General features: G+C 61.3%; 105 protein-coding genes (2 of these 105 only partly in view). 50 read left to right on the forward strand and 55 right to left on the reverse strand.

Annotated features, from left to right (window positions below; genetic code table 11):
- The 9 genes from G9X67_RS33345 to G9X67_RS33385 form a co-directional block, all read left to right on the forward strand.
- A protein-coding gene (locus G9X67_RS33345; protein ID WP_171600660.1) for a transglutaminase family protein crosses the window boundary here: on the forward strand, window positions 1-469 show its 3' portion. It extends 410 nt beyond the left edge of the window; the window shows 469 of its 879 coding nt (coding positions 411-879); the start codon falls outside the window, past its left edge; it ends in the stop codon at window positions 467-469.
- Between the two features lie 115 nt (window positions 470-584).
- Complete coding sequence (locus G9X67_RS33350; protein WP_171600661.1) at window positions 585-1,805, forward strand: pilus assembly protein; 1,221 nt, start codon at window positions 585-587, stop codon at window positions 1,803-1,805.
- Between the two features lie 276 nt (window positions 1,806-2,081).
- Window positions 2,082-4,544 carry a glycogen/starch/alpha-glucan phosphorylase gene (locus G9X67_RS33355; protein WP_003542904.1) on the forward strand — a complete coding sequence of 821 codons (2,463 nt, stop codon included), beginning with the start codon at window positions 2,082-2,084 and terminating at the stop codon, window positions 4,542-4,544.
- On the forward strand, window positions 4,541-6,748 hold the full coding sequence (gene glgB / locus G9X67_RS33360) for a 1,4-alpha-glucan branching protein GlgB (protein ID WP_171600662.1): 2,208 nt from the start codon (window positions 4,541-4,543) through the stop codon (window positions 6,746-6,748). The genes G9X67_RS33355 and glgB overlap by 4 nt, the downstream gene beginning before the upstream one ends.
- Window positions 6,749-6,767: 19 nt before the next feature.
- Window positions 6,768-8,030, forward strand: coding sequence for a glucose-1-phosphate adenylyltransferase (gene glgC / locus G9X67_RS33365; protein ID WP_012758982.1), 1,263 nt, complete (start codon window positions 6,768-6,770; stop codon window positions 8,028-8,030).
- Window positions 8,031-8,033: 3 nt separating this feature from the next.
- Window positions 8,034-9,476 (forward strand): glycogen synthase GlgA, encoded by a 1,443-nt coding sequence (glgA, locus tag G9X67_RS33370; protein WP_171600663.1) that lies wholly within the window; start codon window positions 8,034-8,036, stop codon window positions 9,474-9,476.
- Between the two features lie 6 nt (window positions 9,477-9,482).
- The gene (locus G9X67_RS33375) at window positions 9,483-11,114 is read left to right on the forward strand and encodes an alpha-D-glucose phosphate-specific phosphoglucomutase (RefSeq protein ID WP_171600664.1); all 1,632 of its coding nucleotides are present in this window, start codon (window positions 9,483-9,485) and stop codon (window positions 11,112-11,114) included.
- Between the two features lie 12 nt (window positions 11,115-11,126).
- Window positions 11,127-13,103 carry a glycogen debranching protein GlgX gene (gene glgX / locus G9X67_RS33380; RefSeq protein WP_171600665.1) on the forward strand — a complete coding sequence of 659 codons (1,977 nt, stop codon included), beginning with the start codon at window positions 11,127-11,129 and terminating at the stop codon, window positions 13,101-13,103.
- Window positions 13,104-13,193: 90 nt separating this feature from the next.
- On the forward strand, window positions 13,194-13,682 hold the full coding sequence (locus tag G9X67_RS33385; protein ID WP_171600666.1) for a MaoC family dehydratase: 489 nt from the start codon (window positions 13,194-13,196) through the stop codon (window positions 13,680-13,682).
- A 15-nt stretch (window positions 13,683-13,697) separates the two neighbouring features.
- On the opposite strand, the gene G9X67_RS33390 is transcribed toward G9X67_RS33385, so the two are convergent.
- From G9X67_RS33390 to G9X67_RS33415, 6 genes are read right to left on the reverse strand one after another with little or no spacing between them, the layout of a single operon-like run.
- Window positions 13,698-14,096, reverse strand: coding sequence for a VOC family protein (locus G9X67_RS33390; RefSeq protein ID WP_171600667.1), 399 nt, complete (start codon window positions 14,094-14,096; stop codon window positions 13,698-13,700).
- 38 nt (window positions 14,097-14,134) lie between these two features.
- A complete protein-coding gene (locus tag G9X67_RS33395) occupies window positions 14,135-14,683 on the reverse strand; it encodes a sarcosine oxidase subunit gamma (RefSeq protein ID WP_171600668.1) in 549 nt (182 codons plus the stop codon).
- A complete protein-coding gene (locus tag G9X67_RS33400; RefSeq protein ID WP_138333321.1) occupies window positions 14,676-17,669 on the reverse strand; it encodes a sarcosine oxidase subunit alpha in 2,994 nt (997 codons plus the stop codon). Before G9X67_RS33400 ends, G9X67_RS33395 begins: the two co-directional genes overlap by 8 nt.
- A complete protein-coding gene (locus G9X67_RS33405) occupies window positions 17,666-18,007 on the reverse strand; it encodes a sarcosine oxidase subunit delta (protein ID WP_138333319.1) in 342 nt (113 codons plus the stop codon). The genes G9X67_RS33400 and G9X67_RS33405 overlap by 4 nt, the downstream gene beginning before the upstream one ends.
- A 12-nt stretch (window positions 18,008-18,019) precedes the next feature.
- Entirely contained in the window at window positions 18,020-18,421 is a 402-nt protein-coding gene (locus tag G9X67_RS33410) for a hypothetical protein (protein WP_138333318.1), read from the reverse strand.
- The gene (locus G9X67_RS33415; protein ID WP_003542921.1) at window positions 18,421-19,674 is read right to left on the reverse strand and encodes a sarcosine oxidase subunit beta family protein; all 1,254 of its coding nucleotides are present in this window, start codon (window positions 19,672-19,674) and stop codon (window positions 18,421-18,423) included. The genes G9X67_RS33410 and G9X67_RS33415 overlap by 1 nt, the downstream gene beginning before the upstream one ends.
- A gap of 254 nt (window positions 19,675-19,928) precedes the next feature.
- Between G9X67_RS33415 and G9X67_RS33420 the strand changes: the two genes are divergently transcribed.
- Window positions 19,929-20,951: a FecR domain-containing protein gene (locus G9X67_RS33420; RefSeq protein ID WP_138333317.1), complete on the forward strand. Its 1,023-nt coding sequence runs from the start codon at window positions 19,929-19,931 to the stop codon at window positions 20,949-20,951.
- A 6-nt stretch (window positions 20,952-20,957) separates the two neighbouring features.
- Here the strand turns inward: G9X67_RS33420 and G9X67_RS33425 are convergent, their stop codons facing one another.
- A complete protein-coding gene (locus G9X67_RS33425) occupies window positions 20,958-23,129 on the reverse strand; it encodes an adenylate/guanylate cyclase domain-containing protein (protein ID WP_138333316.1) in 2,172 nt (723 codons plus the stop codon).
- A 284-nt stretch (window positions 23,130-23,413) separates the two neighbouring features.
- Between G9X67_RS33425 and G9X67_RS33430 the strand changes: the two genes are divergently transcribed.
- The 5 genes from G9X67_RS33430 to G9X67_RS33450 all read left to right on the forward strand — a co-directional run bounded on the left by G9X67_RS33430 (window position 23,414) and on the right by G9X67_RS33450 (window position 29,129).
- The gene (locus G9X67_RS33430) at window positions 23,414-25,015 is read left to right on the forward strand and encodes an adenylate/guanylate cyclase domain-containing protein (RefSeq protein ID WP_138333315.1); all 1,602 of its coding nucleotides are present in this window, start codon (window positions 23,414-23,416) and stop codon (window positions 25,013-25,015) included.
- A gap of 178 nt (window positions 25,016-25,193) precedes the next feature.
- Window positions 25,194-25,409 carry a 30S ribosomal protein S21 gene (gene rpsU / locus G9X67_RS33435; RefSeq protein WP_003542939.1) on the forward strand — a complete coding sequence of 72 codons (216 nt, stop codon included), beginning with the start codon at window positions 25,194-25,196 and terminating at the stop codon, window positions 25,407-25,409.
- 135 nt (window positions 25,410-25,544) lie between these two features.
- On the forward strand, window positions 25,545-26,414 hold the full coding sequence (locus G9X67_RS33440) for a tetratricopeptide repeat protein (RefSeq protein WP_029871866.1): 870 nt from the start codon (window positions 25,545-25,547) through the stop codon (window positions 26,412-26,414).
- Window positions 26,415-26,931: 517 nt separating this feature from the next.
- A complete protein-coding gene (locus tag G9X67_RS33445; RefSeq protein ID WP_171600669.1) occupies window positions 26,932-28,584 on the forward strand; it encodes a sensor histidine kinase in 1,653 nt (550 codons plus the stop codon).
- Between the two features lie 62 nt (window positions 28,585-28,646).
- Entirely contained in the window at window positions 28,647-29,129 is a 483-nt protein-coding gene (locus G9X67_RS33450; protein ID WP_138390581.1) for a DUF992 domain-containing protein, read from the forward strand.
- Between the two features lie 86 nt (window positions 29,130-29,215).
- On the opposite strand, the gene G9X67_RS33455 is transcribed toward G9X67_RS33450, so the two are convergent.
- From G9X67_RS33455 to G9X67_RS33480, 6 genes are all read right to left on the reverse strand, one after another.
- Window positions 29,216-30,610 carry an NAD(P)(+) transhydrogenase (Re/Si-specific) subunit beta gene (locus G9X67_RS33455; RefSeq protein ID WP_171600670.1) on the reverse strand — a complete coding sequence of 465 codons (1,395 nt, stop codon included), beginning with the start codon at window positions 30,608-30,610 and terminating at the stop codon, window positions 29,216-29,218.
- Between the two features lie 7 nt (window positions 30,611-30,617).
- Window positions 30,618-31,016, reverse strand: coding sequence for a proton-translocating transhydrogenase family protein (locus G9X67_RS33460; RefSeq protein WP_003542949.1), 399 nt, complete (start codon window positions 31,014-31,016; stop codon window positions 30,618-30,620).
- Window positions 31,016-32,164 carry a Re/Si-specific NAD(P)(+) transhydrogenase subunit alpha gene (locus tag G9X67_RS33465; RefSeq protein WP_171600671.1) on the reverse strand — a complete coding sequence of 383 codons (1,149 nt, stop codon included), beginning with the start codon at window positions 32,162-32,164 and terminating at the stop codon, window positions 31,016-31,018. The genes G9X67_RS33460 and G9X67_RS33465 overlap by 1 nt, the downstream gene beginning before the upstream one ends.
- Before the next feature lie 155 nt (window positions 32,165-32,319).
- Window positions 32,320-32,544 carry an aa3-type cytochrome c oxidase subunit IV gene (locus G9X67_RS33470; protein ID WP_003542954.1) on the reverse strand — a complete coding sequence of 75 codons (225 nt, stop codon included), beginning with the start codon at window positions 32,542-32,544 and terminating at the stop codon, window positions 32,320-32,322.
- A 264-nt stretch (window positions 32,545-32,808) separates the two neighbouring features.
- Window positions 32,809-33,561 (reverse strand): hypothetical protein, encoded by a 753-nt coding sequence (locus G9X67_RS33475; protein WP_138390584.1) that lies wholly within the window; start codon window positions 33,559-33,561, stop codon window positions 32,809-32,811.
- Window positions 33,562-33,706: 145 nt separating this feature from the next.
- Window positions 33,707-36,010, reverse strand: a complete 2,304-nt coding sequence (locus G9X67_RS33480; RefSeq protein WP_171600672.1) for an EAL domain-containing protein — start codon at window positions 36,008-36,010, stop codon at window positions 33,707-33,709.
- Between the two features lie 328 nt (window positions 36,011-36,338).
- Here G9X67_RS33480 and G9X67_RS33485 point away from each other — a divergent pair, with 328 nt between their 5' ends.
- Window positions 36,339-36,878, forward strand: a complete 540-nt coding sequence (locus tag G9X67_RS33485) for a TRAP transporter small permease subunit (protein WP_171600673.1) — start codon at window positions 36,339-36,341, stop codon at window positions 36,876-36,878.
- A 21-nt stretch (window positions 36,879-36,899) separates the two neighbouring features.
- On the forward strand, window positions 36,900-38,393 hold the full coding sequence (locus G9X67_RS33490; protein WP_011653546.1) for a TRAP transporter large permease subunit: 1,494 nt from the start codon (window positions 36,900-36,902) through the stop codon (window positions 38,391-38,393).
- 286 nt (window positions 38,394-38,679) lie between these two features.
- On the opposite strand, the gene G9X67_RS33495 is transcribed toward G9X67_RS33490, so the two are convergent.
- Window positions 38,680-39,786, reverse strand: a complete 1,107-nt coding sequence (locus tag G9X67_RS33495; RefSeq protein ID WP_018243590.1) for a TRAP transporter substrate-binding protein — start codon at window positions 39,784-39,786, stop codon at window positions 38,680-38,682.
- Window positions 39,787-40,079: 293 nt separating this feature from the next.
- Between G9X67_RS33495 and G9X67_RS33500 the strand changes: the two genes are divergently transcribed.
- The gene (locus G9X67_RS33500) at window positions 40,080-40,859 is read left to right on the forward strand and encodes a gamma-glutamyl-gamma-aminobutyrate hydrolase family protein (RefSeq protein ID WP_138333306.1); all 780 of its coding nucleotides are present in this window, start codon (window positions 40,080-40,082) and stop codon (window positions 40,857-40,859) included.
- Window positions 40,860-40,923: 64 nt separating this feature from the next.
- On the opposite strand, the gene G9X67_RS33505 is transcribed toward G9X67_RS33500, so the two are convergent.
- The 3 genes from G9X67_RS33505 to G9X67_RS33515 form a co-directional block, all read right to left on the reverse strand.
- A complete protein-coding gene (locus tag G9X67_RS33505; protein ID WP_171600674.1) occupies window positions 40,924-41,880 on the reverse strand; it encodes a 2-hydroxyacid dehydrogenase in 957 nt (318 codons plus the stop codon).
- Between the two features lie 29 nt (window positions 41,881-41,909).
- Complete coding sequence (locus tag G9X67_RS33510) at window positions 41,910-42,932, reverse strand: LacI family DNA-binding transcriptional regulator (RefSeq protein WP_003542973.1); 1,023 nt, start codon at window positions 42,930-42,932, stop codon at window positions 41,910-41,912.
- A gap of 117 nt (window positions 42,933-43,049) precedes the next feature.
- Window positions 43,050-43,562 carry a MarR family transcriptional regulator gene (locus G9X67_RS33515; RefSeq protein WP_025396056.1) on the reverse strand — a complete coding sequence of 171 codons (513 nt, stop codon included), beginning with the start codon at window positions 43,560-43,562 and terminating at the stop codon, window positions 43,050-43,052.
- An 85-nt stretch (window positions 43,563-43,647) separates the two neighbouring features.
- On the opposite strand from G9X67_RS33515, the gene G9X67_RS33520 reads away from it, so the two are divergent.
- The 5 genes from G9X67_RS33520 (at window position 43,648) to cysE (ending at window position 48,116) form a co-directional block, all read left to right on the forward strand.
- Window positions 43,648-44,436 (forward strand): creatininase family protein, encoded by a 789-nt coding sequence (locus tag G9X67_RS33520; RefSeq protein WP_138390587.1) that lies wholly within the window; start codon window positions 43,648-43,650, stop codon window positions 44,434-44,436.
- A 145-nt stretch (window positions 44,437-44,581) separates the two neighbouring features.
- Window positions 44,582-45,700 (forward strand): GTP-binding protein, encoded by a 1,119-nt coding sequence (locus G9X67_RS33525; RefSeq protein WP_171600675.1) that lies wholly within the window; start codon window positions 44,582-44,584, stop codon window positions 45,698-45,700.
- Window positions 45,700-46,689, forward strand: a complete 990-nt coding sequence (locus tag G9X67_RS33530) for a WD40 repeat domain-containing protein (RefSeq protein WP_171600676.1) — start codon at window positions 45,700-45,702, stop codon at window positions 46,687-46,689. Before G9X67_RS33525 ends, G9X67_RS33530 begins: the two co-directional genes overlap by 1 nt.
- 27 nt (window positions 46,690-46,716) lie before the next feature.
- Entirely contained in the window at window positions 46,717-47,202 is a 486-nt protein-coding gene (locus G9X67_RS33535; RefSeq protein WP_171600677.1) for a GNAT family N-acetyltransferase, read from the forward strand.
- 95 nt (window positions 47,203-47,297) lie between these two features.
- Complete coding sequence (cysE, locus tag G9X67_RS33540) at window positions 47,298-48,116, forward strand: serine O-acetyltransferase (protein ID WP_171600678.1); 819 nt, start codon at window positions 47,298-47,300, stop codon at window positions 48,114-48,116.
- A 33-nt stretch (window positions 48,117-48,149) separates the two neighbouring features.
- On the opposite strand, the gene G9X67_RS33545 is transcribed toward cysE, so the two are convergent.
- From G9X67_RS33545 to odc2, 4 genes are all read right to left on the reverse strand, one after another.
- The gene (locus G9X67_RS33545; protein ID WP_171600679.1) at window positions 48,150-49,307 is read right to left on the reverse strand and encodes a GGDEF domain-containing protein; all 1,158 of its coding nucleotides are present in this window, start codon (window positions 49,305-49,307) and stop codon (window positions 48,150-48,152) included.
- Window positions 49,308-49,463: 156 nt separating this feature from the next.
- Window positions 49,464-50,492 carry a serine hydrolase gene (locus G9X67_RS33550; RefSeq protein ID WP_171600722.1) on the reverse strand — a complete coding sequence of 343 codons (1,029 nt, stop codon included), beginning with the start codon at window positions 50,490-50,492 and terminating at the stop codon, window positions 49,464-49,466.
- A 372-nt stretch (window positions 50,493-50,864) separates the two neighbouring features.
- On the reverse strand, window positions 50,865-51,455 hold the full coding sequence (locus tag G9X67_RS33555) for an N-acetyltransferase (protein WP_171600680.1): 591 nt from the start codon (window positions 51,453-51,455) through the stop codon (window positions 50,865-50,867).
- Between the two features lie 94 nt (window positions 51,456-51,549).
- On the reverse strand, window positions 51,550-52,683 hold the full coding sequence (gene odc2 / locus G9X67_RS33560) for an ornithine/lysine decarboxylase (RefSeq protein WP_003542992.1): 1,134 nt from the start codon (window positions 52,681-52,683) through the stop codon (window positions 51,550-51,552).
- Between the two features lie 528 nt (window positions 52,684-53,211).
- Here odc2 and G9X67_RS33565 point away from each other — a divergent pair.
- The 3 genes from G9X67_RS33565 (at window position 53,212) to G9X67_RS33575 (ending at window position 56,057) form a co-directional block, all read left to right on the forward strand.
- Window positions 53,212-54,105, forward strand: coding sequence for a LysR family transcriptional regulator (locus tag G9X67_RS33565; RefSeq protein WP_138333292.1), 894 nt, complete (start codon window positions 53,212-53,214; stop codon window positions 54,103-54,105).
- A 240-nt stretch (window positions 54,106-54,345) separates the two neighbouring features.
- The gene (locus G9X67_RS33570; protein WP_138390594.1) at window positions 54,346-54,987 is read left to right on the forward strand and encodes a DUF1007 family protein; all 642 of its coding nucleotides are present in this window, start codon (window positions 54,346-54,348) and stop codon (window positions 54,985-54,987) included.
- On the forward strand, window positions 54,981-56,057 hold the full coding sequence (locus G9X67_RS33575) for a nickel/cobalt transporter (protein ID WP_171600681.1): 1,077 nt from the start codon (window positions 54,981-54,983) through the stop codon (window positions 56,055-56,057). The genes G9X67_RS33570 and G9X67_RS33575 overlap by 7 nt, the downstream gene beginning before the upstream one ends.
- Window positions 56,058-56,059: 2 nt before the next feature.
- Here G9X67_RS33575 and G9X67_RS33580 read toward each other — a convergent pair whose 3' ends face one another.
- The 4 genes from G9X67_RS33580 to G9X67_RS33595 all read right to left on the reverse strand — a co-directional run bounded on the left by G9X67_RS33580 (window position 56,060) and on the right by G9X67_RS33595 (window position 58,573).
- Window positions 56,060-56,266: a hypothetical protein gene (locus G9X67_RS33580; RefSeq protein WP_138333286.1), complete on the reverse strand. Its 207-nt coding sequence runs from the start codon at window positions 56,264-56,266 to the stop codon at window positions 56,060-56,062.
- Window positions 56,263-56,958: a GNAT family protein gene (locus G9X67_RS33585; protein WP_171600682.1), complete on the reverse strand. Its 696-nt coding sequence runs from the start codon at window positions 56,956-56,958 to the stop codon at window positions 56,263-56,265. The genes G9X67_RS33580 and G9X67_RS33585 overlap by 4 nt, the downstream gene beginning before the upstream one ends.
- 145 nt (window positions 56,959-57,103) lie before the next feature.
- The gene (locus G9X67_RS33590) at window positions 57,104-57,823 is read right to left on the reverse strand and encodes a tellurite resistance TerB family protein (RefSeq protein ID WP_171600683.1); all 720 of its coding nucleotides are present in this window, start codon (window positions 57,821-57,823) and stop codon (window positions 57,104-57,106) included.
- 111 nt (window positions 57,824-57,934) lie between these two features.
- Window positions 57,935-58,573, reverse strand: a complete 639-nt coding sequence (locus tag G9X67_RS33595) for a 2-dehydro-3-deoxy-phosphogluconate aldolase (protein ID WP_003543005.1) — start codon at window positions 58,571-58,573, stop codon at window positions 57,935-57,937.
- 154 nt (window positions 58,574-58,727) lie between these two features.
- Here G9X67_RS33595 and G9X67_RS33600 point away from each other — a divergent pair, with 154 nt between their 5' ends.
- The 4 genes from G9X67_RS33600 (at window position 58,728) to G9X67_RS33615 (ending at window position 61,727) form a co-directional block, all read left to right on the forward strand.
- Window positions 58,728-59,216: a CYTH domain-containing protein gene (locus G9X67_RS33600; protein ID WP_138333279.1), complete on the forward strand. Its 489-nt coding sequence runs from the start codon at window positions 58,728-58,730 to the stop codon at window positions 59,214-59,216.
- The gene (locus G9X67_RS33605; protein ID WP_138333276.1) at window positions 59,194-60,102 is read left to right on the forward strand and encodes a CHAD domain-containing protein; all 909 of its coding nucleotides are present in this window, start codon (window positions 59,194-59,196) and stop codon (window positions 60,100-60,102) included. The genes G9X67_RS33600 and G9X67_RS33605 overlap by 23 nt, the downstream gene beginning before the upstream one ends.
- Before the next feature lie 147 nt (window positions 60,103-60,249).
- A complete protein-coding gene (locus tag G9X67_RS33610; protein WP_171600684.1) occupies window positions 60,250-60,726 on the forward strand; it encodes a VOC family protein in 477 nt (158 codons plus the stop codon).
- A gap of 71 nt (window positions 60,727-60,797) precedes the next feature.
- A complete protein-coding gene (locus tag G9X67_RS33615) occupies window positions 60,798-61,727 on the forward strand; it encodes a rhodanese-related sulfurtransferase (protein ID WP_138333274.1) in 930 nt (309 codons plus the stop codon).
- 18 nt (window positions 61,728-61,745) lie between these two features.
- Here the strand turns inward: G9X67_RS33615 and G9X67_RS33620 are convergent, their stop codons facing one another.
- Window positions 61,746-63,959: an EAL domain-containing protein gene (locus G9X67_RS33620; RefSeq protein WP_138333272.1), complete on the reverse strand. Its 2,214-nt coding sequence runs from the start codon at window positions 63,957-63,959 to the stop codon at window positions 61,746-61,748.
- A 113-nt stretch (window positions 63,960-64,072) separates the two neighbouring features.
- Window positions 64,073-65,446, reverse strand: a complete 1,374-nt coding sequence (locus G9X67_RS33625; protein WP_171600685.1) for a GH1 family beta-glucosidase — start codon at window positions 65,444-65,446, stop codon at window positions 64,073-64,075.
- A gap of 215 nt (window positions 65,447-65,661) precedes the next feature.
- On the opposite strand from G9X67_RS33625, the gene G9X67_RS33630 reads away from it, so the two are divergent.
- On the forward strand, window positions 65,662-66,066 hold the full coding sequence (locus G9X67_RS33630; RefSeq protein ID WP_138333267.1) for a DoxX family protein: 405 nt from the start codon (window positions 65,662-65,664) through the stop codon (window positions 66,064-66,066).
- A gap of 91 nt (window positions 66,067-66,157) precedes the next feature.
- Here the strand turns inward: G9X67_RS33630 and G9X67_RS33635 are convergent, their stop codons facing one another.
- The 5 genes from G9X67_RS33635 to G9X67_RS33655 form a co-directional block, all read right to left on the reverse strand.
- Window positions 66,158-67,345 (reverse strand): Gfo/Idh/MocA family oxidoreductase, encoded by a 1,188-nt coding sequence (locus G9X67_RS33635; protein ID WP_138333264.1) that lies wholly within the window; start codon window positions 67,343-67,345, stop codon window positions 66,158-66,160.
- Between the two features lie 199 nt (window positions 67,346-67,544).
- Window positions 67,545-68,600: a sugar phosphate isomerase/epimerase gene (locus G9X67_RS33640; protein ID WP_064249390.1), complete on the reverse strand. Its 1,056-nt coding sequence runs from the start codon at window positions 68,598-68,600 to the stop codon at window positions 67,545-67,547.
- Between the two features lie 250 nt (window positions 68,601-68,850).
- Window positions 68,851-69,798 carry a substrate-binding domain-containing protein gene (locus tag G9X67_RS33645; protein WP_138333259.1) on the reverse strand — a complete coding sequence of 316 codons (948 nt, stop codon included), beginning with the start codon at window positions 69,796-69,798 and terminating at the stop codon, window positions 68,851-68,853.
- 83 nt (window positions 69,799-69,881) lie between these two features.
- The gene (locus tag G9X67_RS33650) at window positions 69,882-70,886 is read right to left on the reverse strand and encodes an ABC transporter permease (RefSeq protein WP_138333257.1); all 1,005 of its coding nucleotides are present in this window, start codon (window positions 70,884-70,886) and stop codon (window positions 69,882-69,884) included.
- Window positions 70,887-70,963: 77 nt separating this feature from the next.
- On the reverse strand, window positions 70,964-72,490 hold the full coding sequence (locus G9X67_RS33655) for a sugar ABC transporter ATP-binding protein (RefSeq protein ID WP_138333256.1): 1,527 nt from the start codon (window positions 72,488-72,490) through the stop codon (window positions 70,964-70,966).
- A gap of 170 nt (window positions 72,491-72,660) precedes the next feature.
- On the opposite strand from G9X67_RS33655, the gene G9X67_RS33660 reads away from it, so the two are divergent.
- Window positions 72,661-73,692, forward strand: a complete 1,032-nt coding sequence (locus tag G9X67_RS33660; RefSeq protein WP_138333254.1) for a LacI family DNA-binding transcriptional regulator — start codon at window positions 72,661-72,663, stop codon at window positions 73,690-73,692.
- A 77-nt stretch (window positions 73,693-73,769) separates the two neighbouring features.
- On the opposite strand, the gene xylA is transcribed toward G9X67_RS33660, so the two are convergent.
- From xylA to G9X67_RS33685, 5 genes are all read right to left on the reverse strand, one after another.
- Complete coding sequence (gene xylA / locus G9X67_RS33665; protein WP_138333252.1) at window positions 73,770-75,080, reverse strand: xylose isomerase; 1,311 nt, start codon at window positions 75,078-75,080, stop codon at window positions 73,770-73,772.
- 143 nt (window positions 75,081-75,223) lie between these two features.
- Complete coding sequence (xylB, locus tag G9X67_RS33670; RefSeq protein WP_171600686.1) at window positions 75,224-76,678, reverse strand: xylulokinase; 1,455 nt, start codon at window positions 76,676-76,678, stop codon at window positions 75,224-75,226.
- Between the two features lie 21 nt (window positions 76,679-76,699).
- Window positions 76,700-77,722, reverse strand: a complete 1,023-nt coding sequence (locus G9X67_RS33675; protein ID WP_171600687.1) for a LacI family DNA-binding transcriptional regulator — start codon at window positions 77,720-77,722, stop codon at window positions 76,700-76,702.
- Between the two features lie 204 nt (window positions 77,723-77,926).
- Window positions 77,927-79,525 (reverse strand): DHA2 family efflux MFS transporter permease subunit, encoded by a 1,599-nt coding sequence (locus G9X67_RS33680; RefSeq protein ID WP_171600688.1) that lies wholly within the window; start codon window positions 79,523-79,525, stop codon window positions 77,927-77,929.
- Window positions 79,526-79,552: 27 nt separating this feature from the next.
- Window positions 79,553-80,764, reverse strand: coding sequence for an HlyD family secretion protein (locus G9X67_RS33685; RefSeq protein WP_171600689.1), 1,212 nt, complete (start codon window positions 80,762-80,764; stop codon window positions 79,553-79,555).
- A 161-nt stretch (window positions 80,765-80,925) separates the two neighbouring features.
- Between G9X67_RS33685 and G9X67_RS33690 the strand changes: the two genes are divergently transcribed.
- The 5 genes from G9X67_RS33690 to lysS all read left to right on the forward strand — a co-directional run bounded on the left by G9X67_RS33690 (window position 80,926) and on the right by lysS (window position 86,747).
- A complete protein-coding gene (locus G9X67_RS33690) occupies window positions 80,926-81,618 on the forward strand; it encodes a TetR/AcrR family transcriptional regulator (RefSeq protein WP_171600690.1) in 693 nt (230 codons plus the stop codon).
- Window positions 81,619-81,711: 93 nt separating this feature from the next.
- Entirely contained in the window at window positions 81,712-82,551 is an 840-nt protein-coding gene (locus tag G9X67_RS33695) for an AraC family transcriptional regulator (protein WP_138333241.1), read from the forward strand.
- 215 nt (window positions 82,552-82,766) lie between these two features.
- Window positions 82,767-83,516, forward strand: coding sequence for a TerC family protein (locus G9X67_RS33700; RefSeq protein WP_018072717.1), 750 nt, complete (start codon window positions 82,767-82,769; stop codon window positions 83,514-83,516).
- Window positions 83,517-83,761: 245 nt separating this feature from the next.
- On the forward strand, window positions 83,762-85,228 hold the full coding sequence (gene gltX, locus G9X67_RS33705) for a glutamate--tRNA ligase (RefSeq protein WP_138390610.1): 1,467 nt from the start codon (window positions 83,762-83,764) through the stop codon (window positions 85,226-85,228).
- Between the two features lie 22 nt (window positions 85,229-85,250).
- On the forward strand, window positions 85,251-86,747 hold the full coding sequence (gene lysS / locus G9X67_RS33710) for a lysine--tRNA ligase (protein WP_138390611.1): 1,497 nt from the start codon (window positions 85,251-85,253) through the stop codon (window positions 86,745-86,747).
- A gap of 168 nt (window positions 86,748-86,915) precedes the next feature.
- Here lysS and G9X67_RS33715 read toward each other — a convergent pair whose 3' ends face one another.
- Complete coding sequence (locus G9X67_RS33715) at window positions 86,916-87,668, reverse strand: SDR family oxidoreductase (RefSeq protein ID WP_138390612.1); 753 nt, start codon at window positions 87,666-87,668, stop codon at window positions 86,916-86,918.
- A gap of 132 nt (window positions 87,669-87,800) precedes the next feature.
- Between G9X67_RS33715 and G9X67_RS33720 the strand changes: the two genes are divergently transcribed.
- Window positions 87,801-88,691 carry an AraC family transcriptional regulator gene (locus G9X67_RS33720; protein ID WP_171600691.1) on the forward strand — a complete coding sequence of 297 codons (891 nt, stop codon included), beginning with the start codon at window positions 87,801-87,803 and terminating at the stop codon, window positions 88,689-88,691.
- 12 nt (window positions 88,692-88,703) lie between these two features.
- Here the strand turns inward: G9X67_RS33720 and G9X67_RS33725 are convergent, their stop codons facing one another.
- Window positions 88,704-89,417, reverse strand: coding sequence for a hypothetical protein (locus tag G9X67_RS33725; protein WP_171600692.1), 714 nt, complete (start codon window positions 89,415-89,417; stop codon window positions 88,704-88,706).
- 179 nt (window positions 89,418-89,596) lie between these two features.
- Between G9X67_RS33725 and G9X67_RS33730 the strand changes: the two genes are divergently transcribed.
- From G9X67_RS33730 to G9X67_RS33760, 7 genes are all read left to right on the forward strand, one after another.
- A complete protein-coding gene (locus G9X67_RS33730) occupies window positions 89,597-90,505 on the forward strand; it encodes a LysR family transcriptional regulator (RefSeq protein ID WP_017995223.1) in 909 nt (302 codons plus the stop codon).
- A 116-nt stretch (window positions 90,506-90,621) separates the two neighbouring features.
- Window positions 90,622-91,782 (forward strand): ABC transporter substrate-binding protein, encoded by a 1,161-nt coding sequence (locus tag G9X67_RS33735; RefSeq protein ID WP_171600693.1) that lies wholly within the window; start codon window positions 90,622-90,624, stop codon window positions 91,780-91,782.
- Window positions 91,783-91,995: 213 nt separating this feature from the next.
- A complete protein-coding gene (locus tag G9X67_RS33740) occupies window positions 91,996-92,982 on the forward strand; it encodes an ABC transporter ATP-binding protein (protein WP_171600694.1) in 987 nt (328 codons plus the stop codon).
- On the forward strand, window positions 92,979-93,941 hold the full coding sequence (locus G9X67_RS33745) for an ABC transporter permease (protein WP_062943981.1): 963 nt from the start codon (window positions 92,979-92,981) through the stop codon (window positions 93,939-93,941). Before G9X67_RS33740 ends, G9X67_RS33745 begins: the two co-directional genes overlap by 4 nt.
- Window positions 93,931-94,743, forward strand: coding sequence for an ABC transporter permease (locus G9X67_RS33750; protein ID WP_138333225.1), 813 nt, complete (start codon window positions 93,931-93,933; stop codon window positions 94,741-94,743). Before G9X67_RS33745 ends, G9X67_RS33750 begins: the two co-directional genes overlap by 11 nt.
- Before the next feature lie 13 nt (window positions 94,744-94,756).
- Window positions 94,757-96,184 carry a gamma-aminobutyraldehyde dehydrogenase gene (locus G9X67_RS33755; protein ID WP_171600695.1) on the forward strand — a complete coding sequence of 476 codons (1,428 nt, stop codon included), beginning with the start codon at window positions 94,757-94,759 and terminating at the stop codon, window positions 96,182-96,184.
- A 150-nt stretch (window positions 96,185-96,334) separates the two neighbouring features.
- Window positions 96,335-96,508, forward strand: coding sequence for a DUF1328 domain-containing protein (locus G9X67_RS33760; RefSeq protein WP_003552965.1), 174 nt, complete (start codon window positions 96,335-96,337; stop codon window positions 96,506-96,508).
- A gap of 78 nt (window positions 96,509-96,586) precedes the next feature.
- Here the strand turns inward: G9X67_RS33760 and G9X67_RS33765 are convergent, their stop codons facing one another.
- The 8 genes from G9X67_RS33765 to tal all read right to left on the reverse strand — a co-directional run bounded on the left by G9X67_RS33765 (window position 96,587) and on the right by tal (window position 103,326).
- Complete coding sequence (locus G9X67_RS33765) at window positions 96,587-97,246, reverse strand: DUF3313 domain-containing protein (RefSeq protein WP_210259077.1); 660 nt, start codon at window positions 97,244-97,246, stop codon at window positions 96,587-96,589.
- Between the two features lie 166 nt (window positions 97,247-97,412).
- Window positions 97,413-98,789, reverse strand: coding sequence for a HAMP domain-containing sensor histidine kinase (locus G9X67_RS33770; protein WP_138333221.1), 1,377 nt, complete (start codon window positions 98,787-98,789; stop codon window positions 97,413-97,415).
- On the reverse strand, window positions 98,786-99,526 hold the full coding sequence (locus tag G9X67_RS33775; RefSeq protein WP_138390618.1) for a response regulator transcription factor: 741 nt from the start codon (window positions 99,524-99,526) through the stop codon (window positions 98,786-98,788). Before G9X67_RS33775 ends, G9X67_RS33770 begins: the two co-directional genes overlap by 4 nt.
- A 202-nt stretch (window positions 99,527-99,728) precedes the next feature.
- Window positions 99,729-100,007 carry a hypothetical protein gene (locus G9X67_RS35480; RefSeq protein ID WP_138333540.1) on the reverse strand — a complete coding sequence of 93 codons (279 nt, stop codon included), beginning with the start codon at window positions 100,005-100,007 and terminating at the stop codon, window positions 99,729-99,731.
- A 194-nt stretch (window positions 100,008-100,201) separates the two neighbouring features.
- The gene (locus tag G9X67_RS33785; protein WP_138390619.1) at window positions 100,202-100,693 is read right to left on the reverse strand and encodes a hypothetical protein; all 492 of its coding nucleotides are present in this window, start codon (window positions 100,691-100,693) and stop codon (window positions 100,202-100,204) included.
- 136 nt (window positions 100,694-100,829) lie between these two features.
- Window positions 100,830-101,279, reverse strand: coding sequence for a DoxX family protein (locus G9X67_RS33790; RefSeq protein ID WP_138390644.1), 450 nt, complete (start codon window positions 101,277-101,279; stop codon window positions 100,830-100,832).
- Between the two features lie 48 nt (window positions 101,280-101,327).
- On the reverse strand, window positions 101,328-101,996 hold the full coding sequence (locus tag G9X67_RS33795) for a DUF1345 domain-containing protein (protein ID WP_171600696.1): 669 nt from the start codon (window positions 101,994-101,996) through the stop codon (window positions 101,328-101,330).
- Window positions 101,997-102,360: 364 nt separating this feature from the next.
- Entirely contained in the window at window positions 102,361-103,326 is a 966-nt protein-coding gene (tal, locus tag G9X67_RS33800; protein WP_138333212.1) for a transaldolase, read from the reverse strand.
- A gap of 426 nt (window positions 103,327-103,752) precedes the next feature.
- On the opposite strand from tal, the gene G9X67_RS33805 reads away from it, so the two are divergent.
- Window positions 103,753-104,730, forward strand: coding sequence for a sugar-binding transcriptional regulator (locus tag G9X67_RS33805; protein WP_138333211.1), 978 nt, complete (start codon window positions 103,753-103,755; stop codon window positions 104,728-104,730).
- A gap of 6 nt (window positions 104,731-104,736) precedes the next feature.
- Window positions 104,737-105,252 (forward strand): hypothetical protein, encoded by a 516-nt coding sequence (locus G9X67_RS33810; RefSeq protein ID WP_138333209.1) that lies wholly within the window; start codon window positions 104,737-104,739, stop codon window positions 105,250-105,252.
- Window positions 105,253-105,266: 14 nt separating this feature from the next.
- Here the strand turns inward: G9X67_RS33810 and G9X67_RS33815 are convergent, their stop codons facing one another.
- Together G9X67_RS33815 and G9X67_RS33820 are read right to left on the reverse strand one after the other, a co-directional pair.
- Complete coding sequence (locus G9X67_RS33815) at window positions 105,267-106,139, reverse strand: bifunctional helix-turn-helix domain-containing protein/methylated-DNA--[protein]-cysteine S-methyltransferase (RefSeq protein WP_026265460.1); 873 nt, start codon at window positions 106,137-106,139, stop codon at window positions 105,267-105,269.
- A 79-nt stretch (window positions 106,140-106,218) separates the two neighbouring features.
- Window positions 106,219-106,716, reverse strand: a complete 498-nt coding sequence (locus tag G9X67_RS33820) for a DUF2244 domain-containing protein (RefSeq protein WP_138333207.1) — start codon at window positions 106,714-106,716, stop codon at window positions 106,219-106,221.
- Between G9X67_RS33820 and nth the strand changes: the two genes are divergently transcribed.
- Window positions 106,715-107,521, forward strand: coding sequence for an endonuclease III (gene nth, locus G9X67_RS33825; RefSeq protein ID WP_171600697.1), 807 nt, complete (start codon window positions 106,715-106,717; stop codon window positions 107,519-107,521). The genes G9X67_RS33820 and nth overlap by 2 nt on opposite strands.
- Here the strand turns inward: nth and G9X67_RS33830 are convergent.
- The gene (locus G9X67_RS33830; protein ID WP_138333203.1) at window positions 107,486-108,064 is read right to left on the reverse strand and encodes a TetR family transcriptional regulator; all 579 of its coding nucleotides are present in this window, start codon (window positions 108,062-108,064) and stop codon (window positions 107,486-107,488) included. The two genes, nth and G9X67_RS33830, sit on opposite strands and share 36 nt — an antisense overlap.
- 86 nt (window positions 108,065-108,150) lie before the next feature.
- Here G9X67_RS33830 and G9X67_RS33835 point away from each other — a divergent pair, with 86 nt between their 5' ends.
- Window positions 108,151-108,576 (forward strand): VOC family protein, encoded by a 426-nt coding sequence (locus G9X67_RS33835; RefSeq protein ID WP_138333201.1) that lies wholly within the window; start codon window positions 108,151-108,153, stop codon window positions 108,574-108,576.
- A 3-nt stretch (window positions 108,577-108,579) separates the two neighbouring features.
- Here the strand turns inward: G9X67_RS33835 and G9X67_RS33840 are convergent, their stop codons facing one another.
- Window positions 108,580-109,293, reverse strand: coding sequence for a sulfate transporter family protein (locus G9X67_RS33840; RefSeq protein ID WP_138390622.1), 714 nt, complete (start codon window positions 109,291-109,293; stop codon window positions 108,580-108,582).
- Window positions 109,294-109,527: 234 nt separating this feature from the next.
- Between G9X67_RS33840 and G9X67_RS33845 the strand changes: the two genes are divergently transcribed.
- Window positions 109,528-110,382 (forward strand): MurR/RpiR family transcriptional regulator, encoded by an 855-nt coding sequence (locus G9X67_RS33845; RefSeq protein WP_003543085.1) that lies wholly within the window; start codon window positions 109,528-109,530, stop codon window positions 110,380-110,382.
- A gap of 69 nt (window positions 110,383-110,451) precedes the next feature.
- Here G9X67_RS33845 and G9X67_RS33850 read toward each other — a convergent pair whose 3' ends face one another.
- From G9X67_RS33850 to G9X67_RS33865, 4 genes are all read right to left on the reverse strand, one after another.
- On the reverse strand, window positions 110,452-112,035 hold the full coding sequence (locus G9X67_RS33850; protein ID WP_138390623.1) for an FGGY-family carbohydrate kinase: 1,584 nt from the start codon (window positions 112,033-112,035) through the stop codon (window positions 110,452-110,454).
- Window positions 112,035-112,724 carry an HAD family hydrolase gene (locus G9X67_RS33855; protein ID WP_138333196.1) on the reverse strand — a complete coding sequence of 230 codons (690 nt, stop codon included), beginning with the start codon at window positions 112,722-112,724 and terminating at the stop codon, window positions 112,035-112,037. Before G9X67_RS33855 ends, G9X67_RS33850 begins: the two co-directional genes overlap by 1 nt.
- A gap of 96 nt (window positions 112,725-112,820) precedes the next feature.
- Window positions 112,821-114,302, reverse strand: coding sequence for a mannitol dehydrogenase family protein (locus G9X67_RS33860; RefSeq protein WP_138333194.1), 1,482 nt, complete (start codon window positions 114,300-114,302; stop codon window positions 112,821-112,823).
- Window positions 114,303-114,389: 87 nt separating this feature from the next.
- Window positions 114,390-115,343, reverse strand: the 3' portion of a protein-coding gene (locus G9X67_RS33865) for an ABC transporter ATP-binding protein (protein WP_064650896.1). 45 nt of this gene lie beyond the right edge of the window; only the last 954 of its 999 coding nucleotides appear in the window; its start codon lies off the right edge, out of view; the stop codon is at window positions 114,390-114,392.

Raw genomic sequence — 115,343 nt, forward strand, 5'->3', positions numbered from 1 at the left:
CTGCGCGATACCTGATCTGACGGCGATGCAGATCGCCCATGCGCTCTGTACCCGCATCAACAAGGATTTCACCTACGACCCCGACGCGACGACGGTGGACACGGCGCCGCTCGAGGCGTTCACATTGAAGCGCGGCGTCTGCCAGGATTTCACCCACATCATGATCCTCGCGCTTAGAAGCCTCGGCATTCCGGCCGGCTACGTCTCCGGTTTCCTGCGCACCATCCCGCCGCCCGGCAAGGAACGGCTGGAAGGCGCAGACGCCATGCATGCCTGGGTCAGGATCTGGTGCGGTGAGACGAACGGCTGGATCGAGCTCGACCCGACCAACGACATCCCCGCCGGCACGGACCACATCGTCGTCGCCTATGGCCGGGACTATTCCGACGTCGTTCCCGTCATTGGCGTCTTGAAAAGCTATGGCGGCCAACGCGCCGTCCAGGCGGTCGACGTGATCCCGCTGAAATAATCCCAAAACTGGAAAAATCCGACGATTCGTTAAAATTCTATTGACGCCGTAAGGACGGCGGAAAGGAGGAGCGTGCGTAAATCACCTCACAGGGCCTCCTATACAGGTGAACATGATGAGCACCTCCTTTTTGCATCCCTGCCTGCGTCGCATGCTTGGCGACCGTGGCGGCAATTTCGGTATAATGACGGCGATCGTACTGCCCGTCCTTTTTGGTGCCGCCGGCATGGCGATCCAGGTGGGCGATATATTGCTTTCGAAGCAGCAGTTGCAGGAAGCCGCCGATTCGGCCGCGCTGGCAACCGCGACCGCCCTAGCAAACGGCACGATCCAAACCTCGCAGGCCGAGGCCTTCGCGCGGGATTTCGTCGCCGGGCAAATGGCGAATTACATGCAGAGCAGCGTCGATATCAAGAGCACGACAGGCGTCGATGTCCGGACAACGACATCGGGAAAGTCGACATCCTACCAGGTAACTGTTTCACCGAGTTACGATCTCACCGTCAATCCGCTCATGCAAGCGGTCGGCTTCAGCACGCAGCATCTTTCGACGTCGGGCACGACGGTTAGCGGCCATTCGCAAACCCAGGGCTCCATCTCGATGTATCTCGCGCTCGATAAATCAGGGTCGATGGGAGACCCTACCGCCACCGTCACGACGGAATCATACACGTATAACTGCAACCCTCACCTCAACAAAAAGGGCAAGACAATCTACGACACCTGCACCGGCACGCGTACGCGTTATTACACTAAGATAGAAGCGCTGAAGATCGCCGCCGGCAATCTTTTTGGTCAGCTCAATAGCGCGGATCCCAATGCCGAATACGTACGCACAGGCGCGGTATCCTACGATATCAAGGAGTACACGCCTAGCAGTCTTGCTTGGGGAACCGCAGGTGTCTCCAGCTATGTCAACGCGCTTCAAGCGGATGGCGGCACGAACTCCAGTGGCGCAATGAACACGTCCTATTCGTCCCTGACGGCTAAGAACGCTGCAGGGAATGACGCCGAAGACGCCGCCCACCAGCAGAAAACCGGGCAGGTACCGAAGAAGTACATCGTCTTCATGACGGACGGCGACAATAACAATGATAGCAGCGGCGGCCGTTCCTACGATACCGCGACGAAGAAGACATGCGACGACGCGAAATCGAAAGGCATCGAAATCTATACGATCGCCTTTATGGCGCCCGCGGGGGGACAGGCACTGCTGCATTATTGCGCTTCCGATGACGCGCATTATTTCCAGGCGGAAAAGATGGAAGATCTGCTTGCCGCCTTCAAGGCGATCGGAGCGAAGGCTTCCGCACAGCTGACGCGTCTGACGAACTGACGATAGGTCCCGGCGAAAAGCCGAACAAAAAGCCGCTCCGGAACAAACCGGAGCGGCTTTTTGTTATCGCTAGCCCACCCATCAGATCGGGAAAAGCGATTGAAATCAACCCCCTCGGCCCGCTTGAATATGAAGCTTTCGCAAATTTTTTGTTTGTCCAAATCCTTTGTTGCAAGTGCTTAGTAACGATGCATAAACTGTCGGCGGCGCAAGCGACAAATTGATTAAATCAGGCATAACATCCTGAAACCAAATTAAAATTGGCGAGACCTGACGATGAACACTGTTTCCAAGCCGATCATCCCCTCCCCCGCCCCTCGCAGTTCAAGGCCGGAAATTCTCGCTGAAGAAATTATCGAACGTCTGACCTACCGCATCGGCAAGGATGCCAAGGTGGCAAAGCCGCATGACTGGCTGACCGCGACCATCCTGGTGGTGCGCGACCGCATCATCGACAAGTGGATGGCTTCCACCCGCGAGGTTTATGCGACCGGTGCCAAGCGCGTCTATTATCTTTCTCTCGAATTCCTGATCGGCCGCCTGATGCGCGACGCCATCTCGAACCTCGGCCTGATGGAGGAGGTGCGCGATGCGCTCGCCTCGCTCGGCGTCGACGTCAACGTCATCGCCGGCCTGGAGCCGGATGCCGCACTCGGCAACGGCGGCCTCGGCCGACTGGCTGCCTGTTTCATGGAGAGCATGGCGACGGTCGAGGTTCCGGCCTATGGCTACGGCATCCGCTATGTCCACGGCCTCTTCCGCCAGCAGCTGGCCGACGGCTGGCAGGTGGAACTGCCGGAAAACTGGCTCGCCCACGGCAATCCCTGGGAATTCGAGCGCCGCGAAAGCGCCTATGAAATCGGCTTCGGCGGCGCCGTCGAATTCATCACCACCCATGACGACCAGCCGCGCTACGTCTGGAAACCGGCAGAGCGCGTCATCGCCGCCGCCTTCGACACGCCGGCCGTCGGCTGGCGCGGCAAACGTGTCAACACGCTGCGCCTCTGGTCGGCGCAGCCGATCGATCCGATCCTGCTCGATGCCTTCAACGCCGGCGATCACATCGGGGCGCTGCGCGAAAGCAACAAGGCCGAAAGCCTGACCCGGGTTCTCTATCCTGCCGACGCCACCCCGGCCGGCCAGGAGCTGCGCCTGCGCCAGGAATTCTTCTTCTCGTCGGCCTCGCTGCAGGACATCCTGCGCCGCCATCTGCAGCAATATGACGATTTCACCTCGCTGCCGGACAAGGTGGCGATCCAGCTGAACGACACTCACCCCGCCGTCTCGGTCGCCGAACTCGTGCGTCTGCTCTGTGACGTACACGGGATGGATTTCGACCAGGCCTGGGACATCACCCGCCGCACCTTCTCTTACACCAACCACACGCTGCTGCCCGAAGCGCTGGAAAGCTGGGCGGTGCCGCTGTTCGAACGTCTGCTGCCCCGCCACATGCAGATCATCTATGCGATCAATGCCAAGATCCTGATCGACGCCCGCAAGGGCAAGAACTTCTCCGATGGGGAAATCCGCTCGATCTCGCTGATCGATGAAAGCGGCGACCGCCGCGTGCGCATGGGCAACCTCGCTTTCGTCGGCTCGCATTCGATCAACGGCGTCTCGGCCCTGCACACCGACCTGATGAAGGTCACGGTCTTCGCCGATCTGCACAAGCTCTATCCCGACCGCATCAACAACAAGACCAACGGCATCACGCCGCGCCGCTGGCTGCAGCAGTGCAATCCCGGCCTCACCGGCCTGATCCGCGAGGCGATCGGCGACGAATTCCTCGATGATGCCGAGAAGCTGCGTGCGCTCGACGTGCATTCCTCCGATCCGGCTTTCCAGCAGAAATTCGCAGCGATAAAGCGCGCCAACAAGGTGGCACTCTCCAACCTCGTCGCCAGCCGCATGGGCGTGAAGCTCGACCCGTCGGCGATGTTCGACATCCAGATCAAGCGCATCCACGAATACAAGCGCCAGCTGCTGAATATCATCGAGGCCGTCGCGCTCTACGACCAGATCCGCTCGCATCCCGAGCTCGACTGGGTGCCGCGCGTGAAACTCTTCGCCGGCAAGGCGGCGCCGAGTTACTATAATGCCAAGCTCATCATCAAGCTGATCAACGACGTCTCCCGCACGATCAACAACGACCCGTCGGTACGCGGTCTGCTGAAGATCGTCTTCGTCCCGAACTACAATGTCTCTCTCGCCGAAGTCATGGTTCCGGCCGCCGACCTCTCGGAGCAGATCTCGACCGCCGGCATGGAAGCATCCGGCACCGGCAACATGAAGTTCGGCCTCAATGGCGCGCTGACGATTGGCACGCTCGATGGCGCCAATGTCGAGATGCGCGACAATGTCGGCGAGGACAACATCGTCATCTTCGGTCTCAAGGCCGACGAGGTCTCGAAAGTCCGCAGTGATGGCCACAATCCCCGCGCCATCATCGAGGGATCGCGCGAACTCGCCCAGGCGCTTGCCGCCATCGGCTCCGGCGTCTTCTCGCCCGATGACCGCAACCGCTATACGTCGCTGATCGACGGCATCTATTCGCACGACTGGTTCATGGTCGCGGCCGATTTCGACGCCTACGCCCAGGCCCAGCGCGAAGTCGACCAGATCTGGACCAACCAGTCCGCCTGGTACACCAAGACGATCAACAATACGGCGCGGATGGGCTGGTTCTCTTCCGACCGTACGATCAGACAATATGCAGACGAAATCTGGAGAGCCGGATGAAAACGCCGAAAACCGTCCCTGAAGTAAAGCTTTCCTGGGAAATTTCGGCAGATGAAATCACGGCAATCCTTGCCGGCTCGCATTCCAATCCCTTTGCCGTCCTCGGTGTGCACCAGGCCGGCGACGCTTTCGTCGCCCGGTGCTTCATCCCGGGCGCGGAGGAGGTGACCGCCATGACGCTCGACGGCGGCGTCATCGGCGAACTGAAGCAGCTCCATGCCGATGGCTTCTTCGGCGGTCCGGTTTCCCTCACCAAACTCCTGCCGGTGCGTTACCGCGCCCGGCGCGGCGATGCCGAATGGGCGGTCACCGATCCCTACAGCTTCGGTCCGGTGCTCGGACCGATGGACGATTATTTCGCCCGCGAGGGTTCGCACCTGCGCCTGTTCGACAAGATGGGCGCCCACCTCATCAAGCATGACGGCGCCCAGGGCATCCATTTCGCCGTCTGGGCGCCGAACGCACAGCGCGTCTCCGTCGTCGGTGATTTCAACAATTGGGACGGCCGGCGCCACGTGATGCGCTTCCGCTCCGATAGCGGCATCTGGGAAATCTTTGCCCCTGACGTACCGGTCGGCGTTGCCTACAAGTTCGAGATCCGCGGCCAGGACGGCGTATTGCTGCCCCTGAAGGCCGATCCCTTCGCGCGCCGCAGCGAGCTGCGGCCGAAGACCGCCTCCGTCACCGCCGCCGAGCTGGAGCAGGAGTGGGAAGACGAAGCCCATCTGAAGCACTGGCGCGAGACCGACAAGCGCCGCCAGCCGATCTCGATCTACGAGGTGCATGCCGCCTCCTGGCAACGCCGGCAGGACGGCACGATGCTGTCCTGGGACGAACTCGCCTCCAGCCTCATCCCCTATTGCGCCGACATGGGCTTCACCCATATCGAATTCCTGCCGATCACCGAGTACCCCTACGACCCCTCCTGGGGTTACCAGACGACCGGCCTCTATGCGCCGACCGCTCGTTTCGGCGAGCCGGAGGGTTTTGCCCGTTTCGTCAACGGCTGCCACAAGGTCGGCATCGGCGTCATTCTCGACTGGGTGCCGGCGCATTTTCCGACCGACGAACACGGTCTCGGCTGGTTCGACGGCACGGCACTCTACGAGCACGAAGATCCGCGCAAGGGCTTCCACCCGGACTGGAGCACGGCGATCTACAATTTCGGCCGCACCGAGGTCGTTTCCTATCTCGTTAACAACGCGCTCTACTGGGCCGAAAAATTCCACCTCGACGGTCTGCGTGTCGATGCCGTCGCCTCGATGCTCTACCTCGATTATTCGCGCAAGCACGGCGAATGGATCCCGAACGAATATGGCGGCAACGAAAACCTCGAAGCGGTCCGTTTTCTGCAGGATCTCAACATCCGCATCTACGGCAAAAATTCCAACGTCATGACCATCGCCGAGGAATCGACCTCCTGGCCGAAGGTCTCGCAACCCGTCCATGAAGGCGGCCTCGGCTTCGGCTTCAAGTGGAACATGGGCTTCATGCACGACACGCTGAGCTACATGAGCCGCGATCCCATCTATCGCGGGCACCATCACAACGAACTGACCTTCGGCCTGCTCTACGCCTATTCGGAAAATTTCGTCCTGCCTCTCTCGCATGACGAGGTTGTGCACGGGAAAGGCTCGCTGATCGCCAAGATGCCGGGCGACGACTGGCAGAAGTTCGCCAATCTGCGCGCCTACTACGCCTATATGTGGGGCTATCCCGGCAAGAAGCTGCTGTTCATGGGCCAGGAATTCGCCCAGTGGAGCGAGTGGAGCGAAGAGAAGGCACTGGACTGGAACCTGCTTCAATATCGTATGCACGAGGGCATGCGGCGCCTGGTGCGCGACCTCAATTTCACCTATCGCAGCAAGCCGGCGCTGCATGAGCGTGACTGCGAGGGCGAAGGTTTCGAATGGCTGGTCGCCGACGACCACCAGAATTCCGTCTTTGCCTGGCTGCGCAAGGCGCCGGGCCAGAAGCCGGTCGCCGTCATCACCAATTTCACCCCTGTCTATCGCGAGAATTATTCGATCCACCTGCCGTCCGCAGGTCGCTGGCGGGAAATCCTGAACACCGATGCCGACATCTACGGCGGCAGCGGCAAGGGCAATGGCGGGCGCGTGCAGGCCGTCGATGCCGGCGGCGAAATCACCTGCTCGATCACCTTGCCGCCCTTGGCGACAATCATGCTTGAACCTGAAAATTAGTGACTGGTGGGAGGAGAAAATGGTAGAAAAGCGCGTTCAGCCACTTGCCCGCGATGCAATGGCTTATGTTCTGGCGGGCGGTAGGGGAAGCCGTCTCAAGGAACTCACCGACCGGCGTGCCAAGCCGGCCGTCTATTTCGGCGGCAAGGCCCGCATCATCGATTTCGCTTTGTCGAACGCCCTGAATTCCGGCATCCGCCGCATCGGCGTCGCCACGCAATACAAGGCGCATTCGCTGATCCGCCACATGCAGCGCGGCTGGAACTTCTTCCGCCCCGAGCGCAACGAGAGCTTCGATATTCTGCCCGCCAGCCAGCGCGTCTCCGAGACGCAATGGTATGAAGGCACGGCCGACGCCGTCTATCAGAACATCGACATCATCCAGGATTACGGCGTCGAATACATGGTCATTCTTGCGGGCGACCACGTCTACAAGATGGACTATGAGTGGATGCTGCAGCAGCACGTCGATTCCGGCGCTGACGTCACCATCGGCTGCCTGGAAGTGCCGCGCATGGAAGCGGTCGGCTTCGGCGTCATGCATGTCAACGAGAAGGACGAGATCATCGCCTTCGTCGAGAAACCGGCCGATCCGCCGCCCATTCCCGACAAGCCGGATTTCGCCCTCGCCTCGATGGGCATCTACGTCTTCCACACCAAGTTCCTGCTCGATGCGCTGCGCCGCGACGCAGCCGACCCGACCTCGAGCCGCGACTTCGGCAAGGACATTATCCCCTATATCGTCAAGAACGGTAAGGCGGTCGCTCACCGCTTCGCCAAGTCCTGCGTCCGTTCCGATTTCGAGCACGAGCCCTATTGGCGCGACGTCGGCACGATCGACGCCTATTGGCAGGCCAATATTGACCTGACGGCGATCGTTCCGGAGCTCGACATCTACGACAAGTCCTGGCCGATCTGGACCTATGCCGAGATCACCCCGCCGGCGAAATTCGTCCATGACGACGAGGATCGCCGCGGCTCGGCCACCTCCTCCGTTGTATCAGGTGATTGCATCATCTCGGGCGCGATGCTCAACAACAGCCTGCTCTTCACGGGCGTCAGGGCCAACTCCTTCTCCAAGTTGGAAGGAGCGGTCGTCCTGCCGAACGTGAAGGTCGGACGGCGCGCGCAGCTCAAGAATGTGGTGATCGACCATGGTGTCGTCATTCCGGAAGGCCTGGTCGTCGGCGAGGATCCCGAGCTCGATGCCAAGCGCTTCCGGCGAACGGAAAGCGGCATCTGCCTGATCACGCAACCGATGATCGACAAGCTGGATATCTGACTTATGAAAGTTCTTTCGGTTTCGTCCGAAGTCTTCCCTTTGATCAAGACAGGGGGTCTGGCCGATGTGTCCGGCGCCCTGCCGATTACTCTGAAAGCCTTCGGAGTCGAGACCAAGACCCTTCTGCCCGGCTATCCCGCCGTGATGAAGGTCATTCGCGACGCCGTCGTCAGGCTCGAATTCCCCGACCTGCTCGGTGAGCGGGCGACCGTGCTGGAGGTCCAGCACGAGGGCCTCGATCTGCTCATCCTCGATGCGCCGGCCTATTACGACAGGCCGGGCGGACCCTATCTCGATCCGCTCGGCAAGGACTATCCCGACAACTGGCGTCGTTTCGCCGCCCTGTCGCTTGCCGCCTCCGAGATCGCCGCCGGCCTGCTGCCCGGCTGGCGGCCGGATCTCGTCCACACCCACGACTGGCAGGCGGCGCTGACGTCGGTCTATATGCGTTATTACCCGACGCCGGAACTGCCGAGCGTGCTGACCATCCACAACATCGCCTTCCAGGGTCAGTTCGGTTCCGAGATCTTTGCCGGCCTGCGCCTGCCTGCCCATGCCTTCGCCACCGACAGCATCGAATATTACGGCACTGTCGGCTTCCTCAAGGGCGGTCTCAAGACTGCCCATGCGATCACGACGGTCAGTCCGACCTATGCCGATGAGATCCTGACGTCGGAATTCGGCATGGGGCTCGAGGGCGTCATCGCCAGCCGCATCGACGATCTGCACGGCATCGTCAACGGCATCGACACCGATATCTGGAACCCGGCGACCGATCCTGTCGTCCACACCCATTATGGCCAGACGACGCTGAAGAATCGCGAGGAGAACCGGCGCTCGATCGCCGAATTCTTCGGTCTCGACAATGACGACGCCCCGATCTTCTGCGTCATCAGCCGTCTCACCTGGCAGAAGGGCATGGATATCGTCGCCAACATCGCCGATGAGATCGTCGCCATGGGCGGCAAGCTCGTCGTGCTCGGCTCCGGCGAAGCCGCCCTTGAAGGCGCGCTGCTCGCCTCCGCCAGCCGCCACCCCGGCCGCATCGGCGTTTCGATCGGTTATAACGAGCCAATGTCGCACCTGATGCAGGCCGGCTGCGATGCGATCATCATCCCCTCGCGCTTCGAACCCTGCGGCCTGACCCAGCTTTACGGCCTGCGTTACGGCTGCGTGCCGATCGTCGCCCGCACCGGCGGTTTGAACGACACCGTGATCGACGCCAATCACGCCGCACTTGCAGCGAAAGTCGCAACCGGCATACAATTTGCCCCCGTGACCGAAACAGGCATGCTACAGGCAATCCGCCGTGCGATGCATTTTTATCAGGACCGAAAACTCTGGACCCAATTGCAAAAGCAGGGCATGAAATCGGATGTCTCCTGGGAGAAGAGCGCCGAACGCTACGCTGCCCTCTATTCAAGCCTCGTCTCGAAAGGCATGTGACCTAAAATGATCAAGTCCGTCCCCACCACGCCCTATCTGGATCAGAAACCCGGCACGTCGGGCCTGCGCAAGAAGGTTCCGGTCTTCCAGCAGCCGAACTATGCGGAGAACTTCATCCAGTCGATCTTCGATTCGCTGGAAGGCTATCAGGGCAAGTGCCTGGTCATCGGCGGCGACGGACGCTACTACAATCGCGAAGTGATCCAGAAGGCTGTCAAGATGGCCGCGGCCAATGGCTTCGGCAAGGTCATGGTCGGCAAGGGCGGTATCCTGTCGACGCCGGCCGCTTCCCACATCATCCGCAAATACAAGGCTTTCGGCGGCATCATCCTCTCCGCCAGCCACAATCCCGGCGGCCCGACCGAAGACTTCGGCATCAAATACAACATCAACAATGGCGGCCCGGCGCCGGAAAAGATCACCGACGCGATCTATGCGCGCTCCAAGACGATCGACAGCTACAAGATCGCCGATTTCGCCGACGTCAATCTCGACCGCATCGGCAAGGACGAGCTTCCCGGCGGCACGATCCTCTCGGTCATCGACCCGGTCGAGGACTATGCCGCGCTGATGGAAGAGCTGTTCGATTTCGGCGCCATCCGCAATCTGATCAGCCTCGGCTTCCGCATTGCCTTCGATGGGATGAGCGCCGTCACCGGCCCCTATGCCAAGGAAATCTTCGAAAATCGTCTCGGCGCTCCCTCGGGTTCGGTGCGCAATTTCATGCCGCTGCCGGATTTCGGCGGCCATCACCCGGACCCGAACCCGGTGCACTGCAAGGAACTCTTCGATGAGATGATGGGCGATGACGCGCCCGATTTCGGCGCCGCTTCCGACGGCGACGGCGACCGCAACCTGATCATCGGCCGCGGCATCTTCGTCACGCCTTCCGACAGCCTGGCGATCCTCGCCGCCAACGCCAATCTCGCCCCCGGCTATTCCGGCGGCCTTGCCGGCATCGCCCGCTCGATGCCGACATCGGGTGCTGCTGACCGCGTTGCCGAAAAGCGCGGCATCGGCATGTACGAAACGCCGACCGGCTGGAAATTCTTCGGCAACCTTCTCGACGCCGGCATGGCGACGATCTGCGGTGAGGAAAGCTCCGGCACAGGCTCCAGTCACGTCCGCGAAAAGGATGGCCTCTGGGCCGTGCTTCTTTGGCTGAACATTCTTGCCGTGCGCGGCGAGAGCGTCGCCGACATCGTCACGCAGCACTGGCAGACCTACGGCCGCAATTATTATTCACGCCATGATTACGAAGGCCTCGACACCGATGCGGCGAACGGCCTGGTGGACAATCTCCGCAGCCAGCTTCCCACTCTGCCCGGCAAGAGCTTCGGCAGCCTGAAGGTGGAGAAGGCCGACGACTTCGCCTACCACGATCCGATCGACAAATCGGTGAGCGAGCATCAAGGTGTCCGTGTGCTCTTCGCGGGCGGCTCCCGCGTCGTCTTCCGCCTGTCCGGCACCGGCACGTCTGGCGCAACCTTGCGTGTCTATATCGAGCGTTACGAGCCGGATTCGACTCGCCACAACATCGAAACGCAGGAAGCGCTCGCCGATTTGATCGCCGCCGCCGAAAGCATAGCCAGCATTCGTGAACGCACGGGACGCGATGCGCCAACCGTGATCACCTGATCCGGGGGGAACATGCGGGGGAACAGTTCGGCGCAAGCCGGCGCGATCGTCTTCGAGACCGGCGTCGAATTTGCCGTGTGGTCGCATCATGCCGCACAGATCGAACTCTGCCTCTTCGAGGATGACGGCAACAGGGAATTCGCGCGCCTGCCGATGGCGCGCGACAGCAACTACTTTCATCGTCTCTTTGTCGACGGACTGAAGCAGGGCGCGCGCTACGGCTATCGCGCCGACGGTATCTATGCGCCCGATAACGGCCTCTGGTACGATCCTTCCAAACTGCTGATCGATCCCTACGCCAAGGAGATCGATAGGCCGTTCCGCTACGATCCCCGCCTCGGCATCTATGGCGAGGACAGCCAGGATCTGATGCCGAAGGCGATCGTCACCACCGATACCCGAGCCGCGATCCGCAAGCCGCTGTTCAAGCCAGGCGGCTTTATCTATGAGGTGGCGGTGCGGCCCTTCACCATTCTTCATCCCGACGTGCCGGAGGCTGAGCGCGGCACGGTCGCAGCCCTTGCCCATCCCTCCGTCGTCGCGCATCTGAAGCGGATCGGCGTCGATGCCGTCGAACTGATGCCGATCACTGCCTGGATCGACGAACGCCATTTGCCGCCGCTCGGCCTCACCAACGGCTGGGGCTACAATCCCGTCGCCTTCATGGCGCTCGATCCGCGGCTCGTCCCCGGCGGCATGACGGAGCTGCGCGAGACGGTCGCGGCCCTCCATGCCGAAGGCATCGCCGTCATCCTCGACCTCGTCTTCAACCATACCGGCGAGAGCGACCGTTACGGCGCGACGCTGTCGCTGCGTGGCCTCGACAACCTGCATTATTATCGCCACGCCCAGAATTGCCCGGGCGAACTCGTCAACGACACAGGCACCGGCAACACCCTCGCCTGCGATCATCCCGAGGTTCGCCGCCTCGTCATCGACAGCCTGCGCCATTTCGTGCTCAACGCCGGCGTCGACGGTTTTCGCTTCGATCTCGCCCCGGTGCTTGGCCGCACCGCGACGGGCTTCGAACGCGACGGAACACTGGCCGCGATCCTCTCCGACGATGTGCTTGCTGACCGGATCATGATTGCCGAACCCTGGGATATCGGCCCGGGTGGTTACCAGCTCGGCAATTTCCCGCCGCCCTTCCTTGAATGGAACGACCGGGTTCGCGACGACCTGCGCTGCTACTGGCGCGGCGACGATTGGAAGACCGGCGCGCTGGCAACCGCACTCGCAGGCTCCTCCGACATCTTCTCCCGCAACGACGGCAAGGAGACGCGCAGCGTCAATTTCCTCGCCGCCCATGACGGCTTCACGCTGATCGATCTCGTCTCCTATGCTGAAAAGCACAACGACGCCAACGGCGAACACAATCGTGACGGCCATAACGAGAACCACTCCTGGAACAACGGCGTCGAGGGGGAAACCGTCTATCCGACGATCCGCAAGCGTCGCCGGGACGATGTGATGGCGCTGATCTCAACGCTCTTTGCCACCCGCGGCAGCATCATGCTGACGGCGGGCGACGAGGGCGGCCGCAGCCAGCACGGCAACAACAACGCCTATTGCCAGGACAACGAGATCACCTGGCTGGACTGGAAAGCGTTGGACGGGGATCTCATCGCCCACACCGCCTTCGTTGCGGGGTTGCGTCGCCGCTTCACCGTCTTCTCTGAAACGGACTTCCTGTCAGGAAACGGCGATGTCGAATGGATTTCGCTCTCCGGCGAGCCGATGACCGTTGCCGAATGGGAGACGCCGTCGCTTTCCACCCTCGGCATGCTGTTATCGACCGGTGACCGCTCCTCTCGCGGCAGGCAGACCCGGCTCGGCGTGCTTTTCAATCGCTCGGGGAGCCGCCAATTTTTCACGCTGCCTTCTGAGGGCGAACCGGGCTGGCGCCAGTTGACCCCTGATGGAGCAAATAAAACCGGTGGCCGCGCAACCGTCGAGCCGCGCTCGATTGCCTTTTTCGTAGAAAATTGACCGCCTCCCCTCCCTCGCGCAAATCCTTGTCGCAATCGTCACAAATGCACGATAAGGCTTTGCCGCGGCGGCTTGTTTCACGAGGAATTCATGGTCACGGAAATTTCACTCTCCGACGTGCGGGGATTGATCGGCATGGAAACGGGCCTTTCGGATTGGGTCACCGTCGACCAAACGATGATCGACGCCTTCGCGTCGGCGACCGACGACCATCAGTTCATCCACGTCGATCCTGAGCGCGCGGCGGCCGAGAGTCCGTTCGGCGGCACCATCGCCCACGGCTTCCTGACCCTGTCTCTGCTGTCGACGATGAACTACAATTGCCTGCCGAAAGTGCGCGAGCAGACCCTCGGCATCAACTACGGCTTCGATCGCGTCCGCTTCATGACGCCGGTGAAAAGCGGCGCCCGCGTCCGCGGCCGCTTCCTGCTCTCCGAAGCCCGCTTCCGCGGCGCCGGCATGCTGATGACCACCTATGACGTCGCGATCGAGATCGAAAACGAGAAGAAGCCGGCACTGACGGCAAAATGGATCACCATCATCCAATTCGACCCAAAGGACCGTCCCGAGGACGTCTAAGCAAAACTGCTTTTGTTACTCAGCCGAATTGAACACGGCTTCGAGAGCGTGCCCGTCGGGATCCATGACGAACGCCGCATAATAATGCTCACCGTAATGGGACCGCAGGCCGGGACGGCCATTGTCACTGCCGCCTTGCGCGATTGCCGCCACATAAAACTGATCGACTGCCTTGCGGCTCGGCGCGGCAAACGCCAGATGAAAACCCGGGCCGGGCGCACGCTGGCCGTCCGGGGTATGCTTGATCGCCAGTTTGTCCCCGCCGCCGGGAAGGCCGTAGCCGATTGCCTGCCCTGTTTGCCCCGGCCTGATATCGTCCCAGACCCTGATATAACCGAGCGCGGCAAGGGCAGCATCGTAAAATGCCGCCGACCGCTCGATGTCGGAAACGCCGAGGGAGGCATGATGCAGCATTCGCTTACCTCTTGAATGAGCGCACGCCCCGCTGGGGCTCAGTGCCCCGCGTCTTCAGCCGCCTCGTTCAGCAGCCCGAAGACATACTCCGAAAACGACCGCCAGCATTCCACACGGAACGTGTCTTCTTCCGTACGGAAAAGCACGATTTCCGCCTTGCCGAAAATCGTGCGCGATGCGGCGCCGACCGGAAAGGAAGAAAGCGACAGATCCTGCGGGCAGCCGGCCGAAAGCGTCGCCTCGGCACCCGGTCCCGAGACGATGATCGCGACATTGCGGTGGGAAACGTCGGTCGCCGAATGCAGCGTGCCGGCACCGCAAAGTGCTGCCATCAGATCGGCGCCGGCCTCGTCGATCACCAGCCACTCGTCCGGCCCGATCCAGAGCGCCGATCGGGCGCCGGCTCGGCCGGATGTCTTCGGGGCATCCGGCAGCGCCAGGCCGAGAGCAGAGGAAATTGCTGCCAGCGATCCCGCCGGCGCGCGCAGCGCCACCCGGCTGGCAGTGGGAGCGGTCGTCAGCCGTACCGCTGCGGAGCCGCCGAGACGTCCGGCAAGCGCCGGTTTGCGAATTGCGACATCAGCCATGGATGCGGCCCCCTTCCTTGTCAAAGAATACCAGATCCGTCACTTCGACGGCGATCATCCGGTCCGGCATCGGCACATAGAGCGTCTCGCCCATCCGCGCCCGGCCGCCGGCGACGAGCGCGAAGGCGATCGACCTGCCGCAATTTTCTGACCAATAGGCTGATGTGACATGGCCGAGCATGGTCATCGGCTTCGGCTCGTTCGGGCTCGCGACGATCTGCGCGCCTTCTTCGAGCACCAGCTTCGGGTCCTTGGTGACGAGGCCGACGAGCTGTTTGCGCCCATCCTTGACGAGATCCGGCCGCTTCAGCCCGCGAATGCCGACGAAATCCGTCTTTTTCTTCGAAACCGCCCAGGAAAGTCCGGCGTCATCGGGGGTCACCGTCCCATCGGTATCCTGCCCGACGATGATGTAGCCCTTCTCGGCGCGAAGAACGTGCATCGTCTCCGTACCGTAGACGCAGGCGCCGAGCGGCTGGGCATTGGCCCAGACCGCTTCGAGCACCGACTGGCCGTAATCGGCCGGCACATTGATTTCGAAGCCGGTCTCACCGGTGAAGGAGACGCGGAAGAGCCGCGCCGGCACGCCGCAGACCGTGCACTCGGCAACGCTCATATGCGGGAAGGCCTCGTTCGAAAGATCGAGCCCTTCGACCAGCGGCGCGACGATCTCGCGCGCCTTCGGCCCCTGTACGGCGATGACAGCCCATTGTTCGGTCACCGAGGTCAGCCATACCTTCAGATGCGGGAATTCCGTCTGCAGGTAATCTTCCATATGATGGAGAACACGCGGCGCGCCACCGGTCGTCGTCGTGACGTGGAAGCGGTCGTCCGCCAGGCGTCCGACAACGCCATCGTCATAAACGAAGCCATCCTCGCGGGTCATGATGCCGTAGCGGGCCTTGCCGGGCTTCAGCGTATCCCAGGCATTGGTGTAGATGAGGTTGAGGAATTCCGCAGCATCCGGCCCCACCACCTCGATCTTGCCGAGCGTCGAGGCGTCGAAGATACCGGCCGCCTCGCGTGCCGTCCGGCATTCGCGAGCGACCGCCTGGTGCATGGTCTCGCCGGCCTGCGGATAGAACCAGGCACGCTTCCAGTTGCCGACATCCTCGAAGACCGCGCCATGGGCTTCTTCCCAACCGTGCAGCGGCGTCTTGCGTGTCGGATCGAACAGCTCTCCGCGTGAATGACCGATCAGCGTACCGTAGGTGACCGGCGTATAGGGCGCACGGAAAGTGGTGAGCCCGACCTGTGGGATTTCCTTGCCGAGCATTTCGGCGGCAATCGCCAGGCCATGCATGTTGGAGAGCTTGCCCTGGTCCGAGGCCATGCCGTTGGTCGTGAAGCGCTTGATATGCTCGATCGAATGCATGCCCTCGCGCACGGCGAGGCGGATATCCTTGGCGCAGACGTCATGCTGGAAATCGATGAAGGCCTTGGCGTTGGTCTTCGGCCCGGCGCCTTCGGCAGCGCCGATCATCCCGCCCGTCCAGTCATAAGCCTGCTCAGCCGAAATTGCGATCTTCTCGCCGCTGCTTCTGCCGGTGGCCTGCGCCATCAGCTCGCCGGCGGCAAGCGATTCCTCGATCGTCCGCTGCAGGTCGTCGGTGCCGTTGCAGGCGCCGACCGAGAGGCAGTCCTGCGCATAGGAGCCGGGCAGGAAACGCTGGCTTTCTGCATCGAAGGCCACTTTACCGCGCGACTGCGAGAACAGATGGACGGACGGTGTCCAGCCGGCCGAAACCAGCAGCGCATCGACCGCGATCTTGCGCGGCGAACCGCCGCCGTTACGCGCCACGGTCATTGACGAGATGCGCAGCCGCCCCGACGTGTTGACGACCGATTGGCCGGCCAGAACATCGATGCCGAGCGCCCGCGCCTCTGCCAGCACTGCCGCTCCCGGCGCCTGCCTGCTATCGACGATGGCGGCGATCGAAACACCTGATCGTTTCAGATCGAAGGCCGCCTCATAGGCCGAGTCGTGCGCCGTGTAGATGCCGACCTTGGTCCCGACCGCAACGCCGTAATGATTGAGATACATCCGCCCCGCCGAGGCGAGCATGATGCCCGGCCGGTCGTTGTTCGGAAATACCATGTGCCGCTCGATCGCGCCGGTGGCAAGGATGACCCGCTTGGCCCGGACCTGCCAAAGCCGCTCGCGCGGCAGATCGCGCGAAGGCTTGGCGATATGATCGGTGACGCGCTCGGCAAGACCGACGAAATTGTGGTTGTAGTAGCCGAAGGCGGTCGTGCGGACCAGCACTTCGACATTGTCCATCGCCTTCAGACGCGCCACAGCCTTCTGTGCCCAGCTATTGCCGTCCTGTCCGTCGATCCTTACCCCGAGATCGTAGCGTAACGCGCCGCCGGCTTCCGCCTGCTCGTCGCAAAGGATCACCTGCGCGCCGGTCTCGGCCGCAGCCAGCGCCGCCGAGAGCCCGGCAACACCGGCGCCGACCACCAGCACGTCGCAATGGGCATAGCGGCTGGCATAATGGTCAGGATCCTCCTCCGTCGGTGCGACGCCGAGGCCGGCAGCGCGACGGATGAGCGGTTCGTAGACGTGTTTCCAGGCGGCGCGCGGCCACATGAAGGTCTTGTAGTAGAAACCGGCGGCGAAGAACGGCGACATCAGATTGTTGACCGCGCCGATGTCGAAGGCAAGCGAGGGCCAGCGGTTCTGCGAGCTGACGATCATGCCGTCGAAGACTTCCTGCACGGTGGCGCGCACGTTCGGCTGCTTGCGCGCCACATCGCGGGAAACGTCGATCAGCGCGTTCGGCTCCTCGGCCCCTGCCGACAGAATACCGCGGGCCCGGTGATATTTGAACGAACGTCCCAGAAGATGCACGCCGTTGGCGATCAGCGCCGAGGCCACGGTATCACCTTCGAGCGCTGTATAGCTCTTGCCGTCGAAGCTGAAGCGCGCGGTCCTGGCCGGTGTCAGGCGCCCCTTGCCGGCGATACGGTTCGCGCCGCTCATTGCGCCTCTCCTTCCACGGCTTCATATGTCTCGACAGGCCCATGCTGCTGGACCGCCGCACCGATCTCAGGCTTCGGTTCACCCGCCTTGTAGGTCACGATGAACTTGTCGGTCACCGTATCGCGCGCCGCATTGAAGAAGCGCCCGCAGCCGTGAATATGCCGCCAGCGTTCGAAGATCAGCCCCTTCGGATTGTCGCGGATAAAGAAATAGGACTCGAAGTCCTCGTCCGAAATCGAGGCGATATCGGCGGGCCGCGCGATATGCGCGTCACCCGCGCCACGAAATTCGAGCTCGGAGCGCTCTTCCTGACAGTAGGGGCAATAGATCAGCAGCATGTGTTACCCGTCTTAGAGTTCCGATCCGGAAACATTGGTTCCGGGAGGTTGATTGCAAAGGCGCTTTCCCATCGTCACATAGGGAACGAGGCGCTTGAGAAGCTGTTCGAAATTGTCGTAGGGCTCCAGCACACCGGTCATGCCGATATTCGCAAAAGCCATCATGGTGATATCGTTGTCGATCACGAAGGCACGTCCCGGCGTTCCGGCGACCTCGGGCACGAAATAGACGGCTGGTTGGCGCAGGACCATCGCGCAAAGCAGCGTGCCGCTCTCGGCAACGAAGGGCCATTCGCTTTCGCCGGCGGCCCTGTGGATCTTCTGCAGGCGGAAATCTCCGACGCCGGGAAAGACGTCACCGGCCGGCATTGCCGCGCCGCTGATCCCGATCGTCAGGAGAGCCGCCGTCCACATCAGTGCGCCACCGCCGCCGCCGCCGCCTCGTCGATCAGCCGGCCGCTGCGGAAGCGCTCCAGCGTCAGCCCGGCATTGAATTTGTGCGGCTCGTCGCGAGCAATCAGATGGGCGAAGAGATTGGCCGAGCCCGGCGTCGCCTTAAAGCCGCCGGTGCCCCAGCCGCAATTGACGTAAAGCCCGGGAACCGGCGTCTTCGACTGGATCGCCGAACGATCCGGCGTATTGTCGACGATGCCGCCCCATTGCCGCATCATCTTGACGCGGCGGAACATCGGGAAGAGCTCGCAGATGGCATCCAGCGTATGGGTGATGATCTGCAGCCCGCCCGTCTGGGAATAGGAATTGTATTGGTCGGTGCCGGCGCCGATGACGAGCTCTCCCTTGTCGGACTGGGAGATATAGGCATGCACCGTGTTCGACATGACGACGCAGGGAAAGATCGGCTTCAGCGGCTCGGAAACCAGCGCCTGCAGCGGGCTCGATTGCAGCGGCACGCGCACGCCGGCCATCTGCATGACTGTCGTCGTATGGCCGGCCGCCGACACGCCGACCTTCCTGGCGCCGATGAAGCCGCGCGAGGTCTCAACCCCGGTCACCCGTCCGTCCGGACCGCGCCGGATGCCGGTCACTTCGCAATTCTGGATGATGTGCACCCCGCGGTCTGAGGCCGCCCGTGCATAACCCCAGGCAACCGCGTCGTGCCTGGCCGTGCCGCCGCGCCGCTGCAGGGCTGCGCCGTTGATCGGGTAGCGCGCGCTGGCCGAGATATCGAGCGGCGGACAATAGGCCTTCGCCTGCTCCGGCGTCAGCCATTCATTGTCGATGCCGTAGAGCCGGTTGGCATGGATATGTCGTTTGAAGGACTGCTGGTCGTGAATATTGTGCGAGAGCATCATTACGCCGCGCGGCGAATACATCACATTGTAGTTGAGCTCCTGGGATAGCCCCTCCCAGAGCTTCATCGAATGCTCGTAGATGTGCATGCTCTCTTCGTAGAGATAGTTCGAGCGGATGATGGTGGTGTTGCGCCCGGTATTGCCGCCGCCGAGCCAGCCCTTCTCGATCACCGCCACATTGGTGATGCCGTGCTCCTTGGCGAGATAATAGGCGGCACCCAGCCCGTGGCCACCGGCGCCGATGATGACGACGTCATATTCGGCGCGCGGCTCAGGCGAAGTCCACTGCTTCTCCCAGCCCTTGTGGCCGCGAAGGGCCTCCCGTGCCACGGCAAAAACCGAATATTTCCGCATCCGCCTTCTTCTCCTTCGGGAAAGGGCCTGTTCTCCGCGCTCATACAAATCGCAAATCCAAATGCGGCACAACGGTTCTTTTGCGACGCACGAGAGCTTTGCTTTCGACACACTGATGAGAATGCCCTTCCAGGCCGATGACCCAAGCGTCTGCATTTCCGCTTAGCCGCCGGCCCGGCCCTAACCCAAGAGGGTTAGAAGACAAGCAATTGCTAAAATGTTAACAATCGCCTGTTCCCGGGGGTACGTGTATCATGTGGGGTTGGCGCGCAGTATCGGTCGCGATGCTTTGCATCGCGTTAAACGGCGCATGGCCGGCGCTCGCCGCCGAGCCGGTCGGCCAGGCCGTCGTCATCAAGACACAGGTGACGGGACAGAGCGGGCCGATCGAGGTCGACACCCGCGTCCATCGCAACGAACGCATCAAGACATCGCAATCGGGGCTTGGCCAATTCGTGTTTCGTGACGGCACGAAGCTCGCGGTCGGCTGGGGTTCGTCGGTCGTGATCGACAAATATGTCTTCGATGATTCCCAATCAGTCAAGAAACTGACGATCAGGGCGGCAAAGGGCACATTCCGCTGGGTCAGCGGCAATTCCAATTCCTCGGCCTACCAGATCCTGACTCCCGCCGGCACGATCGGCGTGCGTGGCACCGCTTTCGATTTCTACGTCGGCCCGGATGGTACGACCGCCGTCGTGCTGCTGAATGGTGCTGCCCGTTTCTGCGGCCCGGGCGGCTGCCGGCAACTACAGCAACGCTGCGATTGCGTGGTGGCCAAGCCGAATGGCGATATGTCCGCGGCACGCCGGGTCGACCCCAGCATCCTCGCGACGCTCGGAAATCAGCGCGCCCTACCCTTCCTCTCCGGCAATCAGCGACTTGCGGGCGGCATCGGCATGCTCGGCGGCTGCAATATGGCCTCAGCCGCGCCGGAAAGAAAAGACAGGACGCGGCCTCCGCCGGCAGTTGCGCCTGCTCCGCAAAGGCAGGATCCGCCACAGAGACAGGCCGAGCCGCAAAAGGAGCGGCCGAACAAGCCCGACAAGCCGCATCACGACAAGCCTCATCATGACAGGCCGCACCACGATAAGCCCCATCATGACAAGCCGGATAGGCCCGACAAGCATGATGGCCACGGCCGGCATGACAATGATGGCAAGCCCGGAAATCACGGTTTGGATCATCGGGGGCACGAGCGCCACCATGATCGAGATCGAGATCACGACAACGATCGGAACCGCGACAGGGGTCATAATTTCAATCGCGGTCGCTGAGCCCTGTCAATCTGCGGCGCTTTTTTCGACCTCCTCCGGCACCTCGCGGAAATGATCGGCTCTGCGGGATACGCGCTCGTAGAACTCAGCCAGACCGCCGATCACCTGCACAGCCCTGAGCTTTGCCGTACCGATAAGCTTTCGGCTATTCCTTGAGTGTGATTGCAGGGCCTGCATCAACTGATTGTGGACGACCTTGAGCGCGGCAAATTCCAGAGATGCTGCGACCCGCTCATCGCCGACAACGGCGAGGATCTGTGTCCGGCTGCTCTTCCCCTTTAGCGGGAGCGCGCCGGCCTCGATCAGCGCCATTCCCGGCACTGACCGTGCCGTGCTGTCGGAAATGAGGATATCGAAGCCGACCTCCTTGCAGGAGGACTCGATTCGAGCCGCAACGTTGACGGCATCTCCGACAGCCGAATAGTTGAAGCGGGTCTTGGCGCCCATATTGCCAACGCAGGCAAGGCCAGTATGAATGCCGATGCCGATGCTGACTTGCTGATCGGGCCCGAAGCCAAAGGCGTCGCCGGCGTTCAATTCGGCGAGTGTCTCGCGCATGGCAAGCGCTGCGCGAACAGCCTTGGCTTCGTGATCCGCCACATCGACGGGCGCATTCCAGAATGCCATGATCGAGTCGCCGATGAACTTGTCGAGCGTGCCCTCATTCGCCACGACATGGCGGCTCAACGCATCGAGCAGCGTGTTCAGGAAAGCGACGACATCCGTCGGCGCCAGCCGCTCGCTCATTTCGGTGAAATTCCTGACATCGACGAACATCATCGTCAACTCGCGGTCGTCTCCGCCGAGACGCAATGCGTCGCGATTATGCTCGATACGGTGGAGCAGCGCTGGGGAAAGATAATGTCCGAAGGCGCGCCGCACCTCGCGTCGCTCTCGATCGATCACCAGGATCTTGAACGAGGTCGCGGCAAAATGGATGATCGATCCGCTGACGATCGGAGCCAGTGGATCGAAGAGAAGCCCTGCATAAAGAAACGAGAGCCAGGACGCCACCAGCGCCATCGCCGTGATCAGCAGCCCGCAGATCAGAGCGACGGCGGGGCTGACGAAGGTCGTCACCACGACGAGCAGGCAGCCGAGCACCGCGATCAGCAGGATTTCCAGCCCGTCGGCCCAGTCGGGCCGCGACAGGAAATGGCCGGAGAGGATCTGCTCGACGGCCTGCGCATGCAGCGAAACGCCGGGAACATTCTCGCCGAGCGCGGTGACGCGGATGTCCTGCAGGCCGGCCGCCGATGTGCCGATGAAGACGATGCTGCCGTCGATGGCGGCCGCGACCTCGGGAGAGGCCCCGTCGACCGCGAGCACCTGACGGGCGGATATGTACCGCTCGGCCCGGTCGGGGCTGACATAAAGCCAGAGTTCGCCCGCCGCCGTCAGCGGCACGACGAAATCCCCGATCTTTGCCGATGTCATGATGCCGGCGCGATCGGGCGCGCCCGATAGCACATAGGTCGACGCCCCCTGCGCCACGCGCAGAGCCTCGATCGCGAGATTCGGATAGAGCTGTTCACCGTCTGTCAGGAACAGCGGCACCGCCCGCACCACCGGCGAGGGATTGCCGGGGTTGAGGCTGATATGGCCGAGCCCCGCCGCATTGGCCTCCAATTGCGGTCTGAGCGGCGTCGAGGCGCCGAGATAGGGCGGAGCCGAGACAGGACTTTCGCCGGTGAAGGCGAAGCCCGCCTTGACGGGCGGCCGGTAGTTGCCCTCGTTGGAAAGACCGAAGCCGAGCACGACGGGTTTTCCGGCAATCGAACGGGCGAATATCTCGTCATTGTCTGGCAGCTTCTCGGCCAAGGAAGGATCCACACCGGCAACGTCGCGCACAACATTGCGCGGCGACAGCCGGTCCGGCTCGGCGAAGAGAACATCGAAGGCAATGGCTGAGGCACCCATCTCGGAAAGCCGGTCCACCAGCAGAGCCATGCGGTCCCGCGGCCACGGCCACTGGCCGAATTCGCGCAGCGACGTCTCATCGATGTCGATCACGCGGACGGGCATCGGCTCGAAGGTCCTGGGAACCAGCCGCTGATACTCATCGAAAGTCACGCCCCGGATCAGCTTGAAAATCCCGGGATCGCCTGCCCGGAGGATCGTCAGCATAGCCACGATCGCCAGGCCGATAACGACACCGATTTGCTGCACGCGCGTCATGATCTCACCGGCTGTCCCCTCCGACGGCCGACAGAACGGCCCGCACCTGCCGGCAGACAGGCTACGCCGCTTTCGGTCCAAACGCCATTCGCAGATGCATCAAGGACGCCGTCTTTTCAGCCTCCCGCATTTCGCTTTCCGGCGGACGGCAGGGAACCGTCTTCAATAAGGCCACGCCTCCAGTTTTGGCCGGGCTTTTGCCTGGATGACAAGGCTTCGACCTTGCCCGGCGCGCAGCGAAATGTTCTTGTAACGATCGAAATCGGATGCTTTTCGAGAGAGGGATGAAGGTCGCCGTGATTTCCGAATCCGCCGCACGCCGCAGCGGCTACTGGCTGATTGTCGTCGTGCTGGCAATGCTCGCAGGGCTGCCACTTGCCGTCTGGCTTGATATCAGCGATCTCTCGGGGAATACCCTGCGCCGCCAGGCGCGCGACATGAGCTCGTTGATATCGAGCATCCGCTCCTATTATTCCGCGAATGTCGTGGGCCGTGTTCTCGCCGCCCATGCCAGCGGCGCGACCGGAGGCACGGTCGTTTCACACACTTACGCGAATATTCCAGGCGCCATCCCGCTGCCGGCCACGCTCTCCCTGGAACTCGGCGACGTCATCAAGGAGCAGCAGGCCAATATCACCTACCGTTTCGTATCCGACCTGCCGTTCAAGAGCCGCGCATCCCACGAGCTCGACGATTTCGAGAGACAAGCGCTCGCCGCGTTGCGTGCCAATCCGCAGCAGACGCTGAACGATCTCACCCGCGTCGGATTGACCGATACCTTGCGGCTCATCACCCCCGTCGTCATGGGCCAGGCCTGCGTTGCCTGTCACAATACCCATCCGGAAAGCCCGAAGACCGATTGGAAAGTGGGCGATGTACGCGGCATTCAGGAAGTCGTCATCAGGCAGCCCTATGCGAGCAACGTCTTCGCCTTCAAATACTTGCTCTGTTATTTTCTTTTCGTCGCCATCATCGGCATCAGCTTCATTGTGCTCCAGCGGCAGCAGACGCGCGCCATCCATAGCGCCAACCAGGACCTGGAAGCGGCGAACGAATTCCTCGCTAGCGTTTCCATGAAGATTTCGCGCTATCTCTCGCCGCAGATCTACAAGAGCATCTTCTCCGGGCAGAAGGACGTCGTCGTCCATACCGAGCGCAAGCGCCTGACGATCTTCTTCTCCGACATCAAGGACTTCACGGCGACGACCGAGCGCCTGCAGCCGGAAGCCCTGACGGAGATGCTCAACGAATATCTGACCGAGATGTCGAACATCGCGCTGGAGCACGGAGGCACGGTCGACAAATTCATCGGCGACGCGATGCTGGTCTTCTTCGGCGATCCCGAAACCAACGGGCCGGAGGAAGACGCGAAAGCATGTCTGCGAATGGCCGTCGACATGCAGCGCCGTCTCGGCGAACTCAAGGACAGATGGCGCAGAAACGGCACCGAAGAGCCTTTCGTCGTCCGCATGGGAATTAACAGCGGTTATTGCAACGTCGGCAATTTCGGCAGCAGCGACCGCATGGACTATACGATCATCGGGGCGGAGGCCAATCTCGCAGCCCGGCTGCAATCGATCGCCCAGGGAGGAGAGATCGTCATCAGCTACGAAACCTATGCGCTGGTGAACGAAATCGTCGACGCTCACCCCTTGCCGCCGATCACGATGAAGGGCATACAGCGCGAGATCGTGCCCTATGGGGTGGATGGGCTGACACTCGGTGCGGACCACAAGAGCCGCGTTCTGAGTGAGCACCTCTCCGGCCTCGACCTGCACCTGGATATGAGCCGGCTGGAGCCTGCCGATCGCCTAAGGGCCAGGACAGCTCTCAAGGAGGCCATCGCCGCGCTGGATGAAGCTGCGCCCGAACCGGCCCGATCATGACCGGATATCAGGCGAGGCGTGATTTTTCCGCTCGCCTCCCATATCCATCTGGACTTCCCGTACCCGATCTGCTATTTCGCATCACCAATCGCAAGGCTCCGGCCGCGCGAACGTTATTGTTTTGCCTCTGGCCGCTGCGCCGCCTCCGGCATCAACCAACCAAAGGAACGTGATTCTCGTGCAGGTACTTGTCCGCGATAACAATGTTGATCAGGCTCTCCGCGCTCTCAAGAAGAAGATGCAGCGCGAAGGCATTTTCCGCGAAATGAAGATGCGCGACTACTACGAGAAGCCGTCGCAGAAGCGTGCTCGCGAGAAGGCTGAAGCTGTTCGTCGCGTTCGCAAGCTGGCCCGTAAGCGCGCCCAGCGCGAAGGTCTGGTCGCAGCACGCTGAGCGTTGCCGTCGTTTTTTCGACGTTTTCAGATGCATTGTGGCGGGGGCGATGGGTTCGCCGCCGCCTTTTTTAGTTTGCCGCTGAAGATCGCATATCCGCGTACCGGATATGCCGTATGGGGAAAGCGAGCCCGAATGGCTGTCAACACCTTCAATCCGTCCCGCGCTTTGCGCTTGCAGAAAACCGCATTCCTGCCCGCTTTGGCGCTGGCGGCAATGTTCGGCCTCGCCGGCTGCGAGACGACCAATACCACGGATGCCGTAATCCGCATCGACAAGGCGCAGGGTTCGGAAGAGAATATCGCGTCTCTGACGGCGGTCATCAACGCCAATCCGAGGGATCCCGAAGGTTACAACGTCCGTGGTTCCGCCTATGGCCGCGCCGGCCAATTCCGCCCGGCGCTGAACGATTTCAACACGGCATTGCAGATCAATCCGCGGTTTTTCCAGGCTTACGCCAACCGCGCTCTCGTCTATCGCAACATGGGCCAGCAGGCTCAGGCGATTGCCGATTACAATGCCGCCCTGCAGATCAATCCGAGCTACGACGTCGCCTATATCGGCCGCGGCAATGTCTATCGCATGGCTGGACAGGACGACCAGGCTTTCAACGATTTCGACAAGGCGATCCAGCTCGGTACCACCGATGGCCGCGCCTATCACAATCGTGGCCTGCTCTATCAGAAGCGCAATCAGCAGGATAAGGCGATCGACGATTTCTCGAAAGCGATCTCGCTCGCGCCGAATTCGGCCGAGCCCTATAATGGCCGCGGCATTTCCTATGTCGCGCTGAACGACGACGACAACGCCTTTGCCGATTTCAACCATGCAATCGAGCTTAACGGCAACATCGCCGAATCCTGGGCCAATCAGGCGCTCGTCTACGAACGCCGCGGCGACAAGGCCAAGGCTGCCCGCTCCTATCGCCATGCGATCGGCCTCGATCCGAAGTACCAGCCGGCTCGTGACGGCCTTGCTCGCGTCGGCGTCGCCCCAGCCGGCTAAGGACATCATTGGGCGGCCCGAAGCATCGGGCGGCTCGCAACCGCCTCTTGCCGGTGGCACCGCCCATCGGGGCTGCGGCCAAACCTCAGATGGTTCAAACGAATCTTCCGGCCGTTAGATATCATCGAGGTGATATCGTGCCATGCCGGGCGGAGGAAACGATGCTGCCGCAAGCCGGCCGCACCGCCCTGCAAAGAGAAGCCGAAAAAGCGTCCTTCGTCGTCGATCGCCTGTCATAGTGTGTTGCAACCTGCTCTTGCTCCCCCTAACATGGGCCTGCTTCGATAGCCCGCTATCGGATGGTCGAACACGTGTTGGGGGCGGTTTGCGAGAGATGCGGATCTTTGCTTTCCTGGCCGCAAGCCAAAACCGTTGCGGGCCAAGCGCATTCCAGCGCCGCGCGTCTTTTCAAACGCACAAAGGACGCTTTAGCACTTTGAATTCCCGCATGATTTTGTCCTTAGATCGATTCCGATTTAAGGAATTATGCATGTGCGCATGCGATGTGGCGTAACAGATGAAAATCGTAGCGCTGTTCTTTCCCAAGGCTTCGATCGGCACCTACCTCGTCGCCATGGCCGTGGCGATCGCACTGCCGATCTTCGCCTTCGTGGCGCTGCTTCTGCTGCAGCTGGAGGACAACCAGCGTTCGACGCTGAAGCGAGAGACGGCCCAGGATGCGCTTGCCCTTTCACGCATCATCGACCGCCAGCTTCAGGACATGGCGACGACGCTGCGGCTGCTTTCGAGTTCACCGGAGCTTGAAAACGGCAATCTCGCCTCCTTCCATGAGCGCACGGAAACGGCCCTCAGAGACAATACGCTTTTCGTTATCGCCGTCGACCGCAGCGGCCAGCAGTTGTTGAACACCCGTCGGGCGTTCGGCACGCCGCTCGGCCAGACGGCGAATATCCCCGCACTCGAGGCGGTCATGGCGTCCGGTCGCATCGAAGCGTCCGACGTCTTTCGCGGCCGGACCAGCGGCGAATGGGTCTATAACGTCACGCTGCCGCGGAAGAATGAGCCGGTCGCAGCCCTTATCATCACGCAAAACGCCCAGGATCTGCGCAAGCTCGTGACCACCGAGGGCCTTGGCCCCGGCTGGTCGGCCGCCGTCATCGATGAGAGCGGCCACGTCGTCGCGGCCACTGGCCCCGCCAATCTCGAACCCGGCACACCTTTCGATCCGCGCATTCTGCCGGCGCTCACCGTCTCCCGTGGCGTCTTCGAGGACGAAACGATCCTGCCGCACATGCTCCTCGGTTATGCTCAGATTCCCGGCTGGTCGTGGAAGACGGTGATCTGGGGACCGATCGCGCAGGCTTCGATCCTCAGCACCTGGCGTTTCCTGATCATCGGCGGCGTGGCACTAGTGCTTGTCGCCGTGCTGGCCGCCTATGCCGTCGCAAGACAGGTGCGCACCACCATCCGCGATATCGCCGACATGGCAAACCGGATGGGCGAAGGCCATATCGTTTCGCCGGTCGAGACCAGCGTCATCGAGGCGAACCAGGTGGCGATTGCCCTTTCGAATGCCTCTTTCGACCGTAGCCAGACCGAGGACCGGCTGCGTTTCGTCATGCATGAACTCGTCCACCGCACCAAGAATCTTCTGACACTTGCCCAGGCAATGATGCGCCAGCTCGCCAAGCAGTCCGACAGCGTCGAGACCTTCCGCGCCGCGGTCGCCGACCGCCTTGAGGGATTGGTGCGTTCGATCGAACTCCTGACCAGCGAACAATGGGGAGGGGTATCGCTGCGGCGGGTCGTCGACATCCATTTGCACGCCTTCCCGCAATCGCGCGAGCAGATCGACATCAGCGGCGAAGACTTCGTGCTGAAACCGGATGCCGTGCAGAATCTCGGCCTCGCCTTGCACGAACTCGCCACCAATTCGGTGAAATACGGTGCGCTCTCCGTACCGCAAGGCCGTGTCCGCTTCGAATGGCGCGATGTCAGCGAGGAAGACAAGCCGGATGCCCTGCTCCGCTTCACCTGGGAAGAACGCGGCGGCCCGCCGGTCACCGAGCCGTCGCGCTCGGGCTTCGGCACGACCGTTATCAAGGCTCATGCCGCCTCCGCCTTCCGCGGCACGGTTGAGATCGATTTCCGGCCGGAAGGCCTGTTATGGGTGCTGACGGCGCAGCGCGCCACGCTGGAGCGGGAATAAAAGCCTCGGAACAATCGCTACCTCCACCCGTTTCGGACAGGTCATTCCAAAGGAGAAAGACCATGTTCAAGCAAACGATGATCGCAGCCGCGGCACTGACAGCCGCTGCCTGGGCGAGCCCGGCGGGCGCGGAAAATTATGTCACGCTTGGCCGTCTGGTTTGTGGATCGGATGGCGGCCAGGGTCTGATCGTCACCTCGCAGAAGAACCTTATCTGCACCTACACGTCGGCGGCCGGCGGCGCCAAGGCAGTCTATGCCGGCAAAATCGAGAAATTCGGCCTCGATATCGGCCAGACCGGCAAGAGCGTCATGATCTGGCAGGTGCTGGCAAAGACCGGCACGGATATCCCGCAATTCGCCCTTGCCGGCGAATATTACGGGATCGGCGCCGATGCGAGCATCGGTGCAGGCGCCGGCGCCAAGATCATCGCCGGCGGCACCGACAAGGCCTTCATGCTGCAGCCATTGAACGTCCAGGCTCAGGAAGGCCTGAACCTGGCGATCGGCGTCGAAAAGATGACACTCGTGCCGGGAGAGACCTGACAAAAAGCGGCCGGCCAGAAGGCAGACAGCAGTGGCGTGCCGCATAAATCAAACAGCCGCCCGAAGGGCGGCTGCATTGGCGTAGATCAATGCGCGAGCGCCTTGTTGATATCCTCGGTCATCTTCTTCGCGTCACCCAGCAGCATCATCGTGCCGTCCTTGTAGAACAGCGTATTGTCGATGCCGGCATAACCCGAGCCGAGCGAGCGCTTGACGAAGAGGCAGGTCTTTGCCCGGTCGACGTCGAGGATCGGCATGCCGTAGATCGGCGAGGTCTTGTCGTCGCGCGCCGCCGGATTGGTGACGTCGTTTGCACCGATGACATAGGCAACGTCGGCCTGGGCGAATTCCGAGTTGATGTCCTCGAGCTCGAAAACCTCGTCGTAGGGAACATTCGCCTCGGCGAGCAACACGTTCATGTGGCCGGGCATGCGGCCTGCGACCGGGTGGATTGCATATTTCACCTCGACGCCGTTTTTTTTGAGATTATCGGCGAGCTCGCGCAGCGCATGCTGGGCTTGGGCGACCGCCATGCCGTATCCCGGCACGATGATGACCTTCGATGCATTGGCCATCAGATAGGCCGCATCCTCGGCCGAGCCGAGCTTGACCGTCCTGTCTGATGTGTCCGGTCCGCCGGACGCCGTCTCACCGCCGAAACCGCCAAGGATGACGGAGACGAAGGAGCGGTTCATGCCCTTGCACATGATGTAGGAGAGGATCGCGCCGGAGGAACCGACGAGCGCGCCCGTGATGATCAGCGCCAGATTGCCGAGCGTGAAGCCGATGCCGGCCGCGGCCCAGCCCGAATAGGAGTTCAGCATCGAGACGACGACGGGCATATCGGCCCCGCCGATCGGCACGATCAGCAGGACGCCGAGCGCCAACGACAACGCCACGACGGCCCAGAAGTCGAAATGGCTTTCGGTGGCGGCAAGTCCGATGATGAAGAGCACGATCAGCACCAGCAGGCTCGCATTGATCACATGCCGGTAGGGCAGCAGGATCGGCTTGCCGGACATGCGTCCATCGAGCTTCAGGAAGGCGATGATCGAGCCGGTGAAGGTCAGCGCCCCGATCGCGACGCCGAGCGCCATCTCGATGCGCGCCTCGGTGTGGATCTGGCCGATCTCGCCGATGCCGAAGGAAGCAGGCGTATAGAGTGCAGATGCCGCCACCAGCACCGCGGCAAGCCCGACCAGCGAATGAAAGCCGGCGACTAGTTGCGGCATCGAGGTCATGGCGATGGTGCGGGCGATATAGGCGCCGACGCTGCCGCCGATGGCAAGGCCAAGGACGATCAGCACGAAGCCGCCGAAATCAGGGGTTGCCAGCACCAGCGTCGTCAGGATCGCGATCCCCATGCCGATCATGCCGTAGAGATTGCCCTTGCGGCTGGTGGCCGGATGCGACAGGCCGCGCAGCGCCAGGATGAAGAGCACGCCGGAGACGAGGTAGAGGAAGGCTGCGATATTGGTCATCAGTCCCTCACCGGTCCTTCTTGCGGTACATCGAAAGCATCCGCTGCGTGACGAGGAAACCGCCGAAGATGTTCACCGAGACGAGCACCAGGGCGACGAAGCCGAAGCCGGTGGCAAGCCCGCTGGTCGAGATGCCGACCGCCAGAAGCGCGCCGACGACGATGACGGAGGAGATCGCATTGGTGACGGCCATCAGCGGCGTATGCAGCGCCGGCGTCACCGACCACACGACGTAATAGCCGACGAAGATCGACAATACGAAGATCGCGAGCTGGAAGACGAAGGGATCGATCGCCCCGCCGGTCGCAGCACTTGCCGCTTCCGGTGCCTGGGCCGCCGCCGTGATGACGGCGGTCACCGCCTGGTCGAGCTGCTCCAGCGCTCTGTCCATTGCTTCACTGGCCATCAGATGTCTCCCTTCTTCGCGCCGCCGAAGGCGGGATGAACGACATCGCCGGCATAGGTCAGCATCGTCGCCTTGACGAGTTCGTCGTCGAGATTGACGACGACGCTCCGGGTTTCCTTGTTGACCATGGTCTCGAGGAAGGTCACGAGGTTCTTGGCGTAGAGCGCCGAGGCACTGGCCGAAACCCGGCCCGGCATGTTGGCGAAACCGATCACACTGACGCCTTCGACATCGGCGATCTCGCCGGGGACGACGCCCTCGATATTGCCGCCGCGCTCGACCGCGAGGTCGACGGCGACCGCACCTGATTTCATCGAGGCGAGCATGGCGCGCGAAACGAGGCGCGGCGCCGCACGACCGGGGATCAGCGCGGTGGTGATGACGATATCCTGCTTGGCGATGTGTTCGGCAACCAGAGCCGCCTGTTTCGCCTGATAGTCGGCGGACATTTCCTTGGCATAACCGCCGGCCGTTTCCGCCGCCTTGAACTCTTCATCCTCGACGGCGATGAACTTGGCGCCAAGCGAAGCGACCTGTTCCTTGGCGGCAGGGCGAACGTCGGTGGCCGAGACCGCCGCGCCGAGGCGGCGCGCGGTCGCGATCGCCTGAAGACCGGCGACACCGGCGCCCATGACGAAGACCTTGGCAGCCGGCACGGTGCCGGCTGCCGTCATCATCATCGGCATGGCGCGGTCATAAACCGCCGCTGCCTCGATGACGGCTTGGTAACCGGCGAGATTGGCCTGGGACGACAGCACGTCCATGGACTGGGCGCGGGTAATGCGCGGCATCAGTTCCATCGCGAAAGCCGAAAGCCCGGCACTTGCCAGTGCCGCGATCGCTTCGTCATTGCCGTAGGGATCCATGATGGCGATGATCACGGCGCCGCTTTTATAGCCGGAGATTTCCGATCCGCTGGGACGGCGCACCTTCAGCACCACGTCGGCCGAGGCTGCATCCGCAAAACTGCCGATCCTGGCACCGGCGGCCTCGAACTCCCCGTCGGGAATGCGCGAAGCCGCACCGGCATCGGCTTCGACGACGACGTCGAAGCCGAAACTCTTCATCTTCTTCACGGTCTCAGCGGAGGCGGCGACGCGCGTCTCCTCGCCCGTGTTTTCCCTTGCAACGAAAACGATATTGCCCAACTGCCCCCTCCTCCGGGTCAGCCAGACCGCCGCAGGCTTCCCTGCGCAGGCCAAGCACCTCATTCAAAAAGCTTCGGAGAAGCTCTCCTCCCCTCAAAGCGCCGTGCGTCCTTTCGGACGCACAAAAGACGCTCTGACCCTCTGAATCTACGCGATCAGCGGAGCAGGAAGATGCCGGCAGCGAGTAGAATGATGAAGACGAAGAGACCGCCGAGAAGGCCGGCGCCGCCGAAGAAACCGGCGGTCATAGCAAGCAGGAGGACGATGAGAAGCATCGAGCCGTATTTCGCGCTGGCGATGAACATGTCGTAGGTCTTTTCATGTTCTTTGTAATCCATCGGCGCGCCGGTCTCGACCGGTCCGGTATGATGTTCGGCCATAAATATCGTCTCCCTGAAATGCCTCTGCGCTGCCTAATTTCCCTCTAGGCGAGGGAAATCCCTGCGTGCAGGGATTACACAATGACAGGCGAAAGCGCAATGCATGAGAATGCCGCAGGCGCGCCTCGCAGCGACCTCATCCGGACGAGAAGACGACCTCAACGGTCGGATGAAAGGAGATCCGGCGACAGATGCGGTTTTCGCCTGTCGTCCACCCCTCATCTGCCCTGACGGCATCGCCTCTCTATCGCGGAGAAAGGGAAATCACAGCGGCAGATCGGTGCCAAGTTCGCCTGGCGGCACGAAACGCGCCGTCGGAATGATGGTGAGCGGCGGCAGCGTGTCGTTGGGATTGCGCGAAAACATCATGCGCTGCTCGCTGGCGCTGGAGATGAAGAAAGGATAGCGCGTCAACAGCTTGCGCCCGACCTCGATCACGTTCGTCGCCATCAGCGTCACGTCAACCCCGTAACTCTCCGCCAGCCGGCCGGGCACGATGGTATCGGCATAGAAGACCCGCTTGTAGAAGGCGGCATGCGGGGGCCGGACGGACTGAATAACGCGGTCCGCCCGGAAATACGCTGCCGCAACGATGGCGGGTCTCAGCGTCAGATAGGGAACCCATGGCATGTCGGCGGTGAACTCCGGATCGGCCGCGAAACGCGCCGGGTCGATCAAGGTCAGCCCGGCGTCCAAAAGCTCATCCATCGCCTCGGGAAAGGCCTCTCCGGACCGGCTGATACGATGCTCCGGCGTCACATAATGAATTCGGATCGTACTGACCAGTTCGCCATAATAGTACAGACCGAAGATATAGGCATGGCTGTCGAAATCGACATCATCCAATAGCCCTTCCGGGGCAAGCGACAGCGCGCCGTGGGCCCTGTAGGCCTTGTAGCGCAGCCGCTCCACTTCCTCCATGTCTTCGCCGCTTTCGACGCGGCGATACTCTACATTATCCAGAATTTCCAGGATTTTCCTGCTGAAATCGCCACGCGTAAAAAGTGTGTCTGACATTCTCTCGATCCGCTCGTTAACGGATCATTAATCATATACCGGCGGCATATAGGCAAGAAAATCTAAGAATTTGCGTTGGATTTAAATTATTAAGGTTAACGGGGCGCAAGATTTTCGGCTGGATAACCAGTCACTTGCAGGCGGCTCAGGCGACCTTGTTGCGACGGCGCTGGACGGTGCGGCGGCCGATGCCCTCTTGTAGCAGCGTGATGTTCTGGGAAGGCACCGGCCGCGAGAAAACGTAACCCTGCACGAGATCGGCGCTGCGGTGCTTGTTGAGCAGCGCCAGCTGCTCCTCGGTCTCAACGCCCTCGATGACAATCTTCAGGCCCAGTTCGCGGGCGAGATTGACTGTGCCGCGCAAGAGCTTGAGGCGGCGCGCATCCTCGACGATGTTGCGCACGAAGGACCGGTCGATCTTGACGATATCAAGCGGCAGCGTGTCGAGATAGCTGAGGCTGGAGAAACCGGTGCCGAAATCGTCGATGGCAATGGTGATGCCGCGGGACCTGAGTTCCGCCAGGATGGCGCGCACCGCCGCCGGCTCGTCGATCAGGCAGCTCTCGGTGACTTCGAGATGCAGTCGTGCCGCGGCGAGGCCGGAATGGGCAAGCGCCTCGGCAACCACCGAAAGGATGTCGGCATCGCGCAGATCCCGCGCCGAAAGGTTGACCGAAACGGCGATATGTTCCGGCCAGTTCATGCATTCGCTGCACGCCTTGAACAGCACGAAGCGGGTGATGTCGGAGATGATGCCCATATCTTCGGCGAGCCGGATGAAGACATCGGGGGGGATCGAGCCCCTCTCCGGATGCACCCAGCGCGCCAAGGCCTCGGCACATTCGATCCGCGAGCCGTCGGCCCGGAACATCGGCTGGAAGACGAGATGCAGCGCCTGCGCCGAGACCGCGTCGCGCAGATCCGCCTTCAGCTTCTGTTGCTCGATATAGCGGCCGTCCATCTCCCGCTCGAATCCTGAGATGCCGCCCTTGAAGCGCGACTTGCTTTCGAACAGAGCAAGATCCGCCTTGACGCTCCATTCGTCCATCGCGAACGCGTCGCTTTCGAGAATCGCGTAGCCGGCGCTGAGCGAAACGAGAAAAGTCACTTCGTCGACCTCGTAGTTACCCTGAATCGCGGCATGAACGCGGCGGATTTCGCGGTCGAGCGAGACCTGCTCCTTCGCACGCGGGAAGAACAGAATGAACTGATCGCCCATCAGCCGGCCGAGGATGGCATTACCGGAAGCCTGCTTGATGCGGGCGGCGATAGCGCAGAGCAGATGGTCGCCGGTCACATGGCCGCGCATGTCGTTGACATGTTTGAACTCGTCGATATCGAGCACCATGAAGCCGAGCGGCCCGTTCTTCTTCGGATACTTGGCAAAATACTCCTGCACCAACTGGCCGAAATATTGCCGGTTGGGCAGGCCGGTCAGCGCGTCGAAGCGCACCATGTGCAGGATCTTCTGCTCCGCCTTCACCCGGCTTGACACGTCCTCGAAGATCAGCACGGCGCCGCCGTCGGCCCTGCGGCTGGCGGAGAATTCGAGCGACAGGCTCTCGGGAAAATGAATGAGCGTGCGCGACAGGCTGCCCTCGGCGACCTGGGTGAGCTGGCGCAGGATGAGCTCCGGCTGCGAGGCATCCATGAAGCTGTAGCGCGCGCCGTAGCGCAGCACGGCGCCGAGGTCGCGGTCCTTCAGCCGCTCCGGCGCACCGATCTTCAGAAGCTCGCAGGCCTTGCGATTGACCACCTGGATGCGGTTTTCGGCATCGACCATGACGAGGCCGTGCGGCATGTTGTTGAGCGCCGTATCGAAACGGTCGGCAATGATGGTGATTTCCCGGCGCGCAATGACGTTCTCATAGAGAAAATCGCGCACGCCGTTTGCCATGGCCCGCGTCGTCAGCCAGAAAGGAATGAGGAGGATCGACAACACGCCGCGATAGAAATCTAGCACCAGCAGGCTGCAGACGATCATCGGCAGGCAGCAGAAGAACGTCTGGAGGTCGACTGCGAAGCGCGAACCGTAATTGCGGCCGACGACGGAAACCATGGTTGCCATGGTGACGGAAATGCAGGCAAGCTCTGCAAAGGAATCGCGCACGACGAAGATGGCGTAGCCGCTGGCGATGCCGAGGAGCGCCGTGGTGCAGGCTCCACTGGCAACGAGAACCCGCTCCCACCGTTCGATTCCGGCGTGCGACAGGCTCTGCTTGTCGACACGATCGAACTGCCGGAAGATGGCCATGCGAGCGCCGAAGACCAGAAGGAAGGCGACCGACAGCAGGATGTAGATGGAGTATTGTGTCTTGGCAGCCACGGCAAGGCACGTCGCAACATGTACAATCACGCCAACAAGAAGCGTCATGCGATTCCCAGAGAGGGAACTCACAAACGACAGATACACATCTATTGGGACCCTGTTCGGGTTATCTGGCTTCATCCACACTTTCCCTGTGCGCGGGAATTCTAAGCCCAACCCTTTAAAAATTGATTTCAATGGAATCAAACATTTGGTCAAATTTTCTAAAACCACAGGGTGAACTGCACAGCCTACGCGAGTTAATGCAGCCTACCGGCGAGATTACTGAAATAATTTATCCACGCCTGGGTTGTTGAAATATTTGACGGCCCTACGGCGAGGCCGATGCGTCTAAGACTATACTCCAACGCGAGGCATTTATCCTTCCAATTTCAAAGGCCGTGGTCTACATCGATTGCAAGTGGGAAAACTGCCGGAAAACCGGCGGGACAAGAACAAGGGGAGGCGAATGTCGGTACTTCTGGCCGCAAGCCGGCTGATCGATTCGATCAGTCAGTTCATGGGCAAACTTTCCGAATATATGGTGCTGTTCTGCTGCCTGATCAGCGCCGGTAACGCCATCGTCCGTTATGCCTTCAACTACAGTTCGAACGGCTGGCTGGAGATCCAGTGGTATCTCTTCGCCTTCGTCGTCATGCTCGGCGCCTCGCATGCGCTGCGCAACAATGAGCATGTTCGCGTCGATCTGATCTATGGTTCTGTTTCCGACAGGGCGAAGATCTGCATCGACATCGTCGGCCTCATCGTCTTCCTCCTTCCCGCGTGCGTCTATCTCACCTGGCTGTGCTGGCCCTTCTTCGCGCTCTCCTATCATCAGGGGGAAATATCGGGCAATGCCGGTGGGTTGATCCGCTGGCCCGTCAAGTTGATCCTCGTTGCCGGCTTCGCGTTGCTCTCCCTTCAGGGCCTCTCGGAACTGGTCAAGCGGATCGCAGCGCTCACCGGCTATATCAGCATCGATACGAAATACGAAAAGCCGCTGCAGTAACGCGGGCTGGGAGACACGGATTTGTTTGATTTCGGCATCATCCCGCCGGCCATGTTCCTGGGCATGATCATCTTCATGCTCTACGGCTTTCCGGTCGCCTTTTCGCTCGCCGCCGTCGGTTTGTTTTTCGCCATCATCGGCATCGTCACCGGTCATTTCGGCGAGGTCTTCCTGCAGGCTCTGCCGCTGCGCTTCTTCGGCATCCTTTCCAACGACCTCCTGCTCGCCATTCCCTTCTTCACCTTCATGGGCGCGGTGCTGGAGCGCTGCGGCCTGGCCGAGGACCTGCTCGAAGGCACCGGCAAGCTCTTCGGTGGCATACCCGGCGGCCTTGCCTATGCCGTCATCCTCGTCGGCGCCGTACTCGGCGCGATTACCGGCACGGTGGCCGCCTCCGTCATCACCATGGGGATGATCTCGCTGCCGATCATGCTGCGCTACGGCTACAATCCGCGCCTTGCCACCGGCGTCATCGCCGCCTCGGGCACGATCACGCAGGTGATCCCGCCCTCGCTCGTGCTCGTCGTTCTCGCCGATCAGCTCGGCAGGTCGGTCGGTGACATGTATCTCGGCGCGATCGGCCCCTCGATCCTGCAGGTGACGATCTTCGTGCTCTTCATCCTGGTCATGTCGATTATCCGGCCGAAATCGATGCCGCCGCTGCCAAAAGAGGTGCGAGGCGATTTCAACTGGGCTCTGCTCGCGAAGGTGCTGATGGGCATGGTCCCCTCGATCGTGCTGATCTTCCTGGTGCTCGGCACGATCTTCATGGGTCTTGCAACGCCGACGGAAGCAGGCGCGCTCGGCGTCGTCGGCGCCATTGTACTTGCCGCCATGAATCGCCGCCTCACCTGGCCGCTGATCCGCGAAGCCATGTCATCGACCACGCACATCACATCCATGGTGGTGATGATCCTGATCGGCTCCACCTGTTTCAGCCTGGTCTTCCAGGGCATGGACGGCTCGCGCTGGATCGAGCACATGCTGTCGGGCATTCCGGGCGGCCCGGTCGGTTTCCTGATCTTCGTCAACATCTTCATCTTCGTGCTCGCCTTCTTCCTCGATTTCTTCGAGATCGCCTTCATCGTCATCCCGATGCTCGCCCCCGTCGCCTCCAGTCTCGGCATCGACCTGATCTGGTTCGGCGTCCTGATCTGCGTGAACATGCAGACGAGCTTCATGCATCCGCCCTTCGGCTTCGCACTCTTCTACCTGCGTTCGATCGCCAGCAAGGACGTCAAGACCTCGGATATTTACATGGGGGCTCTCCCCTGGGTCGGTATGCAGCTGATCCTGGTGGCGATCGTGATCTTCTGGCCGCAATCGGTCACCTATTGGCTGGATCACGGCCCGAAGGTCGACCCGAACTCGATCAAGATCGAAGTCCCGGGCTTCGGCGGCCAGCTCGGCCTGCCGCCGCTGGGCGGCGGCGGCAATGGCTCACCGCAGATCCCAGGCCTGACCCTGCCGCCGCTGAACGGCCTGCCGGGAGCACCGCCGCCACCGGCCAAATAGAGCCTTTCCGGGTTAGATTGCAGCATTCTGCCGGAGCAGGTTTTCGTCAGGGCAGAGGCGATTGGCGACGGGCATACCCCTTGGTACGTCCGAGCCGATCGCCTTTGCTCTGGCGGAAAGATGCCCGGCCCTTCGGGTTGGCTGAAACGGGCCGGTCGACCATCCGACTGCGTTTGAGCCAACAGAATGCTTCAATCTAACCCGGAAAGGCTCTAGTCCAGCAAAAGCAAAACCCCGGATGGAGATCCGGGGTTTTGTTATTGCGCACGCGTCGACGGCGGAAAGCTTAGAGCTTTCCGGCCCGCTGCTGGATCATCATGAACGTATCGAAGGTGTATTCCGACAGCTGCATCCAGAGATAGGCGTCCCGCTTGAAGGCGGTCTGGTCGTCGTAGATCTTCTTGAAATACTGGTTCGTGCCCGAGATTTCACTGTAGATGCCCGTCGCTGCCTGGAAGCAGGCTTCCATGATCTCCTGGCTGAAAGGGCGCAACGTCGCGCCCTCCGCGACGAGTTGCTTCAGCGCGGTTGGGTTCTTCGTGTCGTACTTCGCCAGCATGTTGGTGTTGGCGAAGGCGCAGGCGTCGGTCAGCGCTGCCTGATAATGCTTGGGCAGGCTGCTCCACTTTTCGAGATTGAAGAACCCATGCACCGTCGGGCCACCTTCCCACCAGCCCGGATAATAGTAGTACTTCGCCACCTTGTGGAAGCCGAGCTTCAGGTCGTCATAGGGACCGACGAATTCCGCCGCATCGATCGTGCCTTTTTCCAACGCCGGATAGATGTCGCCGCCGGCGATCTGCTGCGGGATAACGCCGACCTTCTCCATGACGCGGCCGGCAAGGCCGGCAATGCGCATCTTGACGCCCTTGAGGTCATCGAGCGTATTGATTTCCTTGCGGAACCAGCCGCCCATCTGCGCACCGGTATTGCCGGCCGGCAGGGCATACATGCCCTGCGTGGCATAAAACTCGTTCATCAGCTTATTGCCGTTGCCTTCATAGTACCAGGCATTGGTCAGACGGCTGTTCAGCCCGAACGGAATGGCCGTTCCGATGGCATAAGTCGGGTCCTTGCCGACGAAATAATAGGAGGTGGTATGGGCTGCCTCGACCGTGCCGGCGGCAACGGCATCGACGGCCTGCAGGCCCGGCACGATTTCACCGGCCGCGAAAGGCTGGATCGTGAAATTGCCGTCCGTCGCGGCGGCGACATGCTTGGCGATATCCTCGGCTCCGCCATAGATCGTATCCAAGCTCTTCGGAAACGACGACGTCATGCGCCACGCGATCTTCGGATTCTCCTGCGCGATCGCAGGCGCTGCCAATGCCGTTGCGGCAACCGCACCGGCGCTGGCGGTTCCCGCCTTCTTGAAAAACGAACGACGATCCATCAAAAACCTCCCATATAGATGACACTGCGCGGCCGATCTCACCCCTACCCGCAGCAAGGGCAAACCTAAGCATGGCGCAAGCCGCGATTCAAGCTTTAGTCTATTAGCCTTTGGCATCAAGACGGCAATAAGGCAACGCGCACGTATCTATCAGAATCAGCGGCTTAGCCGTAAGCCGGGAAGGCAGGGTGCCGCTTCCCTCGCAATTTTGCCACCTGATACAGCCAAGCGTTGACTTGACGGCCGTTCAGGCGGAAGAAACGACGAGCACAAAGATTTTGACTGGGGCTGATATGACGAAACCGATCGTTGCCATTCCTGCCGATATCCGTAGCTTCGACGGCGCGACCTGGCATGCCGTGCAGCATCAATATCTGCGCGCCGCATTGAACGCATCCGGTGTCATGGCCTTCATCATCCCCGCTTTCGAGGAGGGCTACGATACCGATGCGATCCTCGACCGCGTCGACGGTCTGCTGGTCTCCGGCTCGGCCAGCAATGTTCATCCCTCGCTCTACGGTACCGAGGCGAATGACAAGGACGGCCCGTTCGACCCCGCCCGTGACGCCACCAGCCTGCCGCTCATCCGCCGCGCCATCGACCGCGCCATCCCGCTGCTTGCCATCTGCCGCGGCATCCAGGAGCTGAACGTCGCCCTCGGCGGCTCGCTGGCAAGCGAGATCCAGGAGCAACCCGGCATCTGGGACCACCGCCGGCCAGAAGGCGTCGACCGGGACGGCATGTACGCCATTCGCCAGACCGTCCATGTCAAGGAAGGCTCCTGCATTGCAGGCATTCTCGGTCCGGGCGAGATCCGCGTGAATTCCCTGCATCGCCAGGCAATCGCCAGAACCGCCCCACGCCTACAGGTGGAAGCCATCGCCGAAGACGGCACGGTGGAGGCCGTTTCCGTTATCGACGCCAAGGCCTTCGCCGTCGGCGTGCAATGGCATCCCGAATATTGGGCTGAAACCGACAAGTCTTCGAACCAGCTGTTCGCCGCTTTTGGCGACGCCGTCCGCAGCTATGCCGCGGCCAAGCTGCCGGTCATGTCAGTGCAGGCGATCGCCTGAAGGCGCGGCGTCGGCGAAGCGCCATATCCGTTACTTGGCAAGCATCGTCCGCCGTGCCAACCACCTAAGCCTTCTGTGGCGTCTCCGGCACCGGCGTCAGCGCCGCACCCTTCTCGAACCAGGCAATGAGATTGTCGGCGACGAGATCGGCCATTGCATTGCGTGTCGGCACGGACGCGGAGGCGACGTGCGGTAGCAGCACGGCATTGGTCGGTTCCAGCAGGTCGGCCGGCACGGTCGGCTCTTCATAGAAGACGTCCAGACCGGCAGCGCCGAGCGCGCCGGAAGCAAGCGCGGCACTCAGCGCCTCCTCGTCCACCGTCCAGCCGCGGCCGACATTGACGAGAATGCCGTCAGGGCCGAGTGCTGCCAGAATATCGGCATCGATCGTCTTGTGCGTCTGCGGCGTCTTCGGAACGATGGCGATCAGCGTATCCACCGCGTCCGCCAGCCCCTTCAACGTCGGGTGATAATCATAGGGCACATCGGCATGATGCGAACGCGTGTGATAACTGATCTTGACCTTGAACGGCTCTAGCCGCTTGGCGATTTCGAGGCCGATGCGGCCGAGGCCGTAAAGCCCGACATGGCGGCCCTTGAGCGAGAAACGTGACAGCGGATAGGCCGTGCCCGGCTTCCAGTTGCCGGCACGCAGCCATGCTTCGGCCCGCGGCAACTCGCGCACCGTGTTCAGCAGCAAGCCGATCGCCGTGTCGGCGACCTCATCGTTCAGCACATCAGGCGTATTGGTGACGACAATGCCTTTTTCGGCGGCATGTTTCACATCGACGCCGTCATAACCGACCCCGAAATTGGCGATCACTTCGGCATGCGGCAGCTGGTCCATCCAGGCGCCCGGGAAGGAACCGGATACGGCGACGCCGCGGATGCGGCCGGCAATCTCGCCGTCGAGCGCAAGCTTCTCCTCGCGCGGGACGGCGATAATCTCAAAACGATCCTTCAACCTTTCGAGAACACGCTCGTGTATCTTCCCAGGAACGAGAATGGCGATGCGGGACATGGCTTTTCCTCTTGGATGGCGGTCGTGGTTCAGGCGCGCGGCCGATGGGGACTGGTGGACTGGCGAATGCGCATTTCCGGCTTGATCAGATGCATACCGTCAGGCTCATGACTGCCGGCAAGGCGATCGAGCAGCGCCCGGGCGGCCAGGCGCCCGACCTCGGCCTGACCGTTCCAGACGGTCGTTAGCGCAGGCGTAGCGATCGACGCCTCCTCGAGATCGTCGTAGCCGGTGACGGAAATATCGCGTCCCGGCACCAGGCCGGCGCGCGCAATGCCGTTCATCAGACCGATCGCCACGAGATCGTTCCAGCAAACGGCTGCGGTCGGTTTCTGCGGCAGCGAAAGGAAATGCACTGCAGCTTCGAAACCGCCCTGTTTCGAGCGCGGACCGGGAATGCGCAGGTTCGGATCGACCTCGATGCCGGCCTTGCGCAGCGAATTGACATAGCCCTGGTAGCGATCGCGGCCGGTGGATGTCTGGTCCGTGCCGCCGATCATGGCGATCGAGCGATGACCGAGGCCGATCAGGTGGTTGGTGGCAAGCGAGATGCCGTAGCTGTCGTCGCCGCGATAGGTCGGCAGGTCCTGCCCTTCCATCGAGCGGGCGACCAGGATCGCCGGCATGCCGTTGTCTTCCGCCAGTTGCACGTCTTCCGGCGGCGTACCGATCGCCGGCGACATGATGACGCCGTCGCCGCCGAGCTGCAGCAGCGTCTCGATGAAGGTACGCTGCTTCTCGACATTGTCGTAATGGTTGGAAAGGATGAAGGTGTGGCGGCTGCGGTCGAGCTCGCTTTCGATCGCCTTCAGGATCTCCCCGTAGAAGGGGTTCATAATGTCGTGCACGACGACGCCGATGATGCCGGAGCGCGAGGTCCGAAGGCTGGCGGCGCGGCGATTGTAGATATAGCCGAGCGCGCGCGCCTGTTCCTTGATCTTCTCCCGGGTATTGCCGGCGACGAGCGGACTGTCGCGTAAGGCGAGCGATACGGTCGCCGTTGAAATGCCGAGCGTTTCGGCGATTGTCGAAAGCTTGATCTTCTGGACCACGTGTCCTCCTCCAGGCAGCACGTAAGCAGCAAGACCCCGCCAGCAAACCGGCGCGGCCCTTAAAATGTTTAATTAAAAGATTTAATCGGTGGAAGCAATTCGTCTTTCAGGGAAATTTCAGTCTTCGTCCGGTTCTTCGATATGAATGGCTTCGGCCTGCAGATTGGCATCGATCGCCTTCAGCAGGCGGACGAGATTGCGGATTTCCTTTTCGGAGAATTCCTGCGTCGCCAGCCTGTCGCAGGCCGAGGCCGCCATCTCGATCCCCTGCACGCTGCCGCGGCCGAGTTCGGTGAGATAGACCTTGGTGAGGCGGGCATCTTCCGCATCGGGCTTGCGCTCGAGAAAGCCCTGCGCCTCCATGCGGCCGATCGTGCGCGTCATCGTCGGCGCCTTGACCCCGAGCTTCTGGGCAAGACCGCCGGCCGTCATGCCATCGCTCTCGGCAAGCGAGAGGATGACCCCGTCCTGGCCGGCATAGAGCCCGCTTTCAAGCAGGTTGCGCGAAAGCACCGTCCGCATGGAACGCGCCGCCTGGGTGAGCGCCGGAGAGAGATCGACGAGCGTATACTCGGTCTGGTCCTTCTTCTTGGACTTGTTCTTTTTGCCGTCCTTGTGCTTCTTTCCCATAGCCATCCCTTTGATCTTTAAGCCCCGACGCCGCTGCGATATGACATTGCTCAGGATCTCGTCATAAACAAGAGGCAACCACCGGATGATGACGCCTTCGCCGCGCTTCGAGGACAGCAACCCGGCCTTTGCACCTGACGGGCGCCATCTGATCGCCGTGTTGCCGCTCGGCGCCCACGAACAGCACGGCCCTCATCTGCCCTTCGAAACCGACACCCTGATTGCCGAAGGTATCGCCGGACGATTGAAGATGGCCTTGCCCGCCGGCCTGCCGGTCACCTTCCTGCCCGCCGAATCTGTCGGCTATTCCATAGAGCATATGGATGTTGAAGGAACGAAGACGCTTGCCTTCGACGAAGCGGTAAACCGCTGGCTCGGCATCGCCGAGGGGCTGGCAAAGCAGGGCATAGGCAAATTCGTGATGCTGAACGCCCATGGCGGCAATTCGCCCGTCATGACCATTGTCGCGACCGAGGCGCGGGTCCGCTTTGCCATGCTGGCGGTGGCGACGAGCTGGACCCGTTTCGGCGCGCCGGATGGCGTGGTCACGCCGGAGGAAAAGGCGATCGGCATCCATGGCGGCGATATCGAGACCTCGGTGATGCTGGCGCTTCATCCCGATAAGGTGGATATGGCGAAGGCGGCGGACTTTTCCTCGCGACAGACGGAATTCGCCGTGCGCTTCAAGCATCTGCGCGCCTACGGGCCGCACGCCTTTGGCTGGAAGATGTCGGATCTCAACACGCAAGGCGCTGCGGGCAACGCCGCGGCCGCGACGGCAGAGAAGGGTGAGGCACTGATTACCCATGCGGTGAAGGGACTGACGGAACTGCTCGAAGATGTCGATGCCTTCGACGTCGAACAGCTCCGGTGAAGGTGGGCCTGCGCCGCGCAAACGATGTGATCTTATAACATTATAAAACCCTTTGAACTGCCACGCTCAAGCCATTATATGAGACCAACCGTTCAAGCAGCCGATCCCAAGCCGCTCGGCCGCACGCCTAATCCTAGAGGTTCTCATGACCGACGCGATCTCCACCCAGAAGCCCATTCCCGTTACCGTGCTCACCGGTTACCTCGGTGCCGGCAAGACGACATTGCTCAACCGCATCCTCTCCGAAAATCACGGCAAGAAATATGCGGTCATCGTCAATGAATTCGGCGAAATCGGCATCGACAACGACCTGATCGTCGAGTCGGACGAAGAAATCTACGAGATGAACAATGGCTGCGTCTGCTGCACGGTGCGCGGCGACCTGATCCGCGTCGTCGAAGGCCTGATGCGCCGCCCCGGCCGCTTCGACGGCATCATCGTCGAAACGACCGGCCTTGCCGATCCGGTGCCGGTGGCCCAGACCTTCTTCATGGATGACGATGTGCGCGCCAAGACCGAGCTCGACGCCGTCGTCGCCCTCGTCGATGCCAAGCACCTGCCGCTGCGCCTGAAGGACAGCCGCGAGGCAGAAGACCAGATCGCCTTCGCCGACGTCGTCATCATCAACAAGACCGACCTCGTGACCCCGGAAGAACTTGATGTGATCGAGGATATCGTCCGCGCCATCAACCCGGCTGCCCGCGTTTACAAGACCAGCCGCTCTGGCGTCGACCTCGCCCGCGTGCTCGATCAGGGCGCCTTCAACCTGGAACGCGCGCTCGAAAACGATCCGCATTTCCTCGAGCACGGCCATGACGACCATGTCTGCGGCCCCGATTGCGATCACGACCACCACCATCATGACCATGATCACGATCATCACGGTCATCAGCATGATGAGCACGGCCACGACCATCATCACCATGGCGCCCATAACCATGGCGCGATGTCGGCGATCCACGATGTGACGGTGCAGTCGGTGTCGCTGCGCGGCGGCCAGATGAACCCGGAGCGCTTCTTCCCCTGGATCCAGAAAATCACCCAGACGCAGGGGCCGAATATTCTGCGTCTCAAGGGCATCATCGCCTTCAAGGACGATCCCGAGCGTTACGTCGTTCAGGGTGTGCACATGATCATCGAGGGCGACCACCAGCGGCCGTGGAAGGAAGGCGAAAAGCACGAGAGCCGTCTCGTCTTCATCGGCCGCGAACTCGACCGCGAGAAGCTCGAAACCTCCTTCAAGGCGTGCGAGGCAGCCGCCTGATGCCGACAGTTGCACCGCTTGATCTCGACGGCCACGTTCTGGCCGTCGAATTTTTAGGTGATGTTCCCTTCTTCGCAAGCGCAAACGGTACATTCCACCGATTGGACGGCGGCGACAGGGTTTCTGAAGCCCACCAGGGCATGCTCACCGCCATCCGCGATCCCTACAGCGAGAGCCTGATCTCGGGCGGCGAAGACGGCAAGGTGCTGCGCATTGCCGCCGACGGCAGCGTCAGCGAGATCGCGACCGCGCCGCGCAAATGGATTTCGCAAGTGGCAGCCGGCCCGCAGGGCGCCGTTGCCTACTCCTACGGCAAGAGTGCGCTCGTGCGCCTTGCCGACGGCACGACCAAGGAATTCCCCGAAGAGCGCACCGTCGAAGGCCTTGCGTTTGCACCGAAGGGCCTGCGCATCGCGGCGGCGCGCTATAACGGCGTGTCGCTGCACTGGATCGGCATGAACGCCAAGCCGATCGATCTGGAATGGAAGGGTGCGCATACCGGCGTCACCTTCTCGCCTGATGGTAATTTCCTGGTCACCTCGATGCAGGAAAACGCATTGCACGGCTGGAAGCTCGACATCAAGCCCGGCACCGAAGCCCGCCACATGCGCATGACCGGCTACCCCTCCAAGGTGAAATCGCTCTCCTGGTCGGTCAAGGGCAAGTGGCTCGCGTCTTCAGGCGCGCCCGCGGCAATCGTCTGGCCCTTCCAGGGCAAGGACGGGCCGATGGGCAAGGCGCCGATGGAGCTCGGCACCCGCGCCAATATCATGGCGACCGCGGTGAAGTTCCATCCGCTCGAAGACATCCTCGCCATCGGCTTCATCGACGGTATGATCCTGGCCGTGCGCATCACCGACAGCAAGGAAGCGCTGCTGCGCCGACCTGGTAAGGGCGCGATCACGGCGATGAGCTGGAGCAAAAACGGCAAGCTGCTCGCCTTCGGCTCCGAAGCCGGCGATTGCGGCGTCATCGATATTTCGGCTTGAGACCCATTGCCGGCAACGGACGACGCCATGACGGAACCCGAAATCATGGCGCTCACCGCCGATCACATGCAGGCGGCGGCCGGAATCAGACGTGTCACCCTGTGGGAACGGCTGCCCTGGCTGCCGGATGTGCATACGCCCGAGGAAGAGGAGCAGTACTGGCGCATGCATCTGCTGCCGAACTGCACCATCCTTGGTGCTGCCATGGGCAACCGGCTGGTCGGCGTCATCGCCTATGGCGACAACTGGATAGAGCAGCTTTACGTTCTCCCCGGGTTCCAGGGCATGGGTATCGGCTCTTCCCTCCTCGGCTGCGCCAAGGAGGAGATGAACGAGATCAGGCTCTGGACGTTTAAGCGTAATGCAGGCGCTCGCAGCTTCTACGAACAGCACGGTTTTACCGCCGAAGAGGAGACCGATGGCGCCGACAACGAAGAACTGGAGCCTGACGTGCTTTATCATTGGCGCCGGCTTCCGGAGCTGACACTTCGCCTGCAACCGTCTGGCGGCTAGAATATGCTCAGGGCTTGCCAAATGCTTTGCCCGGGCGAAACATGAGCCGCACGGAGGCGCTTTGCGCGACGCCCAGGCTGACAAAGGAAACGGGAATGCCGAAATCGACCGGCCTCGGTTTGGCCGAGCAAAAGCCGCAGCCTTTGGGCGACGCATCCGTCTGGACCGTGATCCGCGCCGAGGCGGCCGAGCTTGCCGCGCGCGAGCCGATATTGCAGCGGCTGCTTGCCGCTCAGGTAACGGACACTGCCAACAACGATGAGATCATCGCCCGCGTGCTGGCCGCGCGGCTCTCCGTAGCGCAGGTGGAAACGGGTGATCTGTTCGATCTCATCCTGTCCACACTTGATGACGATATCATGCGGAAGGTCGAGGCCGATCTCATCGCCGTGCGCGAGCGCGATCCGGCCTGCACGACATTTCTGCACGCACTTCTCAATCTCAAGGGCTTTCATGCGCTTGAGACGCATCGCATCGCCCATGCGCTCTGGATCGCCGGCCGTCAGGAGATCGCCAGCTGGCTCGCCAATCTCGTTTCGCTGGTCTTCGGCCCGGATATCCATCCGGCGGCCCGGATCGGCGCATCCATCATGCTCGACCACGGTTCGGGCATCGTCATCGGCGAAACGGCTGTCATCGAGGATGAAGTATCGATCCTGCAGAACGTCACGCTCGGCGGCACCGGCAAGGAGACCGGCGACCGCCACCCGAAGATCCGCCACGGCGTGATGATCGGCGCAGGCGCCAAGATCCTCGGCAATATCGAAATCGGTGCCTTCAGCAAAGTCGCGGCCGGCAGCGTCGTGCTGAAGCCGGTCCCCGAGCATTGCACGGTCGCCGGCGTGCCGGCAACGCTCGTGCGCGTCCACCGCGCCGACGAAATCCCGGCCGAGACGATGGACCAGAATATCTAGGATCATTCTGAGATAGACGAGTTTGCCCCGTTCCTAAGCAGCTTGTTGATTTTCTCCAAAGACTTCGACCCGGTTGCGGCCTTCGCGCTTCGAACGATAGAGCGCCTCATCGGCCTTCTGCATCAGCCGTTCAAAGTCTCCACCGCTTTCCGCACGCGCGGCAACGCCGACGCTCAGCGTCGGAAAGACGGCCAGATCCGGCTGCTGCATGACGGCAGCGGCGAAGGCGAGACGGATGCGCTCGGCAATTGCCACGGCATCTTCCCGGGAAACGTTTTTCAGCACCGCCAGGAACTCATCCCCACCTTGACGGGCAAGCAGATCGTCCGAGCGCATGATGCCCCTCGAAACACTGGCGAAAAGCCGCAGGATGTCGTCGCCAGCAGCATGGCCATGCCTGTCGTTCAGCTGCTTGAAATGGTCGATATCGATGATCAGCAGCGATACCGGCTGGGAACCGAGAGCCGGCAGATGCTGGGCAAGGCCGCCGCGATTGAGCGCGCCGGTCAGCGGATCGTGGTGAGCGAGTTCGGTCAGCTGATTTCGGCTGCGCTCGGCGGCCATCAGCACCATCGCCATGCTGCGCAGCATGATGAACGCGACCGCCGATACTGCCATCCAGCTGTGTATTGCACTGCCGCCGAAGGGATCCGGCCCACCGATCTCACCGGTCGCCGCGAGAATGCTGCGAACGGCAAAGATCGCGGCAGTGCAGGCGTAGAGGCCGACAAGCAAGGCTGCGGAATAAAGCCTCTCGCGCCGGACAATGCTGATTGCCTCCCTTGCAACGGCAAGATCGCAGAGGCAGCAGATGACGGAGACGTAGAGGAGCCTCGCCGAGACTGCCGATGGATCGCTGACGATGAGGACGACAGGAACGCTGACGAGCAAGATGGCAAGCCAGAAAGTGCGCTGGTCGAGCGCTCGTCCCGAAAACACGCGCACGGCAAAGAACATCAGCATGTAGCCGGCGATGGTGACGATATTGCCGCCGTCGACCGAGACAGAGTAGGGAACGAGATTGCGCAGCGCGACGAGAAACGAGCCGACACCGACAAGAAGGTTGCTCAAGCCCCACCACAGCGGCCACCTCTCGAAGCGACCCGTCGCATAGGCTGCAAGCTGGAGAATGCCCAGCACGAAACAGCTCACGGCAACAATGAAATAGATTGTCCTGAGATCCAGCAGCATGGCGCTTTCCCGAAATTCTCGCGGAACTTACAGGAAGCGTTTTGCGGTTTGATTGGAGCCTTCGCTAAAAATTTAACGATCGCGGGTTTTTCCCCGCTGCATCATTCAAAATCCTACAGCACCCTTGGCGCGTGTGAAAGACACGCGGCCCTGTCGTCAAGCGGCCCGCACCGAGCCGATGATGTCCGCCAACAGACCGTGCAGCAAGTCCCTGTAGCCATTTCGGGCAGACGGACCGCTCTCTTCCGAGGTCATGACGACGGTGAGATCGAGCGACGGCACGATGTAGAGCATCTGCCCGCCATAACCCCAGGCGAAGTGCACCTGCTCGCCGCCGATCTGCCGCGTGAACCAGCCATAGCCATATTCATCGCCGGAGAAGCGTGAGTTGGTGCGCTGCTGCCACGACTGGGCGATCCAGTCGGCAGGTACGATCTGGCGGCCGTCGGCGGTCCTGCCGCCGTTACGGTAGAGTTCGCCGAAGGCAAGCAGGGACCGGGCGCTCATCGCCATCTGATTGCCGCCGAGATAGATGCCCTGCGGATCGCGCTCCCATGCACCGATGCGGAAACCGTCGACCGGGCCGAGCCATTCGCGCGCCAACACCAGCGTCGGCCGCCGGCCGACCTTGGTGAGAATGGCCGACAGCAGATGCGTGGATGCGGTGGAATAGAGCATCTCGCCACCGGGCTGATCGACGAAAGGCTGCGACAGCGCAAAGCGCACCCAGTTGCGCGAGGAGACCCAGCGGCCGTAGTTCGCCCCCGACATACGATCGAGCCCAGCCTGCATCGAGAGAAGATTGCCGATGGTGATGTCGTTGATGCGCGGGTCGGGCGTTACAGGGAGATCGGCCTTCAGGATCGGCGCGATCTTCTGATCCGGCCCCGTCAGCATGCCTTTGTCGATGGCGATACCGACCAACGCCGAGATGATCGACTTCGAAGCGGATTTGATATTGGTCGATTCCGACGGCGAATGACCATGGAACCCACGTTCGCTGAGCACGCGTCCGTCGCGAGCGACAATCACCGTCTTGAGAGGCCTCATCGCCGGGTCGCTCGCCGCGCGATCGAGACGCGGACCAAGCCCGCCGACGGCGGGAGCCGTGCTCTGGGCAGCCGCCGGCCCCGTTGCGGCAAGCGACAGGCAGAAGAAAAGCAGAAGGGAAAGAAGGCGGATCATGCGATGCAACATAGGATATCGCCGCGATATGTTCGCGTGCCGGCGACCCATTTCACGCGATTGTGTTTCCGCGTGCGTCGGGGAGCTAGCGACCGCGCCGCTTCACTCGCCAGAAAGACAATCCGCGCCGCAACCACACCAGGCCCGCCTGCCTGCGTGGTCAAACGGCGCGGATATTACCAGCCGGGGGAAAAATTCCCAACCTGGCCGGCCGGTCGGCGTAGTCTTACGGCTCCGCGCGTCTTTTCGGGCCGATGCGCTAGAGCATGATGCCGAAAAGTGTAAGCGGTTTTCGGACGACATCATGCTCTAACTCTTTAATTTAGAACAGGAGTCAGATTTTAGGCCGACCCGGCCTAAAATCATCCTGTTCTAGGCTGCGCGGCGAACCGGCGCGCTGGCCAGCATGCGTCCCGAGGGGACGATCATGCCGGCCGCGCCGTCAAGCCAGCCTTCCGTGAGCTCGAGCGCAAGAAAGCGCGAGCGTTCGAACGGACCCGGCATGACGAGATGGCGAGCCTTTTCGGCAAAGAAGCCGAAACGCTCGTAATAGGCAGCATCGCCGACGAGCAAAACGGCACCGTGTCCGCGCTTCTTCGCTTCGAGGATCGCCGCGCGCATCAGCGCCGAGCCGATGCCCTTGCCGCCTTGATGGGGCGCAACGGCGAGCGGTCCAAGCAGCAGCGCATTGATCGGCGTGCCTTCGTCATTGACGCCGGCCTCGATGTTCCAGAGCCGCACCGAGCCGATGACATGGCCGTCGCGATCGCGCGCGACGAGCGCAAGACCCTCGGCCGGAACGCGGTTGCGGCGGATCTTCTCCGACGACTTCTTGCGGCGACCCGCGCCCATGACGCGGTCGAGCAGGTTTTCACGCGCAACGACATCCGAGGGATTTTCGGCGTCGATGGCGAAAGTGGTAGGCGCAAAGAATGCGCGGACAGAATCAAGAACAGCGGCCATCTTGGCCTCCCGTACCCAATACCGTTATCAGCGGCGATGAAGGAAAATTGTGAAGTTGCCGCCCCGATTGGTTACGGGGCCGGCGGAAACGACCTTAGATGACGTAGGCCTTCAACGGGTCGAAACCGTTGAAAGCGACCGCCGAATAGGTCGTCGTATAGGCGCCGGTGCCTTCGATCAGGACCTCGTCGCCGATCGAAAGGGAGATCGGCAGCGGATAGAGGTTCTTCTCGTAAAGCACGTCGGCGGAATCGCAGGTCGGACCGGCGATGACGCAGGGCTCCATCTCGTCGCCGTCGTGTTCCGTGCGGATCGGATAGCGGATGGCTTCGTCCATCGTCTCGGCGAGACCGCCGAACTTGCCGATGTCGAGGAAGACCCAGCGGGCATCGTCATTGTCCGACTTCTTCGAAATCAGAACGACTTCCGCCTTGATGACACCGGCATTGCCGACCATGCCGCGGCCCGGCTCGATGATCGTCTGCGGGATCTGGTTGCCGAAATGCGTGCGCAGCGCCTGGTAGATCGACTTGCCGTAAGCTTCTGCGGACGGAACGTCACGCAGGTACTTGGTCGGGAAGCCGCCACCCATGTTGACCATCTGCAGGTGGATGCCCTGCTTGGCAAGCGATACGAAGACGCGCTTGGCATCGGCAAGCGCCGAATCCCAGGCATCGACCTTGGTCATCTGCGAACCGACATGGAACGAGACGCCATAGGACTGCAGGCCAAGCTGATGGGCGTAGACGAGAACGTCGACAGCCATCTGCGGAACGCAGCCGAACTTGCGCGACAGCGGCCATTCGGCGCCTTCGCCATCCGTGAGCACGCGGCAGAAGACACGGGCGCCGGGAGCGGCGCGCGAGATCTTCTCGACTTCCTCGTGGCTGTCGACGGCAAAGAGGCTGACGCCGAGCGCATGCGCGCGGGCAACGTCACGTTCCTTCTTGATCGTGTTGCCGTAGGAGATGCGGGCGGCGGTCGCACCGGCTTCGAGCGCCATTTCGATTTCGGCAACGGATGCGCAATCGAAATTGGAGCCGAGGCCTGCGAGCAGCTTCAGCACTTCCGGGGCCGGGTTGGCCTTGACGGCGTAATAGATGGCGCTGTCCGGCATGGCGTGACGGAAGGCGTGGAAATTGTCGCGAACGACGTCGAGGTCAACCACGAGGCAGGGACCGTCGGGACGTCGGGTTGCGAGAAAGTCGCGGATGCGCTGGGTGGTCATATCGATTCCCTCTTCCAATTCCAGAGCTCCGGCATGAACCGGAGGACAAAGGGCATACGATAGCTCGCATTGGAACCAGCCGGTGGAGACCCCGGAACCATAGCAAGCGCTCGATGCGCAGATAGTGAACCAACGCCGCGATGCGGTGTAAGTTCGGCTTTGTCTGCCATGGATTGGAGGGAGAATCCCAACCGCACTTCCGGCAATGATGGTGTGCCTCTTCAGTAACCCCCGCTGATGGAAAGCAGGGAGAGAACAAAAAGGCCCGCACCGTCGTTGCTTCAGGCGTCCTCGCATTTTCCGGTTGGCCGGAATAGCGACTGGAGGGGTTAATTCCAGGTACCTTACCGATTTCCTCACCAATTCGAGGGTTCGGCGGACACCCATGGGCACGTGCGACTTTGGGCTGAGTGGGAAATAAGAATATTCGCCTTCATAATCAAGCGATTTTTTGATCTCAAGGCTAAAAAAATTATTGAACAAGACGAGCCAATTTGTTCAACATTCCGAAACAGCCTGAGGGGTGCCATGGATACCTTGACCCGCATACGCGCCTTCATCGATGTCGTCGAGGCCGAAGGCTTCTCCGCCGCGGCACGGCGCACCGGCCGCTCCAAGGCGCTGCTCTCCAAATATGTGCGCGAATTGGAAGACGAGCTCGGCGCCCTGCTGCTCAACCGCACCACCCGGCAGTTCTCGATGACCGAGGCCGGCCATACCTATTACCGTACCGCCTCCGATATTCTGAAGGAGATCGATAACCTCGCCGATCTCGTGCGCGAAAACAATGCACAGCTCAAGGGACGGCTGCGCATCTCGGTGCCGCGCACCTTCGTCGATGCCGATGTCGGCCAGTCGCTGATCGATTTTGCCAAGGAGAACCCCGACCTTTCGCTGGAGATCGCCGCTGACGACCGGTTCGTCGATCTGATCGAGGAAGGCTTCGACGTGGCGATCCGCATCACCAAGCTCGAAGATTCCGGCATGATCGCCCGCAAGATCTCGGATTTCCGCATCCATATCTGCGCCACCCCTGAATTTCTCGAGCGTTATCCCGATCTCGATCACCCGTCGGCCCTTTCCAGCGTCCCCTTCATCGTCGATACCAATGCGCGCACCCAGGCGAGCATCCGCTTCCACAATCCTGACAACACCTCGTTCGCCGTCGCCGTTTCCGGACCGATAGAGGTCAACAGCCCGCATGCGACATTACGCGCAGCACTGGCCGGCATCGGCGTAGCCTTCATCCCAGATTTCATCGCCCGCAAGCCGATCGAGAGCGGCGAACTGGTGACCCTTTTCAACGATTACACCCCGACCGACCGCGGCATCTATGCCGTCTACCCGCACCGGCGCTACCTGCCGGCCAAGGTAAGAATCTTCGTCGATTACCTGCACAACTGGTTCAAGAAGCATCCGTAAGCCGGCGCCCTTGCGAAGCGATGCGACATTCCGCCCCGCTCTACAGCGCCGCGCGTCTTTTCAGACGCGCAAAGGACGCTGTAGCACTTTGAATGCTGCATAATTTTATCCTTGAATCGATTCCGATTTAAGGAATTATGCAGTGGCATCCTGCCCCGCGAAGCCGATGCCGAGCCCGGTCCCAATTCCGTCCCAATTTCTGGCAAGAAGTCAGGGGCAGCGAACAAGGCAGCGGAATAGATGAGACATTCAACAATACTGATGGCCGCGCTTCTTTCGCTGGCGCCGGCCGCCGCCTTTGCGCATCCGCACATCTTCGTGGAAGCGCGCCTCGAAGTCGTGGCCGGCAAGGACGGCAGTGTCGAGGAACTGCGCAATGTCTGGCGCTTCGACGAGGTCTTTTCGTCCTCCGTGGTCATGGATTTCGACAAGAACACCGACCTGAAGCTGGAGCCGAACGAACTGACCGAGGTCGGCAACACGGTCAAGAAGTCTCTTGCCGATTACGACTACTACATGAACCTGACGATCAACGGGAAGAACATCACCGTCCAGAAGCCCGACATCATCCATGTCGACTACAAGGATGGCCAGCTGCTGATGTTCTTTGCGGTAAAGCCGGTGGAGAAGATGCCGCTCAAGGGCAGGCTCACCTTCGGCGTCTACGACCCGACGCTCTACACCTCAATCGATTTTCCCACCGACACCGAGCTGGCGATCGTCGGAGACGGCTTCAAGGCTTGCAAACATCAGGTGGTGCGGCCGGATGCCGACCAAGTGATCTCGGAAAACAAGCAGTCGCTGACGGACGCCTTCTTCAACGATCCCACCGGCACCAACATGTCCAAACTCTTCGCCACCCGGCTGGAGGTCACATGCTGACGAAACGCCTGCCCCTCATCCTTTCCGCTGCAACCCTTGCGCTGGTAACGGCTGCAAGCCTCGCCCATGCGCAATCGCCGCTCGGCATCGGTACGGCGGAGCCGAGCTTTCAGCCGACAGGCGGGCCGCTCGCGCCGCTTTTGCTCTATGTGAACTATGAGCAGCAGGCCTTCTATAGGGCGCTGACCGGCGCCTTGAAGGCGATGCGCCAAGACCCGTGGCAGCTGGCATCACTGATCGGCCTCTCCTTCGCCTACGGCGTCTTCCATGCCGCCGGCCCGGGCCACGGCAAGGCGGTCATCTCCTCCTACATGATCGCCAACGAGGTCGAGCTGAAGCGCGGCGTGGTGATTTCCTTCATTTCGGCCTTCGTCCAGGGCGTGATGGCGGTGGCGCTGGTCGGCGGCGCCTGGCTGGTGCTGCGTGGCACCGGCATTACGCTGACGGCAGCGACCCACGCGATGGAGATCGCAAGCTTCGTCATGGTCATCCTGTTCGGCGGCTGGCTGCTGTTTCGCAAACTGCGCTCGATGGCTGGCAATATGCCGCGCCGCCGGCTGATGGCGACGCCTGCCGGCCCGGTCAGCATGATGCTCGACTGGAAGGACAATGTGGCCGAACGCCAGGCCTATGCCTTCAACGGCAAGGCGCAGGCTGTGGAAGCCGGCCACACCTTCGTTCCCGGCATGGTCTGCGAGACCTGCGGCAATGCCCATGTGCCCGATCCGGCCCTGCTCGGCGGCGACAGGTTCAGCGCCCGCGAGGCCTGGTCGGCGATCGTTGCCGTCGGTCTGCGCCCCTGCTCCGGCGCACTTCTGGTCATGACCTTCTCACTGCTGAACGGGCTCTATCTCGGCGGCGTGCTTTCGGTCGCCGCCATGTCGCTCGGCACGGCGATCACCGTTTCCCTGCTTGCCACACTTGCCGTCACGGCCAAGAGTGCGGCCGTCCGCCTCTCCGGACGCGGCTCGACCGCCTCGATCTGGGTCGGCAATGCCATCGAAATCCTCGGCGCCGTGCTTGTCATGCTGATGGGCGCCCTGCTGCTCGGAGCCTCGCTGCAGGGATAAAATTACTTTCCCCGGCCGCGCTGGTAACGCGCCCGCAGCCAGAAGACTGCGAAAAACGCCATGATCAGGCAGACGCCGACGACGATTGCCAGCGTCGGCGAGAAATTGCCGATCCACAGCACGATGGTCGGCAGGAAATAGATGACCAGGGCAGCGCCGAGCAGGATGATGGCGGCGGCGATTGCCTGCGAGCGGCTCTCCGGGCTCACGCGAGCCTTTCCTTTTCGAGATCGGCGCGGATATCCAGCAGGCGGCGAACCTGGTTGCCCTCGGCGTCGAAATTCCCGGGCGAAAGCCAGGCTTCGAAGGCATCGTTGATCATCGGCCATTCGGCATCGATCATCGAGAACCAGGCGGTGTCGCGATTGCGATGCTTGGAGATCATGTGCTGGCGGAAGACCCCTTCGAAGCTGAAGCCGTAACGCGCCGCCGTCGTCTTGCTCGCCTCGTTCTTATTGTCGCATTTCCATTCGTAGCGGCGGTAGCCGAGATCCTCGAAGACGTGTTTGGCCATCAGGTAATGCGCCTCGGTCGAAAGCGGCGAACGCTTCATCTCGACCCCGTGCGCCACCCCGCCGATCTCGACGACGCCGTTTGCCGGGTCGGCGCGCATGTAATTCGCCATGCCGACAATCTTGCCGCTGGCGTTGTCGCGGAAGATATGGGTGAGCCAGCCGGACTTGGTATAGACGGTTTCCAGCCAGTTGGCGAAATCGTTGATGCCGGAGAAATCGTCCTGCGCGAAATAGAGAAGCAACGGGTTGATGCCCATGCCACCGAGGCCATCCCATAACGCCTGGAGATGTTCCTCACGCCGGTAGGGCTGGACGGTGACGAAGCGGCCCTTCAGCGTGACCGGCTTCGGCGCCGGGCAGCCGTTGAAATTTGCAAGATCGCGCATGTTCACTCCTCTTTTCCGAAGAGTGGATAGGCCAGCCGCCCGGCAAAGGCAACCGGCCTAAAGCGCGTCGCGCTTTAGGCCTTATTTCCAACGCATGTCGTTGTCGCAAAACCGCTGCACACTTTTGCGCGACATGCTTTAGATGTCACTGTGACAAGGTCGTCTTGGCCGACGACACCGTCGCCTCGATATGGTCCACCAACTGGTCGGCAAGGCCGAGGCGGCCGGCAAGCAGATCGAGATAACCGCGCTCGGCACGCGAATCCGGCTCGATAGTGAGCCGCGAGGCGGTGTAAAGCTCGACGCGCTGTTCTTCAGTCACCGCCGCAGCAACCAGCGCATCGATATCCGTCGGCGAAGCGAGTTCATGCTCGATGAAGGCCGCAGCCTCGCCGCTGACGTCGGCGGCCTTGACCTTGTCCATGATGAGGGCGCGTTCGGCATCGTCGATATGGCCGTCGGCCTTGGCGGCGGCGATCATCGCGCGGATCAGCACCAGCACGAACTCATTGCTGCCGGCAGGTGATGTTGGCCCGAAACCAGATTCGACAGGCGGCGGCAGAAGGACCGGATTGTTTGCCGACGGTGCATCCGAGGGGGCTGCGGGCGCCTGCCCCGCCTGGTAATTCTTGTAGGCTTGGTAGCCGAGGCCGGCAATCGCGGCAAGACCGCCGATCGCTAGTGCATTGCCGGCAATACCCCGACCGGTCTTGGTGCCGAGAAGCGCGGCTGCAATCGCACCTGTCGCCAGCGGATTGTTCTTTGCCGTCTGCACGGCGTCACCGGCCCTGTCGCGGACCGAACCGCCAAGACCTGGCACCTGCGAACCCAAAAACTGGTCGAGAAGCTTCTTTGCGTCGAACATTCCTCGTCATCTCCCTATTTGAAACTGGAGGAGTACATAGGTTTGCGACGGGTGAAATACAAATAGGGGGAGCGGGATTGAGCCATGAGACTCACCCGCCCCAGCCGAAACTCAGGCCTTCAGCGCCGCCGCCTCTGCCGCGAGCTTGGTGATGCCAGCCCAGTCGCCGGCCGCGACCAGTTCCTTCGGCGCCACCCACGAGCCGCCAACGCAAATGACGTTCGGCAGCGAGAGATAATCATTGGCGTTCTTCAGCGAAATACCGCCGGTCGGGCAGAACAGCGTGCCGGCAAGCGGCGAGGACAGCGCCTTGAGATAGGCGGCGCCACCGGCCTGCTCCGCCGGGAAGAATTTCAGCACTTGGTAGCCTTCTTCGCGCAGTGCCATGACTTCGCTGGCGGTCGCAGCCCCCGGAAGCAGCGGCACGTCGGAATCGGCAGCGGCATCAAGCAGTTCCTGCGTCGTGCCCGGGCTGACGATGAATTTCGAACCGGCCTCGACGGCGGCTTCCCAATGGGCGACATTGAGGATCGTGCCGGCGCCGACTTCGGCCCCCTCGACCTCTGCGGCGACGGCGCGCACGGCCTCGAGCGCTGCCGGCGTGCGCATGGTGATCTCGATCGCCTTCAGGCCGCCCGCGACGAGCGCGCGGGCCAGCGGCACCGCCGTCTTCGCATCGTCGACGATCAATACCGGAACGACAGGCTGGAGTTTCAGGATGGAAAGGAGCTTCTCTGTTTTCTCGCCCATGGTCGCGCGACCTCCTTGAAACGATTGAATTCGGACCCCGAATAACGCCCCCGCGGAACCTTGTCGAGATAAAACCGGACCGCATGACGAGAAGGGTATGAAATGCTTGGAAATTGGGCTACCGTGCCGCAATCGTCACAAAAGGTTCACCGGCATGGCGAAAGAGATCGAGCGGAAGTTTCTTGTACGCAGCGATGGATGGCGTTCCGCCGTCGAGACGAAATCTGTCTTCAGGCAGGGTTACATTGCCTCGATGGACGATCGTTCCGTGCGCGTGCGCATCCTCGACGGCAGGAATGCGAAACTGACGATCAAGATCGGCCGAAGCACCATCACCCGTGACGAATTCGAATACGACATCCCGATCGCCGATGCCGAAGAGCTGTTGCAGAACGCGATCGGCGTCGTCATCGAGAAGACGCGCTATCGCGTTCCGCATGAGGACTTCGTCTGGGAAGTCGACGTCTTTACCGGCGAGCATCGCGGACTGGTGATTGCCGAGGTGGAGATGGCGGCGGAAACCGACGATCCGGCCCTGCCCACCTGGCTCGGCCGCGAAGTGACCGGAGATTTCCGCTATTCCAACCAGGCCCTTGCCACAGAATACGGGCACGACAGGCATGGCCTATCGCATTCGGCCTGACGCCGATTTCACCGAAGCGTTCCGTAACGCTGCGACCAAGCAGCTGGAACACGCTATCACTGTCCTCGGGGAACGCCCGGACGGCGCGCATGAGGCGATCCATTCTTTCCGCAAGAACCTGAAGCGACTACGCTCGCTCTACCGCCTCGTGGCCCGCGAGGTGCCGGATTTTCAGGCCCAGGAAAATGCGAGGCTGCGCGATGCCGCACGCTCGCTTTCGGCGATCCGCGATGCTGCAGCCCTCATCGGCACCGCGCAGTATCTGCAGCATGCAGCCCGCGGGAACGAGGAGAGCGAGGCGCTCGGCCGCATCGTCACCATTCTCGAAGGGCGCCGTGATTGGATGGCGGAAGCCGAAAGCGGCCTGGAACAGCGGCTCGCGGAAACCTCCGACGTTCTGAAGGAGGCGATCACGGCCCTGGACGCCGTCTCCTTTGATCGCGGCCACCGCAAGAATGCACGCATGCTGGCAAAAAGTTGGCGCCGTACCGCGCGGAAGGCCAAGACCGCGCTTGCGGCTTGCCACGGCGAGGCATCGGCCGACGACTTCCACGATCTGCGCAAACGCACCTACGACTATCGGCTCTACCATGCGCTTTTGCGTGACGTCTGGCCGGGCGCGATGAAGGCCAAGCGCGATGCGGCCAAGGAACTCGTCGAGGATCTCGGCCACATCCACGATCTCACCGTGCTCTCCGAACTGGTCGAGGCCGAACCGCAGCTCTTCACCCGCAATGACGACCTAGCGCATCTGCTCGACATCATCATCTTCCGCCAGCAGGAAGACCGGCGGCAAGCGCTGGTCAAAGCCGAAGCCGTGTTCGCCGATGATGCCGACGAGGAAGCCCAGCGCATCGAGCTTCTCTGGCTGATGGCCGGGAATTGAGAGCCCGCGAAATCGGAAGTGCTTGCGCGCAGCTCTGCATTTCCCATCGCATCGGCAATATCACAAGGAACCCTATTGACCTCAACCAATCTTGAGGTCCTAGCTTGCGGTGGTCGAACAAGCAGAAACTTGACCCGCGAGGAAAATATGACCGCCGAAAATGCCGCAATGCCGAAGGTGCTCGGGCTCTACGAGACCCATCTGACCGTTGCCGATCTCAAGACCTCCACGGACTTTTACCGCGATGTCGTTGGGCTCGAACCGGCAGCCTCATTCGAGGAGCGCAACGTCGCTTTCCTCTGGGTGGACGACAGGAAGACCGGCATGCTCGGCCTTTGGGAAACCGGAAGCGGGCCGCTGAAGATGCGGCTGCATATCGCCTTCCGCATGACCGCCGGCGGCATGCTGCAGGCGCCCGCCATTCTCAGGGCAAAGGGTGTGGAACCTCTCGGCTTTACCGGTGAACCGGTGACGGAGCCGGTGGTTCTCGGCTGGATGCCGGCGCTGTCTATCTATTTCAAGGATCCGGACGGGCACTCGATCGAATTCATCAGCGTTCTCGACGCAATCCCCGACCGGAGCTTCGGCGTGCGGCCGTTTTCCGCGTGGCAGGCGCGAGCGTAATCGGTCACCGGTCAAGGCCGCCACTGGCGAAGGCAATTGCGCGGCCCACCGATTTTCTGTATTTCCGGCCTATGACCGACAGCCTGACACACACCAGCCCGTTCCTCGTGGCCGCACTCTACCATTTCGTTTCCGTGCCGCGCTTTGCCGACCTGCAGGCACCGTTGCAGACGCTTTGCGAGGAGAACGGCGTCAAGGGAACGCTGCTTCTGGCGCATGAAGGCATCAACGGCACGATCGCAGGCCCGGATGCCGGCATTCACGCCGTGCTTGCCTTCCTGCGCGCCCAGCCGGAATTTTCGGGCCTGGAGCACAAGGAAAGCCGCGCCTCGAAAATGCCCTTCCTGCGCATGAAGGTGAAGCTGAAGAAGGAAATCGTCACCATGGGCGTCGAAGATATCGACCCCAACAAGGTGGTCGGCACCTACGTGGCGGCCAAGGACTGGAACGCGCTGATTTCCGATCCCGACACCATCGTCATCGACACCCGCAACGACTACGAGACGGCGATCGGAACCTTCCGCGGCGCGCTCGACCCGAAGACCAAGAGCTTCCGTGAGTTTCCGGAATGGGTGCGTCAGAATCCCGGTCTGCACAACAAGCCGAAGGTCGCCATGTACTGCACCGGCGGCATACGCTGCGAAAAGGCCACCGCCTTCATGAAGGCTGAGGGCTTCGACGAGGTCTATCATCTGAAGGGCGGCATCCTGAAATATCTGGAGGAAGTGCCGCAGGAGGAAAGCCTCTGGGATGGCGCCTGCTTCGTCTTCGACGAGCGCGTGTCCGTCGAGCACGGTTTGAAGGAAGGCGAACACCGGCTCTGCCACGCCTGCCGCAACCCGATCACTGCCGAGGAAATGACTTCGCCGCTTTACGAGGAAGGCGTTTCCTGCAGCCACTGCTACGACACGCGCACGGAAGAAGACCGGCTGCGCTACCGCCAGCGTCAGCACCAGATCGCCCTCGCGAAAAAGCGCGGCCAGCGACATATCGGCAGCTGAGCCAAAATTCTGATTGGATCAGCCTGCCGCCTGGATGCGCCGCCGAGCTTCCGGCTCCGCTGCACGTCGCTCGTTCAACATCTCGGTGATGAGGTCTGATGTCACAGGCTTTCCGAACAAATAGCCCTGCAGGCAGTCGCAGCCGAAAAGACGCATGGCTATCGCCTGCTCCTCGGTCTCGATGCCTTCGGCCGTCACCGGAATGTCGAGCGAGCGGGCGAGCGCCACCGTCGCCTGCAGCATCTCGCGCTGGCGTTTGTCGTTGACACCCATGACCAGCGAGCGGTCGATCTTGATGCGGTCGAAGCCGAACTGTCTGAGATAACCGATCGAGGAGAAGCCGGAACCGAAATCGTCGAGCGCCACCTTGACCCCCAGCGCCTTCAACCGTTCGATCGACTGGCGGGTGCGCTGCGGATTCTGGATCATGTAGCCTTCGGTGATCTCGAGCGTGATGCGGCCGGCCTCGATCTCCGTCTGCTTCAGCACGTAGCGCACATAGTCGGTAAAGGCGGGATTGCGGAACTGGCCGGGCGAGACGTTGACCGACACATTGAGGTCCGGCCATTGCTTGGCCGTCTCGCAGGCTTTGCGCAGCACGAACAGGCCGAGCGATTCGATGAGGCCGCTGGTCTCGGCGATCGGGATGAACAGCTCGGGCGAAACAGGGCCATGGCCTGGGCGGTTCCAGCGCACCAGCGCCTCGACACCGGTCATCGCATGCGTCGCCGCATCGATCAGCGGCTGGTAGGCGAGCGTCAGGTCGCCGCTTTCGATGGCGATCCGGAGATCCAGCTCCAGCGCATTGCGCTGCTCTCGATCGGCGTCCATCGACGGATCGTAGAGCGTCATGCGCGCGCGGCCGGCCTCCTTCGCCTTGTACATGGCAAGGTCGGAACGGCGCACCAGCTCCTCACGCCCGATCGTCCCGGAAGGCGACATGGCAATGCCGATGCTTGCCCCGACGACGACGACACGGCGACCGATCTCCAGCGGCTCGACAAGAAAATCGAGGATCTGCTCGGCAAGCTGCAGGGCGGCGGCATTCTCGCTGTCGGAGAGAAAGGCGATGGCAAATTCATCGCCGCCGATGCGGGCGAGAACCGCACCTTGCGGAATGAGCACAGCGAGCCCGGCCGCGACCGCCCGGATCAACTGGTCGCCGGTGCCGTGGCCATAGCTGTCATTGACTTCCTTGAAGCCATCGAGGTCGAGATAGAGAAGCAGCACGTTGCGCTTGGTCTGGCGTGCTTCGACGACAAAACGATCGACGGCGAGCCCGAGACCGTCGCGATTGGAAAGGCCGCTCAGCCTGTCGCGCAGCGCCTCCTCGCGAGCGCTGTTTTCCTCCGCCTTCAGGCGGCGGCCGGCAAGCCAGCCGATGACCAGCAGCACCACGAAGAACAATCCGACGAGGCCGAGCGCCTGGATGACCATCGGCCGCACCTGCGCATAGCCGATATCGCCGGGTGAACGCGAGATCCACACGAGCTTGCCGAGCGTTGCCCCCGTCGGATCGACGATCGGGACGAGGTAGTCGGCCGCAAAACTCGGCGGCGCCAGCCTCAGCCCGCCGATGACATAGGTCTGGCCGAGAGCGGTCACCCTGTCGTCATCGAGATGGCGGGCGAAAACGAGATAGCGCTGCTGGCCGGCGGGCACATCCAGCGCACCGGACTTTTTCCGCACCAATGCCACACCGACGGCGGCTATGCCCCGTTTGGTGGTGACGAAACCGATCGCCTGAGGACGATCGGCCTGGCCGGCCGCCTTCACCGTGTCGAAGAGAGTCCAGAGCGAAGGCGCGAAGAAATCCGTGAGCGACTCCGCCATCGGTTTGCCATCGCGATACGCCATGATCGCCTTCTTCTCGGCATCGATGACGATCGCCATGTCGAAAAGCGAACTGTTGACCGACATCTCGCCGTAGTTGCTCACCGTCCAGGCCATACCGTCGGCTGCGTAGACGTTGACGGCGGCGTCATCCCAGGCGGCGTAATCGTCAAGCGTCGCGCCGAGCTGATCCTCGAAGGTCTTCAACGCGCCGATCGTCGTTTCGCGCGAGCGCTCGTCATCGAGAACATTGGAATTTTCGGCCACACGTTCAAGCGCCGTCAGCACCATGATGGTGACGACTGCGACGATGACCGCGAAGGAGAAAAGCACGCCCGTGACGGTGATGTGACGGCCTATTCCCGATCCCTTGCTCTGCGACTTTCCGGCTGTCTGCATTACGACTCCCTGACCGTCGGACTTTGCCAGCCAAGGGTTCAAAAACGTTTAAGCAACCGGCTGTTGCAGGCTTCTGACGAGCTATTTTTGTGTCGCCGCCTGAGGACGCGCCCCTAACCCGGTTTGTGATTGCCCTTCGGGAATTTGGCCGCAAGTTCGCGATACCATTTGCCGCTCGTTTTTACCGTGCGTACCTGGGTCTCATAATCGACATGGACGAGACCGAAGCGCATGCGGTAGCCTTCCGCCCATTCGAAATTGTCCATCAGGCTCCAGGCGAAATAGCCGCGTAGGGGATAGCCGTCCTTGATGAGGCCGGCAACGATTTCGAGGTGATCGCCGACATAGTCGAGGCGCATCGTATCGTCGACCTCGCCGTCGACGACATCGGTGTTGTCGCAGGCGCCATTCTCGGTGATGTAGCATTCCGGCAGCTCGTAGCGGCGGTAGAGGTCCTCGACCGAGAGCTTCAGGCCCGGCGCATAGATTTCCCAGCCGATATCGGTCTTGACGTCGCTTGCCGGCGGCGCTTCCACCGTCCAGGGGAAATCGCCTTTGCGTTCGGCATCGTCGGTGACCCGCTCGGGCTTATAATAGTTCAGGCCCCACCAATCGAGTTTCTGGCTGATGAGCTTCAGGTCGCCATCCTCGATGACGGGCATGCGGTCGCCGAGCGCCGCGATGAATTCCTGCGGATATTCACCCTTGAAGACGGGATCGAAGAAAGCGCCGTTGTGGAACTGATGCGCACGCTCGCCGGCGGCAAGATCGGCTGGGCTATCGGAGCCAGGAATGATCGAGGCGGCATTGAGCACGAGCCCGACCGGCACGTTGGGGGCTTCCGAGCGGATCGCCTCGACGCCGAGACCGTGGGCAAGGTTCATGTAATGCATGGCATGAAGGGCGGCCTGCATGTTGCGCTCGCCGGGAGCATGGATGCCGTAGAGGTGGCTGAGCCAGACGATGCACCAGGGTTCGTTGAAGGTCGCGACCCGGTCGAGGCGATCGCCAAGGCGGCTCATCACCGTCTTGGCATAGCGCTGAAACGCATAGGCAGTCGAGCGCGCAGTCCAGCCGCCCTCGCCGGCGAGCAACAGAGGCAGGTCCCAATGGTAGAGCGTCGCAAAGGTCTTGATGCCGCGCGCCTTGCAGCCGTCAACCAGCCGGTCGTAGAAATCGAGGCCGGCCTCGTTCACCGGACCCGTACCGTCGGGGATAATGCGCGGCCAAGCGATCGAGAACCGGTAGGCTTCGACACCCATCTCCTTGATGAGATCGAGGTCCTGCTCCAGGCGATTATAGTGATCGCAGGCGATATCGCCGTTATCGCGATTATGGACACGGCCGGGCATATTGCAGAAAGCATCCCAGATGGATGGCTTGCGGCCATCGGCCTTGCTGGCGCCTTCGATCTGGAAGGCGGCGGTGGCGACGCCGAAGGTGAAGTCGCCGGGAAAGCGCTCTGCGAGTTTCTTCGGATCGATCATCTGTAAATCCTATCTCTAGGTTGAGGCCGTTTGGCGGGATTTAGCCAAGCGTGAAGGCAAAGTACAGGTCGGCGTCGAGAAAAACTGCAACGTTGCAGGAAACGCCTACTTCTCCACCCTCCCCCACTCATAACGGCAATGTCAGCAGTCGTGACTTGCTGTTGGGACCACGACCTTTACACGGGAAATGGCATCACAAATATGAAAGGAATCCAATGCTGTCTTCGATCCATCTGCTGCAGCCCCATTTGCTGAGCTTGCTGCGCATTGTCTCGTCGCTTGTGCTTTTCAGCTACGGAACGCAGAAGATTTTGCATTTTCCGATTGCGGCAAGCGTGCCGCCCGTCGGCTCGCTTTCCTGGGTTGCTGGGCTTATCGAACTCACGCTCGGCTTCCTGGTCCTGGTGGGATTCCAGACCCGTATCGCAGCCTTCGTGCTCTCGGGCCTGATGGCCTTCGCCTATTTCATCGGGCATGCGTCGAAGGGCATCTATCCCGCCCAGAACGGCGGCGTGGCGGCAATCCTGTTCTGCTTCGTGTTTCTTTATCTGGTGGCGGCAGGTGCCGGACCGTTGAGCGTCGACAACCTGCTAAAGCGTGGCCGCACTGCAGCGGCCTGATCAGAAATAAAACAAAAACGCCGAGGCGACTTCAGACGAGGTCGCCTCGGCGTTTTTCATTGGGCGACGGCAATGACGCGGATCATTAAATTCAGAGCTTGACCCAGGCGCCATTCTTCTTCGAAGACGCGACGCAGGCTTCGACGAAGGCCACACCCTTCACGCCGTCATCGACGGTGGGGTAGACCACTGCCTTGTCGACGGCCTTGCCCTTCTTGCGGGCGTTGATCGCATGCGCGGCTTCGGTATAGATCGTCGCAAAGGCTTCGAGATAACCTTCCGGATGCCCTGATGGCACGCGCGTGACACGACCGGCAGCAGCGCCTGAACCGGCGCCGCCCCGGGTGATCAGCCGCTTCGACTCGCCGAACGGCGTGTACCACAAGTAGTTTGGGTCCTTCTGGGTCCATTCCAGCCCGCCCTTGGTACCGTAGACGCGCACCATCAGGCCATTTTCATGGCCGGGCGCCACCTGGCTGCACCAGAGCATGCCCTTGGCCGGCTTCTCAGAGCCCTTCGCCTTGAAGCGCAGCATGACATGCGCATTATCGTCCAGCCGGCGGCCCGGAACGAAACTGTCGAGATCGGCGGCGAGGCTGTCGAGCTCCAGGCCGGTGATGAAGGCGGCGAGATTATAGGCATGCGTGCCGATATCGCCGGTCGAGCCGCCGACGCCGGACTGCGCCGGATCGGTGCGCCAGGCGGCCTGCTTCTGGCCGGTTTGTTCAACCGCTTCCGTCAACCAGTCCTGCGGATATTCGGCCTGGACGACGCGGATGTCGCCGAGTTCGCCATTCGCGATCATCTCGCGCGCCTGGCGCACCATCGGATAGCCGGTGTAATTATGCGTCAGCACGAAGAGCGCCCCGCTCTCGTCGGCGACCTTCTTCAGCTTCTTCGCATCGGCAAGGTTGGATGTCAGCGGCTTGTCGCAGATGACATGGATGCCGCGCTTGAGGAATTCCTTGGCCGCATCGTAATGCACATGGTTCGGCGTGACGATCGCCACCGCCTCGATGCCGTTCTTCAGCTTCGCCTCGCGGATCGCCATCTCGCGATAGCTGGAATAGGTCCGCGACGGATCGAGGCCGAGGTCGCGGCCGGATGCGATCGCCTTGTCGGCCGAAGCCGACAGCGCGCCGGCGATGAGATCGTACTGATCGTCGATGCGTGCCGCGATACGGTGTACCGCGCCGATAAACGCGCCCGCGCCGCCGCCCACCATGCCGAGCCGGATGCGCGGCTCGCGTGTCTGTTCGGATGATGCTTCGATTGCCATTGATTCCTCCTGAAATTAAACTTGGTGCGGATGCGCCCCTCATCCGGCTGCCGCCACCTTCTCCCCGTAAACGGGGCGAAGGGACCGTGTCGCACCCTCTCCGTTCCCCGCTCGCTCTCGCAAGGCACGTCCCCTCTCCCCGTCTTTTACGGGGAGAGGGTTAGGGTGAGGGGCAAGAGCCACCAACCGGTGTGTGCTGTTAAGAAAGCCCCAGCATCCGCCGGTTCGCCGCCTGGTCCGTGCCGCTGCCGGCGAAATCGTCGAAGGCTTTCTCGGTGACGCGGATGATATGCGCGGCGACGAATTCGGCGCCTTCGCGGGCACCGTCTTCCGGATGCTTCAGCGCGCATTCCCATTCGACCACGGCCCAGCCGTCGAAATTATTCGCCGTCATCTTCGAGAACACCGCGCCGAAATCGACCTGGCCGTCGCCAAGCGAACGGAACCGGCCGGCACGTTCGACCCAACCTTGATAGCCACCGTAGACGCCCTGGCGCCCGGTCGGATTGAACTCCGCATCCTTGACGTGGAACATCTTGATGCGGTCCTTGTAGATGTCGATGTTGTCGAGATAATCGAGGCACTGCAGGACGTAGTGCGAGGGATCGTAGAGCATGTTGGCGCGCGGATGGTTCTTCACCCGCTCCAGGAACATCTCGAAGGTGATGCCGTCATGCAGGTCCTCGCCCGGGTGGATCTCGTAGCAGACGTCGATGCCGTTCTCGTCCGCATGGTTGAGGATCGGCGTCCAGCGACGGGCGAGTTCGTCGAAGGCAGTCTCGACCAGACCGGCAGGACGCTGCGGCCAGGGGTAGATGAAGGGCCAGGCAAGCGCGCCGGAGAAGGTCGCATGCGCCTTGAGCCCGAGGTTTTTGGATGCCGTCAGCGCCATCTTGACCTGCTCGACTGCCCATTCCTGACGCGCCTTCGGATTGCCGCGCACCTCCGGTGCAGCGAACCCGTCGAAGGCTTCGTCATAGGCCGGGTGAACGGCGACGAGCTGGCCTTGCAGGTGAGTGGAGAGTTCGGTGATCTCGATGCCGTTTTCGCGAGCCTTGCCGGCGAATTCGTCGCAATAGGCCTTGGACGTGGCAGCCTTCTTCAGATCGATCAGCTGGCTGGCCCAGGTCGGCACCTGGACGCCCTTGTAACCGATGTCGGCCGCCCATTTGGTGATCGCGTCCCAAGAGTTGAAAGGAGCAGTATCGCCCGCGAACTGGCCAAGGAAAAGGCCGGGGCCCTTGATCGTCTTCATGTCAGATTCCTCCCTGAATATCGACCGTAAACGTTTCTGAGATGTTGTAGCACGCTATTTGGCGGGAGCAAGGCGCCTCCTCGCCCTTGGCTCGTGATTTGGCGCGAGGCCAGATGCGATATGGCTGCGAGCTAATCACGATGGGCTTTGGCGGGCAAGAGGTACGTGCAGCATTTTCGGCCAGCCACTGTATGGAAGCATAAAAAATGCGCCCATCCTTTCGAATGGGCGCATGTCTCAAGTCGATGGATTAGAACGGCGAATCCGGGAAATAGAAGTCCTTGGCATTCTCCTTGGTGACGAGCGTCGCATCGAGAATGTAGCTGCCATGAACCGGAACCTGATCGTAGAGGGCCGCCGCCGTCAGCTCCATCGCCGTGCCGACCATTGCCGGCGGATAGAGAACGTCGACCGGGATCAGCTTGTCGCCGTCCATGACCTTCTTGACCATGTCCTTGGAGCCGGCGCCAGCGACGACATACTTGATGTCGGTGCGCTTGGCCTGCTCGATCGCCTGCAGAACGCCGACGGCCATGTCGTCATCCTGGCACCATACGACGTCGATCTTCTGGTACTTGGTCAGGTAGTCCTGCATGACCTTGAAGGCATCGTCGCGGTTCCAGTTGCCGTACTGGCGGTCGAGAACCTTGACGTTCGAGCCGGCAATGCCCTTGTCGAAGCCGTCCTGGCGCTGCTGGTCGATCGGGATCGGCAGACCGCGGATGATCACCACCTCGGCGTCCGGCGTTGTGTCCTTGATGTACTTGCCGGCGACTTCGCCGAGAGCCGGATTGTTGCCGGCGACATAAAGGTCGCGCACGGAATTGTCGTTGTTGCTCGGCGCACGGTCGACGAGGGCGACGAACTTGCCCTTGCCCTTGACTTCCTTGATGGCGTTGACGAGCGGATCCGGGTCCGACGGCAGGATGACGAGGGCGTCGATGCCCTGCGTATCGAGATCCTGCACGGCGTTGGCCTGGCTTGCGGCGTCCGGCGAGGTCTTGACGATGACATTGAGACCGGGATGTTCGGCCATCAGCAGCTTGGCGACACGTTCGGCATGGAACACGACGCCCGACGTCCAACCGTGGTCGGCGGCTGGAATGGATACGCCGATCGTGAATTTTTTGTCCTGGGCGTGAGCGACGCCGGCGAACGTCACCGCCGCAACCGCCAGGCCCAACATCAATTTACGCATTCTATTTCCTCCCAATAACTTCAGGGACTTTTCCATACGGGACCGGACGCCCTGTAAGCCCGGTCAATTCATGATTTGCCAATTTATGATTTACGCACCAGCGAGCGCTGGACGAACATGGCGATGATGATGATCGCACCCTGGATGGCGCCGATCAGATACTCGCTGATGAAATTCGAAAGCAGCATGATGTTGCCGACGAGTTCGAGAATGAAGGCGCCGCAGATCGTGCCCCAGACCCTGCCCGCGCCGCCCTTCAGCGCCGTACCACCGACGACGACGGCCGTAATCGCCTGCAGTTCCCACAGGATGCCTGTCGTCGCCGACGTCGAGCCGAGACGGGGAACGTAGAGCAACACGGCAATGGCGACGCACAGTCCCTGGATGACGAAGGCAATCGTCCTGACGCGGTTGACCGCGATGCCCGAATAGCGAGCGACATCGCTGTTCGATCCGACCGCGACGACATGGCGCCCGTAGCGGGTGCGATAGAGGATGAAGGCCGCAACCGCCGTCACCGCCAAAATCACCACGATCGGCACCGGCACGCCGGCGATATTGCCGAAATAAGCCGGACGATAGAGCGTCTGGATATCGGCGGAGCGAAGCGTGATCGCGCCGCCCTGCGACAGCCATGTCGTCAGGCCGCGATAGATGCCCATTGTGCCGAGCGTCGCGATGAAGGGCTCGATCCTGCCCACCGTCGTGATCAGGCCGTTCGCCAGGCCGCAAAGCGCACCTGCGACAATGGTGAAGACGGCCGCGACCGTCAGCATCAGGGCCGGGTTTTCGATGGCGCCCGAATTCATCAGCAGGATCATCAGGCTGGCGACGAAGGCCACCATCGAGCCGACCGACAGGTCGAGATCGCCTGCAGATATCACGAAGGTCGCACCGACCGCGATGATGGCGATGAAGGCGCTGCGTGTCGCGACATTGGCAAGGTTGGTGATGCCGATGAAATTAGGATTGACCAGGGCTCCGACGATCAGCAGCAGTGCCAGGGCGACAAAAGGCGCGACTGCACGCAGGTCGACATCCCGCCAGGATCGGCGCCGGATTTCCCTGGTCTCCTCGTTGACACTCATTTCCAAAATCAACCTCCCGCCCCATATTTTCTGGGCATCTTATGTGTCGTCCTGATCGGCGAAGCCTGCTTCAGCCCTCAGGCGGCCGCCTTCTTCTTGAGCCCGGCGGCGTAACGCATGATCTCCTGCTCGGAAATCTCGTCTCCCTCGAGCACGCCGACGATACGCCCTTCGCGCATCACCGCCACTCTGGTGCAGAGGCCGATGACCTCCGGCATCTCCGACGACACGACGATGATCGACCGGCCGTCCCGGGCGAGTGCCGAGATGAAATGATAGATCTGCTGCTTGGTGCCGACATCGATGCCGCGCGTCGGCTCGTCGATGATGATGATGTCAGGCTCGGTCTCCATGACCTTGGCCAGCAGCAGCTTCTGCTGGTTCCCACCCGACATGCGGCCGGCGACTATATTGCCGTCACGAACCCTGATGTCGAAGCGGCGCTTGGCCTTTGCCATTGCGGCCGCTTCACTGCCCGGGCTGAGATAGCCGTGACGAGCATGCCTTCCGAGCGATTGCAGCGTCAGATTGGTCACCATGCCGGAGCGCAGCAGCAGGCCTTTCGACTTGCGGTCCTTGGTCATATAGGCGAGCCCGCACCGATTGGCGGCATGCACGTCGCCGGAGGGAACCGTTTCCCCCTTGATGATCACCTCGCCCTCGAGACGGGTCCGCAACCCGGCGATCGCTTCCATCAGCTCGGTGCGACCGGAGCCGATCATGCCTGAAAAACCGATGATCTCGCCCTTGCGCACCTCGAAGCTCGCATCCTTCACATAGCCCGTCGACACCGAGGCGACGCTGAGGACGATTTCCTCGTCGACATCAGGCTCGACCTTGGCGGGATAGAGGCTGGAAAGTTCGCGGCCGACCATCAACTGCGCGATCGATTCCCCGTCCAGAATGGATGTCGGCGATGTCTTGATCCACTGGCCATCCCGCAGCACGGTGACGCGGTCGGTCAACTCCATCACCTCGTCGAGCTTGTGGGACACGAAGACGAAGCTGGTACCCTGGTCGCGCAGTTTGCGAACCTGCTTGAAGAGCATACTGGTCTCTTCCCGCGACAGCACGGCGGTCGGCTCGTCCATGAATACCACCCGCGCGTCGCGGCTGATTGCCTTGGCGATTTCGACCATCTGCTTGTCGGCGATGGAAAGCGTGCTGATCAGCGCATTCTCACCGACATGCGAACCGAGCACGTCGAGAACCTTGCGGGTCTCCGACCGCATATATTTGCGGTCAAGCACGCCGAAGCGCGTGACTTCGCGCCCGAGGAACAGGCTCTCCGTCACAGTCAGATGGTCGGCGAGGTTGAATTCCTGGTGAATGATGACGATGCCGAGCGCCTCGGCGGCGCCGTTGGGCGGCAGGACGACGGGCTTCCCATCGAGCAGGATTTCGCCGGAACTCGGCTGTTCGAAACCGGACAAAACTTTGACAAGCGTGGACTTGCCGGCGCCGTTTTCACCCATGAGCGCATGGACTTCGCCGGCGCGGAGATCGAAGTTCACGCTAAAGAGGACCTGCACTCCACTGAAGGATTTGCATATGCGCCTGGCGGACAGCACCACGGGTGCGGTGTCGGCGGTCTCCACGGTCATCTGATCCTCCCCAAAGCGGCTCCCGGTCCGCTCTGGCGCCTTATGTAAACCTTTACATACATCGTGTAAAGGTTTACATCGCTGATTTACACAGATCAGTTGAAGCCCGCCTTTGACCTCTCGACAAGTCTGTGTAGTGTCGCGGCGAAGACAGCCCAAGGCAGAGCTCAGTGTCGAATTCCACGCCCGCAACCATCGAAGACGTCGCCCGGATCGCCGAGGTCTCCATCGCGACGGTTTCCCGGGCAATCCACATGCCGGAAAAGGTCGCCAACTCCACGCGCCTCAAGGTCAACCAGGCGATCGCCATCACCGGCTATACGACCAACGCTATGGCGCGCAGCCTGAGGCTCGGCCGTTCCAACATGATCCTTGTGGTAGCGCCCGATATCGGCGATCCCAATTTCTCCAACATTCTCGTCGGGCTGGAGAACGAAGCGCGCGCGCACGGCTACGGCATCCTGATCGGCCACACGCAGAACGACGCCCAGCGCGGCCTCGAATATCTGAAATTCCTAAATTCCAACCAGGCTGCCGGGCTGATCCTCTTCACCGGCATCCTGCCCTTCGGGCATCAGACGATGACCGCGCGGCTGCCGCCGAGCGTCGGCGTTTTCGAGCCCGTCTTCAACGGCGGCATTCCCTATGTCGGCGTCGACGATACCGAGGGCGCTCGCAAAGCGGTGGACCTGCTGCTGGCCGAAGGGCATCGCAAGATCGCCTTCATCGGCGATTCGCGCACCCGGCTTGCCTATACCAGGCGCCGTATGGGTTACGATGCCGGTCTCGATGCCGCCGGCATCCCGCCCGACAACAGGATCGTGCTGGAAGGCGACGGGACGATCGAAAGCGGGCGGCATGCGGTCGAACAGCTTTTCATGCGCGACACGCTTCCAACCGCCTTCATGTGCGTCAACGACCAGACGGCGATCGGCGTCATGGTCGGGCTCGGCGCGCGAGGCTACGACATTCCGCGGGATTTCTCGGTGACCGGTTTCGACGATGTACCACAGGCCGTCTTTATATCCCCACCGCTGACCACGATCCGCCAGCCGAGAACGGCGATCGGCAAGCAGGCAATGGCACTGCTGCTGGAACTTCTGTCCGATGGCCGGCCGACCGAAACGGAAATCCTGCTGCGGCCGGATCTGGTGGTCCGAAACTCCGTCTCGGCGCCGTCGCGCAACTGGTCGAAGCGTTGAACCCGTATCACTGAGCGCTTAAGGCGCATTTAGCCGGCAAAATTGCGCCGGCGACCAATGGCCGCCGGCGCTGATCGTCAGACGTAACGGTTGACGACGTTCTCCAGCAGTTCCTGCTTGCCGGATCTTGGCTGCGGGTTCACGTCGTGGCTCTCGACATAGTGGGTGATCTCACCCAGCGAATACTCGCCGCGGAAGAGCTTCTGCGCCTCGGCGGATTCCCAGCCGGCATAACGATCGGCGAGCGGCTGCGACAGAGCCTTGTCCTCGATCATCTTGGCGGCGGCCTTCAGGCCGCGGGCGCAGCAATCCATGCCGCCGATATGGCCGATCAGCAGGTCCGCCGGGTCGAGAGACTGACGGCGCAGCTTCGAGTCGAAATTGGTGCCGCCGGTCTTGAAGCCGCCGCCTGCCAGAACATGGTAGTAGGCGAGCGCCATTTCGGGAACATTGTTCGGGAACTGGTCGGTATCCCAGCCGGACTGGTAGTCGTTGCGGTTCATGTCGATCGAACCGAAGATGCCGAGCGCATTGGCAAGCGCCAGCTCGTGCTCGAAGGAGTGGCCGGCAAGGATCGCGTGGCCCTGCTCGATATTGAGCTTCACCTCGTTTTCAAGGCCGTGCTTCTTGAGGAAGCCATAGACGGTCGCGACGTCGTAATCATACTGATGCTTGGTCGGCTCCTGCGGCTTCGGCTCGATCAGGATTGTGCCCTTGTAGCCGATCTTGTGCTTGTATTCGACGACGAGGTTGAGGAAGCGGCCGAGCTGGTCGAGCTCGCGGCCGATATCGGTGTTGAGCAGCGTCTCGTAACCTTCGCGGCCGCCCCAGAGCACGTAGTTTTCGCCGCCGAGCTTCTGCGTGGCATCGATGCAGGTCTTTACCGTCGCGGCTGCGAAAGCGAAGACATCGGGATCCGGATTGGTCGCAGCGCCCGACATATAGCGGCGGTGGGAGAAGAGGTTCGCCGTGCCCCAGAGCAGCTTGGTGCCGGTTGCGGCCTGCTTCTCGGCGAAATAATCGACGATCTCGTTGAGGTTTTTAGTGTTCTCGGCAAAAGTCTTGCCTTCCGGACGCACGTCGGCGTCATGGAAGCAATAGTAGGGCGAGCCGAGCAGCGAGAAGAATTCGAAGGCGACGTCGGCCTTGAGCTTGGCGGCCTTCATCGTGTCCTCGAACCATGGACGCAGGAAGGTCTGCCCGCCGAAGGGATCGCCGCCCGGCCAGGTGAAGGTGTGCCAGTAGGCCACCGCAAAGCGCAGATGGTCTTCCATGCGCTTGCCCATGACGATCTCGTCCGGCTGGTAATGGCGGAAGGCCAGCGGATTGGTGCTGTCGGGGCCTTCGTATTTTACTTTCTGGATATCGCCGAAAAATCCGGTGCTCATGTTGGTTCTCCTTGGGTTCGTATCTTTTCGAAGTTCTGAATTGTTGGCCTACGCCAGAGCCCCTCATCCGCTTGCCGGCACCTTCTTCCGAGGGGAGAAGGTGGCCCGTAGGGTCGGATGCGGGGGCCGCTGGGCTCCAGTTCTCAATGCGCCAGCGACTTGATCGCCGGATAAAGCGCCCGATAACGCTTGTAGGCATCCTCGTAAGCGCCGCTGAGTGCCGACGCCGGCTCGATCGTGCCTGCCGTCACCGGCGGCGTGCAGACCGCAATCGGATCCGCGCGCGTTGCCGCAATCAGGCCGAGGCGGGCGGCACCAAAGGCCGCGCCGAAATCGCCGTCAGCCGGCAGGTCGACCGGAACGCCGAGTGCGGTCGCGATCGACGCCAGCCAGTAACGCGAGCGCGAACCGCCGCCGATCGCCGTGACCCGGGATATGTCGGTGCCGGCCGAACGCAGCGCTTCGAGATTGTCGCGGATGGCGAAGGCGACGCCTTCGAGCACCGCCTGGGTAAGAACGACACGGCTGCTTTCATGTTCAAGGCCGATGAAGGCGCCGCGGATGACGGCATCATTATGCGGCGTGCGCTCGCCGGAGAGATAGGGCAGGAAGGTGACGCCGGTGGGAGCCTTCAGCGTCTCGCCGAGTTCGCCGGTGAGATCGGCGGCCGATTTGCCGGTCACGCCGGAATGCCAGTTGAGCGCGTCGGTCGCCGACAGAATGACGCCCATCTGGTGCCAGGTGTTCGGCAGCGCGTGGCAGAAGGCATGCACGGCGCTTTCCGGCTTCGGCAAATAGGAACCGTTGGCGGCAAAAAGCACGCCTGATGTGCCGAGCGAGACGAAGGCGGCGCCATCGCTGACCGTGCCCATGCCGCAGGCCGAGGCCGCATTGTCGCCGGCACCACCCGCAACGACGACATCACCTGATACACCCCATTGCGCCGCCAGTTCGGACCGCAGCTTGCCGGCCTGCTCGGTGCCTTCGACGAGCGCCGGCATCTGCTCCTCGGAAAGGTTGGTGGCGGCCAGCAGTTCGGAGGACCAGGCGCGCTTGCCCGTGTCGAGCCAGGAGGTGCCGGCCGAATCCGACATTTCCGAGATATAGTCGCCGGTCAGCCAGAGACGCAGATAGTCCTTCGGCAGAAGCACCTTGGCGATCTTGGCGAAGACATCGGGCTCATGCTTCTCGATCCAGGCGAGCTTCGGCGCCGTAAAGCCGGGGAAGACGATGTTGCCGGTGAGCGCGCGAAAGCGCGGATCGGCATCGAGTGCTGCGGCCTCGACGTAGCTGCGCGTGTCGTTCCAGAGGATGCACGGGCGCAGCACCTTGTCGGTCGCATCGATGAGCGTTGCGCCATGCATCTGGCCGGAAAGGCCGATGCCCTTGACCGCCGCCAGCTCCTTCGGATGTTTTGCCTTGAGGCCGGCGACAGCCTCTTCCGTGGCGCGCACCCAGTGGGCCGGCTCCTGCTCCGACCAACCGGAATGCGGACGCGACACGTCGAGCGAACCGTTGGCCGAGCCGACGATCTTCTGATCACCGTCGATCAGCATCGCCTTGACGCCGGAGGTTCCGAGATCGAGACCCAGATACATGTGGTATTTCTCCCTTTGCCGTTACGGCAGATTGTCTTTCAGGAATATGTCGAGGCGGATGCGCTCCTGCGCTTCGATGACGGCAAGCCCGTCCGCCTTGGCTTTCAGCACGCGGATGGCGCTACGCACCTCATGGCCGGCATCCTGGTTGAGGATCGCATCGATCGTATTGTCGATCAGTGCTGCGCGCGTATGGGCGGTCAGCTCGTGGGCAATCACGGTCAGTATGCGATCGACGGCCTTCTCCTTCAGCGCCCGGATCAGCCCGCGATTGCCGGCGCCGAGGCTGTAGACGCCAATGATGCTGGCATTCCCGAGCGCGTCGGCAACGAGCCTGTGGGCGACCTCCGGGTCGTCGCGGCCTTCGAGAACCGGCAGGATCGCAAGATCGGGAAATTCCTCGGCCATGACAGCGGTGAAGCCCTCCAGCCGCTCGCGATGGTCTCGCACCAGCATGGAACCGGCGAGCACGGCGATTTCGCCCTTTCGCGGCCCGAGGAATCGTCCGAGCAGGCGGGCGGCTGTGCGGCCGGCGGCGATATTGTCGACGCCGGCATAGTGATGGCGCAGCGACCCCGTGAGATCGGAAACCAGGGTGACGACGGGAAAGCGCTCGCGCACTAGCCTGTCGACGGCGGCGCGTACTTCGGGCGCATCGGTCGCAACCAGCGCAATGCCGCAGGGCTTTTCCCGGGAAAGCTCTTCGAGCACGGAGACGAGGGCGGCCGGATCGAAGGCCGGCACCTCGATGGTGCGGATATCGGTGCGCTCGGCCGACGATCGGAGGACTGCCTGGCGGATCTCGGCATTGAGCCCGTGCATGAAGGAATTATCGCTTGCCGGAAGGATGAAGACCAGCGGATAGGTGCGGCCCTTGGCAAGATTGGCGGCGGCGACGTCTCTGACATAACCGAGCTCGCGGATCGCGGTCTCGACCTTTTCCCGCGTGACGTGGCGCACACCGGGACGTTGGTTGAGAACCCGGTCGACAGTCGCCAGACTGACACCGGCGGCGGCGGCGATATCGTGAACGGTTGGCCTCATCATTCCTCCTGACGAGACCATTAGCGCCAATTTTGATGTACGTAAATCAAAAAATCGAACGGGCGGGTTTCCGCATCGTTTTCCCGGCATGTTCGCTTCGGACCGATCCGGTGGCGATGATCGACCTGATGACATAGCGGCCTGGAAACGGCAAACAAAAAGGCCCTCCGAAGAGGGCCTTTTCAAGGGGCGGCAGGCCGGAGGTCAGTGGCCGCCACCGCCTCCCCCGCCTTGCGGCGCGGGTTTCTTGATCATGGCGACACCGAGGATCATGGCAAGGAAGAGTGCGGTCAGGATCAGGAACACGTCACTGAAGGAAAGAATGATCGCCTGTTTGGTGGCAAGGCCGACCATCTGCTTGATCGCAACCGAGGCGCCATCCATGCCATAGGTGTTGAAGTTGGCGGCCATGTTGTTCATCTGGTCGATCGCTGCCGGATTGCCCCAGTCCATATTCTCCCGCAACCGCTCGTAGTGCACGTCCTGCCGGTTGGTCAGCACGGTATTGATGACGGCAAGGCCGACGGCGCCGCCGAGATTTCTGGTCAGATTGAACAGGCCCGACGCGCCGCGGATGCGCGAGGGCGGCATCGTGCCGAGCGCGATGTTGTTGATCGGCACCATGCACATCATCAGCCCGAAGCCGCGCAGGATCTGCGGGATGAAGAGCTCGTAGAAATCCCAATCCGCCGTCAGATGCATCATGATGAAGGTGCCGGCGGCGAAGCTGACGAAGCCGATCACCATCATCAGGCGCAGATCCATCTTGGTCGACAGCCGGCCGGCGATCGGCGCGGTGAAGAACATCGCAAGCCCGGAGACGAACATCGTCTCGCCGATCATCAGTGAATCATAACCGCGGATGCGCCCGAGATAGACCGGATAGATATAGGTGAGACCATAGAGGCCGATGCCCATGACGAAGGAAAACACCGAGCCGAAGGAGAAATTCCGGTTCGAAAAGGCCTTGAGGTCGACAACGGGGAAATCCACCGTGAAGGCGCGATAGAAGAAGACGATGGCTGCAACGCCGGAGGCAACCGCTGCGATGGTGATGAAACTGTCGTTGAACCAGTCGTTCGAATTGCCCTCTTCGAGCACATATTCCAGCGCGCCAAGGAAGACACCCATCGAGATCAGACCCCACCAGTCGAACTTCTTGAAGAGCGACAGTTCCGGCTTGTCGAAATCGATGAAGTTCCAGGTGACGATCGTGACGATGATGCCGGGCACGATGTTGACGAGGAACAGCCAGTGCCAGGAAAAGGCATGGCTGAGATAACCGCCGACGGTCGGGCCGATGGTCGGCGCCAGCGTCGCAATCAAGCCGATGATCGGCGAGACGATGCTGCGCTTCGACGGCGGGAAGATGGTGAAGGCTGCCGCAAACACCGACGGGATCATGCCGCCGCCGATGAAGCCCTGGATGACCCGGTAGACGATCATCTGGTCGATATTCGTCGCCGTCGCGGCAAGCGCGCTCGCCATGGTGAAGCCGGCGGCCGAGATCGCGAAAAGATAGCGCGTCGAGATGATGCGCGCCAGCGTACCCGAAAGCGGGATCATGATCACTTCTGCGATCAGATAGGACGTCTGCACCCAGCCGATCTCGTCGCTGCCGGCCGAAAGGCCGGCCTGGATCTCCGCAAGCGAGGCCGAGACGATCTGGATGTCGAGGATCGACATGAACATGCCGAGCACCATCGCGAAGAAGGCGATGAGCTTCTTCGGATCCATGCGCTCGTCGGCATGGGCGGGTGCCGTCGGCATCGTTCCCGCCGTTGCTGTCGCGCTCCCGGCCATCAGATCACCTCTGCCTTTCCTGAAGGCTTACTTGCTCGGCGCAGTACGGGTGTCGACGTCGACGACGACGCTCAGGCCCGCGCGCAGACGGCCGCTGTCGAGCGCATCCTGCGGCAGCGCGATACGCACCGGCACGCGCTGGATCACCTTGGTGAAGTTGCCGGTGGCGTTTTCCGGTGGCAGCAGCGAAAAGACCGAGCCGGAAGCCGGCGAGATCGATTCGACGGTGCCGACGATCGGATGATCGCTATAGGCATCGACTTGGACGTTGACCTTCGAGCCCGGCACCAGATGCTGGATCTGCGTTTCCTTGAAATTGGCGTCGATATAGAGCTGGCGCACCGGAACGAGCGCCATCAGGCGCTGGCCGGGAGAAACGAGGTCGCCTTCCTGGACGGAGCGGTTGCCGACAATGCCGTCATAAGGCGCCTTGAGCACGGTGAAGGAGAGGTCACGGACGGCCTTGTCGCGCGAGATCTCAAGCGAACGGACCGAGCCTTCGGCTTCCTTGCGCTGAGCCCGGAGAATGGTGATGTTGGCCTGTGCGGCGGTGATGTTGGCGTCGCCGCCGGCAAGATTGGCCTTGGCCTGGTCGAGGGCGATATTGGCGTTGTCGAGATCGGCGGCGGTGCCGACCGACTTCGCCTGAAGGTCGGTCTGGCGCTTCTGGGTGATCTCGGCACCCCGAACGGCCGCTTCGAGTGCCACCTTCTGCGCCTGCGCCTGCACGAGGCTCGCATTCGCACCTTCGATCTGCGCGTCGATACGCTGCAGCGAAAGCTGTTCGGTGACGATCTGGGCCTGGGCCAAGTCGAGGGCGTTCTGATAATCGCCGTTATCAAGCGTGGCAAGCACGTCGCCCGCTTTGACTTCCTGGTTGGCGACAACGTTCACCTTCGCGACGTAGCCCGTGACCTTCGGCGAAATCGTTGCGATATCGCCTTCGATATAGGCGTCGTCTGTCGACACCATGAAGCGGCCGTTCGTCCACCATTCGTAACCATACCAGCCGCCGCCCGCGAGAAGGGCAAGCACGACGATCGGCAGCACCGGGCTGCGGCGCTTCTTCGCAGCCGCGGGTGCGGCGACCGAAGCCGGTGCCGACTGTGCAGGAGCAGAGGGAACTTCGCGGGCTTCCGCCGTCGGAGCTTCTACAGCCGCGACCTCGGCCTTGACCTCTTCGGTCCCGGCGTTTTCGCTGACGATACGCGCGACGTTGCTCTTCTGGTTGCTCGACATAGCCACTTTACCGATCTGGAGTAAATAATCGAACTGAACGGTTCGGTTCAGTTCAGTTCAGTTGACTTAAACCTGTTTTATCGCCATATCAAGATGTATAGAACCAATCGGTTCGATTTCTTTTAGAGAACATGCGAAACCGTCAACACAGTTAAGAGGACATGACGCTGAAACCCGACCACGCCGCCGTATTCAGTCCTCCCGCTGCCGGAGGCCGATTTGCCGCAGGCGAAGATCCGGCCAAGCGCCAGCAGATTCTCGCCGGCGCCAAGCGCGTCTTCATGAAGATGGGGTTCGACGCCGCCAGCATGAACGACGTGACCCGCGAGGCCGGAGTCTCCAAGGGAACGCTCTACGTCTATTTCACCAACAAGGAAGAACTGTTTTCGGCGATGATCGAGACCGAGCGCGCCGCCTTCGTGGCGGCCGTGCGCACGGCGCTTGCCGAACATGACGACCCCGAAGCCGGCCTGTACGAATTCGGGATAAGCTTCGTCACCCATATGACCGATGAAAAGGTCATCAGCGCGATGCGCACCGTTCTCGGCGTTCGCGACCGCATGCCGGTGCTCTGTCAACGCTTCTTCAAAGGCCCGGAAAACCTGCGCACCATCATGCGCGATTTCCTGGAACGCCACATCGCCGAAGGCGCACTTGAGATCGACGACATCGATCTGGCCGCCGGTCAATTTCTCGATCTCGCCAGCGGTAGTTTCTTCAAGCTCCGCCTGTTCGGAAGCATGGAAGAGCCGCCGCCGCGTGACGAAATCGAGCGCGTCATCCGCGGCGCCATCCGGGTCTTCATGGCCGCCTACGGCGCACGCCGGCACGAGACCGTCAGACCGCATCCTTGACCGCCGCGTTCCATCGGCCAAAATTCCGCAATAGCGATCAAATCCGGTTGCCGGCTTTTCTTTAAGGAAGAAGCCGCAACCAGGAGAATAAGGATGAGCGCCGTCGGACGGGCGATCTGGTTCATCGAGAGCCATTTCGAAAGCGATATATCGCTGGAAGAGATATCGGAAGCAGCCGGATTGTCGCGCTACCATCTGTCGCGCGTCTTCGGGCTCGTCACCGGTCACTCGATCAGCGGCTATATAAGAGGGCGCCGCCTCAGCCGCGCCGTGCCGGCGTTGGTCGGCGGTTCATCCACCATTCTCGAGGTTGCGCTTTGCGCCGGCTACGGCTCGCACGAAGCCTTCACCCGTGCCTTCCGCGACCAGTTCGGCATGACGCCGGATGCGGTGCGCAGACAGGGGCACGCCCGTAACCTTACCTTGCTGGAGCCGATCAGAATGGACCCCGCCCACCTCAACGACATCGAACCGCCCCGCTTCGAAACCCTTCAACCGATGCTGTTTGCCGGCTTGCAGGAGACCTACCCCTATGGCGGCAATGCCGCCATCCCCTCCCTCTGGCAGGAATTCAATGCCCATTTCGGTCATATCTCCGGCCAGAAAGGCAACGTCGCCTACGGCATCTGCACCCATATCGATGGTGAAGCAGAGAAATTCCGCTATATGGCCGCGGTCGAAATTTCCGATGCCGGCGATCTGCCGGCCGATTTTGCAACGCTCAAGCTTCCAGGCCAGCGTTACGTCGTCTTTGCTCATCGTGGCCATGTATCCGGCATTCCGGCGACGATGAACCGGATATTTGGCGCATGGTGGCCGACCTCCGGCCTGGAGCACGGCGAGACACCCGACATGTTCGAACGCTACGACGAGCGCTTCGACCCCTATACCGGCATGGGCGTCACCGAAATCTGGTTGCCGATCAGAGCATGATACCGAAAAGTGCGAGCGGTTTTCGGACGACATCCTGCTCTAACTCTTTAATTTAGAGCAGGATTCAAATTTAAGGCCGACCCGGCCTTAAATCCTGTTCTAGGGAATAAAAGTCACATCGGTTTCGTATACCCCCTTGCGGCGCTTGCCTGGAAGGCCGGCGACATTACATTGCGAGCGTCATTACTCATGTGACGCAAAGGGGATATATGCTGATGCAGGAAATCATGACGCTCATTCAGGATCCGGCCGCCTGGGTGGCGCTCATCACGCTGGTGGTGATGGAAGTCGTTCTCGGGATCGACAACCTGATCTTCATTTCCATTCTCACCAACAAACTGCCGCCCGAGCACCGGGAGAAGGCCCGCAAGATCGGCATCGGTCTTGCGCTCGTCATGCGTCTCGCCCTGCTCGGCACCATCGCCTGGATCGTGCAACTGACCGAACCGCTGTTTGAAGCTTTCGGCCACGGCTTCTCCTGGAAGGACCTGATCCTGATTGCCGGCGGTCTGTTCCTCGTCTGGAAGGCCACCAAGGAAATCCACCACAGCGTCGATCCGGAAGATCACGGCGAGGACTTCATCGCAAGTTCGGCCACGACAGGCTTTGCATCGGCCATCGGCCAGATCCTGCTGCTCGACCTCGTCTTCTCCGTCGACAGCATCATCACTGCCGTCGGCATGACGCCACATCTGCCGATCATGGTGGTCGCCGTCGTCGCCGCCGTCACCGTCATGCTTGTTGCCGCGACCCCGCTTGCCAACTTCATCGAGAGGAACCCGACGATCGTCATGCTGGCGCTCGCCTTCCTGCTGATGATCGGCACGACGCTGATCGCCGAAGGCATGGGCTTCCATGTGCCGAAGGGCTACGTCTACGCCGCCATGGCCTTCTCGGCGCTGGTCGAGGTGCTGAACATGTTCGCGCGCAACGCCCGCAAGCGAAAACGCGACGCCGCGCATTGAGGCTTGGGCTGGAGGGCGCGGCGGAACCGGCGCGCCCTCACGCATTGCCATCAGGCCATTCCTGGCGTGTTTTTCTTGACGCGCCCGGTTGAATATGGCCTAAGGCCAGCCGAACGGACGATCGGCGGATAGTGCGGGCGCATGCCCTTTTTCCGGCCGGTTTGCCGATGAAGCTATCTGCATCCTTCCGGCCGTGCGTCGCTTTCCCATGAAAGCCGTCCGGCATTCATTGACGGGCACACACAATGACAGTTTCCGGGACAGCTACCGGCGTCCGCGTCCGCATCGCTCCCTCGCCGACCGGCGAGCCGCATGTCGGCACCGCTTACATCGCTCTTTTCAACTACCTTTTTGCCAAGAAGCATGGCGGCGAGTTCATCCTGCGCATCGAGGATACCGATGCGACGCGCTCGACCCCGGAATTCGAAACGAAGGTGTTGGACGCCCTGAAATGGTGCGGGCTGGAATGGAAGGAAGGCCCTGATATCGGCGGCCCCTACGGCCCCTATCGCCAGTCCGACCGCAAGGAAATGTACCAGCCTTACGGGCAGGAATTGCTGGACAAGGGCCATGCCTTCCGCTGTTTCTGCACACCCGCGCGGCTGGAGCAGATGCGCGAAACCCAGCGCGCCGCCGGCAAGCCGCCGAAGTACGATGGTCTCTGCCTGAATCTTGCGGCCGAGGAAGTCACCTCGCGTATGGCCGCCGGCGAGACGACCGTCATCCGCATGAAGATCCCGGCCGAAGGCTCCTGCGACTTCACGGACGGCGTCTACGGCGATGTCTCCATTCCGTGGGATTCGGTCGACATGCAGGTGCTCGTCAAGGCCGACGGCATGCCGACCTATCACATGGCCAACGTCATCGACGACCATCTGATGAAGATCACCCATGTGGCGCGCGGCGAGGAATGGCTGGCTTCGGTGCCGAAGCACATCCTGCTTTATCGCTATTTCGACTGGGATCAGCCGGTCTTCATGCATCTGTCGCTGATGCGCAATGCCGACAAGTCGAAGCTGTCGAAGCGCAAGAACCCGACCTCGATCTCCTATTACTCCGCGCTCGGCTATATCCCAGAAGCGCTGATGAACTTCCTCGGCCTGTTCTTCATCCAGATCGCCGAGGGCGAAGAGCTCCTGACGATGGACGAGCTCTCCGAGAAGTTCGACCCGGCAAACCTCTCCAAGGCCGGTGCGATCTTCGACATTCAAAAGCTCGACTGGCTGAACGGCCGCTGGATCCGCGAGAAGCTCTCCGAGGAGGAATTCCAGGTGCGTGTGCTGACCTGGGCGATGGAAAACGACCGCCTGAAGGAAGGTCTGCGCCTATCGCAGACACGCATTTCCAAGCTCGGCGAGTTGCCCGATCTTGCCGGCTTCCTGCTGAAGTCCGATCTTGGCCTGCAGCCTTCCGACTTCGCCAAGATCAAGTCGCCGCCGGAAGAGATCCTGGAGATCCTCAACACCGTTCAGCCGGATCTCGAAAAGATCCTGGAATGGAACGTCGAGACGATCGAGGCGGAGCTGCGCGCGATCGCCGACCGCATGGGCAAGAAGCTGAAGGTCGTGGTCTCGCCGCTCTTCGTCGCCGTGTCCGGCTCGTCGCGCTCGCTGCCGCTCTTCGATTCCATGGCAATCCTCGGCCGGTCGGTCGTGCGTCAGCGCCTGAAGCTCGCCTCGCAGGCGGTCGCCGCCCTCGTCGGCTCGAAGTAAGAACAGTCAGAGGATTTCGACAATGGCTGACAACAAGACTGAAAACACCCTTTCCTCCGACGCGACGGAAGTGCGCGCTCAGAAGCTGAAGCTGCTGCGCGAGCAGGTCGGCGAGGTCTATCCGGCGCATTTCCACCGCACGATGACCAATGCCGAGCTCATCGCGAAGTACGAGAATCTGGAACCTGACGTCGAGACGCAGGATGTCGTCACTGTCGCCGGCCGCGTATACTCGTCGCGCAACTCTGGCATGTTCATGGACATCCACGATGCCGGCGGCAAGATCCAGATTTTCAGTCACAAGGACACGACCCCGGAAGAAGCCCGTGCGCTGCTGCCGATGATCGACATCGGCGACATCATCGGCGTCACCGGCATCGTACGCCGCACCAAGCGCGGCGAATTGACGATCAATGCCCAGAAGATCGAGATGCTGACCAAGTCGCTGCTGCCGATGCCGGAAAAGTGGCATGGCCTCTCCGACATCGAGCTGCGCTATCGCAAGCGCCATCTCGACATCATGACCAACGAGGATTCGAAGCTCCGCTTCCAGCAGCGCTCGAAGATCCTCTCCGGTATCCGCCGCTTCATGGAAAATGACGGCTTCATGGAAGTCGAGACACCGATGCTGCATTCGGTCTATGGCGGCGCCACCGCCGAGCCGTTCAAGACGCATCACAACACGCTGAAGCTCGACATGTACCTGCGCATCGCGCCGGAACTGTTCCTGAAGCGCACGCTGGTCTCGGGGCTGACCGACAAGGTCTTCGAGATCAACCGGAACTTCCGTAACGAGGGCGTTTCCACCCGGCACAATCCGGAATTCACCATGATGGAGTGTTACTGGGCCTATGCCGACTACGAGGACATCATGGACCTCGTCGAGCGGCTGTTCGAAAGCTTGGCGCTTTCCATTCACGGCACGACGGAATTTCCCTTCGGCGACAAGACCATGTCCTTCAAGGGCCCGTTCAAGCGCGTGCCGATGCCGGACGCCGTCAAGGAAGCGACTGGTATCGACTTCCGGGCCATCAAGACGGATGAAGAGGCCCGCGCCGCCGCCAAGGCTGCCGGCTTCGCGGTCGAGAAGGATTGGACCTGGGGTGAATGCCTCGCCTTCATCTTCGAAGAGAAGGTCGAGCAGACGCTGATCCAACCCTCGCACGTTACGCATTTCCCGAAGGATATTTCGCCTTTCGCCAAGGAAGTGCCGGGCGAGCCGCGCCTGGTCGAGCGTTTCGAGACCTATTGCAATGCCTGGGAACTCGGCAACGCCTTCTCGGAACTCAACGATCCCGAAGAGCAGCGCCGCCGCATGGTCGAGCAGCTCGAACAGGCGCATGCCCGCGGCGAAAAGGAAAAGCAGCTGGACGAGGAATTCCTCGACGCGATCGACCAGGGCATGCCGCCGGCAGGTGGCCTCGGCATCGGCGTCGACCGTCTCATCATGCTTCTGACCAATGCGCCGTCGATCCGCGACGTCATCCTCTTCCCGGCCCGCCGCAGCAAAACCGACTGAGAACAACATTCTTTAAATGAAAAACGGAGCGCCCGAAAGGACGCTCCGTTTTGTTTTAGGCAGACTGGTGAAAAACCGAGCCGATGGACCAAGACACTGTCAGCCGGCCCTTCAACCGGAATGACGTTATTTCGTTGGCTTGTGTCATGATCGCGCTCGTCACCACACTCAGATCATGTAGCCGCCGGCGACCTCGATCGTCTGCGCATTGATCCATGCGCCGTCGTCGGACGCGAGCATGGCGATGACGCGGCCGACATCCTCGGCTTCGCCGATACGGCCGAGAGCCGTCTGTGAGGCAAGCAACGCGGCGAACTCCGGGTTCTTGTCCAGTGCAGCGTCGGCAAGATTGGTGCGGATAGGACCGGGCGAGATAGCATTGGCGCGGATCCTGCGATCGCCGAACTCCTTCGCCTGATAGCGGGTCAACGTCTCAAGTCCGGACTTGAGGGCTGCATAGGGTGCAACACCTGCTGTTGCGACGCGAACGGAAGCGCTCGTTACATTGAGGATCACGCCGCCATCGACCATCAGCGGCAACAAGACCTGCGTCAGGAAGAACGGCCCTTTCAGGTGGACATTCATCAGAGCGTCGAACTGGCCCGTCGTCACCGTCTCCATGAGATTGAACATGCCGAAACCGGCATTGTTGACGAGGCAATCGAACGTATCCCGGCCCCAATAAGTGGAAAGCAGCCTTTTGACCTCCGCCACGAAGGCCGGAAAGCTGTCGGCATCACCGACATCGAGGGCAAGCGCAACGGCCTGACCGCCTTCTGCCTTGATCGCGGCGATGACTTCATCCGCACCTGGTTTGTGGCTGTTATAGGTGAGGATGACACCCATGCCGCGCCTTGCGCATTCCTGCGCTGCCGATTGACCAATGCCGCGGCTGCCGCCGGTAATGATTGCGATTTTCATTTCTGTCTCCTTTGCTTCGATGGCCGGAAGCTATGGGAAACAGCCGGCCTGCACTCCGCCGGAAACTGCCTCGTTCTTGCCTATTCCTGCTTTTGCCTTGCGCCGTGTCACTTGCTGGGTCAGGATTTCGCCATGCAAACAATGCTCGAAGAGATGCGCCGCTTGACGGCCCACGCTGAAAACCGCCCGACGGAAACCGGCATACCCGGTATCCTGATGGTCAAGGGGGAGATCCCCGAACACAAGCTCGGCGCCGTTTATGAGCCGATGGTCAACTTGATCCTTGATGGCAGCAAGACGCTGACGATCGCCGGTCAGGACTATTATTACGATTCAGCGAGCTACTTCGTGATATCGATCGATGTGCCGGCGACGGGCATGGTGCAGCAGGCAGGTCCCGACCGACCCTATATCGGCGTCAGCCTATCGCTCGACCCGGCAAAGGTCGCAGCGCTTCTCCTGGATCTTACGCCGCAATCCTACCAGGAGGAACAAACCGGCGGCTATTCCGTCTGTCGCATGACGCCGGAACTTCTGGGTGCCTGGCTGAGGATGCTGCTACTCATGGAGCGCCCGCAGGATATCCCTGCCCTTGCCCCGGCCTACGAACGCGAAATCCTCTATCGCGTGCTGCAGGGACCGCAGGGCTGGATGCTGCGCGATATCGCAGCACCCGATAGCGCCCTGTCGCGGATACGGCTCGCCATTCGCTGGGTTCGCGAGCACTATGCCGAAGCGGTCGAGGTCGAAAAACTCGCCGCCCTCACCGCCATGAGCGTCTCGGCCTTTCATCGCCATTTCAAGGCTGTGACGGCGATGAGCCCGATCCAGTTCCAGAATCGTATCCGCCTGCTGCAGGCCCGCCAGCTTCTGATTTCCCAATCCGGAAACGCCTCCTCGGTCGCCTACTCGGTGGGCTACGAGAGCGCCTCGCAATTCACCAGGGAATATGCACGTTTCTTCGGCCAGCCGCCGGCGCGCGACGCCTCGCTGATAAGGGAAAATATCAGGCCTGCCGCCTGATTTTTTTCGGGTTTAGTGCCCGCTCTTGGCCGACGGTTCCTCTGCGGGAGTGGCTGCATCCTTGGCAGCCTGCTCCTGACCAGACGGTCCCTTGGTCTCCGGCGCTGCGCCGTGTCCGCCGGCTGCTGCCTTGCCCTCACTCTTCGTCGAGCCAACCGCAACCGGGTCGACGCAATCCTCGGGGTCCTTGAAGGCGGCGCTGATCATGGCGACCTCGTCGAACGGCATCTCTATGCGCTCGCCGAAGAACAGCCCGTTTTCGCTGGCCTTGCCGTCGTAGTAGCGCGCTGTATAGGACTTGTCGTCGAGGCCGGGGACGGTCTTGTCGGGATGCGGGATATAGACGACATCGGCGCCGATCGCCCGGCCGCGAATGTCGGCGCGCAACGTCGGTCCGTTCTCGTCGAGCACCACCACCTGCACCAGATCCGGCTTCTGCGCGGCATAAACCGCCTGAGCGACACGAAGCGCGGTCTTGACGCGCGTCATCCCGTCGGTCGGTTCGGTCTTGATGTATTTGCGCACCCAGACATGATCCTGCTTGCGGATCGTCACCAGGTTGACGTCACTGCATTCGAGCCCGTAGCCACCACCAGTTGCACCGATCAACCTGTCCTTGCCGACATAGACCGCCGCACCGCCGGACACGCCCATGAGAAGAGCGACTCCACCGATGATGATTGCCAATTTCCGGGAAGGCCGGAATATGCGCAGTAAGGCCTTCACGCCAACTGCTCCGCCATCTGAAACTCCAACGCAGGACAAGTGCTGAGAAAGCTAAGGAAATGACGTTTCCGAAAGTTTAAGTGGGCATGCGAAGCCCGCTCCATTTTAGGAAAATACCAAAAAAGGTCCGCTTTTTCCGACCGCTTGCCACGGCCCGTTCCGCCATGCTCTAAAACCCCATGGCCTTCACGCTTCGCCAGGTTCAATATTTTGTCGCCGTCGCCGAACAGGGTTCGGTGACGCGAGCCGCACAGAACCTTTCGATCTCGCAATCCTCGGTGACGGAAGCGCTGAAGGAGCTCGAAACCGACCTCGGCGTCGCGCTCTTCGAGCGCCATCCGCGCGGCCTGACAATCACCCATAACGGCCACCAGTTCCTACGTCATGCGACGAAGATCCTGGCCTCCGTCTCCGATGCACGGACCAGCTTTTCCGGCCAACAAAGCGCCCTCTCCGGCACATTGAACATCGGCGTCACCTCGCTTGTCGCCGGCTATGTGCTCTCCGATCTCCTGGCGCGATACCGGCGCGCCTGTCCGGGCATCGAGGTCAGCGCCATCGAGGACAATGGCGGTTACCTCGAACATCTCCTGGTCGGCGGCGAATTGGATGTCGCCGTGATGGTGATATCAAACCTGCGCGACCGCATGGCGCTGCAGGCGGAAATCCTCGAAACTTCGCCCTATCGACTATGGCTGCCGATGGGCCATCCGCTGGTGTCGGCCGACATCATCTCGGTCGCTGACATCGCCCGCGAACCGCTGATCATGCTGACGGTTGACGAAATCGAGGAGAACACCGGCAAGCTGCTCTCAGCGCTCGGCGCCCGCCCGCATGTTGCCTTCCGCACCCGCTCGGTGGAGGCGGTGCGCAGCCTGGTTGCAACAGGCGCCGGCGTGGCCCTGCTTCCCGATCTGGTCTACCGACCATGGTCGCTGGAAGGCGACCGCATCGAGAGCCGGGACGTCTCGGGATCGCTGCCGGTCGTCCAGGTCGGCATGGTCTGGCGCAAGGGCTCCAGCCTGCCGCAGGCGGCGCGCGACTTCGTCGGTATCGCCGAAAGCTTGCGGTCCGGCCGCATCCGCTGATATCGGAATTTCCGATATCGTCTTTCTGATAAATGAATTTGCGAAAGCGGCTTTTTCGCGTCACCTTTTCATCCGGGAACAAACCGCCACAGAAGTGGCAAACCGGGAGACGGATGATGACGAATCTGTTGAAATCCTGCACGGCAGCGCTCGCCTGCCTGAGCTTCGCGACGCAGGGAATCGCCGCTGAACCGCTGAAGGCCTTGGGCAAAGGCGAAGGTGCGGTCAGCATCGTCGCCTGGGCCGGCTATATCGAACGCGGCGAAACCGACAAAAATTACGATTGGGTCACCGATTTCGAAAAGGAGAGCGGCTGCAAGGTTTCCGTCAAGACCGCCGCCACCTCGGATGAAATGGTGTCGCTGATGAACGAGGGCGGCTTCGACTTGGTCACGGCATCGGGCGACGCCTCGCTCCGCCTCATCGCCGGCAAGCGTGTCCAGCCGATCAACACCGATCTGATCCCGAGCTTCAAGACCGTCGACGAGCGTCTGCAGAACGGACCGTGGTATACGGTCGGCGGCGTGCATTACGGCGTTCCCTATCTCTGGGGGCCGAACGTGCTGATGTACAATACCGATGCCTTCAAGGACAAGGCGCCGACCAGCTGGAACGTCGTCTTCGAGGAGCAGACGCTGCCCGACGGCAAGTCGAACAAGGGCCGCGTCCAGGCCTATGACGGCGCGATCTACATCGCCGACGCCGCCATGTATCTGATGGCCCACAAGCCGGATCTCGGCATCAAGGACCCCTACGAGCTGAACGAGGACCAGTACAAGGCCGCCCTCGACCTGTTGCGCGGCCAGCGCAAGCTCATCTCCCGCTACTGGCACGATGCAATGATCCAGATCGACGACTTCAAGAACGAAGGCGTCGTCGCCTCCGGCTCCTGGCCTTTCCAGGTGAACCTGCTGCAGGCCGACAAGCAGAAGATCGCCTCCACCTTCCCGGATGAAGGCGTCACCGGCTGGGCGGACACCACCATGCTGCACGCCGACAGCGAACATCCGAACTGCGCCTATATGTGGATGGAACATTCGCTGAAGGCCAAGGTCCAGGGTGATGCTGCCGCCTGGTTCGGCGCCGTGCCCTCCGTTCCTGCGGCCTGCAAGGGCAACGAGCTGATGGGCGATAGCGGCTGCGCCACCAACGGCTTCGATCACTTCGACAAGATCAAGTTCTGGAAGACCCCGGTCGCCAAATGCACGACACAGAGCGAGTGCGTGCCGTACCATCGCTGGGTGTCGGATTATATTGGCGTGATCGGCGGACGGTGAACCGGGCCGGTCCACTTGGGTAAAGTCCCTCCCCAACGCCTTCCCACAAGGGAGGGCCTTGAATGGCACCGTCGAATCCTGCCGAAACACCAAGGTATTTGCAAATGGGTACGGCAGGTTAAGCCCCTCCCCCTCGTGGGGAGGGGTTTGGGGCGGGGTCGCATAAACCCAAGACCGCAGCCTCTCGAAAAGCAAAGAAGCCGGAGCCCCCCAATGACGTCAGCCGTCCGTTTCCAGCAGGTGTCGCGCCATTTCGGCCAGGTTCGCGCCGTCGACGGCGTCGATCTCGAGATCGCGCCCGGCGAATTCTTTGCCATGCTCGGGCCATCCGGCTCGGGCAAGACGACGTGCCTGCGATTGATCGCCGGCTTCGAACAGCCGACCGCGGGCCATATCCAGATCTTCGGCGAGACGGCTGACGGCGTTCCGCCCTATCGCCGCAACGTCAACACCGTGTTCCAGGACTACGCGCTCTTTCCGCATCTGAATATCCTCGACAATGTTGCCTATGGGCTGATGGTCAAGGGCGTCGGCAAGGTGGAGCGGATGAAGGCGGCAGGCGATGCCCTCGAGCTCGTCAAGCTGCCGGGCTACGGCGCCCGCCGCCCCGGCCAACTGTCCGGCGGCCAGCGGCAGCGCGTGGCGCTCGCCCGCGCGCTCGTCAACAAACCGAAAGTGCTGCTGCTCGATGAGCCGCTCGGTGCGCTCGACCTGAAGCTGCGCGAGCAGATGCAGGAAGAATTGAAGAGCCTGCAGCGCGCGCTCGGCATCACCTTCGTCTTCGTTACCCACGATCAAGGCGAGGCGCTGTCCATGGCCGACCGCGTCGCCGTCTTCAACGATGGCAACATCGTCCAGCAAGGCACGCCGCAGGATATCTACCGCTGCCCGAAGACCCGCTTCGTTGCCGATTTCGTCGGCTCGTCGAACGTCATCGCGCCTGAGCAGATGGCCTTGCTCGGCGGCGAGAAACGCTGGGCGAGCCTGCGCCCCGAGGCGATCCGGCTGGCAAGCGACGGCGTCGAGGCAAAAGTCGAAAGTGCAAGTTTCCTCGGCGCCGCCACGCGTCTCAGCGTCGATCTCAAGGGCAGCCGGCTGCATGTCATGCTGCCGGCGGGCGCGCCGGTGCCGGATGTCGGCGCCGGTATCCGCCTTGCCTGGCAACCGGCCGATATCCACTACATGGATGATGCGGCATGACGGCGCTCACCATCACAGGCGGCAAGACATCGATCCTTCCGGGGCGTGGCGGTTTCTTCGGCCAACTGTCGGATGCCTTCTGGCGGCACCCGAAGCTGCTGCTCTTCCTGATGCTGACGCCGCCGCTGCTCTGGCTCGGCATCATCTATATCGGTTCACTGATAGCCCTGCTTCTGCAGAGCTTCTTCTCGATCGACGATTTCTCCGGGCTGGTGAATACCGAATTCACCCTGTCGACCTATGCCCAGCTGCTGAATCCTGCGAATTTCGACATCATCATCCGCACCCTCGTCATGTCGGCGCTGGTCACGCTCGCTGCCGCTCTGATCGGCTTCCCGATCGCTTACTATGCGGCGCGTTATGCGCAAGGCAAATGGAAGGCGCTCTTCTATCTCGGCGTCATGCTGCCGCTCTGGTCGAGCTATCTCGTCAAGATCTACGCCTGGAAGCTGATCCTCGCCAAGGAAGGCATCCTCACCTGGATCTTCGAGAAGCTCCATCTCGCCTGGCTGCTTGACGCGACCCTGAACCTGCCCGTCATCGGCGGCAATTCGCTTTCGGTGAGTTACCTCGGCACCTTCATCGTCTTCGTCTATATCTGGCTTCCCTACATGATCCTGCCGACACAGGCGGCCCTCGAGCGTGTGCCCGGCAACCTGATCGAGGCCTCGGCGGATCTCGGCGCCACGCCGCGCCAGACCTTCCGCACCGTGCTCCTGCCCTTGGCGCTCCCCGGCATCGTCGCTGGCTCGATCTTCACCTTCTCACTGACATTGGGTGATTACATCATCCCGCAGATCATCGGCTCGTCCAGGCTCTTCATCGGCCAGGCGGTTTATGCCCAGCAGGGAACGGCCGGCAATGTGCCGCTCGCCGCCGCCTTCTCCGTCGTGCCGATCGTCATCATGGCACTTTATTTGTCGCTCGCCAGGAAATTGGGGGCGTTCGATGCGCTCTGACCTCAAGAGATCGCCGCTGCCCCTGAAGATCGCCGCTGCCATCGGGCTGCTCTTCCTGCACCTGCCGATCCTGCTGATCTTCGTCTACGCCTTCACGACGGAGGAGAAGAGCTATCAATGGCCGCCGCCCGGGCTGACGCTGCAATGGTTTGCCGTCGCCTGGAACCGGCCGGACGTCTGGTCAGCACTCAGCCTTTCCGTGCAGGTCGCCGTTATCGCCACGGCGATCGCGCTGGTCCTCGGCACGCTCTGTGCCGCAGCCGTCAGCCAGACGAAGTTCTTCGGCCGCGAGGCGATCTCGCTGCTGGTCATCCTGCCGATCGCCCTTCCCGGCATCATCACCGGCATTGCGCTCCGCTCCGCCTTCAGCCTGTTCGACATCCCCTTTTCGGTCTGGACGATCGTGCTCGGCCACGCCACTTTCTGCGTGGTCGTCGTCTACAACAATGCGGTCGCCCGCTTCCGCCGCACCTCCGGCTCACTGATCGAGGCCTCGATGGATCTCGGCGCCGACGGCTTTCAGACCTTCCGCCATGTCATACTGCCGAATATCGGGACCGCCCTTCTGGCCGGCGGCATGCTTGCCTTCGCGCTGTCTTTCGACGAGGTAATCGTCACCACCTTCACCGGCGGCCAGCAATCGACCTTGCCGATCTGGATGCTCGAAGAACTCATCCGCCCGCGCCAGCGCCCCGTCACCAATGTGGTCGCCATGGTCGTGGTGCTCGTCACCTTCCTGCCGATCCTGGCAGCCTATTACCTCACCCGCGATGGCGACCAGATCGCCGGCGCTGGCAAATAAAAGGGAGAACATCATGGATATCCAAATGCTGATCGGTTCCCGCTTCGAAAGAGGCACGGAGACGGAAGAGCACATCTTGAACCCGAAGACGGGCGAGACGGTGATCGACCTTGCCGAAGCCTCGCTCTCCCAGGTCGACGCCGCTGTCGATGCCGCCGAAAAAGCCTTCACAAGCTGGTCGCAGACGACGCCGGGCGAACGTTCCGGCTACCTATTGAAGATCGCCGATGCGATCGAGAAGGACGCCACAGGCTTTGCTACATTGGAGGCTTTGAACTGCGGCAAGCCGATCAATGCCGTGCTGAACGACGAGATCCCGGCGATCGTCGATTGTTATCGCTTCTTCGCCGGCGCCGTGCGCAACCTGCACACACCGGCGGCGGGCGAATATCTGCCCGGCCACACCTCGATGATCCGCCGCGATCCGATCGGCATCGTCGGCTCGATCGCGCCGTGGAACTATCCGCTGATGATGATGGCCTGGAAGCTGGCGCCGGCGATCGCCGGCGGCAATACCGTCGTCTTCAAGCCTTCGGAGCAGACGCCGCTGACGTCGCTGAAGATGGCAAAGCTGCTCTCCGAAATCCTTCCCGAAGGCGTCGTCAACGTCATCCTCGGCCGTGGTGAAAGTGTCGGCAACGCCCTGATCAATCACGCCAAGATCGGCATGGTCTCGATCACCGGCGATATCGCCACCGGCAAGAAGGTGCTGCAGGCCGCGGCCAAGACGGTCAAGCGCACCCACCTGGAACTCGGCGGCAAGGCCCCGGTCATCGTCTTCGACGATGCCGATATTGATGCGGTCGTCGCAGGCATCCGCACCTTCGGCTATTACAATGCCGGTCAAGACTGCACCGCCGCCTGCCGCATCTATGCCGATGCCAGGGTCTACGACAATTTCGTCGCCGATCTCTCCTCGGCCGTCTCGAGCATCCGCTTCAACCAGCCCGACGATACCGAAAATGAGATCGGTCCGCTGATCTCCAGGCGCCAGCGCGAACGCGTCGAAAGCTTCGTCGCCCGCGCTTCCGAACACAAGCACATGGAGATCACCGCCGGCGGCGAGGTTTCCGGCGACAAGGGCTTCTTCTTCACGCCGACTGTCATCGCGGGCGCCCTGCAGGACGATGAGATCGTCCGCCGCGAGGTCTTCGGCCCGGTCGTCTCGGTCACCCGCTTTACCGATGCCGACGAAGCCGTTGCCTGGGCAAACGATAGCGACTACGGCCTGGCCTCCTCCGTCTGGACCAAAGATATCGGCCGCGGCATGAAGACAGCCGCCCGCCTGCAATATGGCTGCACCTGGATCAACACACATTTCATGCTCACCAATGAGATGCCGCATGGCGGCCTCAAACAGTCCGGCTACGGCAAGGACATGTCGGTCTACGCGCTGGAGGACTACACCGCCGTACGCCACGTGATGATCAATCACGGCTGATCGTCGGGAAAGGCAAGGCTAGGAAATTCAACGCAATGCCCATCAGTAGGACCGGGAGGGTGCTCCACACGGATCGCCATTCCATTCAAACGACCTGGAACATTTTCCCGGTTACCGCGTCTTTCCCAAGCAAACGCAAAGGATGATGTCATGCTGAAATGGGCTCTGATATTTTTCGTGATTTCAATCATCGCCGGCTTCTTCGGTTTCTCAGGCGTCTCCGCAGCGACTGCGACGATTGCACGCGTTCTCTTCGGCATCGCGCTGGTGATCTTCCTGATCTTCCTTGTCCTTGCGCTGATGGCCGGCCAGGCGATCCTGTGAGCGGTCGCGGGGGCCGCTGTGCCTTGCGCTTGCGGCCCTCTCCGTCTGTGGTCGCCACAGCCCCTTTGCTCCTATCGCCTATTTCAACTCGGCTAGCAGAGCATCGGCACCTTTACGGACGCCCACCATGGAGGCATCCATCGCCGTGAAGCTGGCGCCGATATTCATCGCATTGGGATATTGCTTGGTGACATAGGAAGACAGGAGACGATTGCTCGCAGCATCATAGATCTCCACGGCATAATTCACCGAACCGGTCATCGAACCTTCTCTGCCGCGAGCGGCCTGGACGGTGTTGTACAATCCGCCTGCGACGTCGATGCGCGTGACCGTTCCGAGGACCGCAGTCGTTGCCTTGGCGCCCGTCAGCGTCAGATGCAATCTGAGAGTTGCCGGAGCGGTTGTGCTGACGACAGCAAAGCGCGTCTTCAATTTTTCCGTGAATTGACCCTGCATGTAATTGGCAAGAAATGCTTTGTCTTTTTCGGAGACCTTGCCAAACTGACTGTCAGGACCGTTATAGACGGTAACGGGATCGACAATGATCCGGTTGTACTGGCTCCAGTTGACTTTCGTCTGATAGCGATACGGCACGCGGCCGGTTCTATCCTCAGTGTTCGGCTGGAGCTGCGATGCCGAAGCAAGTCCGGAATAAACCGTGGGGTCAGGGGTCGTGCATGCGGCAAGGCTCGAACAGGCGAGCATCAGTGCGGCGCCGATTTTCAAATTTTTTATCAAGGACTTGGCTCCAGCTTTGGAAATGCCGAATGGCATAGGATCTGCTGGCACCGGTTTTATGGAATTCGAATGTTGCTGTGTTTGCTATGATATGCGGAAATGTTCGCGAACCATCTTTTGCTGCGAAGGCAGCGCGATGCGTGACGACGCCACGACGGGCAGTAAGTCAATGTGACGAAGGGATCGACGGCGAGCCTCCGGGCTGGATCCCGTGAGGCGCGGGAAGATCGATTACGACGACCAAGCCGGTTGGCTTCCTGTCCAGTAACGTCAATTGTCCGTTGTGCGCTTTGGTGACAATTCCTTTAGCGATCGGAAGACCAAGCCCAAGCCCGGAACCGCCTTTGGCACCGATTTGGCGGGATTTGTCCACCTTGAAGAACGGCTCCAGAACTTTCGCCTTGGCCTCGTCGGTCAAACCAGGGCCGTTGTCGCCCACCGATATTTTGATCCCGCCGTCGTCGCTCTCTTGCAGATCGATTTCGACTTGCTTTGCATAACGAGACGCATTGTCGACCAGATTGGTAATTGCCCGCGTCAGGGCCTGAGGTTTGCAGACAAAGGCCAGTCGCCGCGGACCGGTGAAACTCGCATCGACGCCCATGTCGGAGAAGTCTGTCGCAATCGTCTGCAGCAGGCTTGAGATATCGACCTTTCGATCCGTCTCCGCAGTGGATGCGTCTTTGAAAAAGGCCAGGCACTCGTCGATCATGAAACTCAAGGTGGCGATATCGGCCAGCATCAGGCTGCGAAGCTCGGGCTCGCCGGAACGCTCGGCACGCATCCGCAATCTCGTCAGCGGCGTCCTGAGATCATGACCCACGCCACTCAGCATTCTTGTTCGATCCTCCGCCATGCTCTGAATTCGATCGCTCATGACGTTCAGCGATTCCGCCAGACTTCGAATCTCGGCTGCGCCGTCCGGTTCGAAAGGCTTTTCCCAACTGCCTTCCATGCTCGCTCGCTTTGCAGCGACGGCAAAGTGCCTCAGAGGTTCGGTGATAAGCCAGCTGCTGAAATATGCAAGCAGCACCAATGGGATGACGATTTTCAAAAACCCGCTCGCGGCTGCCGGAACAAACCAGACATAGCTTGGAAAAACCGGCAGTTGAAAGACGAGGGCACGCTTGTCGTCAATTCTGACAGTCAGGACATCCGGGTGCGATTGACCGATGACGAAGCGATGAAATGCCGCAAAAATATTGTCGGCGAGCATTGTGTTGATACGCGCCACCAATTCGCTGGGAGATACCATCTGCTGTTTGCCGGCAAACGGCTGCTCCAGCGACAATTTCTCGACCCCAACACCGAGTGCCGCTGCTCTCTTGAGAACGGTGACTTCGTCTTGCGCTGAACCTGCCTGGGCAAATTGCTCCGCGACCATCGCCGCTCTGGCAGCAAACAGGCCGTTTTGAAACCCGCGATCATGACGGCCGTAGATATAGGGCTCCATGGCGGTCGCCACCACGGAAACGAGCACGACAAGGAAGGTCGCCAATATGAGGATCTGGTTTTGGATCGAAGCTTGCCGAAAATTTCTCAAGAGAGACGCTCTACCTTGGATGCGAAGAGATAACCGCCCAGCCGCACCGTCTTTATGAAGGTCGGATCTTTCAGATTTGGTTCGATCTTTTGCCTAACCCGGCTGATGTGGGCGTCGATGCTGCGCTCGACCGGCCCCGCCGATCCGGCATGTGTCATCGACAAGAGCTGTTCGCGCGTCAAAACCTTGTTGGGATTGCAGCAGAAGGCCAGGAGGATATCGAACTCCGCGGTTGTCATGGAAACCTGCGCTCCATCCGCGTCGTGGAGCTGGCGGCTTTTTGGATCGATGCGCCATCCCGAAAACAACATGGGTCCAAGTGCTTCCTCCTGATGATGCGCATATGAAGCTCTGCGGAGAATACTCTTGATCCGGGCTAGCAGCTCGCGGGAGTTGAATGGTTTCGTGACATAGTCATCGGCTCCGAGCTCCAGGCCGAGAATGCGGTCGATATCCTCCTGGAGCGCCGTCAGCATCAGGATTGGCACCGAGCACGACGCACGAAGCCGCCTGCAGATGCTAAAACCGTCCTCGCCCGGCAACATCGCATCGAGGACGATGAGATCGAATTGCTGTCGCGCCATCATTCGATCCATAGCCGCGCCGCTTTCCACCGACGAGGCCTCGAAGCCGCTGCTTCGGACAAGATCCACCAGCATATCCGCGATGGCGGGATCGTCTTCGACGATGAGGAGATGAGCCTGATTCGGAACTGCCATTTCATATGCCATCGTCATTCGTTCTCTAGCGGGAAGATGTCTCTCGGCGCGAAATTACCACGTTTCACCGTGTCTCGGTCAGGCGGCCTCGGCCCCTGTCACCACCACACGATCTGTCGCCGCACCGACACGGCTCCGCCTTCAGGATATCAAGTATCGTGCAATGCTATATTCGATAATGTTGAGATATGTTGCGGGATTTCAGACACGGAGTCCGCCGTCAAAACTGCCTTTCGAGGTCACCGCTGACTTCCACATGGTCACCTTGGATGGCGCTGTCGATGATGACGGTGGCGATGAAACACATCCGAACGACGAGCAGGCAAAAGAACACCAGAGAGACGATCGCAGTCGTGTAATGCTTCAATGCCGAGCGCTTCGGCAGCCGTGCGGTCAGTCTATCGAGGATGTTTCTGGTGAACCGACCGAGCGCCACGAGCAAGAATAACGCCGTGATGATATATCCGCTTGCTGACGCTGCCCCGAGCAACTGAAAGATCAAAAGACACCCGCACCAAGTAAGAAGTTCTGGTTTCGGAACGACGGTTTCAAGCTGACGAAACCCGGCAGAAAGATGCCCATAGGATCCGTCCGGAACGTTGCGCAGCGTGGACAGCCGGAGAGACGGGGCGCGGTCATGGGGATCTGAGCCGGGTGAAGACCGGTCCGTCGGGGATGAGAATGCGCCCACGTCTAGTCGGCCCGTTCTGCGCCGGGCGCGGCGCGGCGACTTAACAGAAGAGATGTGGCGGCCCGCCACCGGGATGCCTTCGCCGTGCTTGCAATCACTGTCTCGTTTGCGGCCGGATCTTTTCGGACTGCACTAATCCTGCCTGTCCTTGACTCCGTGAGGGCCGCGATCCTTCTCAGAAATGCGTCGCTGTCGAACTCCTTCGAGGAGCGGACGGACTTCGTGGCCGACTGGACAGTATGGAAGAACACCTCCAGATTGATGACCAGTATCGGCTTGATGTTTCGGACCATGTCGATATCCGATCGCATCGTTACGGCCAGAAAATATCGGTCCGAACGCAAGGCGTCGAAAAGTTCCGGCACCGAGGACACAGCCGCCGCGACATATCCGTTCTCATTCAATTTCGAGACGATATCGCAGGCAGCGTCTTCTCCGAGAAAGACGAGAATTGGCTTTTGCTGATTGCTTTGCGCGGAAGACATCACTGGCACACTCCTGACCTGTCGCCCAAAGTGTAGCCCGCATCGACGCTTCTGTTTGTTCGGTTTTATTCGGTTTTATTGCGCCACGGAGCGTCCGCGAAATTCATCAAATTCAGCGCCGAAGACCTTCGAATTTCGGGGGCATTCACGACAACACCGCCCTGAGCCAGGGAGGCATTTTGCTCGTTCGCTTTCTCAGCAGCTTGTCGATCGATATCGATCCCGCACCCGAAACCGCCAGCACGAACATGCCGCCGGCAATCGCCAGGTCCTTCTCGAAATGCAGCAGTTCGTTCTGGCTCGCTAAATTCGTGTGAAAGAGCAAGGCGGTCGCCAGGCAGAAGAGCGCCAGCGCCAATGCACCAAGCCGGCTGAGAAAGCCTGTCGCAACCGAAAGGCCGGCGCCGATCTGAAGGGCAATGGTGGCAAGCGCCAGCGGCGCCGACAGCCCCAGTTTTGCGAAAATGTCGAAAGTCGCCGTGATATCTGCAGCGAGCGACCAAGCTTCGTGCAGGAAGATCAGCGACAGCAGAAGCCTGCCGATGAGAAGAATGAGATCGGCCAATCGGGGCCGGTTTGAGGCGCTTTCCATCATATCCTCCGGTTTGAAGAGCAGGTGGTTAGCCCGCTTCGGCAAGATGCATTATAGCAGGCTCGCCCCGACATTGATCGCAAGCGCCAGGATCGTCGTATTGAACAGAAACGACAGCACGGCATGCAGCAGCGTCAGCTTGCGCATGCTGGTCGAACTGACCGCGACATCCGCCGTCTGTGCGGCAACACCGATGGTGAAGGAGAAATAGAGGAAATCCCAGTAGCCGGGTTCTTCGATCCCGTCGGGAAACTTGAGGCCACCCTCCTCGTCCGCCCCGCCATAGAAATAATGGGCATAGTGGATGGTGAAGAGCGTATGCAGGAAGATCCAGGAGATCAGGATCGTCAGAACCGCAACACCTGCCCGCGCCAGCGCGACATCAGGTGCCGCCTCCTTGATCGAATGAAGCTCGAGGCCGATCCCGGCAATGCTGGCAAGTGCGGCACCGATCGACAGAGCCAGCAGGACGGTGTCGGAGAAGTCGAGATCCGCCGAGCGTTTCCGGATGCTTTCAACCGTCGCCCGCAGCATCTTGCGCCAACTGAGCGCGACAAAAACGCCGGCGCTGACATTCCAGCCGAACAAGATATTGCCGGCGCTGACTTCGCGGGAGGTGAGAGCCAAGAAGACCACCAGTCCGGCAACAACGGCGATGACGAAGCTCGCATGCTTGTAGGCAAATGCCGCAAGCGAATTTGCCCGTTCCTCATCCGCCATATCGGTCTCCGACAGCATATGCCCTTGATAACAGCATGAAAAAGGCGCGCCTGCCAGCCGGCAGCCGCGCCTTTCGAGCCTTTCCGGGTTAGATTGCAGCATTCTGCCGGAGCAGGTTTTCGTCAGGGCAAAGGCGATTGGCGAAGGGCATACCCCAAGATACGTCCGAGCCGATCGCCTTTGAACCTGGCGGAAAGATGCTCGGCCCTTCGGGTTGGCTGAAACGGGCCGGCTGATCGACCGGCCGGCTTGGCCGTAGAGCCGGGCTACGACACGCGCCGGCCGGTCGACCATCCGACTCCGTTTGAGCCAACAGAATGCTGCAATCTAACCCGGAAAGGCTCTAATTGTATGCCGAGCCTTATCAGGCGGCGGCGAGCTGCAGTTCCTTCTGCACCATGGTGCGCAACGTTCCGAGATCCTTGGCGAAGGCGCGGATGCCTTCGGCGAGTTTTTCCGTCGCCATCGCGTCTTCGTTCATCATCCAGCGGAAGGTCTTCTCGTCGACGGAGACCTTCGGATCCGGCTTGCGGCTCTCCGGCGAGAGCTTGCGCTCCAGCTTGCCTTCATCCTTGGCGAGCTCGTCGAGCAGGTTCGGGCTGATGGTCAGGCGGTCGCAGCCGGCAAGGGCTTCGATTTCGCCGGCGCTGCGGAAGGAGGCGCCCATGACGATCGTCTTGATGTCGTTCGCCTTGTAGTAGTTGTAGATTTCACGGACGGAGATGACGCCCGGATCTTCCTCAGGGGTGAACTCCTTGCCGGTCGACTTCTTGTACCAGTCGAGGATGCGGCCGACGAAGGGCGAGATCAGGAACACTTTGGCGTCGGCGCAAGCGATCGCCTGGGCCTTGCTGAAGAGAAGCGTCAGGTTGCAGTCGATGCCTTCCTTCTGCAGCACTTCCGCAGCGCGGATGCCCTCCCAGGTGGAAGCGAGCTTGATCAGGATGCGGTCCTGGTCGATGCCGCGATCCTTGTAGGCGGCGATGATGGCGCGCGCCTTGGCAAGCGAAGCCTCGGTATCGAAGGAAAGATCGGCGTCGACTTCGGTCGAGACGCGGCCCGGAACGAGCTTCACCAGGGCTGCACCGACGGAGATGGCGAGACGATCGGCGACGGCGGAAGAAACGGCTTCGGAATTACCGCCCTGCTTCTTGCCCCAGGCGACGGCTTCCTTGATGGCGTCGGCAAACATCGGCGTGCCGAGAGCCTTAAGCACGATGCTCGGGTTCGTCGTGCAATCGACCGGCTTGAGGCGGGCGACGGCTTCGATGTCGCCGGTATCGGCGACCACGGTGGTAATCTCGCGAAGTTGGTCAAGCTTGGATGTCATGGTCAATAATCCTTGTTGAACTTGGGCTGCGACCGGCGCGAGTTCCGCCGGGCAAAGGTGATCTACCGACAGGTTGTTTGCATGCTGCAGGCGAAAATGCGCGCATCCGTCACGGATGATTCATAAACGTGAAGGACAGTGGCCGTGTTCCGGCCGCGAACGAACGGCCGTTCGTACGCAAGCGATGCCGCTTGCGGCTGGAAGGCCGGTCGTGACTTTCGGCATGCCCGCACTATGTCCTCCTCGGACGGACAAGAACGACGTGTGTCACCCGGACTATCGCCATTCGCCTTATGAAAAGTCAAGGACATTTGTGCATTTCAATTGACATAAGTGTCACACCCGTCATTATCCCCAGCAACAAAAGCGTCGCTAAGGCCTTTCATCCTATCAGGGATCTAGGGCAGGAAATCGTGCGGAGGAGATGTGGTCAAGCTCAAACGCGGCACGCACACGGCCTATTCGGAGGCATCCTCGCTACGACTAAGGGCGGCATGGCTCTATTACAACGAGGGCCTGACCCAGAAGGACGTCGCCGAACAGCTCGGCATCAGCCGCACCACCGTGATCCGCTTGCTCGACGAGGCGATGAAACGCAGCGAAGTCCAGATCTGGATCAACGATTCGATCGGCGACTGCGTTGAACTTTCGGTGAAGCTGGAGCGTGCCTATGGCCTCGATGAGGCGATCGTCGTCCCTGCGCCGGTCAATGGTGACGTCAATTCGCTGGCTAAAAATGTCGGCCTGGCGCTTGGCCAGTTCCTCTCCGAAGCCATCCCCGACGATTACACCATCGGCGTCGGCTGGGGCCGCACCATGACCGCTTCGCTGTCGAGCTTCCGGCCGCCGCGCCGCGCCAATTGCAAGGTCGTCTCGCTGCTGGGCGGCATCGTCGCCGTGCATCAGACGAACCCGATCGACTACACATGGCGGCTGGCAAATCAGCTCGGCGCCGAGTGCTACATGTTCCTGGCGCCGCTTCTCGTCGACTCCGTCGAGACGAAGCGCAATCTGATCGAGAAATGCGGGCTGGACACGATCTACCGCCTCGCCGAGAATCTCGATCTGGCGATCGTCAGCTGCGGCGATATCGGCCCGCATTCGACCTCGCTGTCGGAGGGCTGGATCTCGAAGGCCGAGCTGCAGGAACTGATCGATGCCGGCTGCGTCTGTGACACGATGTTCAACTTCCTCGACAAGGACGGCAATTCGGTCGACCACTCGATCAATCGCCGCGTGATGTCCGTCGATCTCGACACGCTGAAGGAGGCAAAGCACATCGTGCTCTCTTCCGGCGGCGCCCATCGGGCCGTGGCGATCCGTGCGACGATCAAGCGCATCGGCTGCAACACGCTGATCACGGACGAAAGTGCTGCACGGGCTTTGCTGGAATTGGCGGAATAGAAACACATGCTTCCACTTGACAACAAGCGTTGGGGTGAGTTGAGACATTGCTATGGCCCGGCAGCCGATACCCCGACGCTGCTAAGAGCATTGGACTTGCCGGCCGGACCAGACTTGTCTCCCGACGCGGAACCTTGGTTCAGCCTATGGTCAAGCCTCTGCCATCAAGGCGACGCCTACACTGCTTCATACGCGGCGGTCCCTCACATCGTCAGGATCGGGCTTGCGACGACGGCACCGATCGACTTCTCTTTCTACCAACTGCCGGCAAGCATCGAAATTGCCCGGATGACGGGGCGGGGACCGGAAATACCTGCTGATCTGGAAGAGGCCTACCACCACGCGATCGCATCCATGACTGACTGCGTCAGCCTGCACCGCCATGAAACGTGGAGCAGATCGATGCTCCTGTCGGCAGGCGCAGCCCAAGCAGTCGCGAAAGGTCACATCGACATCGCCGAAGCCCTATTGAATCTGGACGACGACATTATCGCCCGGATCAACAATTTTGACTTCGACTAATTGCGGCATGCCACTCAGGCGTGCGCCGATTCCCAGCCGAGCATCGCCCGCTTGCGGGTGAGGCCCCAATGGTAGCCCGTCAGCGCGCCGTTCTTGCCGAGCGCCCGATGGCAGGGCACCACGAAGGAGATCGGGTTTGCCCCGACTGCCGCACCCACGGCGCGCTGCGCCGTCGGCCGACCGATATCGTTGGCGATATCGGAATAGGTGACGGCTTTGCCGAACGGGATTTTCAGCAGGCTCTGCCAGACGCGCACCTGGAAGTCCGTGCCGATCAGCACGACACGCAGCGGCTGGTCAGAGGACCATTTGCCGGGCTCAAAGATGCGAGCGGCGTAGGGGACCGTCGCCTGCAGGTCTTCGACATAACAGGCGTTCGGCCAGCGGCAGGTCATATCCTCGAGGCAGGCCCTTTCGTCGCCGGAATCGCTGAAGGCAAGGCCGGCAAGGCCGCGGTCGGTCACCATGATCAGCGCCACGCCGAAGGGGCAGATGTGGAAGCCGTAGCGGATGATGAGACCACCGCCCTTGGCCTTCCATTCGCCGGGCGACATCGCCTCATGGGTGACGAAAAGATCGTGCAGGCGGCTCGGCCCGGAGAGGCCGACCTCGATCGAGGTCTCGAGCAGCGGCATGTCTTCCTTGCGCAGCAGCCGCTTGGCGTGGTCGAGCGTCACCGCCTGCAGGAAGCCCTTGGGCGACAGCCCGGCCCAGCGGGTGAAGGTCTTCTGCAGCTGGGTTGGCGACTGGTTGAGCCGCGCCGCGATCGCCTCCAGCGAAGGCTGGTCGCGGTAATCCTCGGTGATGAGTTCGATCACCCGACGGACAATGTCATAATCAGGGCCGTCAGGCGTGATGTCTGTCTGCAGGTTGGCAATCATATTCATCGTCTTTCTCCTTGTAACCAGGAGATAGTCAATAGGCGGTGAGCAAACCACCCGATTCTTGCGCATCCGCCGGATAGGTTCAGATCCGCTGCTTGACCGTCGCCAGCGCTCCCTTGAAGGCCTTGGCGAAGCTTTCGCGATCATCGGGATTGAGAAAGGAGCCGATATCCGTGCGCCGGCCTTCGCCGAAGATATGCATGGAAAGGATGCCGATCTCGTGGTGCCGGCGAACGAGGAAGCGCGTCCAGAACGGATTGAAATGATGCTCCACCATCCGTCCCGAGGGCGCAAACTTGCGCACCGACACGTCCGTGCGCGATACCGTCACCTGTTCGCGCGCTTTCCCGGAGCGGTAATTCAGCCAGAAGGCGCCGTAGAGAAGCACGAAATCCAGTCCGAAGAACAAGCCGATCGGCCAAGCCCCCGTCGCGATGAAGAACGTGCCGTAAAGCAAGCAGACGGCACCGGATAGGGCAAGCAGCACCTTGAAGCCCCGGCGGCCGAGCGACCGGTGGGGAAAGAGCTCGGCAGCGAAAACAGGCTGCTCGTTGAAGCTGTCGGCGTTGCTTTCCATCATGGCTGCCGATTATAGAGTTTCCATGGCAAATCCGAAACTCAAATCCGTGACCAAGATGCCTCAGGACGCGAATGTGATCGCCCGCCGCAAACCGGCGGCTGTGGTGCGCACGGTCTATTCACTGGCCGAGCGCGAGGAGATCTTCCGCCGCTTCTCGGTGCAGCGGCCGGAACCGAGGGGCGAGCTCGAGCATATCAACCCCTTCACACTCGTCGTCGCCGTGGCACTTTCGGCGCAGGCGACCGATGTCGGCGTCAACAAGGCGACGCGCGCGCTCTTCAGGATCGCCGATACGCCGGAAAAGATGCTCGATCTCGGCGAGGAGCGGCTGCGCGATCACATCAGGACGATCGGCCTCTATCGCAACAAGGCGAAAAACGTCATCGCGCTCTCGCAGATGCTGGTCGACCAATTCGGCGGCAAGGTGCCGGAAACGCGCGACGAGTTGGTGAGATTGCCGGGCGTCGGCCGCAAGACCGCCAATGTCGTGCTTTCCATGGCCTTCGGCCAGGCGACGATGGCTGTCGACACGCACATCTTCCGGATCGCCAATCGCATCAGGCTTGCCCCCGGCAAGACGCCCGACGAGGTCGAGGCGCGGCTGATGAAGGTGATCCCGAGCCATTACCTCTATCACGCCCATCACTGGCTGATCCTGCACGGTCGCTATACCTGCAAGGCACGCCGGCCCGAATGCGAGCGCTGTATCATCGCCGATCTCTGCAAATCGCCGGAGAAGAGTTGGGATGTGCCGGCGCCGCTGGTCGAGCTACCGCCGCAGATGATCGGCGAGGCCGTCGAGTAGGACAGCGATCGCCTGCTCGTAATGCCGCCTTTCACCGCCCGCCTCGATTGCGATCGCCGCGCGATCGAAGGCCGCCGATAGCAGCGACGTCAGCGGTTCGAGCATAGCGCCGGCCTCTGGAAGCATCGCTGCAAGCCCTGCCCTCAGCGTCGCTTCCGCATTCTCTGCATCGATCGCCGCACTCGCCAGCGGGCCGAGAACGGCAGGTGCCTCGATCAGCAGCAGCCGCGTGCGCCCTGGCGCCATCATCGCATCGAAATAGGCCGAGGCACCGGCGATCAGCATGGCACGCGGCGCGCCGTAGGACGCCGAGCGCGCCTCGATCGCAGCGGCCACCGCGCGCGCCTCGCATTCGATAACCGCCCGAAAAAGCGCCTTCTTGTCTTCAAAATGGTGGTAGAGCGCGCCACGCGTCACTCCCGCCGCCGTGACGATCTCCGGCGTCGCGGTTTCGGCATAACCTTTCTCGACGAAGAGACCTCGACCGGCATCGATCAGTGCCTGCCTCGTCTGCTCCGTTCTTTCGCGATTGCTGCGACTCATGCATACCTCTTTACATACAAACAGAATGTATGTTAATAGACAAAAACATACACATTGTATGTAAACAAAAAAAGGAGGAAAACGAGATGAAATCGACGAGCTATTACCCTGTCATCATGACCGACGACGTTGCCGGCACCGCCAGCTTCTATTGCACGCATTTCGGCTTCAAAGCTCTGTTCGAAAGCGATTGGTATGTTCACCTGCAATCGGCAGAGGAGGAGCATATCGCGCTTGCCATCCTTGACGGCAGCCACGAGACCATCCCGGCCATAGCCCGCGGCAGGGTGTCCGGCCTGCTCCTCAATTTCGAGGTCGCCGATGTCGATGCGATCTATACAGCCTGCCGGAACGCCGGCCTGCCAATTCTCAGAGAAATCCGCGACGAGGATTTCGGCCAGCGGCATTTCATCACCGCCGATCCGAACGGCGTGCTGATCGACATCATCAAGCCGATCCCGCCGAGCGCCGAATTCGCGGCGATGTACGACGCCTCCGCCCTGCCCGCTTGAGCCTCAGGCTCGCAACCCGGTGTCTCGTGCGGAAACCAGCTTGTGCAGATGCACCATCATGCCGGCGGCAAAAAGCGGCGTCAGAAGATTGACGATCGGGATCGCCAGGAAAAGGGCGATCATCAGCCCGCCGAGAAAGACGGTGGAGGCATGCTTGGCGCGGAAGAGCCGCGCCTCATCCGGCGAACGGAAGCGCATGGCGGCGAATTCGAAGAATTCCCGTCCGAGCAGATAGCCGTTCACCAGAAAGAACGCGACCAGATTGACGCCGGGTATGAACAGCAGCAGCAATGCCACGATATTGCCGAGGATCACCACGCCGAGGAACTTGATCGAGCTTGCCATCGCCGGACCGAGCGGCATGGCGGTGCCCGGCGTGTCCTTGGGATAGTCGCGCTTTTCGATGACCTCGGCGACGTCGTCGAGAAACAGACCGGCAATCAGCGCCGTCACCGGCGACAGCAGCAACGCCAGCATGAGAGCAAGGCCGATACCGGCAAAAATTGCGAAGATGAGAGCGAACCACCCCGCCCAATCCGGCATATCGGGAAAGAAGCTCGTGAGCCAGGGAAAGAGAAAGGCCATGAAGGCCCCGCGCAGCGCGAACCAGAGGCCGACAAGCACGAGAACCGTCAGGCCGAGCACCTTCCAGAAGACAGAGCGTGTTTCCGTTGCGAACAGATTGGCGAGCGAAAGTCGAGCGGCGTCAAGAATCATGTCTCAGGCGTCTCCGGTTGCGCCGAAGATGTAGGGAAGATGCGGGCCACCGACAAGAGAGAATAAAATTGCATTCAGTAATAGAAAACTTGTCGAAAACTAAATACTAATATAATATTGTGACATACATGAAATACGCACGGGCCTGAGAAGCAGCTTCCGAAATAGTTGCAAAGACAAGGGGTCGCAACAGCGCATCCACGGAACGCCTCTGAGGAAGATGGGGAGGCTGCCGTGGAAGACTTTGTGCAAAAACTCAGGCAATACGCAAAAACCGGCACACCGGCCGAGCGCCGTATCGCGAAATATTTCACCGAACATCTGAACGACCTGCCGTTCGAGACGGCTGCGTCCGTTGCCGACAGGCTGGATCTCTCGCCGATGACCGTCGGGCGCTTCCTGCGCTCGCTCGGTTATCAGGGATTGGACAGCGTCAAGGTGGAGATTCGCGAGACCGTGACGACATCGCCGGCGCAATTACAGAGCGCCATGAGCGAGCTGCATGCCGACGCCGCGGAGGGCAAACCGCTGGCCGTGCTGGTTGCCGAACAGATCCAGGCCCTCCATCATATCTATCATCTGACGGCGCAGCCGCACTGGTCGGAAGCCGTCGGCTTGATCAGCACTGCCCGCGAAGTGTCGATCGCCACGCATGCGCGGCTCGCAAGCCTGGCCAATCATTTCTGCCAGCGGCTGACACAAGCCCGCGACGGCGTGCGCACGCTCGACGCCGCCGACAATCGTTTTGCGGAACTCTTCGCCCGGCTGGCGGTCGACGACGCACTGCTCGTCATCATCGATTGTCGCCGCTTCGCCAAGGCGCGGCTGCTTGCCAGAACGGCGCGGCGCTACGGCTATAAGGTCGTGCTCATTTCGCCGCAGCAAGCGGACTGGATGGCGGACCAGTCGAACGTCATGCTGCCTCTGCCGCCCGCTCGTGCCCCCGATCTCGACAATCTTCCGCCGCTGATCGCGCTGCTCGACTGCCTGTCGGAATCCGTCATCCTCCAAGTCGGAGAGGAGGCGGCACTTCGCCGCCGCCGCATGATGGAGTTCGCGACCGTGCTCGGCGAGACGGCGAACCACTAATTTAAAGGGACTATGCGCAGGTTCAGAGTGATAGAGTTCCTTTAGCGCGTCTGAAAGACACGCGCTGCTCTATTGCATCGTTTCCAATTCGGCGCGGTGCCGGTGCATGGCGAGAAGACGGCGGTAGTCGCGGTCGTAGAGCGCCTGCTTCGCCTTGTCGGGAAGCCGTTCGTCGGCGCCCGGATACATCGCCTCGCCGGCCGCCGCCAGATCCTTGTACAGGCCGCAGGCGACGGAGGCCGCGATCGCCGTGCCGAGCAGCACCGCTTCGTTCATCTTTGGCACCACGACCTTGCAGCCGGTCGCATCGCTATAAAGCTCCATCAGCACCGGGTTTTTCACGTGTCCGCCGGCGATATGGAGCGTATCGGTCATGTAGCCGTATTCCTTCATCATTTCCAGAATATGGCGGATGCCGAGCGCAATCCCCACCGCAGAGCGCCAATAAAGCGCGCAGAGCCCGTCGAAGGACGTATCGAGCGTCAGTCCGCTGACGACGCCGACCGCATGCGGATCGGCGAGCGGCGAACGGTTGCCATGGAAATCCGGCAGCACGAAGATCCGCGCACCGAAGGCATCGCCCTCCTCGGCCCGCAATTCGGCGATACGCGCGACGATCCTCTGATGCAGCGCCGCCGTCGGCTCGCCGCCGGCCGCATGCATGCGCACGATGTGGTCGAGTAGCGCGCCGGTCGCCGATTGCCCGGCCTCCACCAGCCAGGATTGCGGGAAGACAGCCTCGTAATAGGGACCCCACATGCCATGGCTTGGCTTGCGCTCCCGCGAGAAGGTAACGATGCAGCTCGATGTGCCGGCAATCAGCGCCAGTTGGTGCTCGCGTTTGACAGGATCAGCGGCATAGCCGCCGAGCGCGCCGAGTGCGCCGGCATAGGCGTCGATCATCCCGGCGGCGACACGGCAGTCCACAGTCAGCCCCAGCGCTTCCGCCGCTTCCTCAGTCAGCCGACCGACGCTGTCTCCGACAGGCGTGGTCTCATCCGGCAGGTGGCCGCGCGCCTGAAGGTCCTCAAGGCCGATTCGTTCCAGGAAATCCTGCTGCCAGCCCTTTTCGAGATGGGCGAGATAGTTCCATTTCGCCGTCAGCGTGCAGCGCGAACGGGCGGCCGATCCGGTCGATTTCCACGTCATGAAATCGGCGAGATCGAAGAAGTAGCCGGCCTTTTCCCATGTGGCGGGCAGCTTCTTCTTCAGCCACATCAGCTTCGGCATTTCCATTTCCGGCGACATCACGTGGCCGGAATGTTCGAGCACCCTGTGCTCCGTCGCCGTGCAGAAATCGGCTTCCTTCAGCGCCCGGTGATCGAGCCAGACGATCGTGTCGAAACGCCTCTCGCCGCCTGTGGAAACGCTGAGCTGCCGACCCTCGAGGTCACGGACGACGAGCGAACAGGTGGCGTCGAAGCCGATCGCTCCGACCGAGGCGGCGGCGATGCCGGATTGCTCCATCGCCCTGCGCACTGACGTGCAGGCGGCCGACCAGATGTCTTCGGAATCATGCTCGGCATGGTTTTCGCGCGGCCGGTTCATCACGATCGGATGCTCGGCCTTGGCGAGCAGACGGCCGCGTGCATCGAAGACGCCGGCGCGCGCGCTGCCCGTGCCGATATCCACCGCAACCACATGATCACGCATCAAGTCTTGGTCCCGTCCAGCTTATGGTTGCGGACAAGGTGTATCAAATCCGGCATGGCGTCAAACACCACATCAGGCGAAAGGCGGTCGAGTTCGGCACGATATCCGGTGAAATTGGCGTGTGATCCGCCGGTAAAGGCAAAGACCGTCATACCTGCCGCCTTGGCGGCGGCAATGCCGGCCGGGCTGTCTTCGACGACAAGGCAATGAGCCGGCTCAACCTGCATTTCACGCGCCGCATGCAGGAAGAGATCGGGCGCCGGCTTGCCGCGCTTGACCATCGTTGCGCTGAAGATGTCGGGCAGCCTGTCGAGAAGCCCAGTCACCGATAGCGACAACCGGATTCGTTCCATCTGGCTGGAGGAGGCAACGCAACAGCGAACGCCTAGCCCGTCGATCGCCGCGGCGATACCGTCGAGCGGCTTCAGTTCCGTGCGGAAACGGGCGTAGAGTTCGATGCGGATACGCTCGAGGAATTCCTCGTCGGCATGGACGTTGAATTCGGTTTCCAGCGTATCGATGAGGGTCGACAGGCTGCGGCCGAGAAAACGCTCATAGGCCTGGTCCTCGGTGATCGAGACGCCGAGATCGTTCATCGCCCCGACGAGCACGCTGATCGAGATCGGCTCGCTGTCGACGAGTACGCCATCGCAATCGAAGATCACCAGCCGTGTTTCAGCATCAGCCATGCAAGACCCAACCTGAGTTCAATTCGAACGCGTTACCGTCCCGCTTCACTCGCAAGGCCGGATGAATGGCGGCAGTAGAGACCGCCACCGAATTTCTTACACTGCGAGCTTGCCGTCGAGATAGAGCTGCAGCGTCTCCCGCGTGCCCTTTTCCCACAGGGTTTTGAGAGCATGGGCAAAACGCTTGCGGAAAAGTTCGGATTTCGCCACTTCGCCGAAAATATCGTCGAAGGCGAGGAAGGCCGACGGATCGTCCTTGGCTTTCAGCGCTGCCGCATGCAGGCGCTCTGCGCTCGCGTCGTTGAAGACGATATCCTTGCCGCTGTCGGTCTTGCCGGCGAAATAACGGCACCAGAGTGCTGAAACCAGCGCCAGACCGACGACATCCCTGCCCTGACTCAGATTGTCGAGCGTCGACGGCAGGATGAATTTCGGTTGACGGTTCGAGCCGTCCTGCGCCAGCCGCGGAATGGTGTCGGCAATCTTCGGATTGAGCAGGCGATGTTCGATCAGCGCGAAATAATCCGTCAGCGACGTGTTCGGTACCGGCGGTACGATCGGAATGATCTCGTCTTTCTCGAGCTTGGCGAGGAAGGCGCGGATCAGCGGGTCTTCCATGGAATCATGCACGAAATGAATGTCCATCAGCGCCGCCGGATAGGCGATCGCGGCATGCCCGCCGTTGAGGATGCGGATCTTCATATGCTCGTAAGGCGTGACATCGGCAACGAAGGTCACGCCGACCTTTTCCAGCGCCGGCCGGCCGGCGGTGAACTTATCCTCGAGCACCCATTGCTTGAATTCCTCGCAATAGACCGGCCAACTGTCCTCGATCTGGAAATTGTCCCTGAGGAAATCGATCTCGCGCTGGCTGGTCGCCGGCGTGATTCGGTCGACCATGGCGTTCGGGAAGGCGACATTCGCGCGGATCCAGTCGGCAAAGGCAGGATCCGAAAGTGCCGCCGTGCCCACGACGGCATTGGCGGTGACGATGCCATTATGGGGAATGTTGTCGCAGGACATGACGGTGAAGGGTCCGATGCCTTTGTCCTTGCGCGCCTTCAGGCCGGCAACGATCAGGCCGAACACCGTCTTCGGCGCATCGGGGTTCTCGCCGTCTGCGGCGATCGCCGGATGGGCCGGATTGAACGTGCCTGATGCATCGATGAAATAACCGCCCTCGGTGATCGTCATCGAAACGATGCGGATTTCGGGATCGGCAAGCCTGCCGATGATCGCAGCGGCATCGCCGACCGGCAGGATGTCGATCATCGGTGCAGTGACGCGCGCCGCCGTCTTGTTGTTGTCCTGTTCGACCACCGTCGTCAGGAAATCCTGCGCCGCAAGCTTTTCGCGCATAGCGGCATCCGACGGCAGCACGCCAGCGCCGACGATCGCCCAGTCGTGATCCGTGCCCGCGTTGAAGAGATCGTCGAGATAGATCGCCTGATGGGCCCGGTGAAAATTGCCGACGCCGAAGTGCACGATGCCGGCTTTCAGCGACGCCCTGTCATATCCAGGGATGGCAGCAGTGCGCGCCACATCCGATAGCGTTGCCAGCGATAGTTTGCACGTCATGTTTCAGTCCTCTTGAAGGTCTTCTTGCCGAGACGGCCGGGCGCCATCGTCCGGCTCGCATGCCTGCCCCCGGCCCGGCCGCCTGCCTCAGATGGCAAGACCGCCTTCGTTGAATTTATGAATACGCGAACGGTCCGGCGTCAGGAAGACCGTATCGCCCGCTTTGGCGGCGAAATCGCCGCTGCCGCGCGCCGTCAGCATGCCGATGCCATCGGCATCGATATGCAGGAAGGTGTCGGAACCGAGATGTTCGGCGACCACGACCCTGCCCTTCCAGTCGCCGCTTTCCATCGACAGCAGCACATGTTCGGGCCGGACGCCGATGGTATGAGCGTTGAGCGCGGCGGCGTTTTGGCCGGTGATGAAGTTCATTTTCGGCGATCCGATGAAGCCGGCGACGAACAGGTTGCGGGGGCGACTGTAGAGTTCGAGCGGCGATCCGACCTGCTCGATATTGCCCCTGTTCAGGACGACGATCTTGTCGGCCATGGTCATCGCCTCGACCTGGTCGTGGGTGACGTAGACCATCGTCGTCTTCAGCTGCTGGTGCAACTCGCTGATTTCGAGGCGCATGTTGACGCGTAGCGCCGCATCGAGGTTAGACAGCGGTTCGTCGAACAGGAAGGCCGAAGGCTGACGCACGATGGCGCGGCCGATCGCCACGCGCTGGCGCTGGCCACCGGACAGCTGGCGCGGCTTGCGCTCGAGATAGTCGGTGAGATTAAGCACCCGGGCGGCATCGCTCACCTTGCGATCGATCTCCGCCTTGTCGATGCCGGCCATCTTCAGCGGGAAGGCGATGTTGTTGCGCACGCTCATATGCGGATAAAGCGCATAGGACTGGAACACCATGGCAAGGCCGCGCTCGGACGGCGCCTTTTCGGTGGCGTCCCTGCCGTCGATGACGATCTTGCCGCCGGAGACGTCCTCGAGCCCGGCGATCAGCCTAAGCAGCGTGGACTTGCCGCAGCCCGACGGGCCGACGAAGACGACGAACTCGCCGTCCTTGATGTCGAGATCGATCGAAGGGATGACCTTGGC

Source organism: Rhizobium sp. WYCCWR 11152, from assembly GCF_013087615.1.
GTDB classification, from domain to species: domain Bacteria; phylum Pseudomonadota; class Alphaproteobacteria; order Rhizobiales; family Rhizobiaceae; genus Rhizobium; species Rhizobium indicum.

Bases quoted from the DNA above. Each gene is read 5' to 3' on its own strand.
- G9X67_RS33550 (WP_171600722.1), bottom strand. From the start codon at position 50,492: ATGATCCGCCTTCTTTCCCTTCTGCTTTTCTTCTGCCTGTCGCTTGCC.
- G9X67_RS33675 (WP_171600687.1), bottom strand. From the start codon at position 77,722: ATGAGGCCAACCGTTCACGATATCGCCGCCGCCGCCGGTGTCAGTCTG.
- G9X67_RS33605 (WP_138333276.1), top strand. From the start codon at position 59,194: ATGGCCTATCGCATTCGGCCTGACGCCGATTTCACCGAAGCGTTCCGT.
- G9X67_RS33695 (WP_138333241.1), top strand. From the start codon at position 81,712: ATGAGCGCCGTCGGACGGGCGATCTGGTTCATCGAGAGCCATTTCGAA.
- G9X67_RS33395 (WP_171600668.1), bottom strand. From the start codon at position 14,683: ATGGCTGATGTCGCAATTCGCAAACCGGCGCTTGCCGGACGTCTCGGC.
- G9X67_RS33730 (WP_017995223.1), top strand. From the start codon at position 89,597: ATGGCCTTCACGCTTCGCCAGGTTCAATATTTTGTCGCCGTCGCCGAA.
- G9X67_RS33735 (WP_171600693.1), top strand. From the start codon at position 90,622: ATGACGAATCTGTTGAAATCCTGCACGGCAGCGCTCGCCTGCCTGAGC.
- cysE (WP_171600678.1), top strand. From the start codon at position 47,298: ATGCCGAAATCGACCGGCCTCGGTTTGGCCGAGCAAAAGCCGCAGCCT.
- G9X67_RS33530 (WP_171600676.1), top strand. From the start codon at position 45,700: ATGCCGACAGTTGCACCGCTTGATCTCGACGGCCACGTTCTGGCCGTC.
- G9X67_RS33525 (WP_171600675.1), top strand. From the start codon at position 44,582: ATGACCGACGCGATCTCCACCCAGAAGCCCATTCCCGTTACCGTGCTC.
- G9X67_RS33455 (WP_171600670.1), bottom strand. From the start codon at position 30,610: ATGACCAATATCGCAGCCTTCCTCTACCTCGTCTCCGGCGTGCTCTTC.
- G9X67_RS33645 (WP_138333259.1), bottom strand. From the start codon at position 69,798: ATGCGTAAATTGATGTTGGGCCTGGCGGTTGCGGCGGTGACGTTCGCC.
- G9X67_RS33520 (WP_138390587.1), top strand. From the start codon at position 43,648: ATGATGACGCCTTCGCCGCGCTTCGAGGACAGCAACCCGGCCTTTGCA.
- G9X67_RS33405 (WP_138333319.1), bottom strand. From the start codon at position 18,007: ATGCTGCTGATCTATTGCCCCTACTGTCAGGAAGAGCGCTCCGAGCTC.
- G9X67_RS33740 (WP_171600694.1), top strand. From the start codon at position 91,996: ATGACGTCAGCCGTCCGTTTCCAGCAGGTGTCGCGCCATTTCGGCCAG.
- G9X67_RS33415 (WP_003542921.1), bottom strand. From the start codon at position 19,674: ATGCGGAAATATTCGGTTTTTGCCGTGGCACGGGAGGCCCTTCGCGGC.
- G9X67_RS33460 (WP_003542949.1), bottom strand. From the start codon at position 31,016: ATGGCCAGTGAAGCAATGGACAGAGCGCTGGAGCAGCTCGACCAGGCG.
- G9X67_RS33700 (WP_018072717.1), top strand. From the start codon at position 82,767: ATGCAGGAAATCATGACGCTCATTCAGGATCCGGCCGCCTGGGTGGCG.
- G9X67_RS33570 (WP_138390594.1), top strand. From the start codon at position 54,346: ATGAGACATTCAACAATACTGATGGCCGCGCTTCTTTCGCTGGCGCCG.
- G9X67_RS33350 (WP_171600661.1), top strand. From the start codon at position 585: ATGAGCACCTCCTTTTTGCATCCCTGCCTGCGTCGCATGCTTGGCGAC.
- gltX (WP_138390610.1), top strand. From the start codon at position 83,762: ATGACAGTTTCCGGGACAGCTACCGGCGTCCGCGTCCGCATCGCTCCC.
- G9X67_RS33775 (WP_138390618.1), bottom strand. From the start codon at position 99,526: ATGACGATGGCATATGAAATGGCAGTTCCGAATCAGGCTCATCTCCTC.
- G9X67_RS33355 (WP_003542904.1), top strand. From the start codon at position 2,082: ATGAACACTGTTTCCAAGCCGATCATCCCCTCCCCCGCCCCTCGCAGT.
- G9X67_RS33495 (WP_018243590.1), bottom strand. From the start codon at position 39,786: ATGGATCGTCGTTCGTTTTTCAAGAAGGCGGGAACCGCCAGCGCCGGT.
- nth (WP_171600697.1), top strand. From the start codon at position 106,715: ATGGCTGCCGATTATAGAGTTTCCATGGCAAATCCGAAACTCAAATCC.
- G9X67_RS33650 (WP_138333257.1), bottom strand. From the start codon at position 70,886: ATGAGTGTCAACGAGGAGACCAGGGAAATCCGGCGCCGATCCTGGCGG.
- G9X67_RS33505 (WP_171600674.1), bottom strand. From the start codon at position 41,880: ATGTCCCGCATCGCCATTCTCGTTCCTGGGAAGATACACGAGCGTGTT.
- G9X67_RS33390 (WP_171600667.1), bottom strand. From the start codon at position 14,096: ATGCTGCATCATGCCTCCCTCGGCGTTTCCGACATCGAGCGGTCGGCG.
- lysS (WP_138390611.1), top strand. From the start codon at position 85,251: ATGGCTGACAACAAGACTGAAAACACCCTTTCCTCCGACGCGACGGAA.
- odc2 (WP_003542992.1), bottom strand. From the start codon at position 52,683: ATGACCACCCAGCGCATCCGCGACTTTCTCGCAACCCGACGTCCCGAC.
- G9X67_RS33430 (WP_138333315.1), top strand. From the start codon at position 23,414: ATGAAGGTCGCCGTGATTTCCGAATCCGCCGCACGCCGCAGCGGCTAC.
- G9X67_RS33590 (WP_171600683.1), bottom strand. From the start codon at position 57,823: ATGTTCGACGCAAAGAAGCTTCTCGACCAGTTTTTGGGTTCGCAGGTG.
- G9X67_RS33815 (WP_026265460.1), bottom strand. From the start codon at position 106,139: ATGAATATGATTGCCAACCTGCAGACAGACATCACGCCTGACGGCCCT.
- glgA (WP_171600663.1), top strand. From the start codon at position 8,034: ATGAAAGTTCTTTCGGTTTCGTCCGAAGTCTTCCCTTTGATCAAGACA.
- G9X67_RS33545 (WP_171600679.1), bottom strand. From the start codon at position 49,307: ATGCTGCTGGATCTCAGGACAATCTATTTCATTGTTGCCGTGAGCTGT.
- G9X67_RS33615 (WP_138333274.1), top strand. From the start codon at position 60,798: ATGACCGACAGCCTGACACACACCAGCCCGTTCCTCGTGGCCGCACTC.
- G9X67_RS33630 (WP_138333267.1), top strand. From the start codon at position 65,662: ATGCTGTCTTCGATCCATCTGCTGCAGCCCCATTTGCTGAGCTTGCTG.
- G9X67_RS33600 (WP_138333279.1), top strand. From the start codon at position 58,728: ATGGCGAAAGAGATCGAGCGGAAGTTTCTTGTACGCAGCGATGGATGG.
- glgC (WP_012758982.1), top strand. From the start codon at position 6,768: ATGGTAGAAAAGCGCGTTCAGCCACTTGCCCGCGATGCAATGGCTTAT.
- G9X67_RS33425 (WP_138333316.1), bottom strand. From the start codon at position 23,129: ATGACGCGCGTGCAGCAAATCGGTGTCGTTATCGGCCTGGCGATCGTG.
- tal (WP_138333212.1), bottom strand. From the start codon at position 103,326: ATGACATCCAAGCTTGACCAACTTCGCGAGATTACCACCGTGGTCGCC.
- G9X67_RS33690 (WP_171600690.1), top strand. From the start codon at position 80,926: ATGACGCTGAAACCCGACCACGCCGCCGTATTCAGTCCTCCCGCTGCC.
- G9X67_RS33585 (WP_171600682.1), bottom strand. From the start codon at position 56,958: ATGCGCGATCTTGCAAATTTCAACGGCTGCCCGGCGCCGAAGCCGGTC.
- G9X67_RS33715 (WP_138390612.1), bottom strand. From the start codon at position 87,668: ATGAAAATCGCAATCATTACCGGCGGCAGCCGCGGCATTGGTCAATCG.
- G9X67_RS33840 (WP_138390622.1), bottom strand. From the start codon at position 109,293: ATGATTCTTGACGCCGCTCGACTTTCGCTCGCCAATCTGTTCGCAACG.
- G9X67_RS33640 (WP_064249390.1), bottom strand. From the start codon at position 68,600: ATGAAGACGATCAAGGGCCCCGGCCTTTTCCTTGGCCAGTTCGCGGGC.
- xylB (WP_171600686.1), bottom strand. From the start codon at position 76,678: ATGTATCTGGGTCTCGATCTCGGAACCTCCGGCGTCAAGGCGATGCTG.
- G9X67_RS33575 (WP_171600681.1), top strand. From the start codon at position 54,981: ATGCTGACGAAACGCCTGCCCCTCATCCTTTCCGCTGCAACCCTTGCG.
- G9X67_RS33830 (WP_138333203.1), bottom strand. From the start codon at position 108,064: ATGAGTCGCAGCAATCGCGAAAGAACGGAGCAGACGAGGCAGGCACTG.
- G9X67_RS33420 (WP_138333317.1), top strand. From the start codon at position 19,929: ATGTGGGGTTGGCGCGCAGTATCGGTCGCGATGCTTTGCATCGCGTTA.
- G9X67_RS33720 (WP_171600691.1), top strand. From the start codon at position 87,801: ATGCAAACAATGCTCGAAGAGATGCGCCGCTTGACGGCCCACGCTGAA.
- G9X67_RS33500 (WP_138333306.1), top strand. From the start codon at position 40,080: ATGACGAAACCGATCGTTGCCATTCCTGCCGATATCCGTAGCTTCGAC.
- G9X67_RS33810 (WP_138333209.1), top strand. From the start codon at position 104,737: ATGCTTCCACTTGACAACAAGCGTTGGGGTGAGTTGAGACATTGCTAT.
- G9X67_RS33385 (WP_171600666.1), top strand. From the start codon at position 13,194: ATGGTCACGGAAATTTCACTCTCCGACGTGCGGGGATTGATCGGCATG.
- G9X67_RS33860 (WP_138333194.1), bottom strand. From the start codon at position 114,302: ATGACGTGCAAACTATCGCTGGCAACGCTATCGGATGTGGCGCGCACT.
- G9X67_RS33485 (WP_171600673.1), top strand. From the start codon at position 36,339: ATGTCGGTACTTCTGGCCGCAAGCCGGCTGATCGATTCGATCAGTCAG.
- G9X67_RS33480 (WP_171600672.1), bottom strand. From the start codon at position 36,010: ATGAAGCCAGATAACCCGAACAGGGTCCCAATAGATGTGTATCTGTCG.
- xylA (WP_138333252.1), bottom strand. From the start codon at position 75,080: ATGAGCACCGGATTTTTCGGCGATATCCAGAAAGTAAAATACGAAGGC.
- G9X67_RS33410 (WP_138333318.1), bottom strand. From the start codon at position 18,421: ATGTGGACGGCGGCTCTCCTGACGATCGGGATCAGCGGCGCGGCAATG.
- G9X67_RS33400 (WP_138333321.1), bottom strand. From the start codon at position 17,669: ATGAGCGGCGCGAACCGTATCGCCGGCAAGGGGCGCCTGACACCGGCC.
- G9X67_RS33620 (WP_138333272.1), bottom strand. From the start codon at position 63,959: ATGCAGACAGCCGGAAAGTCGCAGAGCAAGGGATCGGGAATAGGCCGT.
- glgX (WP_171600665.1), top strand. From the start codon at position 11,127: ATGCGGGGGAACAGTTCGGCGCAAGCCGGCGCGATCGTCTTCGAGACC.
- G9X67_RS33745 (WP_062943981.1), top strand. From the start codon at position 92,979: ATGACGGCGCTCACCATCACAGGCGGCAAGACATCGATCCTTCCGGGG.
- G9X67_RS33850 (WP_138390623.1), bottom strand. From the start codon at position 112,035: ATGCGTGATCATGTGGTTGCGGTGGATATCGGCACGGGCAGCGCGCGC.
- G9X67_RS33450 (WP_138390581.1), top strand. From the start codon at position 28,647: ATGTTCAAGCAAACGATGATCGCAGCCGCGGCACTGACAGCCGCTGCC.
- G9X67_RS33635 (WP_138333264.1), bottom strand. From the start codon at position 67,345: ATGGCAATCGAAGCATCATCCGAACAGACACGCGAGCCGCGCATCCGG.
- G9X67_RS33755 (WP_171600695.1), top strand. From the start codon at position 94,757: ATGGATATCCAAATGCTGATCGGTTCCCGCTTCGAAAGAGGCACGGAG.
- G9X67_RS33625 (WP_171600685.1), bottom strand. From the start codon at position 65,446: ATGATCGATCCGAAGAAACTCGCAGAGCGCTTTCCCGGCGACTTCACC.
- G9X67_RS33685 (WP_171600689.1), bottom strand. From the start codon at position 80,764: ATGTCGAGCAACCAGAAGAGCAACGTCGCGCGTATCGTCAGCGAAAAC.
- G9X67_RS33440 (WP_029871866.1), top strand. From the start codon at position 25,545: ATGGCTGTCAACACCTTCAATCCGTCCCGCGCTTTGCGCTTGCAGAAA.
- G9X67_RS33680 (WP_171600688.1), bottom strand. From the start codon at position 79,525: ATGGCCGGGAGCGCGACAGCAACGGCGGGAACGATGCCGACGGCACCC.
- G9X67_RS33820 (WP_138333207.1), bottom strand. From the start codon at position 106,716: ATGATGGAAAGCAACGCCGACAGCTTCAACGAGCAGCCTGTTTTCGCT.
- G9X67_RS33535 (WP_171600677.1), top strand. From the start codon at position 46,717: ATGACGGAACCCGAAATCATGGCGCTCACCGCCGATCACATGCAGGCG.
- glgB (WP_171600662.1), top strand. From the start codon at position 4,541: ATGAAAACGCCGAAAACCGTCCCTGAAGTAAAGCTTTCCTGGGAAATT.
- G9X67_RS33445 (WP_171600669.1), top strand. From the start codon at position 26,932: ATGAAAATCGTAGCGCTGTTCTTTCCCAAGGCTTCGATCGGCACCTAC.
- G9X67_RS33470 (WP_003542954.1), bottom strand. From the start codon at position 32,544: ATGGCCGAACATCATACCGGACCGGTCGAGACCGGCGCGCCGATGGAT.
- G9X67_RS33565 (WP_138333292.1), top strand. From the start codon at position 53,212: ATGGATACCTTGACCCGCATACGCGCCTTCATCGATGTCGTCGAGGCC.
- G9X67_RS33515 (WP_025396056.1), bottom strand. From the start codon at position 43,562: ATGGGAAAGAAGCACAAGGACGGCAAAAAGAACAAGTCCAAGAAGAAG.
- G9X67_RS33835 (WP_138333201.1), top strand. From the start codon at position 108,151: ATGAAATCGACGAGCTATTACCCTGTCATCATGACCGACGACGTTGCC.
- G9X67_RS33595 (WP_003543005.1), bottom strand. From the start codon at position 58,573: ATGGGCGAGAAAACAGAGAAGCTCCTTTCCATCCTGAAACTCCAGCCT.
- G9X67_RS33795 (WP_171600696.1), bottom strand. From the start codon at position 101,996: ATGGCGGATGAGGAACGGGCAAATTCGCTTGCGGCATTTGCCTACAAG.
- G9X67_RS33760 (WP_003552965.1), top strand. From the start codon at position 96,335: ATGCTGAAATGGGCTCTGATATTTTTCGTGATTTCAATCATCGCCGGC.
- G9X67_RS33375 (WP_171600664.1), top strand. From the start codon at position 9,483: ATGATCAAGTCCGTCCCCACCACGCCCTATCTGGATCAGAAACCCGGC.
- G9X67_RS33555 (WP_171600680.1), bottom strand. From the start codon at position 51,455: ATGGCCGCTGTTCTTGATTCTGTCCGCGCATTCTTTGCGCCTACCACT.
- G9X67_RS33750 (WP_138333225.1), top strand. From the start codon at position 93,931: ATGCGCTCTGACCTCAAGAGATCGCCGCTGCCCCTGAAGATCGCCGCT.
- G9X67_RS33790 (WP_138390644.1), bottom strand. From the start codon at position 101,279: ATGATGGAAAGCGCCTCAAACCGGCCCCGATTGGCCGATCTCATTCTT.
- G9X67_RS33655 (WP_138333256.1), bottom strand. From the start codon at position 72,490: ATGACCGTGGAGACCGCCGACACCGCACCCGTGGTGCTGTCCGCCAGG.
- G9X67_RS33610 (WP_171600684.1), top strand. From the start codon at position 60,250: ATGACCGCCGAAAATGCCGCAATGCCGAAGGTGCTCGGGCTCTACGAG.
- G9X67_RS33855 (WP_138333196.1), bottom strand. From the start codon at position 112,724: ATGGCTGATGCTGAAACACGGCTGGTGATCTTCGATTGCGATGGCGTA.
- G9X67_RS33475 (WP_138390584.1), bottom strand. From the start codon at position 33,561: ATGTCAGACACACTTTTTACGCGTGGCGATTTCAGCAGGAAAATCCTG.